This is a genomic window from Neobacillus terrisolis (genome assembly GCF_051233475.1).
Lineage (GTDB): Bacteria > Bacillota > Bacilli > Bacillales > Cytobacillaceae > Bacillus_BU.
This window is the reverse complement of record NZ_JBKFGH010000008.1, coordinates 1-115343: the sequence shown is the minus strand read 5'-3', so window position 1 is coordinate 115343 and position 115343 is coordinate 1. Positions and strand designations below refer to the sequence as shown.

Here is a 115343-nt window from a genome sequence, read left to right as displayed (position 1 = left end):
CGGTAGCGTTTGCCGGCGGGATTGGTTTTGTCGGACTAATGGCTCCACATATGGCGAGAAGATTAGTAGGTTCAGCATTCGGGGCGCTATTACCTGTTTCAGCACTGATCGGTGCCATTCTTGTCATGATGGCTGATTTAATTGGAAGAACGTTATTTTCCCCATTAGAAATTCCTGCCGGTGTATTTACAGCCAGTATTGGAGCACCTTATTTTATATACTTATTATTTATAACAAGAAATTAATAGAAATTGATCGGTCAGTAAAGGAGTGGGCGTAATGAAATCGGCTATTGAAACGAATAATCTTACACTTTCATATGGAGAAACCATTATTATTGAAGAGTTGAATTTAAAAATCCCAAAGGGTGAAATTACCGTTTTTATAGGTGGAAATGGCTGCGGGAAATCAACCCTTCTACGTTCAATTGCCCGATTGCTTAAGCCAAAAACAGGGGCAGTGTTACTAGATGGAGCGTTCATCTCGAGCATGTCGACGAAGGATGTTGCAAAAAAAATGGCCATCCTGCCCCAATCCCCGAATGCCCCGGAAGGATTAACGGTGTTACAGCTTGTAAAACAAGGGCGATATCCTTACCAAACATGGTTGAAGCAATGGTCTCAGGAGGACGAACAAAAAGTAAATGATGCTCTTAAGGCAACTGGTATGGAACCATTTAAGGATCGCACAGTTGATTCTTTATCCGGTGGTCAAAGACAGCGTGCATGGATTGCGATGACCCTTGCTCAGGATACAGAAGTCATTCTTCTTGATGAACCGACAACCTATTTAGATTTGACCCATCAAATTGAAATCCTCGATTTATTATTTGAATTGAATGAGCAAGAAAACCGAACGATTGTCATGGTCCTTCATGATTTAAATTTAGCATGTCGTTATGCTCATAATATTGTAGCGATAAGAAATCGGACGATTTATGCCCAAGGGAAGCCGGAAAATATCATCAACTGTAATCTTGTTAAAAATGTGTTTGATATGGATTGTGAAGTCACGATCGATCCGTTATTTGGAACACCTTTATGTATCCCCTATGGGAAGGGCAGATGTATTCTTCAGAAAGGGCAAGTTGCCAATGCTTAGTCTTAGTCATCTTACTGAACAGGAAATTTCAATTCTAAAAGGATTTAGGCTGACAGATACAAAAGTCAAGGCTGAACTTTCCATTGAGTTAACAAATTTACTGGGAAATAACGAGTGTTGCCGAGAGTATTTACAGAAGCTCACATCAGAATTCGGCTCTCCAAGTGACAAAGTAACGGCCTCCATTTTCATTAAACGATATGCTTTTTTGCCTGCTATCTACTTATATGCGATGACCGTTTGGAATAAACGTTTAAACATCGAATTTTCGAATGTATCGATTGAGTCACATAAACAAGACGACTTGTGGCTGCCTTCCTTTTATTTTAAAAATCTTTCCTTTTCTGAGTTCAATACGGGTAATCGTGATGAATGGCGCAAAGAAGCTATAACCAATTTGTTTAGAGATCATTTATTTCCTGTAATCTCAAAGTTCGTTCAACATACGAAAATTTCAAAATACGTTCTTTGGGAAAATATTGCGGTTTATATTTTCTGGCTGTACGAATCCGTATTAAGCGAAATAGATGATCCTCATGTCCGAAAAAGAGCTTTAGATGATCTTCGCTACATTGTAAAAGAAACAACCGGGGAACTATTTGGCGGATATCATCAAAATCCTTTGACGAAGTATTATAGCGAACCAGTTTTTAATGAAATTCATAATCAAGAAATTCGTGTTCGGAAGACGTGCTGTTTTTCAAATCAACTTAGTCATCATTCAAAAAGCTGCTATACATGTCCAGCAAACTGTCACTAGAAAAAATAATAATTCGTATTTCTATAAAAGTGGGGAGGGGCCACGATGGAAGAATTAATGCGCGATTTGTTTTTGTTTTTATCTAAAAATAGATTGCTTACGAAACTGGCAAAAAGGTATGGTCTTCGATTTGGTGCTTCACGATTTGTAGCAGGTGAAACAATCAGTCAGGCAGTAGAAGTAATCAAAGATTTAAATCGTAAAGGGTTAGCGGTAACGATTGATTACCTTGGGGAATTTGTTGACAGTGAAGCTGAAGCCTTTACGATGGCGGATAACACGATCGAGGCCATTCATTTGATTGGCCGAGAAGAGCTAAATTCCCAGCTTTCGTTAAAATTGACCTCAATGGGCTTGGACATTTCTAATCAAGTGGTGCTAAAAAATATGCGGCGCATTCTTAATGCGGCAAAGCAAAACAATGTGTTTGTCACGATTGATATGGAGGATTTCACACGCTGTCAAAAAACGATTGATTTATTTAAGCAATTAAAGCTTGAATACCATCACGTTGGAACCGTTATTCAAGCTTATTTATACCGCTCAGAAAAAGATATTGAGGACTTAAATGAGTATTCTCCAAATTTGCGATTAGTGAAGGGGGCCTATAAGGAGCCGGTTGAGGTAGCTTTTCCAGAAAAGACGGATGTCGATGAAAATTTTAAGAAAATCATCAAGATGCATCTGCTTAATGGTAATTATACAGCGGTTGCGACACACGATGATGCCATTATTGAGTATACGAAGAATCTTGTAAAGGAATATAGTATTCCAAATGATTTATTTGAATTTCAAATGCTGTATGGGATTCGCCCTGAAAGACAATTAGATTTGGTGAATGAAGGGTATAAAACACGGGTTTATGTCCCTTATGGAACAGACTGGTATGGATATTTTATGCGCAGATTAGCAGAACGGCCAGCCAATGTTACTTTTGTTTTAAAGGGAATATTAAAAAAGTGACAACTGGCGTATAGATAAATGAATAAGAAAGAGCGGACCTCACTACCTCCATTTTGATTCACGCATGGAACCATTTTTTTGCTCTGTAATATTGGGCTGTTGATTTCCGCTCAGGTGCTCGCTTTCCGCGGGGGAGTCCGGGAGCCTGTCTAGCTGCAGCGGCTAGGGGCTCGGGGTCATAAGCCAATCCGTCAAGAAGGTCAAAGAACGACCTTCATGCCGGCTTGGCTTATGCCTGTCGCCCCTGGGCAAGCCGCTTCCGCTTTTCCTTCTCCTCGGCGCAAGCGCCTGTGGGGTCTCCCGAGACACCTTCTCCCGCAGGAGTCTCGCACCTTCCGCTCCAATCAACAGTGTTCTTTAATGCAGCCAATTGTGAAAATTAGATGGTAGTGAGGCCTGACTTATTAAGGAATTTAACGTTTTTTAAACTGGCTGTTTTGGCTATTTTGCTTGTCGGGTCCACCTGTTTCTATTCCAGGTCCAGCATTCCCCTTAACACTTGCCGCACTAATCCCAGCTTTCGAAGGATTTTTTTGACGTTTGGCCATGATCTCACCTCCATTTTTAACTTGCCCAAAAAGGTAATTCCTCATTTTAAAAAAAATTCATATTTTAAAAGATGAATATTGCGTTAATATTCAAAATATTTTATATTATAAGTACGAATTAGTAATTCGAATTTTTTTGGCATAAAAATGAATGAGTATTCATTCAATAACGTGTTGGAGGAGGAAGGACAATGATTCAACGAATAAACAGGGCTGTGGTATTAGGCTCCGGTGTAATGGGATCAGGAATTGCTGCACATTTAGCCAATCTGGGCATTCCGACTTTGCTTCTAGATATTGTGCCGAATGATGTAACCGCGGATGAGAAAGCAAAAGGCCTCACCGTCGAAGACAAACCAGTTCGAAATCGTTTTAGTAATCAGGCACTTCAAAATTTACTTAAACAAAAACCGGCACCGCTCACTTCGAAGAAAAATTTAGCTCTTATTGAACCAGGAAATTTTGAGGATGATTTTGAAAGACTCCAAGAAGCGGACTGGATTATCGAAGTTGTTGTTGAAAAATTAGAGATAAAGCAGCAGATATTTGCAAGAGTGGATCAATATCGCAAGCTGGGAAGCATCGTCAGCTCCAATACATCCGGAATTTCCGTTGAAGCAATGGTTGAAGGGCGATCTGAGGATTTCAAAGCCCATTTTCTTGGAACCCATTTCTTTAATCCTCCACGCTACTTAAAATTACTTGAAATCATTCCAACACAATATACAACCGATCATGTTCTTAAGTTTATGAAAACATTTGCCGAAGATGTTCTTGGTAAGGGTGTGGTTGTTGCTAAAGATACCCCGAATTTTATAGCCAATCGAATCGGAACATATGGCCTTCTTATAACTGTTGGGCAGATGCTTCAAGGAGGCTACAGTGTTGGTGAAGTAGATTCAGTTACAGGGCCGCTGATTGGACGCCCGAAGAGTGCCACCTTCAGAACACTTGATGTTGTCGGTCTTGATACATTTGTTCACGTTGCTAATAACGTATATGAGCAGGTTAGTGGGACAGAAAAAGATGTTTTTCAAGTTCCGTCATTTATAAAAGAAATGCTTCAAAAGGGCTGGTTAGGAAGCAAGTCCGGTCAAGGTTTTTACCTTAAAAAAGGAAAAGAAATTCTCGAACTAAATCCGAATACATTAGAATATGAAGCATCCAAAAAATTAAGAACACCAGCACTGGAAATGAGCAAGCAAGAAAAAGGTGTAAAAAACAAATTGAAAGCGCTTGTATTTGCGGACGATCGGGCCGGTGAGCTCCTCTGGAATATTTTATCCCCAGTCCTTGTGTATGCTGCAGAACTGGTCGGGGAGATTGCCGATGATATTATCGCGATCGATCAGGCAATGAAATGGGGCTTTGGCTGGGAACTGGGCCCGTTTGAAACTTGGGATGCTATCGGTTTAGAAAGATCGGTATTGAAAATGGAAGAGGCTGGCACAGTCATTCCGATGTGGATCAAACAAATGCTAAACAACGGACAGACATCATTCTATCAAGAACAGGATGGGGAACTCGTTTATTATCACAATGGCGAGTACAAAAAAAACGTAGAAAATCCTAAAAAAATCAATCTTAAACAGCTTAAAAAACAAGACAACAGGGTGATTAAGAAAAATTCCGGTGCTAGCTTAATTGACCTTGGTGACGGGGTAGCGCTACTAGAGTTTCATTCGCCAAATAATGCAATTGGCCCCGATATTACTCAAATGATTACCTATGCCGTTGAAGAAGTAGAAAAGAACTTCAAAGGACTCGTCATCGGCAACCAAGGGAAAAATTTCTGTGTGGGCGCTAACTTGGCGATGATTCTGATGGAAGCACAGGACGACAATATTTTTGAACTGGATTTAGTCGTTCGAAGCTTCCAGCAAGCGATGATGAAAATTAAATACTGCAATAAACCAGTTGTTGCGGCACCTTTTGGAATGACACTTGGGGGAGGAGCAGAGGTTTGTTTACCTGCTGCCAGTATCCAAGCTGCACCGGAAACGTATATTGGACTTGTCGAAGTTGGGGTGGGCTTAATCCCTGGCGGCGGGGGCAATAAAGAATTGTATATTAAGCACCTAAATGCGATTCCTCAAGGAGTTGAAGTGGATTTACAAAAGGTTGCGAACAGTGTGTTTGAGAAAATAGCGTTGGCGAAAGTCTCGTCATCAGCCGAAGAAGCACGAGAGAATTTCTTCCTAACCGGGAAAGACGACATCAGCACAAATGGAGACCACCTAATTTATGATGCAAAACAAAAAGTGCTGGCTTTAGACCGTAATGGTTATCAACCGCCTGTTCGAAAGAAAGTTCCAGTCGTAGGTGAAACAGGTTACGCTGCTTTGTTACTTGGGGCTCAATCGATGTTTTATTCTGGGTATATTTCTGAGCATGACTTAAAGATTGCTAAAAAGCTCGCCTATGTGATCGCTGGAGGAAAAGTCTCATTTGGAACGGAAGTCGATGAGCAATATTTATTAGACTTAGAGAGAGAAGCGTTCTTAAGCTTAGTTGCTGAACCAAAGTCACAACAGCGAATGCAGCACATGTTATTAAAAGGGAAACCGTTGCGTAACTAACTTAGTAGATTCATAGATACTTTCTTTACTGAATTTGATGAACTTTAAATGAGAATGTGAGGGGAAACTCAGATGAGAGAAGCGGTTATCGTTAGTGGAGCCAGAACACCGGTTGGAAAGGCAAAGAAGGGAACATTGGCCCATGTGCGGCCAGATGATTTAGGAGCTCTTGTTGTAAAGGAAACAATACGTCGTGCAGGCAATTATGAAGGAAATATCGATGATCTCATCATTGGGTGTGCAACACCGGAAGCCGAGCAAGGCTTAAACATGGCTCGAAATATTGGAGCTTTGGCTGGCCTGCCATACACCGTACCGGCAATCACAATAAATCGTTACTGTTCATCGGGGTTACAGGCCATTGCCTTTGCGGCCGAAAAGATCATGCTTGGTCACGCCGATACGATTATTGCTGGCGGTGTTGAGTCAATGAGTATGGTGCCAATGCTGGGCCATGTAGTCCGCCCAAATGTAAAACTTGCAGAATCTGCACCGGAATACTATATGGCTATGGGCCATACCGCCGAGGAAGTCGCAAAAAAATATGGAATCACCCGTCAGGATCAAGACGCTTTTTCGGTTCGAAGCCATCAAAGGGCAGCGGCTGCCCTTCAAGCCGGGATATTTGATGAGGAAATTGTTCCTGTAGATGTGACGATACGATCCGTTGACCAAAATCATCGCTTGGTTGAAAAGACCATTCAGTTTAAGCAAGACGAAGGGGTACGGCCTGATACGAATTTGGAGGCGTTAGCAAAACTGCGGCCGGCCTTTTCCGTAACAGGCACTGTGACAGCCGGTAATTCCTCGCAAACAAGTGACGGAGCAGCTGCTGTGATGATAATGGACCGGGAAAAAGCCGAAGGATTAGGATTAAAGCCGATGGCGAAATTTCGATCGTTTGCGGTTGGCGGGGTTCCGCCCGAAGTGATGGGAATAGGTCCGATTGTTGCGATTCCAAAAGCACTTAAACTGGCAGGTCTTGAACTTGCTGATATTGGTCTAATTGAATTAAACGAAGCGTTTGCGTCGCAATCATTGCAAATCATTCGAGAACTAGGTCTAGATGAAAATAAGGTGAATGTGAACGGTGGAGCGATTGCACTTGGTCATCCGCTAGGTTGTACCGGTACGAAGCTGACCTTGTCATTGATTCATGAAATGAAGCGTCGCAATGAGCAGTTTGGGATTGTAACGATGTGCATAGGTGGCGGAATGGGAGCAGCAGGAGTTTTTGAACTGCTCTAATCCTATAAGGCTTGGAATTTTGAATTGTTCAGCTAGCTTATAATGAAAAGGGGGAAGGCAAATGTCAAATCAAACCGAACGCTTTATTAAAGGTGGAAGCTTTTTAATAGAAGATATTGGATACGAACGGATGTGGACACCTGAAGACTTAACGGACGAACAAATCATGATTGCCAAAACGACTGAGGATTTTGTGGTCAATGAGGTTCTGCCTGAGGTGGAATATTTGGAAAAGCACGAGTTTGATCGGACTGTTCGCCTGTTAAAGGAAGCTGGGGAACTTGGGCTATTAGGAGCAGACGTACCAGAAGAATACGGCGGCTTGGGGTTAGACAAGATTAGTTCAGCGTTAATAACTGAAAAAATGGCGCGTGCCGGTGGGTTTTCGTTGTCACATGGTGCCCATGTTGGTATAGGCTCGCTGCCAATTATTCTTTTTGGAAATGAACAACAAAAACAAAAGTATCTACCTGCGCTAGCAACGGGAGAAAAGCTGGCAGCCTACGCGCTGACTGAGCCTGGATCCGGTTCTGATGCGCTGGGAGCAAAGACTACCGCAAAATTAAACGCGGAAGGAACCCATTTTATCTTAAATGGTGAAAAACAGTGGATAACCAATGCGGGTTTTGCGGATGTGTTCATTGTTTATGCAAAAATTGATGGAGAACATTTTACAGCGTTTATTGTTGAAAGAGATTTTCCAGGCGTCTCAACAGGTGCGGAAGAAAAGAAAATGGGAATCAAGAGCTCATCAACCAGGACGTTAATTTTAGAAGATGTACCGGTTCCAAGAGAAAATCTCCTCGGAGACCCTGGAAAAGGTCATGTGATTGCTTTTAATATTTTAAATATTGGTCGTTATAAGCTTGGAGTTGGCGCGGTTGGCGGGTCAAAACGAGCTTTTGAAGTGACCGTGAAGTATGCAAACGGGCGCCAGCAGTTTAAAACACCTATTTCGCAATTTAATTTAACAAAAGAAAAACTTGCCACAATGGCAGCAAGGCTTTATGCGGCTGAAACATCCGTTTATCGGACTGTCGGTCTTTATGAAGAGCGAATGGGTCAATTAACCGAGGAACAAGTGAAAGATCGTAAAGAAGTTGCCGCTTCGATTGCTGAATATGCGATCGAATGCTCCTTAAATAAATTTTTTGCCTCGGAAGTACTGGATTACGTGGTAGATGAAGGGGTACAAATCCACGGTGGATACGGGTTCATGCAGGAATATGAAATCGAGAGAGCGTATCGTGATTCGCGCATTAATCGAATTTTTGAAGGAACAAATGAGATTAACCGTCTATTAGTCCCGGGAACCTTCATCCGCAAGGCGATAAAAGGAGAGCTGCCACTTTTCCAAAAAGCACAGACCTTGCAAGAGGAGCTCATGATGATGATGCCAATTGAGCCTGGAGATGAGCCATTAGCCCAAGAGAAATACTTAACAAGTAATGCGAAAAAGATTGGGCTATTGGCTGCAGGGTTAGCTGCCCAAAAATATGGAAAATCATTGGAAAAGGAGCAGGAAATTTTAGCAAATATAGCTGATATTATTTCGAGTGCTTATGCAATGGAATCCGTTGTGCTCAGAACTGAAAAAGCGATTAGAAAGAATGGACTGGAAAAGAGTAAACAAAAACTGTTATATACACAAATTTTCTGTCAGGAAGCCTTTAATAAACTAGAACAAGATGCAAAAGAAATATTAATAGCGGTTGAAACCGGTGACACGCTTCGTATGCTTTTATCTGCATTGCGGAAATTTACACGTCATACCCCAATTAATGTTATTGCAAAAAAACGTGAAGCTGCCGACAAACTTATTGTGGCTGAAAAATACTTTGTTTAAGCAACAAGGGTTCTAAGATTACTTTTAATAAGGTCTTCCTCTTTAAACGGAAGACCTTATTATTTTTTTAAAGGATTTTTACAAAAAGGGTCGAATAGTTTTTAAAGAAGTTCTTCTTGATTTTTAGATGTGAATTTTTTATTTTCATGTTTTACAAAGAATGATCATTTGGGCAAAATAACATGGAGGTGAAAAAATGGGTTTAACCTTTTACTGGTATCCGAAGTGTGGTACGTGCCGGAAGGCGAAAAAGTGGTTGGAAGACCACAACATAGACTATAACGAAATACATATTGTTGAGAATCCTCCTTCCAGACTGGAACTGGAGGAATTATATCAACGAAGCGGTTTGGAGCTTAAGAAATTTTTTAATACGAGCGGCCAAAAATACCGTGATCTTGGAGTTAAGGACATGATTGGTAAAGCCAGTGAGTCTGAATTATTAGATTTGCTTTCATCCGATGGAATGTTAATAAAGCGGCCTATCGTTTCCGACGGAACGAAGGTTACAGTAGGATTTAAGGAAGACGAATTTGCACAAACGTGGAGTTAAATGATAATAAGAGTGGAGGATTAACAATCGATGAGTATTCCAAAAGAATTACGTTATTCTAATGAACATGAGTGGGTAAAGGTTGAAGGAGATAAAGTACGCGTGGGGATTACCCAATTTGCTCAATCTGAATTAGGGGACATTGTTTTTGTTGAACTTCCTGAAGTAGGAGATAAAGTTGTTGTCGATGAGCCTTTCGGAAGTGTTGAATCCGTTAAGACTGTTTCTGAATTATATGCACCGATTAGCGGCACTGTTGTGGAAATTAATGAAGATTTAACCGACAGCCCTGAATTTGTGAATGAATCTCCATACGAAAAAGCTTGGATGATTGTCGTTGAACCATCTGACCTAAGTGAAATTGAGAAGTTAATGACTGCGGAGCAGTATGAAGAAATGATAAATGCAGAGTAATGTTTTAACGCCTTGGGTTCAAGGCGTTTTTTTACAATTAAGGAATTATAGATTTCAATACTGTAGATACTTTTACTGCGTAAGACACGTCCAGCTCCAGCGCCCAACGACTAGTGGACTTCGCCCACCTCCCTACGATAAGTCAACATCGAATCGCTATCGCTCTTCGTGTTTCCTTTATCTCAGTCGATGTGCTCCAGTCCATACGTCGCTACCCGGGCGCTTCCGCTTTTGTGATTAGTTTAGGCAAAATATTAGTAATTGAGAGATATAGCAGGAATACAACACCAACTTATTGAATATAGAATAATCTACTATAAATACATCTTCGTTTTTAGGTGATAAATATGAAACAGGCGATTGAAAAGGTCATCATTGTTGAGGGAACCTCCGATAAAAAGAAGGTAAAGGGTATTATCAAGGAACCTATTGAAATCATTTGCACGAATGGAACAATCGGACTGAATCGTTTGGAAGAATTGATTGACTCTGTTATAGATAAGGATGTATATATTTTAGTGGATGCTGATAAAGCAGGAGAAAAACTGCGAAAACAATTTAAAAAAGAATTTCCCGAAGCAGAGCACCTCTATATTGATAAGTCGTATAAGGAGGTTGCCACAGCACCGGAGCATCATTTAGCGACGGTGTTACTTCAAGCAAATATTGATGTTTTTACGCAGTTTTTAGAAAGAGGATGAAGTAATACGATGCAGGAAATGTCAACGGAGCAAATCGATTCCATCTTCAAGCGTCATTTTAATGGGCTCATTTATACTTACACACCCATGTGCGGAACCTGCCAGGTTTCCGGGATAATGTTAACAGTGATTGAGGAGCTTTTACCGGAGATTGAGATTAGAAAGCTGAATGTTAATTTCTTTCCGGAACTAGCTGCACAGTTAACAATCGAAAGTGTACCTTGCCTGCTTTTTATAAAAGAAGGGGTCGTGGCAGAAAAATTATATGCATTTCGATCAGTGCCATATTTGTATGAAAAAATAATCAATTCATCTAAATGGTATAGGTGAGGTGATCACGATGGGGTGTTTGTTGGATACCTTTATTCATGACTATAACCAAAAGAGTCACATTCATAATTTAGGAAACAGTCGGGAATTAAGGATATGTTTTGATACAGACAGAGGGAAGTATTTCCTTTCCGTCGAAAATGGAGTTGCCCAAATGCTTGAAAAGTTTCCTGAGGGTCAGGATGATGTCGTAACCATTGTCTCCAGCTACAGTACTGCAGTCCATTTGTTGGGAGGTAAAATGAAGCTTCGTGAAGCTGTCAGTCATCAACTTCTGACGGTATCTGCTTCGTTAAGAAAGATATTATTGCTTGAGGCTGTCTTATTTTTAACGAAACAGGGATCATCTGAGGAGCCGGACCTGGAAAATTTAACAAATGTATGTTGACTTAAATAAATTTCCTATGATACTATTATTTTCAAATAAATGTGAATATTAAGTTCTTATCAAGAGAGGTAGAGGGACTGGCCCTATGACGCCCGGCAACCGGTTATGAACGCGGTGCTAATTCCAGCAGAGTGTAAGCTCTGAAAGATAAGAAGAGACTGAGCTCCAACCCTCTTCTTATGAAAAGAAGAGGGTTTTTTGGTTTTTAAAAAAATGGCTGTGTTAAAGAACATTGTTTGTTTATGAGCATCTGTTGATTGGAGCGGAAGGTGCGAGACTCCTGCGGGAGAAGGTGTCTCGGGAGACCCCACAGGCGCTTGCGCCGAGGAGGCTCCCGGACTCCCCCGCGGAAAGGGAGCACCTCTCGCTGTAATCAACAGACAAATTTAACAAAGCCTAAAAAAATATTAGGGGAGAGAAAGAGAATGAGTGAAAAACAAAAGAATTATCGTTTCGAGACTTTAAGTGTACATGGAGGATTAGCTCCAGACCCAGTAACCGGGGCAAGAGCGGTTCCCATCTACATGAGCAATGCCTACCAATTCGAAAATACAGAACACGCTGCTAATTTATTTGCTCTAAAAGAGCCAGGTTATATTTATACCCGTATACATAACCCAACCGTTACCGTTCTTGAAGAAAGAGTCGCATTATTAGAAGGGGGAATCGGTGCCTTAGCATTAGCAAGCGGAATGTCAGCCATTACCATCGCCATTTTAAATGTTGCCCAGGCTGGCGATGAAATTGTCGCTGCTTCCACTCTTTACGGAGGTACATACAATCTGTTTGCGATAACCCTTCCTAAATATGGAATAAATGTTAAGTTCGTTAATGCTGAGGATCCTGAAAACTTCAGAGCAGCGATCACGGACAAAACTAAGGCTGTATTCGCTGAAACGATCGGAAATCCAAGCTTAAGAATATTAGATATTGAAAAAGTGGCGGAAATTGCTCATGAAGCAGGCGTTCCGCTAATCGTAGATAATACCTTTGCAACACCTTATTTATTAAAGCCAATTGAATTTGGTGCTGATATTGTTATCCACTCTGCAACTAAATGGTTAGGCGGCAATGGAACGACCATGGGCGGAGTCATCGTGGATGGCGGAAAATTTGATTGGGGTACAGGCAAGTTCCCAGGCTTTGTACAGCCTGATCCAAGCTACCATGATATTGTCTATAGCGAAGCAATTGGAGCTGCTGCATATATCGTAAAAGCAAGAGTTCAGTTATTGAGAGATATGGGGCCTGCTCTTAGTCCGCTTAATGCTTTCCAGATTACATTAGGATTGGAGACACTCCATGTTCGTATGAAGGAGCATATCGCTAATACGAAAAAAATTATTGAATATCTAGATGCTCATCCTGCAGTTAAATGGATTTTATATCCTGGTAATGAGGGGCATCCTGACAAAGCGCTTGCTGATAAATATTTGCCAAAAGGTCCAGGTTCTGTCGTTGTCTTTGGAATTGAAGGTGGCCGAGAAGCAGGGGCGAAATTTATTAATGAATTAAATCTTTGGACCCATGTAGCCAATGTAGGCGATGCAAAAAGTTTAGTCATCCATCCTGCAAGCACGACTCACCAGCAATTAGACGAAGAAGGCTTGGCAGCAGCTGGTGTACCAGAGGATCTTATTCGACTATCAATTGGAATTGAAAATGTGGAGGATCTAATCGAGGACCTTGAACAAGCGATTAAAGAAGCTACTGGGTTATCCTCAATAGAATAAGGTTATCGAATTTGTCAGAAAAATTATTTTAGTATAAAAAATATATTGACACCTATTTTTACTCCGTGATAAAATCACTTTCATAGCTAAGTTTGTTATCGGAAATTTTAAAAATAATAAATATATTTGCTCTTATCAAGAGAGGTGGAGGGACGTGCCCTATGAAGCCCGGCAACCGTCAAATTGCTCGATGCAATTTGAAAAGGTGCCAATTCACACAAAGCAGACGCTTTGGAAGATGAGAGAAGGGAATAGAACATTACTATGCCTTTCTGCTTATCTGCAGAGAGGCATTTTTTATTATTTCAGAATCAATGCTTAGTTACATTGCAATAGCATTTGCAAAGGAAATGCATATAGATTGAAAGGGATAGCTTGTCAATCTATTGAATCGTTATGAATGAATAGTTAAGAACATTCAAAACATAATGAGATACAATCCGTTTTTTTACAAGGGCTATAAAGAAAAAAGAGGGTGATCCTATGATTTCTATAAATGGAGTAAAAAAGATTTATCCTTCTAAATCAGGACGTGTTGTTGCCGTCGATAATGTGAATTTAGAGGTAAAAGAAGGAGAAATCTTCGGTGTCATTGGCTATAGCGGAGCCGGAAAAAGTACATTAATCCGAATGCTTAACGGACTTGAGATCCCGACAGAAGGTACGATTAATGTAGCTGGACGTGAGGTTTCCAAAATAAAAGGAAATGAACTCAGACAGGCCCGACAAGAAATAAGCATGATCTTTCAACACTTTAACTTGCTTTGGTCAAGAACCGTTCGTGAAAACATCGCATTTCCACTTGAAATTGCAGGTGTTTCGAAACAAGAGCGGGTCAAACGCGTTGATGAATTAATTAAATTAGTCGGACTTGAGGGTAGAGAAGATGCCTATCCAGCACAGCTAAGCGGCGGCCAAAAGCAGAGAGTTGGGATTGCCAGAGCACTGGCGAATAACCCAAAGGTATTGCTTTGTGACGAAGCGACATCTGCCTTAGACCCGCAAACAACTGATTCAATTTTAGATTTATTAGTTGATATTAATAAACGGTTAGGGCTTACGATCGTCCTCATTACACACGAAATGCATGTTATCAGAAAAATATGCCACCGTGTCGCGGTTATGGAGGATGGAAGGATTGTTGAGCTTGGTCCGGTGTTAGAGGTATTTAAAAATCCGGTCCAGCCAATTACGAAGCGTTTTGTTAAGCAAGTGACTGAGCCAGAGGAAACAAAAGAAACAGTCGAGCATCTGTTGAAGCGCTATCCAAGTGGACAGGTTGTCCAGCTAACTTTTGTTGGGGAAGCTGCGGAACAGCCAGTAATTGCTAACCTTATCCGGCAATTTGCCTTAACGGTAACGATTCTGCAAGGGAAAATTTCACAAACACAAACGGGTTCCTATGGAACATTGTTTATACATCTTGATGGCGAAAAGTCAGAAATAGATAAGGCGATTGACTTTATTCACTCCCAGCAAGTAGGGGTGGAGGTGATTCGTAATGACTAATCTATTTGAAACAGTAAAATGGGATTTATTAATAGAAGCAACAAAAGAAACGATTTATATGACATCCATTTCGGTGTTGGCAACGTTTATATTAGGGTTACTGCTAGGTTTGTTGTTATTTTTAACCGATAAGGGAAACATATGGGAGAATCGCTTTATTAATGTCATTATTGCAGCTTTCGTAAATATTTTCCGCTCGATTCCTTTTATTATCTTAATCGTTCTATTAATTCCTTTTACGAAACTATTGTTAGGAACGATGTTGGGGGCGGAAGCGGCATTGCCTGCGTTAATTATCGGAGCGGCACCGTTTTTCGCTCGAATGGTTGAGATCGCCCTAAGGGAAATTGATAAAGGGGTTATTGAAGCATCACAATCGATGGGGGCAACACACGCCCACATCATTTTAAAAGTATTAATTCCGGAATCGTTACCGGCTTTAATTTCGGGGATAACTGTTACGGCAATTTCGTTAGTAAGTTTTACGGCAATGGCCGGAGTAATTGGAGCTGGAGGACTTGGACACTTTGCTTATCTGGAAGGGTTCCAACGTAATCGTCCGGAGGTTACATTTGTAGCAACTGTTGCCATTTTAATTTTAGTATTTATCATCCAATTTATTGGAGATTATTTTACAAAAAAAACAGACAAACGATAACAGGAGGGAATAAGGATGAAAAAATTATTAAGTTTATTCTTGGTTGCATTACTAGCTTTCACGTTAACAGCTTGCGGTGGCGGGGACGATGACACTGCAAAGAAAGACAAAAAGGATGGCAATAAAACTTTAGTAGTTGGAGCAACAGCTGTTCCTCATGCTGAGGTACTTGAAGCTGCAAAGCCTCTTTTAAAGGAAAAAGGAATTGACCTAGAAGTAAAGGTATTCACAGACTATATCCTACCTAACGTTGCTTTAAGAGATAAAGAGCTTGATGCAAACTATTTCCAAACACCTGGTTACTTAGAGCTAGAAATGGAACAAAATAAAGATTATGATTTTGTAAGTGTTGGCGAAATCCACAAAGAACCAATCGGAATTTATTCAAAGAAATATAAAGATATAAAGGACCTTCCTGAAGGTGCAAAAATTATTATGAGTAATTCATTAAGTGACCATGGTCGTATTTTACCTATTTTTGAAAAAGCTGGCTTAATTAAGCTTAAAAAAGGCGTTGGCGCTAACGCTAGAGTAGAAGATATCGTGGAAAATCCGAAGAAACTTGATTTCGGAACGCTTATTGAAGCAAAGCTATTGGCTTCATCTTTTGAAAATGGTGAAGGTGATGCAGTTGTCATCAATGGTAACTATGCATTAGAAGGCGGGATTGACGCAAATAAGTACGGCTTGAAAAATGGATTTGAAGCTGCTGACATTGTACCTGCGAACCTAGTTGTGGTTCGTTCTGAAGATAAGAATCGCGAGGAAATTAAAACACTTGTTGAAGTTCTTAAATCTGATGAGATTCAAGAATTCATTAATGAAAAATACAAAGGTGTTGTTTTATTAGCTCAATAAATGCATTAAACAGAGGGTTCAGTGCTTGCACTGGCCCTCTTTTTTCTAAATAAACTAAAATCTTGTTAAAATTGATTTAAAACAAGGAATAAACGAAAAGGTTCAGTTAAGATAAAAAAAACCCCAAGGCTGACTCAAAAAAGGGGTCAGCTTTCCGATATTTTGATAGAATAGATATGGTGAAATTATCATTGTAGGCATGATACATGAAAAGAGGTAATCAGGAAAAAATAGTAGATATTATTCCAAAGTTGTTCTTTATTCATCTTTATTCGTTCTATATAAAGAAAAATGTTATTACTGCTAAAATGTTGATATCAGTTTTCATTTGTTATAAGATTGTAATGAGAATAAATTGAGAATGAAAAAATCGCAGCTCATTAAGCTGAAAGATACAAAGTGATGGAGGTATTTATAAATGGCAGGATCAACTTTAACAATTAAAGATCTTCATGTTTCGATTGAGGGGAAAGAAATTTTAAAGGGTGTAAATTTAGAGATTAAAGGCGGAGAATTCCATGCTATCATGGGTCCGAACGGTACAGGAAAGTCGACTCTATCTTCAGCAATCATGGGACATCCTAAATATGAAGTGACACAAGGTTCGATTGAATTGGATGGCCAAAATGTTTTAGAAATGGAAGTAGACGAACGTGCACGTGCTGGTCTTTTTCTCGCTATGCAGTACCCAAGTGAGATTAATGGAGTAACAAATGCTGATTTCTTACGTTCAGCTATTAACAGCCGTCGTGAAGAAGGAAAAGAAGTTTCTTTAATGAAATTCATTCGCCAAATGGATTCTAAAATGGAGTTCCTTGAAATGGACCCAGATATGGCACAGCGTTATTTAAATGAAGGGTTCTCAGGCGGTGAAAAGAAGCGTAACGAGATTCTTCAATTAATGATGATTGAACCAAAAATCGCTATTTTAGACGAGATTGACTCCGGATTAGATATTGATGCCTTGAAAGTTGTTTCAAAGGGAATTAATGAAATGCGCGGAGAAAATTTTGGCTGTTTGGTTATCACTCACTATCAACGCCTTTTAAACTATATTACTCCTGACTTCGTTCACGTTATGATGCAAGGTCGCGTAGTTAAGTCCGGCGGACCTGAATTAGCACAACGCTTAGAAGCAGAAGGATACGACTGGATCAAGAAAGAACTAGGAATTGAAGACGAAACAGTTGAGCAAGAAGCGTAAGCGTTGGGGGGATTAATATGACAACTGAAATAAAATTACCGTTTGATCAGGACTATATCAGTTCTTTTTCAAAAGAAATGGGCGAACCAGCCTGGTTAACTGAATTTCGTACACAGGCATTGGCGAAAGCTGAAATTCTGCCGATGCCAAGACCGGATAAAACAAAAATCGACAAGTGGAACTTTACCGATTTTTCAAAGCATATTGTAAAAAGCGAGGATTTCGCGTCACTAAATGATCTTCCACAAGATGTAAAGGCGTTAATTGATTTAGATTCTACAAGTAACAACTTATATATTCAACGAAATAACCGCCCTGCATATTTGTCATTATCTAAGGAAGTTCAAGAGGCAGGCGTTATTTTTACTGATATTTTTACAGCTGCACGCGAGCATGGGGATCTTCTTCAGCGTTATTTAATGAAAAATGGTGTGAAAGTGGATGAACATCGTTTAACTGCTTTACACGCATCTTATATCAATGGAGGAGTATTCTTATACATCCCTAAAAATGTAGAAGTTACTCAACCGATTCAAGCGGTCTTCCTCCATGATGACGCAGAAGCTAATCTCTTCAACCATATTTTAGTAGTAGCAGAAGAAAATAGCTCAGTAACATACGTTGAAAACAATATTTCCACGGTTGCGGAAGCAGCAGGAATATTTAATCTTGTAACTGAGGTTATCGCGGGCGGTAACGCCAAAGTTCAATACGGTGCAGTGGATACTCTTGCGAAAGGGGTTACAACTTATGTGAATCGCCGTGGTGTGGCACATAAGGACGCACATATTGAGTGGGCATTAGGTTTAATGAACGATGGAAATACCATTTCAGAAAATACCACAAACTTAATTGGTGACGGTTCATTTGGAGATACGAAGACAGTCGTTGTCGGTCGTGGTGAACAGACACAGAACTTTACAACTAGCGTGGTTCATTTCGGTAAGCATACAACTGGCCATATCCTTAAGCATGGCGTCATGAAGGATAGCGCCTCTTCGATCTTTAATGGTATTGGTAAAATTGAACATGGTGCTTCAAAGTCAGATGCGCAACAGGAATCACGCGTGTTGATGCTTAGTGAAAAAGCTCGTGGCGACGCCAACCCAATTCTGTTGATTGACGAGGATGATGTTGTTGCTGGGCATGCTGCATCTGTTGGCCGTGTCGATCCTGTTCAATTGTATTATATTATGAGTCGTGGAATTCCTAAAAAAGAGGCAGAACGCCTAATCATTCACGGTTTCTTAGCACCGGTTGTGAACGAATTACCAATCGAAGGAGTTAAGAAACAGTTGGTTGAAGTGATTGAAAGGAAAGTAAAATAATGAACATTCAAGATATCCGAAATTTGTTTCCAATCTTACATCAGGAAGTAAACGGGAATCCGCTTGTATATCTTGACAGCGCCGCGACTTCACAGAAACCGGTTCAAGTCATAGAAGCGATCGACCGCTATTATCGTGAATATAACTCCAATGTTCACCGTGGTGTGCATACACTTGGAACAAGAGCAACCGATGGATATGAGGGAGCGCGTGAGAAAGTTCGTAAGTTCATTAATGCGAAATCAATGCAAGAAATCATTTTTACACGAGGAACGACAACCTCTTTAAATTTAGTAGCAAGAAGCTATGGTGGAGCTAACCTTGGCCCTGGTGATGAAATCATCATCACTTATATGGAACATCACAGTAACATCATTCCTTGGCAGCAAGTAGCAAAACAAACAGGTGCTACATTAAAATACTTCCCGCTTCAGGAAGACGGGACGCTTTCCTTGGACGAAGTGCGTGCGACGATTACACCGAATACAAAAATTGTTTCGGTCATGCAGGTATCAAATGTTCTTGGGACGATCAACCCAATCAAGGAAATTGCCAAAATTGCTCATGAAAACGGGGCGATTATGGTAGTGGATGGGGCACAAAGTGTACCTCATATGAAAATAGATGTTCAAGATTTAGATTGCGATTTTCTAGCTTTTTCAGGCCATAAAATGGCCGGTCCTACCGGAATTGGTGTTTTATATGGCAAGAAGCATCTTCTTGAAAAAATGGAGCCTGTTGAGTTTGGCGGGGAAATGATTGATTTTGTCGATCTTTACGATTCAACATGGAAAGAGCTCCCTTGGAAGTTTGAAGGGGGTACACCGATTATTGCTGGTGCAATCGGCTTAGGTGTAGCGATCGACTTTTTACAAGAAGTAGGGCTAGATCAAATCCTTGAACATGAACATAAATTAGCAGCATACGCGATGGAAAAAATGTCAACGATTGAAGGCATTACGATTTACGGTCCTAAAGATCCGAAAAATCGCGCCGGAGTCATAACATTTAATTTAGATGATGTTCATCCCCATGACGTAGCGACCGTTTTGGATGCTGAGGGAATTGCGGTTCGAGCAGGACACCATTGTGCTCAACCTTTAATGAAATGGTTAAAGGCATCTGCAACGGCGCGGGCCAGCTTCTATATGTATAATACGGAAGAGGAAATTGATAAGCTCGTCAGCGGGCTTGTTAAAACAAAGGAGTATTTTAGCGATGTCTTTTAATAATTTAGATACCCTTTATCGTCAAGTTATCATGGACCACTACAAAAACCCAAGAAACAAAGGGGTTTTAGAAGAGGGAAGTTTAACTGTCAACATGAACAACCCTACCTGTGGGGACAGAATCCGCTTAACGATGAAGGTGGAGAACGGAATCGTGGTTGATGCAAAGTTTGAGGGAGAAGGCTGTTCGATTTCGATGTCTTCCGCATCGATGATGACTCAAGCTATAAAAGGAAAATCGATCAATGATGCGATTGAGATTTCCCATGCATTTTCAAATATTATGCAAGGGAAAGAATACGATGAAAGTCTTGATCTTGGGGATATCGAAGCTTTACAGGGCGTGTGCAAATTCCCGGCTCGAATTAAATGTGCAACGCTGGCATGGAAGGCAATGGAAAAAGGTCTGGAAGAAGAATCCGATAAAGACAAGTAATTGATCTCGTTACATGGCAGATGTTCGTAATAAATTAGAAAAATTAAAGCAGTGATACAATATTCCCTCAAGGGTGGCTGCATTAAGAAATGGAGGAATTCGACGATGGCAAAAAAAATGCCTGAAATCGGTGATTACAAATATGGCTTCGCCGATAAAGACGTTTCCATTTTCCGATCAAAACGCGGTTTAACCCGTGAAATTGTTGAGGAAATCTCAAAAATGAAAAATGAACCGCAGTGGATGCTTGATTTCCGCTTAAAGTCGCTAGAGCATTTCTACAATATGCCAATGCCTCAATGGGGCGGCGATCTAGCTTCATTAAACTTTGACGAAATTACTTATTATGTTAAACCATCAGAGCGCTCTGAAAAGTCTTGGGATGAAGTGCCGGAAGAAATCAAACAAACATTTGATAAGCTTGGAATTCCTGAGGCTGAGCAAAAGTATTTAGCAGGGGTTTCTGCGCAATACGAGTCTGAAGTAGTTTATCATAATATGAAGGAAGACTTAGAGGCGCTTGGAATCGTCTTTAAGGATACAGATTCTGCATTACGTGAAAATGAAGATATTTTCCGTGAGCATTGGGCAACGGTTATTCCACCAACTGACAACAAATTCGCTGCATTAAATTCAGCTGTTTGGTCAGGCGGTTCTTTCATCTATGTTCCGAAGGGAGTTAAGGTAGATACTCCATTACAGGCGTATTTCCGAATAAACTCAGAAAACATGGGACAATTTGAGCGTACCTTGATCATCGTTGATGAAGATGCTCATGTCCACTATGTTGAAGGCTGTACAGCCCCTGTTTATACAACGAACTCACTTCATAGTGCCGTTGTTGAAATTATCATTAAAAAAGGCGCTTATTGCCGTTATACGACAATTCAAAACTGGGCTAATAACGTGTTCAACCTCGTTACAAAGCGTGCAGTTTGTGAAGAAAATGCAACAATGGAATGGATCGATGGAAATATCGGTTCCAAGTTAACAATGAAATATCCTGCTGTTATTTTAAAAGGTGAAGGTGCACGCGGGTTAACTTTATCGATTGCGATTGCCGGAAAAGGTCAGCATCAGGATGCTGGAGCTAAGATGATTCACTTAGCACCAAACACTTCATCGACTATCGTTTCGAAATCCATTTCGAAGCATGGCGGTAAAGTAACGTATCGTGGTATCGTTCGTTTTGGCCGTAACGCTGAAGGAGCTCGCTCAAATATTGAGTGTGATACGTTAATCATGGATAATCAGTCTACTTCAGATACGATTCCTTACAACGAAATCTTTAACGATAATATTTCGTTAGAGCATGAAGCTAAGGTTTCTAAGGTTTCAGAGGAGCAATTATTCTACTTGATGAGCCGCGGTATTTCTGAACAGGAAGCAACAGAAATGATCGTAATGGGCTTCATCGAGCCATTTACAAAAGAACTTCCAATGGAATATGCGGTTGAAATGAATCGCTTGATCAAGTTCGAGATGGAAGGTTCTATCGGATAATTTTAGATTATGTGATCCGCTTGCCGTTAATGGTGAGCGGATTTTTTGTGTTAACAATGTTGCCGGTCGTGATTACATTCTTCATTTTGGCAAGTAAATCTGCAATTATGGCAAGTATTTTTCTATTTTGGCAAGTAAATCAGCAAAAATGGCAAGTAAAATACAATTGTTAAGTATTCTCTAACGGTAATGCAACACCACTACCCTCGGTCACCTGAAAAACCCTCACGACTTCTAATCAAACCGTCGCTACTTCTTCTCATTCACACGCTTAACATTATTGACCACCCAACCCCTTATGCTATCATGTCTATATGGAGGTGCATAAAATGATTCTAATCGGACTAACAGGCTGGGGAGACCATGACAGCTTATATACGCCTAATCTTTCTCCACGAGACAAGCTGAAGCAATACGCTGGTTATTTTCCAACTGTTGAAGTTGATTCAACATTTTATGCGATCCAGCCGAAGCAAAATGCTGCAAAATGGGTGAAGGACACCCCAGACTCCTTTAAATTCATCGTTAAGGCGTATCAAGGGATGACGGGGCACCAGCGTGGTCCAATCCCGTTTCAAAATAAAAATGAAATGTTTACTGCATTTATCGATTCATTGGAACCTTATCAAGCTAAATTAGCGATGGTCCTGTTTCAATTTCCGCCTTGGTTCGAATGTAAAAGGGAAAATGTTGATTATTTGCGGTGGTGTAGAGACGCGATGGGGGATATACCATGTGCCCTTGAATTTCGCCATAGCTCGTGGTTTACACCTGAATTCACCCAAAAAACGATAGATTTTATGAAAAAAGAAAATTGGATACATAGCATTTGCGATGAGCCTCAAGCAGGAGTCACTTCTATTCCGACAGTTTTAGAAGTTACCAACGACGATAAGGTTCTTGTTCGCTTTCATGGTCGAAACATATACGGCTGGAATAAGCGAACGGATCAAAACTGGCGTGAGGTTCGATACTTATACCGCTACAATCACCAGGAATTGCTTGACTGGAAAGGGAAATTGCAAAAGCTTCAAACACAATGCAAGCAAGTTTTTTCCGTATTTAACAATAATTCAGGCGGTGATGCCGCCGATAATGCCAAGCAAATGATCGATATTCTTTCAATCGAATACGATGACTTAGCACCACGTCAACTGGACTTATTTTAAAGGGTGTGTTAAAGCTCATTGTTGAATTTAAGGCACAAAGTTGATTGGAGCGGAAGGTGCTCGACTCCTGCGGGAGCAGCGGGTCAGGTGAGACCCCGCAGGCGTAAAACGCCGAGGAGGCTCAGCGCCCGCCCCGCGGAAAGCGAGCACCTGGAGCGGAAATCAACAAGCTAAATTACACGCGTAAAATAAAACTTGTCCAGCTTTTCTCCAAAAGCAACTAAACAAAAGGAATGATCAGATTTGGAAATCATCCATATTTATCATACTAACGATTTACATAGCCATTTTGAGCATTGGCCGCGAATTCAAGCTTTTTTATCTAAACGAAAAAATTGGCACGGTGAGGCTGGGGATGAAGTATACCTCTTTGATATCGGAGATCATATTGATCGCTTTCATCCATACTCAGATGCGACCATGGGCAAAGGCAATATTGAACTGTTAAATCAAGCCGAATATTCCGCGATAACAATTGGAAACAATGAAGGAATTACCTTTCCGTTTAAAGCATTAGACGAAATGTATGAACAGGCTGCCTTCCCGATTTTAGCAGCCAATCTTTATTACCCGAATGGAACAAGACCCGCATGGGCTAAGCCACATACGATCTTTACGACTAAAACGGGCACCCGGATCGGATTGATCGGCCTAACCGTATTTTATGAGCATCTTTATCAATTATTAGGCTGGAAGTTGACCGACCCGATTGTTGAATTAAGACAGCAAATTGACGAGCTGCAAGATAAGACAGACGTGCTTATTTTATTATCTCATTTAGGGATTAATGATGATGAGGAGATTGCCAGAGACTTTCCTGAGTTAGATGTTATTCTTGGGGCACATACCCACCATGTCTTACATGAAGGAAAGATGATTAATAATAGTCTTGTTTGTGCGGCAGGGAAATACGGCCAATTTGTCGGACATGTTATATTGGAATTGGATAAGGGTACAATCGAAAAACGCAAGGCTGTTTTATACGATGCCAATGAATTACCTGAATTAGCAGGAGAAAAGGATACCGTTTCTGGCTTTTTTAAAGAAGGGAAAAATTTGCTGCAAGAGAAGGTTGTTGATTTAAGCGATCCTATCTCGGCTGATTCATTTAAAGAATCACCCCTGTCTTCACTCTTATGTGATGCGTTAAGGGAATGGTGTGAGGCGGATTGTGCGTTTTTAAATGCCGGTCTTCTGCTCGATGGTTTAAAAAAAGGGACGGTTACGCGATATGATTTATTGGAAATATGTCCGCATCCTATTAATCCATGCACGGTGCTCATTTCCGGGCAAGAATTAAAGGAGGTTATCCTCGAAACAACAGAGGAGCGTTGGCCACATCTGCAGTTAAGAGGCTTAGGTTTCCGTGGGGTGGTAATGGGAGTGTTTATTTATAGCGGAATCACCTTTAAACACCAACATCAGCAAGCAGAGATTTACATAGGCGAGGAAAAAATAAATCCAGATAAAATATACAAATTAGCTATTCCGGATATGTTTACATTTGGACGATTTTTCCCGGCCATTTTCCGGTCGACATCGAAACAGTATTTCTTACCGGAGTTCATGCGCGACCTTCTTGAATGGAAGCTGCGTAAAAGCTATCTTTCAAATTGAGATCCGATTATATTTTTCACAATTAGACCTTCCTGTACATAAAATAGGTTAGGAAGGAGTGTGAACAATTGATAGATCTGTTACCAATTAACATAAATGGTCATTCCTTTGTTGGTGTTTCAGTAAAACTTCCCAAAACCAATTTGCTGGTTGTAACCAGTGATAAAGGATATATAATGTGTGGGGCACTTGATGTCGGTCTGCTCAATGAAAAATTGAAAGATAGAAAAATAATTGCGGGTCGAGCTGTTGGTGTGAAAACGATTGAGGAACTTCTCAATGCTCCGCTTGAATCGATAACATATGAAGCAGAGGCCTTAGGCATTACCAAGGGAATGATTGGTCGAGAGGCACTTCTTAAAATGCTTTAGGATTAAAATCTTAAGCTATAAATAGATGCACAATAATAAAATATATTATTTTTTGCGCTAGTTCCCTCCTTTCTTGCATAAATATAGCATTGTAAGGAGGGATTTATTTTGCACAAATTTCGGGGCAGGTTCCCCCGCAGAGGTCCGCTGCCTTTTCGTTATGTTTTTTTACTTACCTTTGTTTTTTTTACCTTTTCAACTGCAACAGGTTTGTGGATGGTAAATAAAGGATTAAAGCCCACTTTACTAAGCTATGCTGAATCACAAACTCGAAAGATCGCGACACTTGTCATAAGCAATGCAATCAACAAAAAAATTGCAAATGAAATGAACATAGAAAATATTATTGAATCTGTTCCTAATCAGGATGGAATGTCAAAGTTAAATGCCGAGATCGTAAATCGGGTAAAGGCGGAAACTACCCATCTTGTTCAGAAAAACTTAAAGGAAGCAGAAAGTGGCAATTTATCTGAACTTGAGCTGCTGACAGATGTTGAATTTGAAAAAGCAAATAAAGATGATGAGGACGGTATTGTTTACTACGTTCCCCTTGGCCAAGCAACAAATAATGCCTTACTTGGTAATCTCGGTCCGAAAATTCCAATCAAGTTCACCCCCATTGGAGATGTTCGTTCCAATGTTAAAACAAAAATTAAAGACTTTGGAATAAATAATGCCTATGTCCAAGTCTATGTTCATCTGACAGTAAATGTTCAAATCATTATTCCGTTTGCCACAAAGGTCACTACCATTTCTGAAAATATTCCAGTCGGAATGTTTATTATGAAGGGGAATGTACCGCAATACTATAATAATGGGGGCGGCTCCAACCCGGCGCTGGAATTACCAGGCCAATAGTAAACAAAAACGCATGTGAACCATGCGTTTTTGTCTGCTATCTGAGTGATTACATTTGAATAGATTTTTCCGGACATACAGTACGCTATTTTTAAAAAAAATGCGATTTTGGGACTAGTTCCGGACATGGAGTACGTTATTTACTAAAAATCAAGGAATTTGACAATCCTTTTAGCAAAATAACGGAATGTATGTCCTCTAAAAAGTGAAAATCACCATTTTTGATGCAAATAGCGGAACGTATGTCCGCTTAATGCTCTAACGCCTAACGCATCAAATTGATCTAACGCCTAACACATCAAATTGAAGCCAAACCAACTTATCTTTTCCTCGCTTTTAACCGTTCCTGACGCTCCCAAAGCTTTAAATGCGGAAAAGGATCGTAAGACCACTCAGTGTAACCATTATCTTTGTACATCCCATAATGTAGGTGAGGAGGAAATTTACCTGACGTTCCCGGAGGGCCGTAACCAGAGCTGCCTACACCGCCAATTACCATACCAGGTTCCACGATTTGGCCAACCTTTAAATCTTTAGCAAAACCGCTTAAATGTGCAAAATAATGATAATTATTGTTGATATCACGGATGCCGATTCTCCAGCCTCCATACTTATTCCAACCCTTCATTTCAATAATTCCATATGATGTTGCCCGAACAGGAACTCCATAACCAGCGAAAATATCAGTACCTTCATGGATTCTTCGACCGCCCCAACCTCGGGCATCACCCCATGTATTTCGATAGCTGAAGTTGCTTCGAATTGGAACAGGGAAGGCATGATCCTCAAGAGCTAGCCTGCCAAAATGACGATAAAGTGACGCTTTGCCTATGATAATTCCTACCGTCTTATCACGATGATAGTACTCCCACAGGCCAATTTTGATGTTTTCATGGTCTACCCCGTAACAAAGTAAGTAGTTGGCAAAAGAAAATAGAACATCCTCATCATCCATGCGGTTGGCTTTTCCATCACCGTTTCCATCCATCCCTATACCATCAAAAAATAATATAGAGGATGGGTTATCATCTTCTATATTTGGATTCGTTATTCCACTCCACATTTCAGGTGCAAAATAGATTCCAATAGCTCCCTCGGCTTTAGGTAAATCCCTGCGTGCCGAGCGAATATTTCTTTCATATTGATCCACCGCTGCAAGGTAGTACCAAGGTATGTTTGTCGTTGCTTCAACTTTTTTATATAATTCCATCCTTTTTTGGTTCAAATCTGTAACCTGTTGTTGTGTAGCATTAGCATTTGCAGGGATACAATAAATAAGTATAGTTGAGAGACATACGATAAGCATAATAAAATGCCGCATTGGATTCCTCCTCTCTATTTGATGTCCTTTTTATTTTGTGAGTTCAAAGGAAAATCATTAATATCAATAAATGGTAATCAAGTTCATTACACTTGTTCTCGATTTTTTATTATGGTACAGTGGCAATGAAACAGGACGAATGGGGTGGGATCATGAATAAAAAAGAAAATTCTATGCGTAAACCAGAATGGTTAAAAATAAAGTTAAATACAAATGACAGTTACACAGGCTTAAAAAAAATGATGAGGGAAAAAACCTTACATACAGTATGTGAGGAAGCAAAATGTCCTAACATACACGAATGTTGGGCAGTTCGAAGTACCGCTACCTTCATGATTCTCGGAGATATCTGCACGAGAGCATGCCGATTTTGCGCGGTTAAAACAGGATTACCAACAGAGCTTGATTGGCAAGAGCCTGAGCGCGTCGCAGATTCCGTCAGAATAATGAATCTAAAGCATGTGGTGATTACAGCGGTTGCCCGTGATGACCTTAATGATGGAGGAGCGGCGGTTTTTGCTGAGACGATAAGAGCCATCCGTCGAAAAAATCCGGCTACCACGATTGAGGTATTGCCTTCTGATATGGGAGGGCTTTATGAAAACATTCAAACATTAATGGAAGCACGTCCGGATATTCTTAACCATAATATTGAAACAGTAAAGCGGCTAACTCCAAGAGTCCGTTCAAAGGCAACATATGAGCGCTCCCTTGAGCTATTACGACGTGCAAAGGAACTTCAGCCTGATATTCCAACTAAGTCTAGTATCATGATTGGAGTCGGTGAAACGAAAGAGGAGCTTATCGAGGCCATGGATGATCTTCGGGCAAATCATGTAGAGATTCTGACGATTGGCCAATATTTACAGCCAACTAGCAAGCATTTGAAGGTTGAAAAATATTATCGTCCTGAGGAATTTGAGGAATTTAAGGATATTGCCCTGCAAAAAGGCTTTAGCCATTGTGAGTCCGGACCTCTTGTTCGTTCATCTTACCATGCCGATGAACAAGTGAGCTCAGCTGCTAAGGAAAAGCAATTAAAGGCCCAAGAAGTAAAAGAAGCTTAAAATAAAAAGAGTTCAGCAGCCATTGCTGAACTCTTTTTAGGATTTATGATAATATGATTTTAACGTCTTGGATACCTTTCAAGACGTTAGACTCGTCCAGCTCCAGCGCCCAGCTCCTAGTGGACTTCGCCCACCTCCCTATGATAAGTCAACATCGAATCGCTTTCGCTCTTCGTGTTTCCTTTATCTCAGTCGATGTGCTCCAGTCCTGTCGTGAGCTACCCGGGCGCTTCCGCTTTTGTTCCTATTTTCTCATTGTTTTACTAATATTATCTTTATCAAGGTGATTGTTTGTACCGCCTTCTTTTTCACCGTTTGCATTTTCGCCAGCATTGATGGCTCGTCCCTGCGGTGAAGATAACATTTGCGTAATGATGCGATCAAGATTGCGGTCAACATTCCGACTGTCAGAATCTAAAGTGGCAAAGTTTTCAACATTCTTCCTAAGTTTTGTGTTATCAGAAACATAGACATGGTACCATCTGGGAACGACAGATATGGCCGTTTTCTTTACTTGGTCCGCGGTTTCATTCCGATTTTTTGAATCCGTCTTATAGACAACCAGCACTTCTTCATCGGTTACAAGGGTTGAAACATCATCGACATTTGGCACATCTGTGCTTAACTGACTGATGATGTTGGCAAGTTGTTCTCGATCGATCGCTGCATAATGGTCACCTGAAGAATTTGTCCCCATAACCGGATTACGTTGATGTCGTACATAACCAAAATCTTCACTTTTATCGCGCAAATTTTTGTCATGATTGCCTTCATTGTATAATTCGGCGCGTTGATTATTGACATTAATGGTATTTCCGCTCTCTTGATAAGGATCACGAGGCGCATCACCAGCACGGTCAACGGCATTGTTAGCACAGCCAGTTAACATTATTAATCCGGTGAAACAAACGAAAAATAGGTTTTTTATCATTCTATCCACCTCCTCATGTTTAGAATGACCCATAAACTGTCGTTTTTCTCTTAGTAATTGATGGCGAATAAGTTATAATTTAAATACGTACCGTTAAAATCAATTGGATTTTGGATAAAAGTGAGGTGGACAAAATGATCTGCATTAATAATGTTTGTTACGAATTGATTGAAGATGAGAGAAATGGTTTTAATGAAGAAGCATTTAGAGGGAGATATAGTGATATTTTAAATAAATATGACTATATTGTTGGCGATTGGGGATATGGTCAACTTCGTTTAAAGGGATTTTTTGATGATCAAAACCAAAAGGCTACCTTTGATACAAAAATAAGTACATTAACCGAATATTTATATGAGTACTGTAATTTTGGTTGTGCTTATTTTGTCATGAAAAAAGTAAAAAAATAACATTAGGTCAGATATACTGAATCTGACCCCAGTTATTTTCTTATAAGTTATTCTCAGCTAAATTGTCTGAATAAGAAAAGAACGCAACTCAGCAGCTTCTCCTTCTGAAAGCTTAAACGCGTACTCGAGATAACCTTCTTCTTCTAGATCATCAGGGCCGATGATGGCAAAACGACTCCCTTGTAAATCGAGAACTAATTGCTTGCCGTAAAATCGCTGTGATTGAACAATAGCAAGGTCAAATCTCTGTGTTTCGCCAACAAAGCTGACGAATCGAGTTTTAGTTTCTTCTTTATCATCATATAGAAAATAACGATTGTTCATAAAAACCTCCTGAGTCATGACTATTGGATACATAGTTTATCTTATCAAATTTTTGAATAATACAAAAAATATCTGTCTTGAAAGGATGAAAGTAAATGTATTTTGTTGACAGAGAAAAACTAGAAGGCATTTTATCTTTTTTAGAAAAACAAATCGCTCTTTTTGAACAGACCGAGCAATGGGAAACCGCCATTGAAAAAGCGGCACTAGAAAGAATACCACATATCATGATCGAAGCAATCTTGGATGTCGGCAATGATATTATTGATGGTTTTATTATGAGGGATCCGGGCAGCTATGAAGACATTATCGATATCTTAACGGATGAAAAGGTCATTCCAGAGGATGTAAGTGTTGGACTGAAAAAAATCATTCCATATCGCAAAATTTTAGTACAACAGTACACCGAAGTTCCACATGAGCAGCTGAGAGCCGATTTTCAAGAAATGCTGCCAATTGTTAAGCAATTTGCCCCACTAGTAAGACGTTATCTTCATGATGAACTAGGACCAGTTTCTGCTTTTAAAAATTAATCAGATTATAATGCTTCCATTCTTGGAAGCATTGTTTCGTTTAATGGGATTACTTTATCATTGATATAATAGTTCGTAAAAAGACAAATGACATGCTACATAAAGGAGTAGAGTTACAGTGAAAAAATACAGCGGTTATTTAATTGATTTAGACGGAACGATGTATCGAGGTACAGAACCTATCCAGGAAGCGGTCCAGTTTGTCCAAAAACTGCATGAGAAACACATTCCTTATCTGTTTGTTACAAATAATTCATCTCGGACACCTAAACAAGTAGCTGAAAAGTTAACGCAATTTGAGATCCCGGCAAATGAACACCAGGTTTTTACAACTAGTCAGGCAACAGCTAATTATATTTTTGAGCAGAAACGAGATGCTTCCATCTATTGTATCGGCGAAGAGGGGATCCAATCTGCTTTGGAACAAAAGGGTTTTAAAAACGCTTCAGAGCATGCAGATTTCGTTGTCATTGGAGTTGACAGGGAGATTAGCTATGAAAAGTATGCAGTTGCTTGTTTGGCGATAAGAAATGGTGCTACTTTCATCTCGACTAATGGGGATATTGCTATTCCAACGGAGCGAGGATTACTACCTGGGAATGGGGCTCTTACTGCTGTCATTTCTGTGTCAACTGATACGAAACCAATTTTTATCGGTAAACCGGAATCCATTATTATGGAGCAGGCCTTACATGTGTTAGGAACTAAAAAGGAAGAGACTTTAATGGTAGGGGATAATTATAATACGGATATTTTGGCAGGCATAAATGCTGGATTAGATACCCTTCTTGTTCATACGGGTGTTACAACAAAAGAGCATTTGCAGGGGTATCCTGTTCAACCTACATATGTTATTGATTCTTTAGCAGATTGGAACGAGATTTAAATAAAAGGAGGAATCCATTCATAGCAATGGGTTCCTCCTTTTTTTGATAAGGATATATAATATTTAGCAGTGGATTTGCGCTCCAGGTGCTCGCTTTCCGCGACTGTTCGTTAATCTACATTGGCGGCGCGATGGGCAAGTCTGCTTGAGGCAGCCGCGGCAATTGCCCCGACAAGATCGTCTAAAAAGGTATGACATTTACCTGATGATTTATCATTTAAGTCCTTTAATATCCCCGGTTTTTGCTTATCAATATAACCGTAGTTCGTAAAGCCTATTGATCCATAAACATTGACAATCGAAAAGGCAAGGATCTCATCGACACCATAGAGACCTTCATCGGTTTCGATCATTGTTTGTAAAGGCTTTTCTAATAATCCTTTTTCCGCTAAAACATCAAGCTGGATTCCGGTTAATATAGCATTTTGTACCTCTCGTTTAGCTAGAACACGTTCCACATTATGGACGCATTCCTTCATGTCTAAATTTGGGTGGTATTTTTCTTGGAGGTAATAGACTAAATTTGCAATATCTTGTATTTCAACTCCTCTTTCATTCAACCATTTAAGAGCAGTTTTTTCTGACATTTTTACGATTTTTTCTTCCTCCATGTGCTCACCTTTTCTTCTTTATTTTTCCTATATATATATACGTTTTCGTAAGGAAATATGCTCCTGTCAACCAAGCATCATTTAAATCATTTCCCAGTGAGGATAGCTTATTCATACTCTTAATGATAAGTCACAAACAAGTTTTAAGCAAAAAAAACATATACATACAATGGAAAAGCCTAAAAAGGGATGTGAAAAGTTTGATTCAACAATGGCTTGAAACACATTATGGAATAAAATCGGATGAAGTGATGAGAATTGGAGATTATTCTGCTGGTATAATGGGTGACCAATTATATTTTCTTATTCGCCCTATTGTACAAAGTCCAGAGGAAATAGCGGAGTTACAGATGATTGCAGCCCACTTATTTAGTACTGGTGATCGAACAGTTCCATTATTAGTTCAAACGAAAACGGGAGAATTAATTAGCCAATGGGAAAATGATAAGGCGTGTGTGCTCACCTATAAAAGGGAAAAAACGACCTCATCAGTTAGATTAGGAAGAAAGTTAGCTAAATTTCATCAGCGTGGTAGAATTTTATCCGTTCCGATAGAGAAAGTAAGCAGGTTAGGACAATGGAAAAAAATTTGGGAAAAAAGATTAGACCAAATGGAAAATGTTTGGAAAGGAAAATTATTTCAACAACCGGAAAATGAATTTGAAAAAATGTTTTTGGAATCCTTTCCCTACTACATGGGATTGGCTGAAAATGCGATTCAATATTTGGTAGATACTGAATTGGATGAGGCACCTACCATGGTAGATCATGGTACAATCTGCCATGAGAGGTTCTCGGCAACGACGTGGGGAGAAGAAAAGGTCTTTAAGAATCCATTTGAATGGGTTCTTGATCATGGCAGCAGAGATATAGCTGAATGGACGAGGGAACGTTATTTTTACAACACCCAAACATATGAACCGGAGTTAAAACAGTTTTACATCGATTATCAAAGTAAAACAAAGCTATCCCCCTTTTCTTGGCGCCTTCTTTATGCCAGACTGTTGTTCCCGCTTCATTATTTCGAGTGTGTTGAGGAGTATTATGTCACAAACTCTGAGCAAACTAAGCGTATGTTAGAGGAAAAAATGCAAAAATTGTTAAGTCATTCCGGTGAGTATGAACAGTTCTTGGCCAAATTTTTTTCTCTAGCAGAAGTTCCGGTTCGAAAATTAAGTATTCCCGAGCTTGAATGGCTGAAAAGAGCATGAAAATTAAGCAAATTCCTTCATGTATGCCCTTTCTTGTAGTATATTAAAATAGTAATTATTATATTTAGGGATGGGGTAGAATATGAGGCCGTATATATTTATTACAAGAAAGCTTCCTGAAAATGTTATTGTAAAATTCAAGGAGCATTTTGAAATAAACATGTGGGAAAAGGAGGATATTCCGGTTCCCCGTGAAATTTTACTTGAGGAAGCAAAAAAAGCGGATGCTCTTCTTACCATGCTATCGGATTTGATAGATGAGGAAGTCATCACTGCAGGTCCATCTCTAAAAGTGATTGCGAATCTTGCTGTTGGCTATGACAATATTGATACACATGCTGCAACTAAGCATGGGATTGCCATATGCAATACACCGGATGTATTGACCGATACAACAGCTGATTTAACTTTTGCTTTACTTATGGCTACCGCTCGACGGTTAATCGAAGCAGCTGAATTAGTAAAGGAAGGTAATTGGAAGAGTTGGAGTCCTTTACTACTGGCTGGCCATGATATCCACCATAAAACAATTGGGATTGTTGGTATGGGGAAAATTGGTGAAACGGTTGCGAAGCGTGCAACAGGATTTGATATGGAAATTTTATATCATAATCGTTCTCGAAAGCCCGAAGTGGAAAAGACGATTGGAGCTCAATACGTTCCATTTGAAGAGTTAGTAGAACGATCTGACTTTATCGTATGTTTAACACCTTTAACGGAAGAAACAAAAAACTTGTTTACTCGTGAAGTTTTTCAAAAAATGAAGAAATCTGCCGTATTTATTAATGCCTCAAGAGGGCCAGTCGTTGATGAAGCTGCACTTTATGATGCGCTCGTTGAAAAGGAAATCGCCGCAGCCGGGTTAGATGTATTTACGAAAGAACCGATCGCTGCAGATCATCCACTTCTGAAGCTTACAAATGTTGTCGCACTTCCCCATATAGGTAGTTCAAGTGTTGAGACTCGTACTACCATGATGGAATTGTGTTTAGAAAACATTGATAGGGTATTAACAGGTAGAAATCCTAAAACATTAGTCAACAAAGAATGGAAATTACAATTATCACATTAATTGTGCATCGAAACCTGTGAAGCATTTTTCACGGGTTTTTTTCATACCAAAGGATCAGAAATATTTTCTTTGTAAATGTAAGCGGTTAATCCGAAAAAGGGGGGAAAAAACTATTGTAAAATCTGAAAACTAGAAATATAATGTCTTTTATATGAATACAACTGTTCATTGTAAAAGCACAAAAGGGCGGGAGGTAATCGGAAATGAAAGCTATCTCAGTGGGGATGTTGGGTCTAGGTACGGTTGGTTCAGGTGTAGTCACCATTATTGAGAACCATCAAGATAAATTAATGCATCAAATTGGTTGCCCTGTTAAGCTAAAAAAAATCCTTGTTAAGAGTTTAGATAAGCAAAGAGCGGTTGAAATCTCGCCGGAACTATTGACGACAAATGAAGATGAAGTTTTAAATGACCCCGATATCGATGTTGTCATCGAAGTTATGGGTGGAGTCGACAATACAAGAGAATACTTGCTAAAAGCTTTGAAGAACAAAAAGCATGTTGTAACAGCGAATAAGGATTTAATGGCAGTTTATGGAACAGAGTTACATACGGCTGCTTCTGAAAATGGATGTGATTTATTTTACGAAGCAAGTGTGGCCGGTGGAATTCCAATTTTACGAAGTTTAGTTGATGGCCTTGCTTCCGATCGAATTACGAAAATGATGGGGATTGTGAATGGGACAACCAACTTCATTTTAACAAAAATGACAAAGCAAGGTGCGGCATATCAAGAGGTCCTTAAGGAAGCACAGGAATTGGGCTATGCTGAGGCTGACCCAACCTCTGACGTGGAAGGCTTGGATGCAGCCCGTAAAATGACGATTCTGGCAACCTTAGGGTTTTCAATGAAGGTTGAATTAGATGATGTAAAGGTCACTGGTATTACTCAAATCACTGAAGATGATTTAAAATATGCGAAACAATTAGGCTACACAATGAAGTTGCTAGGCATTGCCCGTCGTGATGAGGAAAAAGTTGATGTCAGTGTTCAGCCAACCCTGTTGCCTGATACACATCCTCTCGCTTCGGTTAATGACGAATACAACGCAGTTTATGTTTTTGGTGAAGCAGTCGGTGAAACAATGTTCTATGGGCCTGGTGCAGGCAGCCTGCCGACAGCAACATCGGTTGTTTCCGATCTTGTTGGTGTCATCAAAAACATGCGGCTTGGTGTTAATGGCAGAAGTGCCGTAACTCCTCAATACCCGAAAAAACTGAAGAGCCCGGATGAAATTTTCTCGAAATATTTCTTGCGCCTTCACGTTTATGATGAAGTAGGTGTTTTTGCGGATATCACTGGCATTTTTTCTAAACATAAAGTAAGCTTTGAGAAGATATTACAAATGCCGTTAAAACGGAAAGAATTGGCTGAAATTGTCTTGGTTACACATCATGCAAGTTTAAAAGACTATGAAGAAATTCTAGTCGAATTAAATGAATTACATTCGGTAAAAGAAATTAAAAGTTCATATCGCGTGGAAAGAGGCGAAAGATAATGAGATGGAAAGGTTTAATTGAGGAGTATAAGGAATATTTACCGGTAACGGAAAAAACTCCGATGTTAACTCTAAATGAAGGAAATACACCGCTTATCAAGCTAGAGAAGATTTCCGAGGAGTTAGGCATTAATTTATATGTTAAAACGGAAGGAGCTAACCCAACTGGTTCGTTTAAGGACCGTGGTATGGTATTTGCGGTGGCAAAAGCGAAGGAAGATGGCGCTGACACTGTTATTTGTGCTTCAACCGGTAATACATCAGCCGCAGCTGCTGCTTATGCAACACGGGCTGGAATGAAATGTATCGTCGTAATTCCTGAAGGAAAGATTGCATTAGGTAAACTTGCGCAAGCAGTCATGTATGGTGCAGAAATCGTCTCAATCGAAGGGAATTTTGACCAAGCCCTAGCAATGGTTCGTAAAATTAGTGAAACTGAACCAGTTGCACTAGTAAACTCTGTTAATCCGTATCGTCTTGAGGGACAAAAAACAGGTGCGTTTGAAGTATGTGATCAACTGGGGGCAGCTCCTGACATTTTGGCTATTCCTGTTGGGAATGCTGGAAATATCAGTGCTTACTGGAAGGGCTTTAAAGAATACAGCGAGAAAAAAGGCCATAAGCTGCCTAAGATGTTTGGTTTTGAAGCAGCAGGTGCAGCGGCAATTGTTCACAACCGTGTCTTTGAAAACCCAGAAACAATCGCAACGGCAATCCGAATCGGAAACCCTGCAAGCTGGGATTTAGCTGTTAACGCAGCCAAGGAATCAAATGGTATCATTGATGAGGTAACAGATGAAGAAATCCTTGCTGCCTATCGTGCAATTGCCTCAAAAGAGGGTGTATTTGCAGAGCCGGGTTCTGCAGCTTCTATTGCTGGGGTTTTTAAGAAAGTAAAACAAGGTGAAATTCCTGCTGGATCAACCGTTGTGGCGATCCTGACTGGAAATGGCTTAAAAGATCCTGATACAGCAATTGAAGCAAGCCCAATAAAGCCAGTATCATTACCAAATGATCAAAAAGCAGTAGCGGATTATATTAAGGGAGTTGTCCATCAATGAGTGAGGACGGGATGTTTGTTATAAAAGTTCCGGGCAGTTCAGCAAATCTTGGACCGGGATTTGATTCCATCGGCTTAGCTGTAAATGTATACTTAACCATTCTTGCAGAAAAAAGCGATGCATGGGAAGTGATTCCGCAAACTAAGGAATTAGAAACCTTCCCGACTGATGAAACAAATTTCATTTGTAAAACTGCCATTAAAACAGCATCCTTATTTGATAAAATAATGCCTCCTTGTAGTTTAAAGGTGTCTAGTGATATACCGCTTGCTAGAGGCCTGGGTTCAAGTGCGTCGGCTATTGTAGCAGGAATTGAATTGGCTGATTGTATCTGTGACTTAAAGCTGTCCCGGGATGAAAAGCTAGCAATTGCCGCCAACATGGAGGGACACCCAGATAATGTCGGTGCCTCAATCTTTGGTGGATTATTTATTGGCTATCAAACAGAAGAAGAGGTAAATAAAGCTGTTTTCACGGATCTTTGTTTCGATCTTGTTGTGGTTATTCCAAAAGAAGAATTACTAACTAAGGCTTCCCGAAATGTATTACCGGAGCAGGTGTCTTTTGCAGAAGCAGTTAAAGCGGGAGCGGTTGCTAATTTACTTGTTTCATCCTTGCTTTCTGGGGATTTTAAACTTGCTGGTAAAATGATGAAGGCTGACCGCTATCATCAGCCTTATCGAAGACAGCTGGTGCCTCATTTTGCGATTATTGAAGACATTGCTGCAAAGAATGGTGCATTTGGTGTTTCCTTAAGTGGAGCTGGTCCGTCCATTCTTTGTTTCGCAGAAACGGGGAAGGGAGCCGACCTAAAGGCTGCTTTATGTGAGGAGCTTCCTGAGATGGATGTGCTTCAACTTGAGATCGACCAAGCAGGCAGTACTGCTTGTTTGTTGGAGACTTGTGAGAAACTTTAGCAAATCGCCGTTAAAAACAATTTATATCAATAAAAAACGTTAAAAACAAAGGGCCTGATTCCAAATTGATAAGGAATCAGGCCCATATTTTGTTTAGCATTTTAATTAAAATACTTGTTCTACTTCAACAACGCCTGGAACTTCTTCTAATAAAGCTCGTTCAATACCAGCCTTAAGTGTGATCGTTGAACTTGGGCAGCTTCCACATGCTCCAAGAAGTCGTAATTTAACAACGCCATCTTCAACATCCACAAGTTCACAGTCTCCGCCATCGCGTAATAAAAATGGACGTAATTTATCTAATACTTCTTGTACTTGTGTTAACATATCTTGTTCTGACATTCAATCTACTCCTTTCTTTAATCTTATTATAATCACATCAACCATAAAAATCTATTCCCCAATCCTTAAAACTAACATTAAAAGGTGAATAATATTAGAATGTTAATATATAGAAAACGGAAAAGGAGCGGAGGAAAATGGAACTGAAACAGTTAGAAATATTCGTGTATGGAGCAGAACAGGTTTGTCCCAGCTGTGTATCTCTACCTTCTTCAAAGGAAACGTGTGACTGGTTAGAAGCTGCTATCAGCAGAAAGTTTCCTAGCCAACCATTTACATTAACTTATGTTGATATATTTAATCCTCCAAGTGACTCGTTAAAACAGCAATTTTCGGAAAAAATTATTAAAGAAGAGTTATTTTATCCGGTAGTGGTGATCGAGGGTAAGGTGATTGCGGAAGGAAACCCTAGGTTGAAAGTCATATTTGCCGAGATGGCGAAGTATGGATACTCAGAAACAAACAAATAGCAGGGAGAAATCCCTGCTACATTGTTTATCCATTATGATATTTGTAAACCCATAGAATCCCTGACTTTAACAGCCGGGCAACTCTTCCAGTGATTGGACGGTCAGCTAAAAGACCGAAACCATGTTTTTTTCCTAAAGAACCAAGTACACCTTTAAGTTTAATCGGCTGGAATGATTGTGGAGGTTCTTCTCCATTCCAACGCTTTACCAAGACTTGCACAATTTGTTCTGCTTGTCCTTCTGCCAGCTGCGCACTTGGGGCATATGGAAGGCTGGCGCAATCTCCAAGTACGTAAACATTTTCGTTTCCAGGAATATTATGATGTGGTGTTAATACGACTCTTCCTTGATTGTCTTTTTCGACATTAAGGTCGCGGACTACTTTAACTGGCTGAATTCCTGCTGTCCAAACAATTGCATCAAAATCCATTGGTACATCGTGATTATAAAGTACGTTTTCTTCAACTCTAGTAATATTTGCATTGTTAATGATATCAACACCGTTTGTGTCAAACCAGTTTTCAACATACGTACTTAATTTTTCCGGAAAAGCGGATAAAATAAAGTTCCCTCGATCAAATAATTTTATTTTTAAATCTTTCCGGCTTTCATTCAATTCACTAGCCAATTCTACTCCGCTTAGACCGGCCCCAACGATGGCAACAACTGACCCAGGTGAGAGGTTGTTTAGTGCTTGATATGTGTTCCGTGCTTTTTCAATCGTTTGAATGCTGAAAGTAAATTGATCAGCACCAGGCACTTGGTGGTATTTATCCTCACAGCCAAGTCCAATAATTAAGTCATCATAAATGATTGGTTCTTGCCCTTCAAAGGAAATTTGCTTTTGTTCGAGATCAATCGCGTTAATTTCTCCATATTTTAGCTCTATTCTAGGATGGGAAGGAAAAGGCACACGAACATGTTGATCGGAAATTGTACCTGCAGCTAAAGCATAAAATTCAGTCTTCAAACAATGATATGGCACCCTGTCAACCAGTGTTATCGAGACATCATCCGGTAACTGGTTAGGTAACAAGCGTTGCAATATCCTCATCCCGCCATAACCGCCACCAAGAATAACAAGATTTTTCATACATACTTTCCCCTTTTTCCCCGTTTTTCTACAGTTTTGCAACTGCTTTTCTCTATCTACTATTAAAATCTAGCCAAACACTTTGTCTTATTATGTTGATTCTTGGCATGTATTTACACCATCTACATAAGTAGATGGAGAATAATCAATAAATGTTATTACAGGAAAAATAGTAAAATTCGACATTTGTAAACACTTAACAGTATATCGAAGTTGTCACAAAATCTCAACATTTTACCTAAGAAAACTTAGCAATAACTTTCGAAATGTGTTTATTGACGATTTTTGTAAATTAAAGTAGGATATACAGTTAGTAGAGAGAGGTGAGGGACATGATTAAGCCAATTATCGAATTTTGTATAGGCAATTTAGTAAATGGATCCCAAAAGGCTTTCGAGGTTCTAAAAATGGACCCGAATTTAGATACGATCGAGTATGGATGTATGAGTTACTGCGGCATTTGTGAAACATCACTTTTTGCGGTGGTGAACGGAGAAATAGTCAAAGGATCAACTTCAGAAGAACTCGTCGAAAATATCTATCAATATTTAGATGAAAATCCAATGTTTTAAGAAAAAATGGGTAAACGTATTAGTTGAGTCATTTATTCTTAGTGTATATACTATTAATAAAAATGTTCCAAGAAAGGTGGGATAGGGATGCAGCAAGTCATAACAATTACCGAAGCAGCGGCATTTCAAATTAAAGAAATGATGAAGCAAGGCGATGAGGTCGGTGCATTTTTACGAGTGGCCGTAAAGGGCGGCGGCTGTAGCGGTTTGTCCTATGGAATGGGCTTTGATCACGAATTAAAAGATGATGATATTCAAATGGAACAGCACGGCATAACCGTACTTGTTGATAAAGAAAGCGAACCAATCCTTAAAGGAACAGTAATTGATTATAAGGAATCGATGATGGGCGGCGGCTTTACGATTGATAATCCAAATGCGATTGCATCATGCGGCTGTGGTTCTTCGTTCCGCACTGCCACTAATACTGGTACTCCTGAAGAATGCTAATAAAAAGGCAAAGTGATCTGACATCACTTTGCCTTTTTCATAATAGCGCTTGCGCTTTTCTATTTAAACATAGATGAACTGTGGAGCGGTTGTACTTTTGCCTTTGGATCAATGAAATGTTTTGCAATATTTACGGCAACAGGCGCTTCTCCAAATCCACATGCGATAAGTTTTACTTTTCCATCATACGTACAAATATCTCCAGCGGCATAAATGCCTTCAATATTTGTCTCCATTCTCGAATTAACAACAATCGAGTTCTTTTCGATTTCTAAGCCCCATTCTTTAATTGGACCCAAAGAAGAGACGAAACCGTAATTGACGATGACAGCATCGACGTCAATTGTTTCTAGCTGTTCATCATTTACATTTTTAATCACAACCTGGTTAATTCCATTCTCATCGCCAATTAAATCAGCAGGAACGAATGGAGTTTTAATGTCGGCTTTTGAGTTTTGAAGATTTTCGACACTATGCTCATGTGCCCTAAACTTGTCGCGACGATGGACGATCGTTACTTTCTCAGCAATTGGTTCAAGCATTAATGTCCAGTCCACTGCAGAGTCGCCACCGCCAAACACAACGACTTTTTTACCGGCAAATTGGTTAAGATCATCGATAAAATAATGAAGATTCTTTGATTCATATTGCACGGCACTGTCTAATTCCAAGCGACGTGGTTGGAAGGCTCCGTTACCAGCAGTAATAATGACTGTCTTCGTATAATGAACCTCTTTATCAGTGGTTAATTTAAATATTCCATCATCTTGCTTTTCAACTTTTTCTACTGCTTGTTCTAATGCAACCGTTGGATTGAACTTAGCCATTTGCTCTTTAAGGTTGTTAATCAATTCTTGTGCTCTTACCTTTGGAAAACCAGCAACATCATATATGTACTTTTCCGGATAAAGTGCAGCTAATTGACCGCCGAGTTGTGGTAAACTTTCAATGATTTTCACGCTGGCTTGTCTCATTCCGCCATAGAATGCAGTGAATAATCCAATTGGTCCCCCACCAATTATGGTAATGTCATATACTTGCTGATCTTCTTTCACTCGATAACCCCCTAAAAGGATGTGTAAAATGTATCCTTTACATAATACCATATTTTATGAAAAAACCTAAGAAATGATGAGTAAGATAAAATGAAGTCGTTGTACCTTTAGAATATTCTAATATTAAAAAACTGTTTTTGCTGCTTGAAAAAATTTTTAAAAAAGAATATTATAATGTTGAAATTATGTTAATTTTTTGTGACGATTTTGGAACATTTTTTTGTCGATGAAAGTGAAATACCTCACAAACTTCTCTAGCATATAAAAAAATATAGACGAAAAAGCAGTGTAAGTATGGAAAAAGGGTGCAATTCACTGAAAATTTTACGGAAAAGGTGGAAGTGATGACTTTGAAAAAGCCGAAAATAGTAGTGTTAGGTGCGGGTTATGGGGGCCTGATGACGGTAACGAAATTACAAAAGATGATTGGGGTGAACGAAGCAGATATCACCCTAGTAAACAAAAACGATTATCACTACGAAACAACCTGGCTTCATGAGGCATCTGCTGGAACGCTTCATCATGATCGAGTTCGTTATCCAATCAGCAGTGTCATTGAACGCAATAAAGTTGAATTTGTCCAAGATACTGCAGTTGAAATTAAAGCTGCTGAGAAAAAGGTAATTCTAGAGAACGGTGAGCTAGATTATGATTATCTTGTAATAGCAGTTGGTGGCGAATCGGAAACATTCGGAATTAAGGGATTAAAAGAATATGCATTTGCGATTGTCAATGTGAATGCAGCTAGACAAATCAAAGAGCATATTGAACTTCAATTTGCGACTTATCAAAATGAAGAAGATAAAAAAGAAGACCGTTTAACAATCGTTGTTGGTGGTGCAGGATTTACCGGTATCGAGTTTTTAGGTGAAATGGGGAATCGCATCCCTGAATTATGCCGTGAATATGACGTAGATCCAAATAAAGTGAAACTTATTTGCGTAGAAGCGGCTCCAATGGTTCTTCCTGGATTTGATCCCGAGTTGGTAAGCTATGCTGTCGCACAATTAGAGAAAAAGGGTGTTGAATTTAAAATCGGTACAGCAATTAAAGAATGCACACCTGAAGGTATTATTGTGGCAAAAGGTGAAAACGAGGTTGAAGAAATTAAAGCTGGTACAGTTGTTTGGGCAGCTGGTGTCAGAGGTAACTCAATCATTGAAAAGTCAGGGATTGAAGCTATGCGCGGACGTGTCAAGGTTCAACCAGACTTAAGAGCTCCTGGAAGCGAAGATATCTTCGTTATCGGAGACAGTTCGTTAATGATTAATGAAGAAATAAATCGCCCATATCCTCCAACTGCGCAAATTGCCATGCAACAAGGTGAATGTTGTGCACGAAACTTGGCTGCATTAATTAGAGGCAAGGCAGAGCTCGAAGCATTTAAACCAGATATTAAGGGATCTGTTTGCTCACTTGGTCATGATGATGCCATCGGATTAGTATTTGGTAAGAAAATGGTCGGGGCTAAAGCTTCCTTCATGAAAAAAATGGTTGATAACCGTGCATTATTGCTGATTGGCGGGGCTTCACTTGTTATGAAAAAAGGAAAATTCAACGTATTATAGTTAGTAAACAAAACAGCCGGCACTGCATTAGAGCAGATACGGCTGTTTATTGATGAAAAAAAGAAAGTTGGAAAAAGTCGAAAAATGGGGTCGAAAAAAAGCGTTTGCATTGACTACCTTCCATAAGTTCAGTACACTTTTATATGATGTGTAGGGGGGGAGTTAGATGGAACTTACAATTGTCACGCTAATTATTTCGATGCTTCTATTTTTTGTTTTATTTTTCGGCATTGGCTTTTTGCTTAATATGCTCTTAAGAATGACATGGGTAATGGCGGTTGTTTACCCATTAATTGCTGTTTTTATTATTGATAAAGTGAGATTTATTGAATATTTCCAAAATAGCAGGGAGTCGTTTGTTGAGCTTGGTCACCTTCTTAGCAGATTGGCAGCAGCAGACATGTTGATATTGAGCAGTGGTTTACTTGGTGCGGTTTTAGCAGGTGTAACCATTAAACTTTTACGCAAAAAAGGATATGCTATGTTTTAAGATTAATAGAAACACTGATTTGAGGGTGTCACAAAAGTATAAACTTTTGGGGCACCCTCTTTGTGTGGTATTAAAAGTGTTGTAAAAATTGGAGGTTGATTTCCGCTCCAGGCGCTTGCTTTGCGCGGGGCGGGAGGTGAGCCTCCTCGTCGCTTACGCTCCTGCGGGGTCTCACCTGTCCCGCTGCTCCCGCAGGAGTCAAGCGCCTTACGCTCCAATCAACTATAAGTATTAACACATTATTTTTACTAAACTAAAACGAACTTTAGTTGAATTTTAATTTTCTCATGAATATTTTCCTTGAAGGTGGGGATGATTAGGATTGGGAGGATTGAGCAGTTATATGATCATTCAACTAAAAAAGGTGACGAGGCGTTTTTTAATGTCTTGTTTGTTTTTTGCAGCGTTATTCTCGACATACCTGTCTATTTCCGGCATCGAAGTTGGAAAGTTCCCTTCAATCATTCATTCATCAGCTAGTCAACGATCATTAGAAGAGTCCATTGATTGGTCAAAGTATCCGAAAAAAACCGTGGTGGCAACCGGATATACCGCTGGATACGAATCGACTGGGAAAAATCCCGGGCATCCGGAATTTGGAATTACCTATTCTGGTGTAAAAGTGAAGCGAGATTTATTTTCTACCGTTGCAGCAGATTTAAATGTATTTCCAATTGGGACAATATTATTTATCCCTGGGTATGGTTACGGTGTTGTAGCCGACAAGGGTGGCGCGATAAATGGGAATGAAGTGGATTTATATTACGATACTGTTGATGAAGTGTATAATGAATGGGGCAAGCGCACTTTAGATGTTTATATTATTGAGATGGGCAATGGTACTTTAACCGAGAATAGGTTGACAGAGCTAAATGAAAATGAAGCGATGCAAGTTTTTCGTCAACAATTCAATCGAACAGAACAAAAATGAAAAAATGGCGGGTACACCTCTGTATCCGCCATTTTCTATGTATTCACTATTCTTCTATTTTGAATTAATTGGAACGGTGTCATATTGCTAAATACAATAGTAAGGTTAAAGCAACCCCTGTTAATCCGCCAAAAAATACTTCGATCGGCTTATGACCTAATAATTCTTTTAGTTCTTTCCGCTTTTCCTGTTCTGGTTTTTCAGGCCAATGTTTTGCTTCTTTAATAATTTTGTTAAAATCGGCAACAAGCTGATTTAATACGATGGCCTGCTCTCCGGCCTGTCTCCGTACCCCAGTTGCATCAAACATTGTAATAATGGCAAACATTGCCGAAACGGCAAAGACAGGTGAATCCATCCCAGCTTCTAAGGCAACTCCTGTTGTTAGCGCTGTTACTGCAGCTGAATGAGAGCTAGGCATACCTCCTGTGCTGGTTAACAAGGACCAATCCCAATGTCTAGTAGCTATAAATTGTATGGGGACTTTGACAAACTGGGCAAAAAAGATGGCAGCAATAGCAGACCAAAATGGGAAATTCGTTAACATCTCCATGGCTAGACCCCTTTTTCGATTAAAATTTAAAAATATTTTATCGACTGTCTATACTACTTATTATCCTTTAAATTTCAATTTTATGCCATTTTTTGAACTGTGAATGGTATGTTTCGCTTTGTTTTTAAATGCAAAAATTTGCCTTGTTTTATTTTTTTAATTCAAAGCATTTCTATATAATGTTTTTATAAGGATTCGGAGGTGTTGACATGTTTCAGGTAAAGTCAAAATGGGAATCAACCAATTATCATGAAGTTTTGTTCATAGGGGTATTTGAGAGGACGACAAAATTTGCTGGATTATTAGCAGAACTGGATGGGTTTCTAGACGGCCAGCTAACGGAGTTGTTTAAAAATAATGATATCTCAGCGAAGAAAAAAACGGTTACGGTCGTTCATACTCTTGGGAAATTAAAAACTAAAAAACTTGTATTTGTAGGACTGGGCAAGGAAAGAGAATTAACCTTTGAATTACTTCGTGAAGTATTCGGGCGCGCATTTAAAAAGGTTCAAAAATTAAAACCAGCGGATGTAGCATTGGGACTTGACTCCTTTATCGGAGGGCAGCTCGATATTCTTGATGTGGCCCATGCGGCAGGCGAAGCTTTTTGTTTATCCACTTATCAATTTGAAGGGTATAAGCAAAAATCAAATGAACCTGAGAAAAAAATCAAATTGATTACGATATATTCTGATGAAAATGATGCCGAGGAGATCCTAGCTGCTTTAACGGTTGGGGCCATTTATGGCAAGGGAACTAACTCAGCTCGGACATTAGTCAATATACCAGGAAATATGTTGACAGCAACGGAAATGGCTGAATTTGCACAAGAACTGGCAGCGAAATATAAGTTTGAAGTAGAAATTCTAGACAAAGAAGCTATGGAAAAGCTGGGAATGGGAGCCTTGCTTGCTGTCAATCAAGGGTCAACAGAGCCTCCAAAAATGATAGTTCTGAAATATCAGGGGAAAGAGCAATGGACGGATGTGCTTGGACTAGTGGGCAAAGGCATTACCTTTGATACAGGCGGATACTCCATTAAAACGAAGGATGGAATCGTTGGGATGAAAACGGATATGGGCGGTGCAGCAGCGGTCCTGGGTGCAATGGAAATTATCGGTGAATTAAGACCTGAACAAAATGTTGTCGCTGTTATACCGTCAACGGATAATATGATTAGCGGGGCGGCGCTTAAACCGGATGATGTAATCACATCGATGAGTGGAAAAACAATTGAAGTGTTGAACACCGATGCGGAGGGGCGTCTCGTATTGGCCGATGCAGTTACATATGCAAAATATCATGGAGCAAACTACCTTGTTGATGTTGCTACACTAACAGGAGGAGTAATCATCGCGCTTGGGAACGATACTACGGGTGCTTTAACGAATAACGAGAGTTTCTTTGAGCAGGTATTGGAAGCTTCGGTTGAAGCAGGTGAACCCATTTGGAGGCTGCCGATTTTTCCAAAGGATATTGAAAGAATCCGCAGCAGTAAAATTGCCGATTTAAATAACTCGCCTGGGCGTGAAGGTCATGCGATAATGGGTGGTGCTTTTGTAGGAGAATTTGCTGAGGGTACACCTTGGGTCCATCTCGATATCGCAGGCACAGCGGTGACGAAGAATGAACATGATCTTGGACCTTCCGGGGCAACGGGTGCCATGACGAGGACGCTCGCTTTATTGGTCGAACGATTTGAACCGATAAAATAAATGATGACGTTATGTTTGTCCCAATTGGAAACCATGGTTAATCGCCCATTCCTTTTGTTGTCCTCCTGCATATTAAATAGTGTATGGAAGAACAGAAAGAAAGGGAGGTAAGCAGAATGAATGATTCAAGAGTTTTTTTCCCTTATGGGAGAAGACCCTTTAGACCATATGGCTATGGCAGGTTTTTTGGTGGACCATTCGTTGGGGGTGTTTTAGGAGGTCTGCTTGGTAGTGCTCTATTATATCCAAGACCATATCCTTACTATTACCCACCGTATCCTTACTATTATCCACCATATTATCCGTATTATTAATGAAAATAAAAGGCTGGCTTATGGGGAATTTGATTCCCTGTGAGCTGCTATCAAGATTTGTTTCTTGTTTTTTTAAAGGAAATAACTGAAAATAGATTTAGAAGTATTTACATCACTGTAAACAAAAAGTGTGCTAGTACCCCGTAAGCCACTTCCGCTTTTCTTAATACCTCCGGCTCAGGCAATGAGCACGAAAAGGGAGGAAATACCATGGAAACGGATTTTATATTAGAAATCATTAAAGATTATGGATACATTGGCTTGTTCTTTTGGTTGTGGCTAGGAATATTCGGTATTCCCGTTCCGAATGAGGTCATTGTGATGTCGATTGGCTTTCTTTCTTATGAAAAGGTGCTGCATCCCGTTGCGACGTTTATCGTGACTTACAGTGGTATTGTTGCAGCGTTAACTACTTGCTATAGTTTAGGGAGATTTGTTGGACGGCCTTTCTTGCATTTTTTTGAAAAGCGAAAAAGGTTCTCAAGAAAAATTGATTCATCCTTTAGATTAATTGAACGATATCATGCTTTTTCCCTCTCGCTTAGCTATTTTCTGCCGGGCTTCCGTAATTTTGTGCCGTTTTTGTATGGTGTTAGTAAATATTCATTTAGATCTTTTATGATTTTTTCATATGGCGGGGCTTTAGTATGGCTATCCATTGTTTTTTCAATTGGTTATTGGTTTAATGGAAATATCAAAACGATTTTAGTGTTTGGAAATGAGTTTCTATTCGGGTTGGCGACAGTGGTCATTTTTGTGATTATATTTAAGTTGATCCATCGAAAACGAATTAAAAAAATGGAGACTATTAAAGGCCACGGGCCCAATTTATAGACTGGTTACAACAAGATAAGGGAAGGGGCCGCTTGGAATGGATTTAAGTAATACTTTAATAGGGGCGCTTGGGATTGAAATTACTGAAATAGGAAACGGGGCCGTCACGGCAACGATGCCGGTGGATGACCGAACTAGGCAGCCTATGGGTTTTTTGCATGGCGGTGCTTCTGTTGCCTTAGCAGAGACAGTGGCAAGTCTGGGTGCTTATGAATTAGTTGATAAAGAAACGGAAGCAGTTGTTGGGCTCGAAATCAATGCAAACCATATTAAGGGAAAAAAAGAGGGCGTTGTCACGGCTGTAGGGACGTTACTACATAAAGGGAAAACAACAATGGTATGGGATGTGAAAATAACGGACGAGCTAAACCAGATTATTTGTATTTCACGGTGTACCATCGCGATTATTAAACTAAAGAAATAGGAAATACCGCCATAAAAACTAATGGTGGTATTTTTTCTTTTAAATGTAAAGAAAGTATACAAGTTAGATGAGTGTCTAGCCCCAGCGCCTAGTGGACTTCGCCCATCTCCCTACGATAAGTCAACATCGAATCGCTTACGCTCTTCGTGTTTCCTTTATCTCAGTCGATGTGCTCCAGTCCTGTCGTGCGCTACCCGGGCGCTTCCGCTTTTCTTTTACCCTTTGTCACTATTGAAGAAAAATTTAAAAAATTAACTAGGTTCATGTTATAATAAATTTAAAATGTTTTAGATTGATATTATAGGCAAAAAGAAAGCAGGTGAATTAATGAGGGAGAGCCATCAATATTTATTTATTGATTTTGAATTTACTATGCCTGAAAAAAGTGAAAGGTTTAAGGGGTTTTACCCGGAAATCATTGAGGCTGGAATCGTTTCAGTTGTAGAAGAACAAATTAAAGAACAGTTTTCCTCATTTGTTACTCCTGTCCGCTTTCCTATATTAAGTGAACGTTGTAAATCTTTCCTCCATATTACTCAAGGACAGGTGGATCAAGGAATTTCCTTTCGAGACTTAGTCAAAAAAATGGCCGATTTAAACCACAATTATCCAACAACCATTATTACGTGGGGCAACATGGATATGAGGGTGCTTCGCCATAACTGCCAGCGGAATGATCTGGCATTTCCTTTTACAGCTAAAGAAATAGACTTATCAATGGAATATAAGCGATTTTTTGGTGATCAGAATCAAACAGGCCTATGGAAAGCAGTTCAAGAATACGGGAAAGAAGGAACAGGCAAACACCATCGTGCTTTAGATGATGCCATGACCACATTTAATATTTTTAAATTAGTTGAAAAGGATAAAAAATATTTAGAAAAACCTAAGCCTCCAACAATTGGCGATCGGGTTGATTTTTCAAAATTACTAAATGAATTTGCGTAAAAAGCCAAATCAAACAAAATTGATTTGGCTTTTAATTTGCTATCTTATTTAAAATAATCCTTTTCTAAATCAGCCAAAAGGTCAAGGCTTCGTTCTGACCATGGTGTGTTTTGTTCAGTTAATTCTTGTTTCATTTTTTCTACAGCACTCTGCAATGAATTTAGATAATCAGGAATCGTTTCATTGTACGCTTTGACCATTTGCTTTGGAATATTCGCTTGTTCCCGAAAAGCGAGTGCTCGGCGCTGATGAAAAAAATCAACATTTGCATCCTTTGGATTATGTAAGTCACCCTGCATCGGGTGTTTGGCTACGGCTAAGACGCGAACTAAATAATGCTGCGGACGGACATCGGTAATTTCCCCAATATATTTACCCGTTTTATAAATAGCGGTTACGTGATCGCCAATTTGTAATTCACTCATCACTAATTCCTCCTTGCAATAGATTGAGCTTCCCTAATCATTATGGTTATAATAAGGAAAATAAATCAAGAATTTCAGAGGGTGAATGTATGAAAATTCGAATATTAGCGATTCTCGCAACCGTAATGGTATTTTTGTCAGCTTGTGGGACAGGGAATGACAACTCGAAAGAAGATAAAAATGATGGAAACAACGAACAGGTTCAAGAAGAAGTGCGTGATTATCCTCAGTTAACGAATGAAGTAAATGAAAATGAGATACTAGTGGAAATGGAAACAACAATGGGAATAATTAAAATAAAATTATTTCCTGAATATGCTCCTAAGACTGTTGAAAATTTTGTCACTCATAGTAAAAACGGGTATTATAACGGATTAATTTTTCATCGAGTCATTAAAGATTTTATGATCCAAGGTGGCGATCCGCTAGGTAATGGCCGGGGTGGCGAAAGCATTTATGGGGCGAAATTCGAGGATGAATTTTCCGATAGCCTTTTCAACCTTCGCGGGGCACTGTCAATGGCAAACTCTGGTCCGAATACAAATGGGAGTCAGTTTTTCATTGTTCAGAACGCTTCTTTAGATTCACAAACAAAAGATTATATCGAACAAAATAATTATCCGGAACAAATTGCAAAAGCATATGAAAACGGTGGGACTCCTTGGCTCGATCAAAAACATACTGTATTTGGACAAGTCATTGAGGGCATGGATGTTGTCGACAAAATCGCCAATACGGCCACAGGTGCAAATGATAAGCCGGTTGAAGATGTTTTGATAAAGAATATTGTAGTAAAAGAGTAATTTCCTCAAACCGTTTTGGTTGACCTTAATGGAATAGGCCCTGTTATAATAGATCATGGGAAACCTGCTTGCGGGTGAGGGGGGAAAATCATGATGAATGAATTTGTGTTGGGCTTATTTTTGTACTTTCCGGAGGATAAATCTGAATACATTCCGGCTGCTATTTCTTGTATGATTTTTTTAATTGCAGCAGCCTTTACAATGCGATTTATTATTAAAGTATCAAAACGCCAGGAAAAAGTAGCAAAAGAACTAGAACAAAGAATTGACAATATGACAAGGGATAGCTAATCGGCTGTCCTTTTTATGTTTTAGGAAACTATAGATTAAATGCTGTGGATAACTATTGCACAGTTAGACTCGTCCAGCTCCAGCGCCCAGCTCCTAGTGGACTTCGCCCACCTCCTAGTGGACTTCGCCCACCTCCCTACAATAAGTCAACATCGAATCGCTTCGCTCTTCGTGTTTCCTTTATCTCAGTCGATGTGCTCCAGTCCTGTCGTGAGCTACCCGGACGCTTACGCTTTTGTTCTTTTTTCTCTTTTTTTATGGATACACTTGATTGTTATGGGGATACTTAGGGCGAAACCCTTTTTGGGAGGTCATGAAAATGAGGAAGCTTTTTTTGCTTATTTCGGTGCTGTTCCTATCCGCATGTGCCGATGAAAATCCCACTAAACTTGATGTAGAAATGAAGAGCAGTGATGGCAAGTCAATTGGTACGATTAAACTTCAGGAGCAAGCACGTGGGGTAAAGATGACAATAAATTTGAAAGGTTTAACGCCTGGGGAACATGCGATCCATATTCATAATAAAGGTGAGTGTAAGGCACCGGACTTTAAAACAGCAGGAGATCACTTTAATCCGGAAGAAAAAGAACATGGGCTGCTCCATCCAAAAGGAGCCCATGCAGGGGATTTACCTAACTTGATCGTTAAATATAACGGCAATGTGAAGGCTGAATTCATTGCTAGTCAGGTTACTCTTCAACAAGGGAAAAATTCGCTGTTTACAAAAGATGGAACTTCAATCGTTATTCATGAAGATAAAGATGATGGTATGACTCAGCCGGAAGGTGATTCAGGCGAGAGAATTGCTTGCGGGAAAATTTCAAAGGAATAAAAATAATCCAGTCCAAAGGAAGGGCTGGATTATTTTTGGCTCTGACAAATTAGATGTTGATTTCCGCTCCAGGCGCTCCCTTTCCGCGGGCGATCCGGGAGCCTCCTCGACGCTTTCGCGTCTCCGGGGTCTCCCGTGATTCGCTTCTCCCGCAGGAGTCTCGCGCCTTCCGCTCCAATCAACATCTTGTTTAAAAACAATAACAAAATTTAACTCAGCCTATTGTACCGCTAATTTCAAGCGCATTAAGCCTTCTCGCATTGTTTCTTCGGGACAGGCAATGTTCATTCGAACAAAGCCTTCTCCGCCCGGGCCATATTTTGTTCCAGGTTCAAGCGCAATTTTTCCTTTTTGAAGCAATCTCTCTTTTAATTCCTGATCAGAAAGGCCTAACTTCCTACAATCGAGCCACAGCAAGTAAGTCCCTTCTGGCTCTATAAGAGTTATATTGGGAATGTTTTCTTCAATAAATTGTTTCGCAATCCTAATATTGTTGGATAGGTAGTCTAACAGTTCGCTCAGCCATTTGTCACCGTAACGGTAAGCTGCCTCCATTGCGACGATCCCAAAAATATTGAGCGAGAATGCGCCTTGCTGAATCTGAATTTTTTTAATTTTTGCTCTTAGCTTTCCGTTTGCAGTTATTAAGGCACTTGCCTGAAGCCCGGCAATATTAAAGGTTTTCGTTGGGGCTACACAAGTGATAACTTGATTTTCAAGATCATTGGACAAGGACGCTATCGGAATATGAACGCCAGGTTTAAAAACTAAATCTGAATGGATTTCATCTGATAAAATCAAACAGTTATATTTTAAGCAAAGCTCGCCCATTTTCAGTAACTCTTCCTGCTTCCATACTCTTCCACCTGGGTTGTGGGGATTGCACAGTAAAAAAAGCTTTACTCCTTGCTTTAAGTTTTCTTCAAAGGTATCAAAATTGATACTATAGTGTTCATTTTCTAATTGTAAAGGGGCATTGACAACGATTCTTCCGTTTTTTTCAATCATGTCAAAGAAAGGACTGTATACTGGCGATTGAAGCATAACTTTATCTCCAGGCTCAGTTAAAGCTTGGATGACGATGCTGATCGCCGGAACAACTCCGTGGGAATATTGAATCCAGGATCGATCGATTTTCCAGTTATGGCGTTTGTCCATCCATAATTGAACGGCTTCGTCTGTCGACGGAGGAATAAAGGTATAGCCGTAAATTCCATGGTCGACTCGATTTTTAATTGCATCGGTAACTTCTACTGGAGGTTTAAAATCCATATCGGCTACCCACATCGGCAGCAGATCCTTTTCACCAAAGATTTTTTCCGTCGCTTCCCATTTCACAGATGCTGTATTTTTCCTGTCAAATAATTTGTGAAATTCTGCAGCTGTCACTTGAACACCACCTCTATTTTTTTCCTGCATAGGTTAATAATAAGATAACTTATAGAAAATATCGAAAAGGAACTATGGGAAATTCATTTTATTTTTACCAACAGATATTTTATTCACACATCTTGCGTGTAATTTTGGTAAAATTAAAAAATGAACTTACAAATCTAAAGACATCAAATCGATTTCATTTTAATTTAAGGAGGGAGTTTCATGCAGCTTTCTGAAAAAGAGCTCGAGGTGCTTGAAATTCTGGAAAAGGATGCCCGTATTTCCACTCAGGATCTTTCAAAAATGGTCGGAGTAGAGATAGAAGAAGCTGAACAAATGATGCACAAGCTTCAAGACTTAAAAATTCTTGTTCGTCACACATCGATCGTTGATTGGTCTAAGGTGGACGATCATGAAGGTGTAACGGCGATGATCGATGTTAAGGTAACACCGAAGCGCGGTGTAGGCTTTGATGAAATTGCCGAGAGAATCTACCGCTTTAAGGAAGTTAAATCTCTGTACTTAATGTCTGGTGCATATGATTTATCGGTCATTATTGAAGGGAAGTCAATGAATGAAGTTGCCCGGTTTGTTTCTCAAAAATTATCTACATTAGATTCAGTTTTATCCACAACGACGCATTTTATCTTGAAAAAGTATAAGCATGACGGAACCATTTTTGAGCAAACCGATGATGATAAACGGATTGTGGTGTCACCGTAATGAAAAAGACCAATACTTATCTTGCAAAATCTGTTGAAAATATGAAACCCTCCGGTATCCGCCGCTTTTTTGATTTAGCCGCGGGGATTGAGGGTGTCGTATCCCTTGGGGTTGGGGAGCCTGACTTTGTTACATCATGGTCTGTAAGGGAAGCTGCCATTCTCTCACTTGAGCAAGGCTACACCTCCTATACGGCCAATGCTGGATTACTTGAACTTAGACAGCTTATTTCAAAGTATATGGCTAATCACTTTCAAGTTCGGTATAATCCTAAATCAGAAATCATTGTAACCGTTGGAGCTAGCCAAGCGATCGATATTTCGTTACGAGCTATTTTGGATCCTGGTGACGAAGTGATCGTTGTGGAACCATGCTTCGTTTCCTATGTGCCTCTTGTTGAACTGGCAGGTGGAAAAGCCATTCAGGTCCAGGCATTAAAGGAAAATGATTTTAAAATTCAAGCCTCTCAGCTTGAGAGTGTTGTTTCTTATAAAACGAAGGCCTTATTTATCTGTTCACCAAACAATCCGACTGGAACGATGTTAAGTCGGGAAGATTTATTGGAAATTGCTCGCTTCGCTGAAAAGCATGATTTACTGGTCATTACAGATGAAATTTATGCTGAGCTTGTTTATGACGAGCAATATACGAGCGTTGCGGCTATCCAAAATATGTGGGAGCGGACGATTCTCATTTCCGGTTTTTCAAAAGGCTTTGCCATGACGGGATGGAGACTGGGATTTGTTTGTGCACCAGAAGAAATTGCTCAAGCAATCTTAAAGATTCATCAATATGCGATGATGTGTGCTCCTACAATGGCTCAATATGCAGCAATTGAAGCTTTGAAATCTGGCGAGTCCGATGTAGCTGACATGAGAAAAAGCTATCGTCGTCGCCGCAATTATATCGTCCAGTCATTTAACGAGATGGGCTTAACCTGCCACATGCCAGGAGGTGCTTTTTATGCATTTCCATCGATTGAAAGTACTGGGCTGACCTCTGAGGAATTTGCGGAAAGACTTCTTCTTGAAGAAAAAGTAGCAGTTGTTCCGGGCAATGTATTTGGTGAAAGCGGCGAAGGACATATCCGGTGTTCTTATGCTACATCAATGGAGCAGCTTCAAGAAGCTGTGGTGAGAATCAAACGGTTCCTTTCAAAAATAGAAAAAACAGCTGAATGATGTCCTAACATTCACAGGATTAATTTTTTTCAAAAAAAATGGACATACTCTGCTGAATATGTCCATTAAAAAAAGGGGGGGAATACTAGAAAGCCTTATAAAACAAGGATTTCCAGTTTTCCTCTTTTTTATTCACGATTTTCACATTAAATGACTATTTTCGTTATTATGATTCAATTTATCTAACATAGCGATAACGGACAGTAGATCTTTCTCATTCAAATCTTTAATTCTGGTTAAAAATAATTTCGCTTTTTTTGTACCAATTTCATTCAATAAATTTTCGGTTTCACGATCAAAAGTTGAATAATGTGACTGGTATTCTTGTTCAAGTAATTCTGAAGCAGGAGTATCCAGAACGGTCGAGATGTTTAAAATGGTTTGTGTATCAGGTTTTTGTAGGTCTGTTTCAAATTTTTCAACAGTTCTTGTACCCACACGAATTCTTCGAGCCAATTCCTGCTGAGACATATTTTGTCGCTCTCTGCAAAGTTTAATGTTCTGTCCAATGGTTCCCATAACAATGTCACCTCTTTGGTACATCATTTGTTTCATTGTAACATGGTAACAGTGTCCGCAAGCGTGAACATTTGGTTAAATATTTTAACTATTTAAAAAAATCAAAGCAATATTTTCCAAAAGCCAAATCTAGTCTTTTTGATTCCTTATTACTACTATGCTATAATTTTATATTGCGTATAATTGGGATAAATAATAAATATATTTAGGAGTGTTTCTATGTCAGAAACTATTCAAGTAGGCAGCATCATTTCGGGAAAGGTAACTGGAATTCAGCCTTACGGTGCTTTTGTAGCCCTAGACGAAAATACTCAAGGACTCGTCCATATTTCTGAGGTAACGCACGGATATGTAAAAAATATTAATGATCATATTAAAGTAGGTGACCAGGTTAACGTTAAGGTTCTTTCAATTGACAAGGAATCTGGAAAAATCGGTTTGTCTCTTCGGGCAACCACAGATGCCCCGGAGCCTCAAGAAGAGGCTGGAAAACCGAAAAAACAAAAAAAGCGTCCTGTTCAAGTTATTCCGTTTCCGAGTGAGGGTGAACTAACACAAGGTTTTAACACTCTTAAAGAGAAGCTTCAAGAATGGATCGATCAGTCACAACGCGAAGATTTAATTAAGAAATAAATAATGAGAACGGATAAGAGTCAATTTTCTTCTAAGTTAAAGAAAGCATCAATAACTTAGAAAGAGGGTTGGCTCTTTTATAATTGAAAAAGAATTATTTGTGTCGCGGTTGGATTAAACTTTAAAGAAAAAAGCGGGAAAGGTAAAATAAAATCAAATCGGTCTCAACTGTAAAAGGAGGGAAAGGTATGGCTGAATCACAAAAGTTAATCGACCTCACTGAAAAATATGGTGCTCATAATTATCATCCTCTGCCAATCGTAATATCTAAAGCTGAAGGGGTTTGGGTTGAGGATCCTGAGGGAAACAAATATATGGATATGTTGAGTGCTTACTCAGCAGTTAATCAAGGACACCGACACCCCAAAGTCATTCAAGCTTTAAAGGATCAGGCTGATCGTGTTACGTTAACCTCACGTGCTTTTCATAATGATCAGCTCGGACCTTGGTATGAAAAAATAACTCAGTTGACCAAGAAAGAGATGGCTCTTCCAATGAACACCGGGGCAGAAGCTGTTGAAACGGCAGTTAAAGCAGCACGTCGTTGGGCTTATGATGTCAAAGGGGTAGCTGATAACCAGGCTGAAATCATTGCTTGCATGGGTAATTTCCATGGACGGACGATGACTGCTGTTTCGTTATCCTCGGAACCTGAATATAAGCGTGGTTTCGGACCTATGCTTCCCGGCTTTAAGCTGATCCAATATGGTGATATTGAAAAGCTGCGTGATGCCATTACTCCGAATACTGCGGCATTTTTAATTGAGCCGATTCAAGGAGAAGCAGGAATCAAGATGCCGCCGAAGGGTTTTTTGAAAGCAGCCTTCGAGTTGTGTAAAGCTAACAATGTTTTGTTTATTGCTGATGAGATTCAGGTTGGTTTAGGCAGGACTGGAAAAATGTTTGCCTGTGAATGGGAGAATGTGAACCCTGATATGTATATTCTAGGAAAAGCGTTAGGGGGAGGCGCATTCCCGATTTCATGTGTTGTGGCAGATAAAGACATACTTGGTGTCTTTAATCCTGGTTCCCATGGTTCAACGTTTGGCGGGAATCCAATGGCTTGCGCTGTTTCAATCGCCGCATTGGACGTTACGATTGAAGAAAATTTAGTGGAGCGTTCGCTTCAAATGGGAGAATATTTCCTTGGAAAATTAAGAGAAATCGAAAACCCTATGATAAAGGAAGTTAGAGGGAGAGGTTTGTTTATTGGTGTTGAACTAAATGCACCTGCCCGCTCCTTTTGCGAGCGTTTGAAGGATGAAGGCTTGCTTTGTAAAGAAACCCATGATACAGTCATTCGCTTTGCACCTCCGCTTATTATTACTAGGGAAGAATTAGATTGGGCAATAGAACGGATTAAAAAAGTCTTAGGGTAATCGACCTTTAAATACAAGGCTGTGTTATATTTGGCTTTTGATTTCCGCTCCAGGTGCTCGCTTTCCGCGGGGGAGTCCGGGAGCCTGTCTAGCTGCAGCGGCTAGGGGCTCGGGGTCATAAGCCAATCCGTCACGAAGGTCAAAGAACGACCTTCATGCCGGCTCGTCTTATGCCTGTCGCCCCTGGGCAAGCCGCTTCCGCTTTTCGTTCTCCTCGGCGCAAAGCGCCTGTGGGATCTCCCGTGACACCTTCTCCCGCAGGAGTCTCGCACCTTCCGCTCCAATCAACATTGTTCTTTGACACAGCCAAATACAAAAAAGGGGTGACTTCAAGTTGCAAGTCATCCCTTTTTTCAATCACCTGATTTTGAAAGTTAATAGTTATCGTGTTGGATTCGCCTGGGGCTCCCGGACTGTTTCTTCATTTGGTTTAAATAGCAGGCCGAGGTTAATTAATCCGGCAATTCCCACTAATCCATAAATGATTCTAGAGAGTGCTGAATCTTGTCCGCCGAAAATTGTTGCCACAAGATCAAATTGAAAGAATCCGATTAATCCCCAATTGATTGCTCCGATTATGGTAAGTATTAATGCTATACGTTGAATTGCACTCATATTATTTCCTCCTTTTAATAATTTCACCTATAGAATGATACATTTTAATCTTCTTTATTCACGAATAAGAGAGAGGGATTAAATTTTATTAGAATAATATACATTTTTTGCATTTCATGAAGAAATAGATAATAATAATGAGCGAGGAAGGTGAGATTAGTGGAAAATTTTACATATTGGAATCCAACAAAACTCATTTTTGGAAAAGGTCAATTAGAAAATTTAACGGTTGAGATCCCGAAATACGGAAAACGGGTTTTATTAGTGTATGGTGGGGGTAGTATAAAAAAGAGTGGTTTATATGAGAAAACCATTCAGTATTTAAATCAAATTGACGCAGAGGTATTTGAACTGAGCGGTGTTGAACCGAATCCAAGAATAACAACTGTTCGTAAAGGGGTCGACATTTGTAAGCGGGAAGGCGTAGATTTTCTGCTGGCAGTTGGCGGCGGAAGCGTCATTGACTGCACGAAAGCAATTGCTGCAGGGGCTAAATATGACGGAGACGCTTGGGATTTAATTACCAAAAAGGCGAAAATAACGGATGCGCTACCATTCGGGACCGTGCTAACGTTAGCGGCAACAGGTTCTGAGATGAATGCTGGCTCGGTTATAACCAATTGGGAAACCCAGGAAAAGTATGGTTGGGGTAGTCCGTACGTGTTCCCTAAATTTTCTATATTAGATCCGGTTAATACATTTACCGTTCCTAGGGATCAAACTATTTATGGAATCGTTGACATGATGTCTCACGTTTTTGAACATTATTTCCATCATGAAGAAAATACCTTACTTCAGGATCGAATGTGTGAATCATTGTTGGTTACAGTAATGGAGACAGCACCAAAGCTATTAAATGACTTGGAAAGCTATGAGCATCGGGCAACCATTCTTTATAATGGAACAATGGCTTTAAATGGGATGGTTTCAATGGGGTATCAAGGTGATTGGGCGACCCATAATATTGAACATGCCGTTTCTGCTGTATATGATATTCCTCATGGCGGCGGTCTCGCTATACTCTTTCCAAATTGGATGAAGCATACTTTACATGTGAAGCCAGAACGGTTTGCACAGCTTGCACAAAGAGTATTTGAAATCGATCCAATTGGGAAAACTGTTGAAGAAATTGGCCTAGCTGGTATTGATAAGCTACGGCAATTTTGGAATAGCATTGGCGCCCCTTCCCGTTTGGCTGATTATCAGATCGATGACAGTAAATTAGAGGTTATGGCTGATAAAGCGATGATTTACGGAGAGTTTGGTCGTTTCAAAAAATTAAATAAAGAAGATGTTTTGACAATTTATCGGAACTCTTTGTAAAATCTGACAGGCTTTATGTAGAATGATTATTATTTGTGTAGAATAATGTAAAAATGTTTTCACTTTGGAAACGCTTAAAATGGAGAATGCGGCTTGATTCTCGAAACATCATTCGATAAAGTGAAATGGAATAAAAAATTAACGGAGGATCTTACATGACACACGTTCGTTTTGATTACTCGAAAGCACTTCAATTTTTTGGAGAGCATGAGGTTACATACTTAAGAGATTTCGTAAAAGTTGCTCACCACTCTCTGCACGAACAAACAGGAGCGGGAAGTGATTTTTTAGGATGGATTGACCTTCCTGTCAATTACGACAAAGAGGAATTTGCTCGGATTCAAAAGGCAGCTGAAAAAATCAAGCAGGATTCTGACGTGCTTTTAGTGGTTGGAATCGGTGGCTCATACTTGGGAGCTCGAGCTGCAATTGAAATGTTGAAGCACAGCTTTTACAATGCTTTGCCAAAAGAAAAACGCAAAACTCCGCAAATTATTTTTATCGGAAATAATATTAGTTCTACATATATGAGAGATGTAATGGATTTACTCGAGGGTAAAGATTTTTCCATTAACGTTATTTCAAAATCAGGTACAACAACAGAACCGGCTATTGCGTTCCGGATTTTCCGTAAGCTCCTTGAGGAAAAATATGGTGAAGGCGAAGCGCGTAAGCGTATTTATGCTACAACCGATAAAGCGCGGGGGGCTTTAAAAACGTTAGCTACCGAAGAAGGTTTTGAAACCTTTGTCATTCCGGATGATGTTGGTGGTCGTTACTCCGTTCTTACAGCTGTAGGTCTGCTTCCGATCGCTGCAGCCGGTGCTGATATTGAAGCAATGATGAAGGGAGCAGCTCAAGCTCGCGAAGACTTTTCAAAGTCCGAATTAGAAGAGAACCCAGCTTATCAATACGCTGCCGTAAGAAATGTTCTTTATAATAAAGGGAAAACGATTGAAATGCTGATTAACTATGAGCCAGGCTTACAATATTTCTCTGAATGGTGGAAGCAATTATTTGGTGAAAGTGAAGGGAAAGATCAAAAAGGAATTTTCCCTGCATCAGCAAACTTTTCTACTGACCTTCATTCTTTAGGTCAATATGTTCAAGAAGGACGACGCGACCTGTTTGAAACGGTTGTAAAAGTGGACAATCCTCGTCATGAACTAACCATTGAAGAAGCAAATAATGATTTAGATGGCTTGAATTATCTTGCTGGTAAAACAGTGGATTTTGTTAACAATAAGGCGTTTGAAGGGACGATGCTTGCTCATACAGATGGGGGCGTTCCTAATTTAATCGTTTCGATTCCAGCAATGGATGAATATACGTTCGGCTATTTGGCTTATTTCTTTGAAAAAGCATGTGCGATGAGTGGATATCTTCTAGGGGTAAATCCATTTGACCAGCCTGGTGTTGAAGCGTATAAAGTGAACATGTTTGCTTTATTAGGAAAACCAGGTTTTGAAGAGAAAAAAGCAGAGCTTGAAAAGCGTCTTAAATAAGATTTCTAAAGATGACTCGGAATGATTCCGGGTTATCTTTTTTTATTTTAGGGGAAAACTAATCAAAAAGGCGAAGGGCGGTAAACATCATGATTGAAATTCCTTCAAAAATTGAGGGGGAACAAATCGACTTATATCAGCTAGAACAAGAACTAAAGCCAATTGGCTATTCCATAGGGGGTAACTGGGAATATGACCATGGCTTCTTTGATTATAAAATGAACGATGAGCATAGCAGCTATCAATTTTTAAGGATCCCATTTCACGCTGTTGACGGCCAACTCGATTCCAGGAATTGTACAGTAGAAATTGGCCGGCCGTTTTTATTATCACATGTTTATCAAGCGAATTTGGATGATCACGTACATGTGGATAACTCTAATGCTAGCTTCAATCAATTTCAAGAACCAGTCGATAAAGACGCCTCTTTCCCTGATCAATATGTGGATAAGGGCAAAGCATTGGTACAAGTACTTGAAGAAATTCTTATGAATGATTAATCATGCTTAGTTGGTAGAAATGCTATTAAGCATAACGGAGCTTAATAGCAAATTGGAACGAATAATTTTGTCCGCACCAGCCCGTTCCGCATTTTTTACTTGTTCATTTGTCAGGATTTCGGCAATACATGAAACGGAAGGGCTAATCCCCTTAATAGCTAACATTGTTAAAATGGTATTCATATCTGAGTGCAATTCTTCTTTATTAGGATCGGCTGTTATGATTACTCCTTTTGCCTTTGTTACATTTGCTTTCATGAGTGTATCATCGCAATTGGCCCTACCTGAAATGAAATGAACACTTCGAAAAGGAATCGGTAGTTTTGTTAGAGTTTCATCGATTAAAACGATTTTTGTTGAAGGTTCTTTCTTTTCAAGTTCAGCGATTAATTCCCGTGACCGTTCATTCCAGCCGATAATAATGATATGTTCCATGCCTTTAAAAACTCGCTTTCCCTCAAAATATTCGTTTTGTTTTGTAACAGCTACAGTTGCCAAATTGGCAAAATAATAGGTAAAAAAGCTGGCGCCAATCAAGATAAGAAAGATGGCGACCGTTCTCCCCAGAACCGTCTTAGGTGAAAAGTCCCCGAAACCGACTGTTGATGCAGTGACAGTTGCCCACCAAATTCCATCAAAAATGGTTTTGAAATTTTTGGGTTCAATCCAATGAATCGTGACACCAAATAAGATAATGATGGAAATTGATATGATTAATAGTCTGATAATTAGTGGGCACTTTATGAAGTTTGAAAAAAGGAACTGTTTCATGCCCTCACCTCGCTTTTACGCTACTAAAAACATTATTTCCGAAAATGTCTTTTATCATAATGTTTCTGTAATATTTGGCTGTTGATTTCCGCTACAGGTGCTCAGCGACCCAGCGGGGGAGTCCGGGAGCCTGTCTAGCTGCAGCGGCTAGGGGCTCGGGGTCATAAGCCAATCCGTCAAGAAGGTCAAAGACCGACCTTCATGCCGGCTCGTCTTATGCCTGTCGCCCCTTGGCAAGCCGCTTCCTCTTTTCCTTCTCCTCGGAGCGATAGCGCCTGTGGGGTCTCCCGTGACACCTTCTCCCGCAGGAGTCTCGCACCTTCCGCTCCAATCAACAGAGTGCTCAAAATCAACATTGTTCCTTAACACAGCCATCATAATAATTCCCAAAAAGTAACATGGGGATAGGGGAAATAAAAGGAAGGAATATTTAATCAATTTTCTTATTGACACTTCTTTTATTCTTGTTATAATTCATATCATAGTGATGTCAGGAAATCTAACATTAGAATAAGGGGGAAGCTATGAAGAAAATCGAGGCTATTATTAGACCGGAAAAAATCACCGAGACAATAAAAGGGTTGAAAAGCATAGGAGTAACAGGCTTTACTGTTTCGCAAATTGTCGGGAGAGGAAAACAAAAGGATACACAAGGTGTCTATCGTGGCAAAAATTATCAAGTGACCCTTCATCCAAAAGTAAAATTGGAGATTGTATTATCCGATCATATGGTCGAACCAACTGTTACGAAAATTATTGAAATGGCTCAAACAGGGGAAGACGGTGACGGAAAAATATATGTCTATCCAATTTATGAGGCTTACAATATCCGTACAGGAACACCGGATTTATCTATTGACGACCTAGTGAATCGAAAGGGGTAAAAACAGTGGAATTAATCTATGTGAATACGATTTGGGTTGTCATCGCTGCTGCTATGGTTTTATTCATGGAAGGGGGATTCAGCCTACTTGAAGCAGGTTTTGTACGGACAAAAAATGCAGTTAACGTAACAATGAAGATTTTTGTTGATTTAACTGTCGGTGCTCTCGCCTTTTGGTTAATTGGATTTGGAATCATGTTTGGAGACGACGTATTTGGTTTTGTGGGGACCTCCTTATTTGGGGGCCCGGAGAAAATTGAACTTTCAATTGCATTGCCAAGCTCCGCATATGTTCTTTTTCAAATGGGTTTTGCGATTGCTTGTATTTCGATTGTTTCCGGCGCAGTTGCCGAACGAATGAATTTCAAGGCATATGTGTTAATGGCGGTTATGATTACTGCCCTTCTCTATCCGATTTCAGGCCATTGGTTTTGGCATAGCGAAGGCTGGTTAGCAAAATTAGGAGTGAAGGATTTTGCTGGTTCAGCAGTAATTCATGCTGTTGGAGGTTTTGCTGCCCTATCAATAGCCAAAATCTTGGGGCCGCGAAAAGGGAGATTTAATTCGGATGGCAGTGCAAATGTGTTTGCACCAAGTAACATTCCGCTTGCCTCAGCAGGTGCGTTTATCCTATGGTTCGGGTGGTTTGGATTTAATGCAGGAAGCACATTAGATGCTTCTAATGCTGCCCTTGCTACAATTGCTATCAATACAATGCTTGCTGCAGCTAGTGGTGGAACAACTGCTCTGTTTCTAACAATGATGAAATTTGGTAAAGCAGACCCTAGTATGACCATCAATGGGGTATTATCTGGATTAGTTGCTGTCACGGCTGGATGCGCCTATGTCTCCCAATGGAGTGCGATTATCATCGGAGTACTCAGTGGAATCATCGTTATCTTTGCAACACTCCTAATTGACAATTTGAAAATTGATGATCCTGTTGGTGCAGTTGCGGTCCATGGTTTTAATGGAGTGTTCGGGACGATTGCAGTTGGTCTATTTGATTCAACTCAAGGCTTATTGACAACCGGATCCTTTGCTCTATTGAAGATTCAAATAGTAGCAGCTTTGATTGCTTGTGTCTGGGGATTGAGCGGTGGAATATTTATGGCCAAACTTGCTGAGAAAACAGTGGGATTAAGGGCTTCTGAACGTGAAGAGGAAGAAGGACTGGATATGTCCTATCATGGTATTCCGGCATATAACGAACTGGAGCGTTTCGCTGATCTCCCAACTAGCTTATATAATTTTGAAAAATCAACCGGTATTGCCGTCGCTCCACCAAAAACGAAAAAAATAGTTGGTTAATATAATATTAAATTCGTCAGTTCATTTACCGTGAACTGACTTTTTTTGTTTACACATAGCCACTATTATTTATAATTACTGAAGTGAAAGAAAGTTGTTAGAACTGTAATATAAATGATTTTATATTGGAATAGTAAAAAATATCCAAAACAAATCATCATGTTGAACAATTCAAGCGCAATAAATGGGAATGAAAGCGTAAACAAATCTCGTGCATTTGTTGTTACACTAGAAACAGATAAGGGGGAATAAACAATGTATCTGGATGAAAGGAGTAATCTTCTATTAAAAGAGGTATTAGCTAACCCCGAAATCTCCAATACTGTTTTAGAAGAAAAACACCAATTATCTCGCAGGCAAGTAAGTTATAGTTTTAAAAAAATTAATGAGTGGTTGGAAGAAAAAAATTATCCAACAATTAAAAGAACCAACAGTGGAAAGTTTATCATCAATCCGAAATTAATCGACTTGTTAGCAAAAAAGAGCGAGAAAACAAATACGAAGTATATACCTTCAGAAAAAGAAAGAGCTCAGCTTATCCTGCTAATGATCTTAAGTTGTGATGAAGATTTATCGCTTATTCATTTTACGTCAGCATTAGAAATTAGCAAAAATACAGTGCTCCGTGATTTGAAGCTAGCCCAAAGTATGATTAATCCATACCAATTAGAAATTGTTTACTCGAGAATTCATGGATATGATCTATCGGGGAGTGAATGGGATAAACGAAAAGTCCTGGTTGAATTGTTGCAATCCATCTTTGGGATTTACAATGGTGAGTCTTTTATCCAGGAGCTTATTCAAATTTCGGGCGATGAAATCAATGTGATAAGAAATCAAATGGAGGAAGTTGAAACGCGATTACATCTCAAGTTCATTGATGAAAAGATCAAGATTCTTCCATATATTATTGCCATCATATTAAAAAGAATTAAGGTAGGTAAGTTGATAACAGATTCTTTTCATATTGATTATAAAGAATTATCGGACACAAAGGAATATGAAGCAGCCGAGCTATTAATGCCAAGTGTTGAAAATATTTCTGAAGCCGAGCGCTTATTTTTAACCTTGCAGCTCTTAACATCAAATGTGTTGTCATCAGATCGATTAACTGATGCGGATTTGCCTCAGTTAAAAAGAGCGTTGGAAGAGTGCCTTTATTTATTTGAGAAAAAAGCTTGTATCACGTTAAAGGATAAGGAAGTCTTACTGCAAAGATTATTCCAGCATATGAAACCTGCTTATTATCGAATTAAATATCATTTAACAGCCGATTATTCAATTATTGAAAAGGGCAGTGAACGATTTGAAGCGGTCCATTACATTGTGAAGGACTCGATTAAACCGTTAGAGGATTATATCGGCTGCGAGATTCCCGAGAGTGAACAGATGTTTATTACCATCTATGTTGGCGGACATTTAATCAACATTGGCGAAACCATTCATTTAAAGAAAAAAGCCGTGGTTGTATGTCCAAATGGGATTTCGATTTCGAAGCTGATGGAAAATACTTTGCGTGAGTTATTCCCAGAGTTTTATTTTTACGATGCCTTATCCATCAGGGAATTTGAAAGATTAAACATGGAGTGGGATATTGTGTTTTCACCGGTACCTCTCCAAACTGATAAACACCTGTTTATTGTAGAACGGTTTATTACCGATTATGAAAAAGTTCAACTTAGACAGCGGGTCATGAAGCAAATATTTGGATTAAACTCTTCCATTATAAATGTTGAGCAGATCATGAACATTATTGAGAAATATGTAAAGGTTGAAGAAAAACAATCATTGGTAAATGCCTTGCAGGACTATTTTTCATCGCAAAAAACAGGCGAAGTCCAGCAAAAGCAGGACTATAATCTAGCAGATTTGATTACGCCTGACATGATTCTATTAACGGACAGTGTTAGTAACTGGGAAGAAGCAATTTCGCTTGCATCAGAACCACTCTTGAAAACGGGAATCATTTCGGACGCATATGTGAATGCGATGAAAACACAGTATCCAACTATGACACCGCATATTGTGTTAAGACAAAATATTGCCATTCCACACTCTAGTCCAGACGATGGTGTAAATTCAATCGGCATGAGTTTATTAGTACTAAAAAATGGGATTGATTTTGATGGGAGTCATAAGGTCCACTTAATCGTCGTCATTGCGGCAGTTGATAAAAATCAACATTTTAATGCTCTTAAGCAATTGCTAAAGCTGTCAGGAGTTAAAGAGGATATTGACCAAATCATCGCGATGAATAGTGAGAATGAGATTTACGAAAAGATTATCGCCTATTCAAAATAAATTAGAACATAGGGTGCAAGGAGAGAAAGGCATGTCATTAGAACAATTTTTAAAGGATGAACTGATTAAAGTTCATGTAAAGTGTGAAAATCAAGATGAAGTATTTGAATTGCTTTATCAAGAAGCATTCGAACGTGGCTATGTTGATGAAGCATACCTTGAAAAAGTAAAGGCGAGAGAGGCTGTGTTTCCAACAGGCTTATGCATGAATCATTACAATGTTGCGATTCCACATACAGATCCAGAATTTGTATTTGAGCAATTTATTGCTGTGGCGACTTTAGAAAATCCGGTTCCTTTCTACCGTATGGATGATAGTTCGGCACAGGTCAATGTCAACGTGGTGTTCATGCTTGGATTAAATGAACCTCATAACCAATTAACGGTATTACAGCAAATTATGGGAGTCATTCAAGACGATAATAAGATTGAAGAAATTTTAAAATCGTCCAGCAGTGAAGCAATAAGGGCTATTTTTTCTTAACATAATCGATCATCCAACATTAGTTTACTTTAAGGAGGTGAAATAGTAGTGAAAAGATACACAGTACTAGTGGCATGTGGAGCAGGCATCGCAACTTCAACTGTAGTTTGCGAACGCGTTGAGGAATTGTTAAAAGAGAATAACATCTATGCTGAAGTAGTACAGTGTAAAATCGCTGAAGTTGCTTCGCTTCAGGATCGTGCTGATTTGATTGTTTCAACCACCATTTTACCAACGACTTATAAAATTCCAGCAATTAGTGCGACAGCCTATATTAGTGGAATTGGGATGGAGAAATTAGACCAAAAAATTATCGAAGCACTAAAAGATTAAGAATCAGATTCTAAATAAAACTTAGTCTACAGCCATTATTATTTTATCTTTTTAGGAATTTTATGACGGTTCAAATGAATCAATAAGTTTGGGAATCTAGCAATAAATCATGCTATTAAATATAAATTTATTGGGGGAAAACAACATGAAAAAATATACCGTACTAGTCGCTTGTGGAGCAGGTATTGCAACTTCAACAGTAGTTTGTCAAAAGGTTGAAAATTTGATAAAAGACAACAATATTAATGCAGAGGTTATTCAATGTAAAATTGCCGAAGTTAAATCTAAGCAGGAAGGTGCAGATTTAATCGTTTCTACAACGATCCTTCCAACAACCTACGATATTCCGGCTATCATTGCTACTGCTTACATAACCGGAATTGGAATGAGTGCGTTAGACCAAAAGATTCTTGATCACTTAAAATAATCTGTTTTAACACATCTTTAACCCAAAACTATAGATAAAAAAACATTATATCGGGGGTTTAAAAATGGACAAGTTATTATCTGGCGTTCAGTATGTGTTAGGTCTTGGACCAACCGTCATTTTACCAATTGCCATTGTTCTATTAGGATTACTATTTAAAACCGGTTTTAAGAAAGCCTTTAAATCAGGGATTATCATTGGTATTGGCTTTGTAGGGATTAATCTTGTTATTGGTTTATTAGTAGATAACTTAGGACCAGCTGCACAAGCAATGGTTGAGCGTTTTGGATTAAATTTAACCGTTATTGATACGGGATGGCCATCTGCTGCTGCTCTTTCCTGGGCATCTCCGGTTGCTGCGATTCTGATTCCAATCTGTTTAGCTGTCAATATTTTATTGTTAATGATGAAATTTACAAAAACACTTGATATCGATATTTGGAACTATTGGCATTTCATTGCTGCAGGTGCGACTGGATATATCGTAACAGGCAGCTGGTGGTTTGCAATCCTATGTGCTGTTATCTATGAAATTGCTGTTTTATATGTTGCAGACAAAACGGCTCCAATGGTTTCAAAATTTTATGGCCTTGAGGGTATTTCACTACCAACAGGTTCAACAGCAGCGTTCGGACCAATTGGTATTTTAGTAGGTATGCTTGTCGAGAAGATTCCTGGAATTAAAAATTTACATGCGGATCCAGAACATATTCAAAAGCGCTTTGGCGTTTTCGGTGAACCAATGATGATGGGTCTAGTCCTCGGTCTAGTAATCGGTGCACTTGCTGGTTATGAAGTAGGAGAAGTTCTAAAAGTTGGTATTTCAATGGGTGCTGTTATGATGCTTTTACCGCGTATGGTAAAGATTCTAATGGAAGGCTTAATCCCAATTTCTGAAGCTGCACGTGAATTCTTGCATAAGCGTTATGGAGATCGCGAAATCTACATCGGTCTTGACGCGGCACTTGCTGTTGGGCATCCATCTGTAATGGCTACAGCATTATTATTAGTACCAGTTACATTATTCCTAGCAGTAGTTCTACCTGGAAATAAAGTATTACCTTTTGGTGACTTAGCTACGATTCCATTTTATATTGCATTCGTTGTAGGATCTAGAAAAGGAAATATCATCCACTCATTAATTGCTGGTGTCGTGATGGTTGCTTTGTCATTATACATGGCTACTGACTTTGCCGAAGTCCACACGCTGATGATGGAAGGCGCTAAATTTGATATGCCTGCAGGCGCAACGCAAATTTCCAGCTTAGACCTTGGCGGTAACTTATTTAACTGGGCAATCCTTAAGTTTGCACAACTTTGGGAATCCATTTTCTAATATGACAATCTAAGGTACTACCAACAGTGGGGATTAGAACTCCCCCACTGTTGGAAGTTTTATTTTTTCGAAAAATTAGAAAGAATATTCTGAATACAAATGGTGCTTAGCACCATATTCATAGGAGGTCCTTTAGGTGAAAGCCGCAGTCTTACATTCTGAAAATCATTTCGTTTATCAAGATATTGAAATAGGTACATGTCAAGATAATGAAGTGAAGATAAAAGTTATGGCAGCCGGTATTTGCGGTTCTGATACTCATAAGATGGTCAGCAAATGGAAGTACCCGCTCCCGGCCATCATGGGTCATGAGTTTTCCGGTTATATCGTTGAAAAAGGCAAAGATGTAACCAATGTGGAAATCGGTGATCGCGTTGTCGCGATTCCTTTTCACCCTTGTAAAAAATGCGAGTATTGTCTTCGCGGGGAGTATAACTTGTGTGAAGACCATGGGATGATTGGCAGTAAATCCTTTGGCGGGTTTGCAGAGTTTTGCAATATGCCGGCGGAGTATGTGATTCCGATTGGAGATATGGATTTTGAAGATGCAGCGATGATTGAGCCATTGGCTGTAGCTTTGCACGGAGTTTTAAACATCGGACCAAAAATTGGTGATGTGGTGGCTGTTTTTGGAGTTGGAACAATCGGAATTTTAGCTATTCAATGGTTGAAAATTGCCGGTGCAAAAGAAATCATAGCGATCGATATTTCTGAAGAAAAACTTGCAGATGCAGTTGCAATGGGCTGCGAGCGAACCATTAATCCCCTGCATGAAGATTTGGAAGAGAAAATTAAAGAGTACACAAATGGTTTAGGGGTGGATATTGCACTAGAGTGCGCTGGCTCCAAAATCACTCAAGAACAATGCTTACTAATTACCCGTAAAAAAGGAAAAGTTGGTTACTTAGGAATTGCTTATGCGGATGTCTTGCTTCGAGAAAAAGCATTTGAAAGCATTTTTAGAAAAGAATTGACATTAAAAGGTTTTTGGAATTCCTATTCAGCCCCGTTTCCTGGCGAAGAATGGAAAACAAGCATTGATTTTATAAATAAAGGAAAGATCCAACTGAAAGAATTAATTTCCCACCGATTCAAGTTGGAAGACACTCAAAAGGCTTTTAACGTCATGATCAATCGTGAGGAATCCTACAACAAGGTTTTGATTATTCCAAATGAGGTGTAAATAAAGATGAGAGCAGTAATGAAGCAAGAAATCGGATATGATAATATGTCGTTGGTAGATATCGCAGAACCTAGTGTCTACGATGATAAAGTAAAAATTAAAGTCGCTTATACTGGGATTTGTGGATCGGATATTCATACCTTTAAAGGTGATTACAGCAATCCGACTCTTCCTGTTGTGCTTGGTCACGAGTTTTCCGGTGAGGTTGTAGAGATTGGACCAAATGTTAAAAAGGTGAAAGTTGGCGATCGAGTGACAAGCCAAACGACTTTCACAACATGCGGAACTTGTGAGTATTGCTTAGAAGGTGACTACAATTTATGTGCGGATCGTAAAGGGCTTGGTACTCAGGTAAATGGCAGCTTCGCAGATTATGTTATTTCTCGTGAGGAAAGTGTACATGTCCTGCCTGAAGAGGTGAGCCTGCGTGCTGCTGCGTTCACAGAGCCTTTGGCTTGTTGTGTTCACGCTGCTTTAGAAAAAACAACTGTGACTGAAAACGATAAGGTGTTAATTTTTGGGCCTGGTCCAATCGGCCTGCTGCAGCTTCAGGTTGTGAAAGCACAGGGAGCTTTCGTTATTATGGCTGGGATTACGAAAGACCAAAAGCGATTAGAGTTAGCGAAAGAACTAGGTGCGGATGTCATTGTCGATACCATGCAGGAGGATTTGAAAGAAGTCGTTCTTTCCCATACAAATGGTTATGGAGTGGATCGAATTTTTGAATGTTCAGGTGCGGTTCCTGCAGTAAACTCTGGCTTACCGCTTATGAAGAAAAAAGGTACATTCGTACAGGTTGGTTTGTTCGGCCAAAAGATGAATTCTATTGATCAAGAATCAATCATCCAACGCGAAATTTCCTATGTTGGCACTCGTTCACAAAAACCTAGCTCTTGGGATATTGCTCTTGATCTACTGAAAAACAATAAAATTAATACTGAGAAAATGATTACTAAGGTTGTTCCTTTGGAAGAATGGCGTTCAGGTTTTGAAGCCGTTATGGCCGGGAATGAGATAAAGGTAATTGTAGAGTCATAAAACTATGATACCCACAAACTATTATGTTGAGTTTGTGGGTATTTTTTGTAGAACATTCTTAGTTAGAAAAACCGTGCCATCTCATCACTCCGAACTACAACAATCAATACATTAAATGGGATGAAACCGCATTCTTTGTGATGGCTATAGGTGGTAATATGAGGTCAGGTCTTACTTAGTAGAAAGGGTGATAGAATGAAGCTGGCCATCGGTTGTGACCATGGTGGATTTCAATTAAAGGAAGCAATCAAACAACACCTCGAAGCAAAGAACATAGAGGTTGAGGATTTTGGTACATATAGCAAAGATAGCGTGAATTTTCCAAGTTATGCTGTAAAGGTTGGTCAGGCAGTGGCATCCGGAAATAGTGACTTAGGTATTTTGTGTTGCGGAACCGGAATCGGCATGTCGATAGCCGCTAATAAAATAAATGGTGTCCGCGCTGCTGTAGTGAGCGATACATTCTCGGCTCAAGCGACGAGAGAACATAACAATAGCAACGTTCTTTGCTTGGGCGAACGAGTGATTGGTGAGGGACTGGCCCTACTTATTGTTGATACATGGTTAAATGCAAACTTTCAAGGAGGACGCCATCAGGAAAGAATTGATCAAGTGTCTGACCTTGAAATAAACGGTGCTAACACATTCTGCTAGGTGATTGAGTCCATGTATTTAGATTGTCAGGAGTGATCAGGATATGCATACAATCGCTGCATCGATTATGTGTGCCAATCAATTAAATCTTTCTTCTGAATTACAGGGGTTAGAAAAAGCGAAGGTTGAGCTACTTCATTGTGATGTAATGGATGGAGTTTTTGTCAATAACTTGGCAATGGGGCCATATGTTTTGGAGCAAATCAAGGCCGGTACATCCATCCCGCTTGATATTCATTTAGCGACTGAAACCCCTGCAAAATATATTGACATGTATGCTGGACTAGATCCGGAATACATCTCATTCCATGTTGAAGCAAGCGACAATATTGAAAGAGATATTTATACCATTCAAGAGAAGGGAATTAAACCGGCGTTGGCATTAAGCCCTGAGAGTCCAATCGAAATGATTATTCCTTTTCTTGAAAAAGTTCCGATGATCCTGATGATGACCGTAAATCCAGGGTTTGCTGGACAAAAATTTAACCAAAGAGTTTTAGACAAGCTAGATGCTTTAAATAAAGTAATGGCTACGCTCGAGAAAAAACCATTAATAGAAGTGGACGGGAATATAAATCAACATACGATACCTCCTTTAGTAGAGCGAGAGGCTAACATCTTTGTTTTAGGCACTTCAGCATTATTTAATTCCGAGCAAGGAACCTTTGCTGAAAAGGTGAACAATGTTAGGGAATTATTTAATCGCAACCATAAATCGCTTGGCCTGGTTGACCTCTAAATAAGGGGGAAATAAAAAAAGGGGTGAGGCAGCAATGAAAATTGGCCTTGTTATTTTCGGTATCTATCCTTCGGGTCTCAAACAACTAATTCATCATGTGGTGGCAAATCGTGCCATCCATCATCAATATATTGGAATTGAAATCGAACGCGAACATCAACAAGAGGTTCATTTTAAGAGTATTGAGTACGATGAAGTCAATGGTTCTCAGAAATTATTATTAAAAGCATCGTCAGTATCAAGTCATGCCAAATTGTTTGAAGCAATGACCGATTTAGATGCTCTAATCGTAATGGGAACAGCAAGCACGAAAGCATTTATTGAAGGCTTACAAAAAGATAGCGCAGTACCGAAGCTCTTGTTCGTTCCTATTTCGATTTTAAATGATATACCCGGCTCCGACTCAACATTAGGTTATGATACAGCATTGAATTCGATTGTTGAAGGGGCATTGAAGATTCAGGATACAATCGCTTCTGTGAAGTACGACAAACCAAGATTGTTTGGTGTACAAGTGCCTGGCAAGGCTCCGGACAGGATGCTTGAGGAATTGGCAGTAGCTGCGGAAGGGTACTATGTGTCTGTGAATTTTTCGGAGGATCGCCTGCAGCAGATTTGTGATGAGATCCAGTCTAACTTTTCTAATGATAAGACTTCAACTGTTTTATTTTACAATGAAGAATTTAGCCCTGAGGGGATGGACGAACAGGTTCTTGCGAAACTTAATGTAGATTGGAAGGCGATGAAGATGGATGAGGCACTTTGTATGGGGTCGCATCCAACGGCAAATGATCGAATTCTTGCCAGTAAGTTGGCCGAGCAAATCAACTTATGGTTGATAAATAATTTAGAGTCCGGGGAATTGATTGTTAGGAATACAGGAGTGGAATACCTCCAATATAACTAGTTTGACGAACAAAAATATTTTTAAGGAGTGTTTTTTGTGACAGCAGTTTCAACCAAAAAAAATGTAGAAGAATTATCCATTAGTACGATTCGAACTTTATCCATCGATGCAATTGAAAAATCGAATTCTGGACATCCGGGAATGCCGATGGGTGCCGCGCCGATGGCGTATACGTTATGGACGAAGTTCATGAAGCAAAATCCGAGCAATCCAAATTGGTTTAATCGTGACCGCTTTGTATTGTCTGCTGGTCATGGTTCAATGCTTTTATATAGTTTATTACATTTATCTGGCTATGCGGTATCAATGGACGATATTAAGTCGTTCCGTCAATGGGGCAGTAAAACGCCTGGTCACCCGGAATTTGGACATACTCCAGGTGTAGACGCCACGACAGGTCCGCTTGGGCAAGGAATTTCCACAGCAGTTGGTATGGCGATGGCGGAACGGCATTTAGCAGCAAAGTATAATCGTGATTCGTATCATGTGGTTGACCACTTTACGTTTGCTATTTGCGGTGATGGCGATTTAATGGAGGGTGTTTCTGCTGAGGCTTCCTCACTTGCAGGTCATTTAGGATTAGGTAGATTAGTTGTTTTATATGATTCAAATGATATTTCACTTGATGGAGATTTAAATCGTTCGTTTTCAGAGAGTGTAGAAGAACGCTATAAGGCGTACGGTTGGCAGGTGCTTCGCGTTGAGGATGGCAATAGTGTGGAAGAGATCGCTAAAGCAATTAAAGAAGCTAAAGCGGAACTAGCTCGGCCAACTTTAATTGAAATCAAAACGACGATCGGTTTTGGTTCCCCAAATAAAGGTGGTAAATCAGATTCGCATGGTGCACCGCTAGGGAAGGCAGAAGCTGCATTAGCCAAGGAAGCCTACGGCTGGGAATATGAAGAAAGCTTCTATGTTCCTCAAGATGTGTATGTTCATTTCGAGACAGCAGTTAAAGCGGCTGGAGAGAAAGTTGAGGCAGATTGGAACGTTTTATTCTCTCAATACAAGGAGACCTATCCTGAACTTGCGAATGAGCTTGAGTTAGCGATTGCCGGAAAGCTTCCGAGCAATTGGGAGACTTCATTACCAAAGTATGAGGTAGGAAAAAAGATTGCAACACGTTCTTCTTCAGGTGATGCCATTAATGCGATTGCTGATGTTGTTCCAGCGTTCTTTGGCGGATCTGCGGACCTTGCGGGCTCTAATAAAACGTATATGAAAAATAAACACGATTTTAGCCGTGCTGATTACAGTGGAAAGAACATTTGGTATGGTGTACGTGAATTTGCAATGGGAGCAGCAATGAACGGGATTGCTTTACACGGGGGGTTAAAAACCTTTGGTGGGACGTTCTTCGTCTTCTCTGATTACCTTCGCCCGGCAATTCGTTTGGCCGCATTAATGAAGCTTCCAGTAACCTATGTACTAACGCATGATAGTATTGCGGTAGGGGAGGATGGGCCAACGCATGAACCAATTGAACAGTTGGCGGCATTGCGTTCAATTCCAGGTCTTTCAGTGATACGCCCTGCAGATGGAAACGAATCATCGGCTGCATGGAAGTTAGCGCTCCAGTCAACCGATACACCAACTGCGCTTGTGTTATCAAGACAGGATTTGCCGATACTTGACGGTGCTGTAGAGGATACGTTCGAAAAGGTTTCGAAGGGTGCTTACGTGCTTTCAGAAGGTAAAAAGGCTGTCGCCGATGCAATTTTAATTGCAACAGGATCCGAAGTTGAATTGGCTGTTAAAGCACAAGCTGTCTTGGCGGAAAAAGGAATTTCTGTTTCTGTCGTTAGCATGCCGTCATGGGATCGATTTGAAGCGCAGTCCAAGGAGTACAAGGAATCCGTTTTACCAAGTGGAATTACAAAGCGCTTGGCGATAGAAATGGGAGCTTCTATTGGCTGGCACCGTTATGTTGGATTTGAGGGAAGAGTGTTAGGTATTGATAAATTTGGTGCATCTGCTCCTGGGAATGTTGTGATTGAGGAATTCGGTTTCACAGTCGAACAGGTTGTAGCAACGGTTGAGGATTTAGTAAACGAATAATATAAAAAGCTGGGGGAATAGATCATGTTAGAAAAAGTTTATAAGATTACAAGTTCTGCTGGAGTTCACGCACGCCCAGCAACAGTGCTGGTCAGTTCAGTAGCACCTTTCCAATCTGAGATTTCTCTTGAGTACAATAATAAAAAGGTAAACTTAAAGTCCATTATGGGTGTGATGTCACTTGGGATTCCTGAAGGGGCATCGATTAAAATTAGCGCTGAAGGCACTGATGCTGTAAATGCGATGGAAAAGATTGATGAGATTATTGCTGAGCATGAGCTTGGGGAATCAGCTTGAGTTCGAATGGTAGTTTAGCAGGTTGTCTGGTTTTCAGATAATTCTTTACAGAAATGATGAATAAAGCTATGATATTTACGTTAAGTAAATGAATAGGTTGCTACTAGGGGTGCCAATTTTGGCTGAGAGAATTCGAGCTTCGTTTTCAACCCTTTGGACCTGATCTGGATGATACCAGCGTGGGAAAGTAGTGGAAAAGCTTTACGTTATTTCTTTCACTCACGAAGTCAGGTCCGATTAGGATCTGGCTTTTTTATTTTTTAGGCTGTGTTAAAGCTCAGTGTTGATTTTTTCGCAATGTTGATTGGAGCGGAAGGCGCTTGACTCCTGCGGGAGCAGCGGGACAGGTGAGACCCCACAGGAGCTTTAGCTCCGAGGAGGCTCACCGCCCGCCCCGCGGAAAGCAAGCGCCTGGAGCGGAAATCAACTTTCAAGTTTAACACAGTCATTTTTTTAAAAGGAGAAATTCATAATGAATCATGAAAAGATCGCTAGTTTATTACAGCAAGTTCGTGAACAAAATCCGCTAATACATAATATTACCAACGTGGTTGTCACCAATTTTACCGCCAATGGGCTATTGGCGCTTGGAGCTTCGCCAGTTATGGCGGATAGCCGTAAAGAAGTAGCGGATATGGTGAAAATAGCAAAGGCACTTGTCATCAATATTGGGACTCTTAATGAAAATACGGTCGAGGCAATGCACATAGCAGGTAAAGCAGGTAATCAGCATAAGGTTCCGGTAATGCTTGATCCGGTTGGAGCAGGGGCGACACCATATCGAACTGAAACTGCTCGAAACTTAATTGAGTCCATTCAGTTCTCTGTAATTAGAGGAAATGCTGCTGAAATTGCCAATGTCGCTGGGAAACATTGGACAGTAAAAGGTGTGGATGGCGGAGATGCCCAGGGAGATGTAGTAGATTTAGTCCAAACAACCGCTGCAATATTAAACTCGACTATCGTTGCAACAGGAAAAGAGGATGTTGTTTCTGATGGGAAGTCGACCTACATAATTCGCAATGGTCATCCACTCCTTACAAAAGTAACCGGGACAGGCTGTTTGTTAACTTCCGTCATCGGTGCGTTCCATGCTGTTGAGTCAGATGCAGTTACAGCTTGTGCTGCAGCCCTTGCAGTCTATGGAATCGCTGCAGAGCTTGCAGCTAAGAAGGCTGCTGTAAATGGATCGGGCAGCTTTCAAATTGAATTATTAAATAGTTTATCTCAAATTTCCAAAGATGAAATCATCCAATACAGCAGAATTGAAAAAATCTCTTAAGGAAGGTGACTACAAATGGTAACAAATAAAGCATTAACGATTGCCGGTTCAGATAGCGGCGGGGGAGCAGGAATTCAGGCCGATCTCAAAACGTTTCAGGAATTAGCTGTATTTGGAATGTCTGCGCTCACTGCAGTTACAGCGCAAAATACACTTGGTGTTCATGGGGTCTACCCGTTAACATCAGAAGCTGTCATCAAGCAAATTCAAGCAATCGGGGATGATTTAGGGGTAGACGCACTAAAAACAGGGATGTTATTTAGTGCGGAGATTATTGAGGCTGTTTCTGCGCAAATCAAACATTATCAATGGAACAATGTTGTCGTTGACCCAGTGATGATTGCTAAAGGCGGGGCCTCTTTATTGCAGGATGAGGCGATAGCAGCATTGAAGGAGCATCTTCTTCCACTTGCAATGGTTGTTACACCAAATATTCCGGAAGCGGAAGTGATTACCGGAATGGTGATTAAAACTCTGGATGATAAACGTGAAGCGGCGAGGAAAATCGTGGATCTTGGAGCCAAGCATGTTGTTGTGAAAGGCGGACATGATGAGGAACAAGAAGAAGCGATGGATGTTTTGTTTGATGGTCAGGAATTTAGTTATTTTAACAGTAAAAGAATTTTAACCAAAAATACCCATGGAACGGGATGTACTTTTTCAGCAGCGATTACAGCAGGATTAGCTAGTGGCCAAAACGCACATGAGGCAGTTGCACGCGCTAAAAAGTTTATTCAAGCGGCAATTGAAGACGACCTTAAGCTTGGACAGGGGCACGGCCCGACAAATCATTGGGCTTATAATCGCAGAGGCAGCTATTAATAGTTTGGCATATTTAAAGAACAATTTTGATTTTTAACACTCTGTTGATTGGAGCACCTGGAGCGGAAATCAACGCCAAATATAAAAGAGTCAAAGTTTAATAGAAATATTTTAAGAGAAAGAGTGAAGCCAAAAATGGCAAGGATCAATCGAGACAAAATAAAAGAGCTGCTAAAGCTTTATTTTATCGTAGGAAGCAACAATTGTACGAAGAAACCAACTGAAGTATTAACCGAAGCGATCGCGGGCGGAATTTCATTGTTTCAGTTTCGTGAAAAGGGTACAGGAGCGCTAGAGGGTTCTGCAAGACTTGCATTGGCAAAGGAACTGCAGCAATTGTGCCGGAAAAACAAGATTCCGTTTATTGTCAACGATGATGTGGAGCTTGCACTCAGATTAGATGCAGATGGAGTTCATATCGGGCAAGAGGATGAGTCTGTTGAAAGCGTGCGGAAACTGATTGGCGACAAAATTCTTGGAGTCTCGGCCCATACGATTGAGGAAGCAGAGTTTGCAATCAAAAATGGGGCGGATTATCTAGGGATTGGCCCGGTATTTCCGACAAAAACGAAGGAAGATGCAAAGGAAGCAGCGGGATTTTCTCTAATCCAAGCATTAAGGGAAAATGGTTGTGACATTCCGATTGTAGGAATAGGGGGAATCAATGGAGATAACAGCGCATCAGTTATCGAAGCTGGAGCGAACGGAGTTGCAGTTATTTCTGCGATTAGTTTAGCTCCTTCCGTTACGGGGGCCGCGCGGAAAATAAGAAATCAGGTTGAAATGAACTAATTCATAGGAAGGGCGGCCGTTAAGGGCGTCCTTTCTTCTTATATAAAAACAAATATGTGTTTTAGGTAATGTTATATTAAAATAGATTGTAAGGGCCGTTGCGTTGTGCTAGGTTTTTCACCTTGTAAGTAAGTCGACTATTAAAGGAGCTAATTATGGTCTATTGGTTTATTCTGCTATTTCCGTTCCTCATCTATCCATGGGGGATTGAAAGGTATTACACAAACATAAAGTTTATCTATTTGGAGCTTTTTGTTGTGCTTACGTGGTTAAGTATAATCATAAAGCGAAAATCATGGGAAGTAAATTTAAAAAAGCCTTATTTTTCAATTGAACTAATTGTCTTTGTTTTCCTGTGTTTAGTTGGATTTTCAACCATTTTTTCAGTCAATCAATACGCATCCATTTATGGCAGATTAGGCCGACACGAAGGCTTACTAACGTTTCTTTGTTACGGAAGTATTTTGTTATTTTCCTATAGATTAATGACAATAAAGCAGATCGAAAAGATTATTCCGGGCATGGCGATTGTGTCTATTTTTGTATCGACATATGGAATTCTCCAGCATTATTTTTTAGATTTCTTGCCTAGAACTCCTCTATATTACAACGAAATTCGAAGTTATTCTTTCTTTGACAATCCTAATTTTTTTGGCTCTTATCTTGTCCTTGTTATCATGTTAACTATTTCCATCTATTTAACGGCAAAGACGAGAATTCTTTCCGCCTTTTACTTAACAACGATAGGCTTAGCGTTTGTATCGTTAATTTTTTCAGGAACAAGAAGCGGTTGGGTCGGTGTTTTTTGTGGACTTATCTTTGTCTCTTTCATAGTTATTTTAAAAAGAAAATATCTTTGGAAAAAATGGATTGTATTATTAATGACGTTATTCCTTTTAATGGTGGCCATTAATTTTGCAGAAAAAGGGGCCCTTAATGAACGGGCTATGACGCTTTTTTCTGATTCTTATCGTATTGCTACACAAACAAGTACCGGGCGTGAAGGTTCGTTTCGTTTGTTTATTTGGAAAAAGTCCCTGCCTCTCGTTTCAGAAAATTTCTGGTTAGGTTCAGGACCTGATACATTTGATCAAGTATTTCCAAATGATGAGGAAAAGAAGCAAGTTTTTGGGGATATCATTGTTGATAAGGCTCACAATGAGTATTTACAAATGGCGATTACTTTAGGTGTTCCGGCACTGCTGGTATATTTGTATTTACTTTTGGTTGTTTTTAAGAATGCGTATTTTGCTTTGAAAAGGATTGATGGGGACAGGAAAATCCAATTGTATGGATTTCTTTCCGCGATTTTCGGTTATTTGGTTCAAGCCTTTTTCAATATAAGCACGGTTCCAGTGGCACCACTGTTTTGGGCGATTTTGGGGATGACTATGGCTTTATCAACCATTTACTTAAAAAAAGAGATTGTGCAGAACTCGATTGATGTTTTTTCAGAAAGTGGAAAAAAGAATAAAACGGCTTAAAAGAGGTTCTATCCCGGATAACAGCACATTTGCGTGTTTCGGGATAGAACCTCTTTTTTAAGGATTAGGCTGGGTTATATTGGGCTGTTGATTTGCGCTCCAGGTGCTCGCTTTCCGCGGGGGAGTCCGGGAGCCTCCTCGGCGCCATAGCGCCTGTGGGGTCTCCCGAGACACCTTCTCCCGCAGGAGTCTCGCACCTTCCGCTCCAATCAACAGAGTACTCAAAATCAACATTGTTCTTTAACAAAGCCAAGGATTAAGAAGTTTAGAAATGTTACGGTTTGGAAAGGTCGGTTATTTTTTCTTTTACTTTTCCACTAATATCGATCAGGATTTGAACTCCTTTTTCGATCGTCTGCTTCCATTTCGGGCTCTCTTCGACAATCAGTTTTTCTATCTCCTGCGCTTTTTTCTTTACTTCCTCTGTTTTTTCTTTGATCACCTTTTCCGTGTGATCATCTTGAGAAAGCTGGCTGTTGACGGATTGTGTCTCAAATTCGCCAGGTTCGACATAAGGCAGAGATTGCTCAATAATCGCCCGGAAAATAGGGACTACCGTGTCAGAACTGCTATTAGGCAAATAATGCTGACGATCGGTCATGTCATATCCAAGCCACACAGCCCCAACAAGGTTTGGAGTATAACCGACAAACCATTGATCTTTCGTACCATTAATATCATTATAAGGAAGCTGAGTTGAACCGGTTTTTCCGGCGATTTGCACATTTGGAAGCTTGGTTCGCTGTCCGGTTCCAGTTTCGACAACATTTAAGAGCATGGCTGTCATGTCATTAGCAACCTTCTTGGAGGTTACGTCTTTTGTTGTTACTTTTCGCTCTGCAATAATTTTTCCTGTGGGACCGACAATTTTGGTAATAAAATGGCTTTCTGCCCGGTTTCCTTTGTTTGCAAAAACGGAATATGCTTCAGCCATTTGTTGTGGTGAAACCCCTTTGTGCATCCCGCCAAGGGCGATTGCTAAATGTTCATCCTGTTTTTCATAAGGAATATCAAACCGCCTTAATGAATCAAGCCCTTTTGCTAGGCCTATTTTATCTAAAAGCCAAACAGCAGGAATATTCACGGAGTTTTCAACCGCCTTGTACATCGGAATTTCCCCTTGATAGGTTTTCGATGAATTTTCAGGTTGATAACTGCTAAATTCCATCTGTTGGTCAACGAGCATGGACGTGGTCTCGTAGCCTTGTTCAAGCGCAGGCGTATATACAGCCAGTGGTTTTAAGGTCGATCCGGGCTGGGCCTTAAGCTGAGTAGCGCGATTGAAGCCTCGGAAAACATAGTCTCCGCGGCCGCCAACAACCCCGCGAATTCCGCCTGAATGAGGATCGAGCAGGACTGCTCCGCTTTGTACCATGACTGCTGGATCTTGGCTTCGTGGAAACAAAGCATTTCTTTTATACACTTTTTCAAGTGAAGCTTGTAAGTTTTGGTCCATTTCCGTATAGATTCGGTAACCACGGGTTAAAATTTCATCCTGAGTCAGACCGTATTCACCGATTGCCTCATTTAAAACAGCATCGACGTAGTAAGGGTAGGAGCGTTCGATAAAGCTTCCACCGCCATCTTCGAGTTTGATTTGTTCATTGCGGGCGGTTTTATATTCTTCTGTTGTGATCTTTCCTAATTCTTTCATTTTAGCAAGTACAGTGTTTCTACGGTTAATGGCTCGATCATAGTTTTGATATGGATCCAATGCTGAAGGGGACTGTAATAATCCTGCCAGCAATGCGGCTTCGCTAATCGTCACTTGGTCGATTGGTTTATTGAAGTATTTTTTGGATGCAGAACCGATTCCCCATGCTCCGCTTCCAAAATAAACTTGGTTCAAATACATTTGTAATATTTCATCTTTTTCATAATGCTTTTCAATTTCTACAGCAAGAAAGAGCTCTTCGATTTTACGTTTATAGGTTTGCTCAGGTGATAAAAGGGCATTTTTTGTTAACTGCTGAGTAATCGTACTGCCCCCGCCTGTTATGCTTAAAGCAAATATATTTTTAATAAAGGCTCGGGCAATCCCTTTAATATCAAAGCCGTTATGTTCGTAAAATCGTTCATCCTCTATGGAGATTACGGCATTTTTAACGTGATCAGGGAGTTCTTCGACTTTAACCCCTTTCGTCCGATTCGTAGATAGGGTACTGGCAATATCCCCATCTTTATCATAAATGATGGTTGCTTGACTTAAGCCGTCCTTTAATGTTTGGACGTTGGCACGGCTTGCCATGAAAGCAAAGAATAATATAGTTAATAGAATGAAAACTAAAGAGACCAATAGAAAAATTTGCGTGATATGATTTTTTTTCCAAAAACGTATAATTGCTTCTTGAGCTGAATGAAATAACTTCATGGGCGTAGTCCAGACCTCTTTTTCAATGATTTGGAAACCTATTTCATTCATTTTACTCTCAATAGCCATACCTTGGCAAAGAAAAAGAGGAAAAACAGACCGAAGCAGGTAAGCATTTACCGCATTAACGTGCCGGGGGACAGTCCCCCGGCACGTTAATGCGGTAAATTATTTAAGTTCGTTCCAGTCGGTAAACTGGCCGCTGCCATTGCAGCCAGGGCAATCATACGGATTGGAATAATAAACAAATTCATTTACGGGAAAGGTGTGGTAGCCCTTTCCATTACAATCGGGGCATTTATTTTGTGCCTGCATATTGGCAATATGATTCTCGTATCTTAATTCTCTCCATTGATTATACGCATCAAGTAAACCCATATCATCACCTCACCTTGATTTGTTATTCCTATTATTTTTGATCATGTATGGAAAATTTATGCTTCCATATTGAAATACATAAATAATTAGTAAGTCGAAATATAATAAGTTAAAATATGGTTTATACAGTTTGACAATTTAAAGAGAGAAGGACAATTATGAACCAACAGGTAGTGAAAGAAAGGAAGCATTCTGCTGAGGGGAAAGAAAAAATTTGGACGAAGGATTTTATCTTGATCTGTTTAGCCAACTTTTTCATTTTCCTAGGATTTCAAATGACGTTACCGACGATTCCACTATTTGTAGAGGAGCTTGGCGGAAATGATCAAATGATTGGGATCGTCGTGGGAATATTTACCTTTTCTGCATTAATTTTACGACCATATGCAGGGCATGCCCTTGAAACGAAGGGGAGAGGGTTTGTATATTTAATTGGCCTTGTGATTTTTGTAGTCTCGGTCGGTTTATACGGTTATGCAACGGGAATTATGTTTCTTTTGTTATTAAGGATTATTCAAGGAGTTGGCTGGGGTTTCTCTACAACGGCCTCCGGAACGATTGCGACCGATTTGATCCCTCCAAGAAGGCGTGGAGAAGGGATGGGCTACTATGGCCTCTCAGGAAACATCGCCATGGCAATTGGACCATCCTTAGGATTGGCACTTGTTGGTGTTTTGAACTTTAAACAATTGTTTTTTATTTGCGCAGGTCTTGGGTTAGCGGCCTATTTACTGGCCTCTAGAATTAAATTTAAAAAAGTAGACAGACCTTCGATTGAAGCTCACACATCAAATCGGAAAAAATGGGATTTATTCGAAAAGAGTGCGTTGCCTCCATCGATTTTGCTATTTTTTATTACCGTAACATTTGGTGGAATTGCTACTTTTCTTCCTTTATATACAGTTCAAAAGGATATCCCTGGCATCCAATGGTACTTTCTTTTGTACGCTATTGCGTTAATGGTTAGCCGTACCTTTGCAGGTCAACTTTATGATCGAAAAGGACATGGCGCGGTGTTTGTTCCAGGCACAGTGTTAATCATTATTGCGATGTTATTGTTGGCTTGGCTTCCAAACAGCTTTATTCTATATTGTGCAGCTGTGCTTTATGGTTTAGGGTTTGGTACGATTCAACCGGCATTGCAAGCTTGGTCCGTTGATAAAGCACCCATCCATCGAAAAGGGATGGCAAATGCAACCTTCTTTTCCTTTTTCGATTTAGGAATAGGGTGCGGAGCGATCCTGTTCGGACAAATTGGTCAAATGTTTGGCTATGACAGTATCTACCTAACCGCAGCAGTCTCCGTCTTTCTTTCCATTTTGATATATCTTATTATGGTTTTAAAAAAACGTGAGAAATAGCCATCGTCCCCCAAGTGATTAGCGCGTTAAAGTGCTGGGGGACAGTCCCCCAGTTGAGTAGTGCGTTAAAGTGTTGAGGAAATGGGCTTTTTTTATTACAGGGCTGAAATGTTTCGTAAAGATCCGACCTTTTCTTGTTAGTGATGGGGATTTATGGTAGTGGATTGCGATTGGATGATAATGTAATTTTTTTCACGAACACTATTATACTAGTAATTTGAAAGCCTATTTTTCTACTGCCATTTTTTGGACCATGAAATAGTATATTACAAGTGTTAGCCTACTAGTAGAGCGATAAGCAAGAACTACTAGGAGGTTTTAACATGAAGAAATTAAAAAGACTAGTGATTGCATCTGTCTTATCATTATCGGTTTCAATGTTTACATTAAATCATCAATCCGAAGCATCAACTAGCTATCAAGTACAATCAGGTGATAGCTATTATAAGATAGGTGTAAAATTTGGAGTTCCAGTTGCTTCTATTAAACTAGCAAACAATAAATCTAGCGATCTTATTTATCCGGGACAAAAGTTGGTGATCCCAAATTCATCTGTTACCGCAGCTGAAAAAGAATTAATGGCAAGACTTGTTCACGCAGAAGCAAAAGGTGAACCTTACGCAGGTAAAGTCGCTGTAGCGACAGTTGTGTTAAATCGAGTAGATAGCACTCTTTTTCCAAATACAGTAAATGGCGTCATCTATCAGCAAGTAAATGGAAGTTATGCATTTACTCCTGTTAAGACAGGCTCTATTAATCAACCTGCAGATGCTTCTGCAAGACAAGCGGTAAATGAAGCGTTGGCATTGAGAGGTCAAGGGAAGGGATCATTATATTTCTATAATCCAAGAACGGCTGTTAGCCAATGGATCTTTTCTCGACCAGTAACGGTTACAATCGGGAACCATGTTTTTGCAAAATAAACCTTAATGCAAGGTGCTTGGCCCATGGCATGTTAGCAAAAAATAACGTGTCGTGCGTCAGGCACTTTTTTATTATTTCCTTTAATTCTTTTTGATATGAACAAGAAAAGAAGAAAAGCCTGTCCATCAGGGCAAACGCCCAATATGAAGGACAGGCTTTTTTTATGCTTGTTTAAGGAGAAAATTCTCCCCATCCCATATTTGAATTAACTATATTGTGGACGAAGTTTTGAACGTTTGTTCACATGCTGCTCTGCACTCAAGGCAGCAATTGCACCATCAGCTGCAGAAATAACCGCTTGTTTGATCGGTGTTCTTCTCGCGTCACCGCCGGCAAAAACGCCTTCAACATTTGTACGAAGCAAATCATCGACAATAATATAACCTTCTTCGTCCCGGTTGACAGCATCTCCTAAAAAGTCTGTTCCTGGCTTCATTCCGCCTAAATATAAGAAGACTCCGTCTACATCCCAAGTTTGCTCTGCTTTTTGGTCATCCATGATGATTACTTTTTCAACGCTATCAGAACCTTTAATTTCCTTTAATCTATACCGCTTATAAATTTCAATATTTGGTTTGTTTTCCAAAACAGAGAGGTCAGCGTCACCTTTTACCTGTGCAACAGGAACCAAAAGCTTAACGGTTTTACAGAATTTTGATAAGACTTCAGCTTCATGAATCGCTTCCTCATTATCACCAATAACGGTAACAACTCGATCCTGATAAAATGCGCCATCACAAGTTGAACAATAGCTTACTCCACGTCCAGTAAACTCTTCCTCTCCTGCAATCTTACTTGATGGGGCTTTTGCTCCTACGGCGATGAAGACGCTCTTTGCTTTAATCGTTCCTTCAGCGACATTAATTTTTTTAATGTCATCTGAAAAATCAACAGAAAGGACAGTTGTACGAACAAACTGTGCCCCAAAATCTTTTGCTTGGGCTTGCATCCGATTTAGAAGCTCAAGTCCTGTTACCTTTTCACGGACACCAGGATAGTTAGCAATTTTATGGGTAATGGCAAGGGTTCCGGCTTTTGGTGCTTTATCGATAACAAGTGTTTTTAACTTTCCACGGGCAGCATACACTGCAGCTGAAGCACCAGCAGGACCACCGCCAATTGTTACGAAATCATAGATTTCATCTAGAACCTCGCTCGTTACGGATTTGAACACGGAGTCGCTATCCACATTTTCTGCTGGTGGTGTAGTGGCAGTCACTTGTGCTTGAAGCTGATCCTCTGTAATTCCCAACAGCTTTTTTAATTTTTTCTCTTGGAAACCTAGGACAAGCTTTCCATTTATTAAAGTAGCCGGTGTTCCCATTATTTTTCTTTCTCTTAATTCATCGAAATATTGTTTGTGGATGGATGCATTTCGTTCTTCATATTCAATGCCCCATTCTTTTAGTGCTCCTTTAACTTTTTCGCAATGTGGACATCCTGTACTGCTATAAACGATTACTTCATGAACTGTCATTTTTTCATCCTCCGCTTCTAAAATAAAAACTATTTTCGTCTGTGGAAATAACCTTTTTTAAAGATACATTTTTATAAATAATGGTAATTTTACCAACGGTTCTATAGGTTAAATAATAATAGTTATAAAAATTAAAGTCAATACTTTTTAATAATTATTCTAAATAAAAAGCGCGTTAGTGAGTATGGAATAAAAAAGGTCCAACATATAAAAATGTTGGACCATGGTTGTATGATTTGTATTAGATTGTTCTGCCAAGGTAGGCGGTTAACATCCAAACATGCTTTTCAAGCCCTGAATGGATAGCAAGCAGCATATCACCAGTTGTTTCATCATTTAACTCACCAGCTAAACTCATACCTTCTTTTAATTCTCCAATAATTAAAGAGAAGTCATTAATAACGGATTGAACCATTTCTTGAGAGGATTCAGATCCTGTTGCTTCCTGGATTGATGAAAGTTCAAGATTTCCCTTCATTGTTGCGACTGGTTGTCCACCAATGGCAAGTAGTCGCTCTGCTAATCCATCAACATGTAATGCTGCTTCATTATAGAGTTCTTCAAATTTCACATGTAATGTGAAAAATTGCTCACCTTTTACATACCAGTGAAAATTATGTAGTTTCGTATACAATACGGACCAGTTGGCAATTTGTTGGTTTAGGACTTGTGCAAGTTGATTTTTCATCGAGTATCCTCCTTTTAATTCAGTACATAATAAAATACTAGATAAGCGACGGTTTTTCCTGTACCGAACTGAATAAATATGTGTCTACATTGTGAAGTTTCGCGCTTTAAAGCAGTGGGGGACTGTCCCCCGCTGCTTTAGTGTGTTAAAGTGAGGGCGCTTGTCCCTATTCAATTGCTCATTATTGGAGTAAAATGGTTTTTATAAATTTATGCAGGAGCGATTGGAATGCTTGTTACAATAAACAGAGTACTGGAGCGAATGATGCCGTTTATTACCCCAACTAGTGTCATCATCGGTGTACTCTTTTCAGATGTGCTTAAATCTGAAGAATATTTAGTACCTTGGATTTTTGCATTTATGACGTTTATCGGGAGCTTGGGCTCCAATTTCAGGTCACTAAAAGATGTTGTCACCCACCCAATGCGGATGATTACTGCTTTACTAATTCTTCATATATTAATGCCTCTATGGGCTCTATTACTCGGACATGTGACCTTTAGCGGAGATGTTCATACGATAACAGGGATTGTAATAGCGGCAATCATCCCAACCGGAATCACCAGCTTTATATGGGTGGCTATCTATCGGGGGAATTCAGCCTTAGCCTTAACGATTATTTTAGTCGATACCTTCCTGTCCCCATTCATCGTTCCTTACTTTGTTTCATTATTGGCAGGTGAGAAAGTGGTAATCGATGTGATTGGCATGATGAAAGGGCTAATTGGGATGGTTGTGCTTCCTTCCTTGATAGGTATGGTGTTAAATGAACTGACTAAAGGGAAAATAAAGAAGACACTCGGAATTCCGCTGTCCCCTTTCTCTAAAGTAGGACTGTCTGCAGTAGTAATGATTAATGGTGCGGTCGTTGCTCCTTATTTAATCAATATCAATTTCAAACTTTTAATGATTGCTGTGTTATCTTTAACCGTTTCTGCATCAGGTTACATCTTTTCCATCGCCATTGGAAGAATCCTAAAATGGAGGAGAGAGGATGTTACAACCTTAATGTTTACCGGCGGAATGAGAAACATTAGTGTCGGAGCCGTTTTAGCCGTAGCGTATTTTGAACCGGCTGTTGCCGTTCCAGTCGTGATTGGGATGCTATTTCAACAAGTTCTGGCCTCAATATTTGGCCATCTGCTTCACAAATCCTACCCAACCCCAATCCTTTCAAAAAGAATTAAAGGCGCTTAGCCCCTCACTGTGATACCAGACCGCCTTCTAAAAAAAGCCCTCTCGCAGGTGCAACAATGTCAGTCTTGCGCCGCGAGTGAGCTCCGCTTAATATTGAACCTTATATTTCTTCAAGTTTCGAATTACATAAATAACCCCAAAAAACCACAGACCGATAAGGATGCTGTAAACTACGACCATTGTTGAAGTAGAGATATGGAAGGTAAGCATTAATGTTCTCACATTCGTGAGAATGATCATTCCGCCAACTAATACACCAAGTAAATTAGAAGGGATAATTTTCACCAGCCAGGCAGCAATCGGGGCGGCGATAATCCCACCGAGCATTAAGGCGAAAACCCAAACGTAGTTTATTTCACTCCAACCAATTGAAATTAAGAACCCAATCGTAGAGGAAACGGCAATCGCAAATTCACTCGTATCCACTGATCCAATAACCTTGCGAGTTTCCATATCATTTCTTGATAAAAGTACGGGTGTGGCAATCGGCCCCCAGCCGCCGCCCCCTGTAGCATCAAAGAACCCAGCCAAAAATCCTAACGGAATGAAGAACTTTTTCTGAACATTACCCTGATTCACCTGTTTGACTGGCTTTCTTTTAAAAAGAAACCGAAAAATTACGAAGCAACCCAGCCCTAGTAGAAAAACAGAAATGTACGGCTTGATGATATCACCTGGAATACTTCCAAGAAAAATAGCCCCAATAAATGCACCGATGGACCCAGGTACGATTAATTTTTTTACAACGCCCTTATCGACATTTCCAAACCGAATATGAGAAACACCGGAAGCCGCAGTTGTGACAACTTCTGCTAAATGTACGGAGGCAGAAGCTACAGCTGGTGCAATACCGAACAGCAATAAAAGGGAAGTGGAGGTAACACCATAAGCCATTCCAAGTGAACCGTCAACTAATTGTGCACAAAGACCAATTATTGCAAGAATAATTAGCTTTCTCAAAAAAAACAACTCCTTTGTTCGTACCAGCCCGAATCCCTTTCTGCTGAATTGTAAAAATAAAAATGGTTATTTTTATTTCGAGTGGTGACGCCGTAGTGATTTTAGGTGATCATCGTAGGCACTTTTAACCCATGATATGAAAGCAAGACCTTCTGGGTCACTAGTCCACTTGAAAATAGGTTATTTCAGTCAAAAAAAGCCTAGCCAAAAAATCGAGAGCCACTTTTATCATTTATGTGAACAATACAATACCCACTAGACCGACGGTCGGTCTAGTGGGTATAATAAATTTGAGCTAATGTATACGATTGGTAGGAGTGGTTTATACATGAAAAATTGGCGAAAGATTCAACTTTTAGTGATGTTTTTGTTATTGCCCGCTTTACTTAATTACTTTTCTCCTTATTTAGTGATCGACGGGGCAGCACATGGGATTGCAGCCGGGGCATTTGTCATTTGGTCTTTCATGTTCGTTCTTGCCTTAGTTGCCGGAAGAACCTTTTGTTCCTATGTATGTCCCTATGGCGGACTCCAAATGATTATTGATAAAGTACTTAATAAACCTTTGCGGAATATTAAAGGGCTGAGAATATTTAAACTGTTTTTAGGAGTGTTATGGGTAGGGGGATTTGTTTATGTTCTGGTTCTGAACGGAGGCTTTAACTCGTTTGAATTCTTCTATTTAACTGAAAAGTTTATCTCTATCGATCATTGGACGCACTTGGTTTTGTATTATATGATTCTAGTCGGGATTGCCATTTTGCCCATCATCCTTGGAAAAAGAGCAACGTGCCATTATCTATGCCCAATGTCGATTTTAAATATCGTCGGAACAAAGATAAAAAACCTGCTACCGTATCCTTCGTTGCGATTGGTTGCAGATGCAGACAAGTGTATTAGCTGTAATCAATGCCAAAAGGCCTGTCCGATGAGTTTAAATGTAACGAACATGGTTAAAACGAACGAAGTAAATCAAATGGAATGTATTTTATGTGGAGAATGCTCAAAAACATGTAAAACGGGGGCGATTCAACGCAAATTTACGAAGTAAACAGGGGGATCATCCATGCTTGAAAAAAATAACAGTTCAGAAAATCGAAAACAACAAATCATGGCTCATGCAACAAGACTTTTTAATGAACATGGATACGAGAAAACTTCTGTAAACACGATTATTAGCGAAGTGAATATTGCGAAAGGGACCTTTTATCATTATTTTAAATCTAAAGATGATCTTCTAAATGAAATCATTGATCATTTTTATGATGAGCAAATTGTAGAAATTAAGCAAATAAGTCAGGATCTTTCACTTGATTCTTTTGAAAAAATAAACAAGATTTTAAAAAAATTAATTAATCCATCATCCCAATCGAGCCCCTTTCCTAATTATATAGACGATGATCGTGCGAACAAGATTCATAGTACTTTAGAGGAAAGATTTCGTTTTCATTTTCATCCGATCTTAACGGCAGTGGTACAAGGAGGAATTGACAACCATGTTTTTCAGTTGCAATTTCCAGAAGAAGTATGTGAAATTTTGCTAATTGGGATTCAGGGGTATATCCACTATCATTTACCGCATTTTGCGGATCAGCTTTATGCATATAAAAAATTAACAGCGATTGAAGAATTATTTAACATCGTCTTAGTCAACCAATTAGGGAAAATCAGCTTGTTATAAAAATCATCCCGCCGGTGTTTAATGAGCAAACCGATAATATAGTAATAAAAATGTTGCTAACGTAAAGATGAAGTTTAAAAACACAAAGACAATCTGGGATATTCTTGTTTTATGAATCTTAAGGGGTGGATCATAAAACGAGATGCCTTCAATAATGAAAATAATTAACACAATATGAATCATGAAGTGTCCAATAATTTCTGTCGTACCAAACAGCATCGTTGTTGAAATAAAAATTAACGTTAAAACAAAGGCCAAAAGCCGGTTTAAAATTCCAACAATCAGCAAATACCCTACTACAAATTCAATAAAGGCAGCAATAACAACAAAAGTTTCGGGAGCAAATCCGAAGGTTGGAACGTCATGCTCGTGAATGATATAGATGCTCATCGCTGGATATACCCACTTTTCAACGGCCACCCAGCAAAGGGAAAGCCCTGTTCCTAAATATAAAAAAGGGAAACCCCAATTATCGAGCTTCGTACCGCCAACCAATAAAACTCCAATAATTGCTAAATAAAAGCCATAGTCAAGCATATGGAATAAGCCGGACTTGGCAAGTTGGTAAAAAAATAATACGAAAAGGATGGAAGCACCTATTTTCGTTGCATAATGAATCGGGATAATCAGTAAAATGATTGTCACCCAAATTGAAATCCGAACAAGCTGATTTTCGATAGCGAATTCAGGTGCAAAAATCGTTCCTGATAAAACTTGAATCAATAATGCTAGTGCGGTTCCGTATTTTAAAATGTGCCGAGAAGAAATACGGTAGCGATCCAGAAACGCATCGACCGCATGAACCGTTTTGATTTTTTCAAAATAAGGAAGGAATTGTGTTAAAAGAGCGAGACATAAAGCAACTCCTACTGAAACGATCATAAACATAGGGGATAAAATATGTTCAATCGTTTCCTTTTTAGGCGTCACCTCTGTAAACCACTTAACATGCGCCTCGGTGAGTAGTGGTGTACATAAAATGAAAAATAGTAAAGCCGTTAATATATAAAAAAACTTACTCATGACATTCACTCCCTTCTGGTGACCGGTCCTGTTTAATAAATATTATGGTCGGAATGCTTCTAAACATTCGCAGAAAAAGGTGCCTGACCCCCAATGCTTTAAAGCTTTAAAGCGTCGGGGGTCAGGCACCTTTTTTTGTATAGATTCTTTTTTGGGTATATAATAAAGTTGTGTGTTCTTATTGGAGAACAAAAACAAAGGATTTGTAATAATTAACCCGTATTTCTTTTTGCACCCCGTAAATAATTGAAGTATGGGGCTTTTTTATAACGAAAATATTCTTAATTAAGAACAAGTAGGTGATTCTATGGTTCGGTTATTTTATTATTTATCCATATTGAATGTATTTGATGCCATCATTACATTTATTGGTTTAGAACTATCATTAATCCAAGAAATGAATCCGATCATGAACCATATATATCAAACGAATCCGGTATTATTTTTACTGATAAAATTCACCCTCTCGTTTTGTTTATATTTATTTATTATTTTAAAAAAGGTCCCTAAATCAACTTCTTCAAGGATCCTAACCTATTTCGCATCCGGGTTTTATACAATTATCTTTTTCGTACACTGTTTTTGGATAAGTACAGTCTTTGTAAATACCTATTGACCTTAACGTTACGTTAAGGTGTATTGTTAATCTGTAAGGAGGTGACCAGATGGAATATACAGTGCAAAAGCTAGCCAGTTTAGCAAGTATTAGCACCAGAACGCTTCGATATTATGATGAAATTGGGATTCTTAAGCCGGCAAGAATCAATTCGTCAGGATATCGTATTTATGGGCAAGCAGAGGTTAACAAGCTTCAGCAAATTTTGTTCTACAGAGAATTAGGGGTCAACCTTGAAAACATTAAGGAAATCGTAACCTCTCCTAGTTTTGAGGCTGGAAAGGCACTTAAAGAACATCGGGAAAAACTCCTTGAAAAAAGACAGCAGTTAGATTTATTAATTGCGAATGTAGAAAAAACAATCGCCTTAACTGAAGGGAGAATAACCATGAGTGATAAAGAAAAGTTTGAAGGCTTTAAGAAAAACATGATAGATGAAAATGAAAAAAAATACGGCAAGGAAATTCGCGAGAAGTATGGCAAGGAAACGGTAGAAAAATCTAATGCAAAATTGATGAACATGACCCAGGAAGAATATGATGAGGCTACAGCACTTGCTGAAGAGCTTCACCTCACGTTAGCGGAAGCCTTCAAAACGGGGGACCCAGCAGGAGAAGTAGCTCAGAAGGCAGCAGAGCTTCATAAAAAATGGCTCCTTCATTATTGGACCGAGTACAGCAAGGAAGCACATGCAGGGCTAGCGCAGATGTATGTGGATGATGAAAGGTTTACGGCCTATTATGATAAAGAGCAGCCAGGAACGGCAGCATTTTTAAGAGACGCTATTCACATTTATACTGGAATGAAGAAATAAACAAAAGATCAAGAGCGATTGGCTAAAGCCGGTCGCTTTTTTATGGATAGGCTGTGTTAAACTTGACTGTTGATTTCCGCTCCAGGCGCTTGCTTTCCGCGGGGCGGGCGGCGAGCCTCCTCGGAGCTAAAGCTCCTGTGGGGTCTCGCCTGTCCCGCTGCTCCCGCAGGAGTCAAGCGCCTTCCGCTCCAATCAACATTGCGTAAAAAATCAACACTGAGCTTTAACACAGCCTATGGATAAGATAAAAACCCCCTTTCTGATTTTTCTGTTAACCTAGTAGATGCTATACTTATTTCAAAATAGTAGACTAGTTGGCTTTTTTAAAAACGTAATAGGGATGGATATTAAGATGGATAAATTAACAGTTTCGATGATTCAAATGAAGGTCACGAATCAAGTAGAAGAAAATGTTCAAACCGCAATCAAATTGATATACGAGGCGGCAAAAAGCAATCCGGATGTCGTGGTTTTACCCGAAAACTTCCATATGATGGGCAGAAAAACAGAATTTTTTGAAGCGGCTGAAACCATCGATGGTCCCACATTAACAACATTCAAAAGCATCGCAATGGAGTTAAACCTTTATATCGTAGCAGGAACGATGAACCTTCGAGTAGAAGGACAAGAGAAATTGAAAAATACTTGCTGCGTTATTAACCCTCAAGGAGAAATTCAAGATGTGTATGAAAAACTACACACATTTAATGCTCAGATAGCTGGAAGGAACATTTCAGGCAGTAAAGTGGAAGAGGCGGGGGACAAGATTGTTGTCACCTCTATTAAGGGTGTTCCGGTTGGACTTAGTGTATGCTTTGACCTGCGCTTCCCAGAAATGTATCGCATTTTAGCTTTAAAGGGAGCCAAGGTAATCTTGGTACCGGCTATCTTTATGCTCCACACTGGCAAGGACCATTGGGAAATTCTGTTACGGGCAAGAGCCATTGAAAATCAAGTTTATGTCGTTGCACCGGCAACCTTTGGACAGTTCCCGCCGCACAATGAATGGAGCTACGGCAGAAGTATGGCAGTTGATCCGTGGGGCATTGTTATTGCTCAAGCTTCCGACCAGACTAGTATCATAACGGTTGATCTTGATTTGAACTTGGTTGAAGATGTTCGGAAACGAGTACCGACACTGACACAGCGCCGACCGGATGTCTATACCTGGTGAAAAGCAAAAAACAAACCGATGCTGCTAAAGTAACATCGGTTTGCTTCTTTATTCCTCAGTACCATTGGTTAATATGTCTGATAAATAATTACAATATCCTGAAATATTATGCTCGACGTCATCGATACGGCAGCGGAAGGAATGATGGCGAATGAAAAACCCATCTAGAATTTTTTCAGGATGCTCAAAATACATGGCCACCTCAGGATAAAAATATCCATTTAACTGATAATGTGCGCGGTGATGGATAACGGATATTAATTTTTCCTCATCAAAGGCAGACAAAAGTTCGTGCCGATTCAGCTTTTTCATCCTATTAACCATTTTATAAGCAGCAGTTGTTAATTCTAGAAAGGTCGGATAAGTGGTTTCTCGCTGCATCATGAAATCCAATTGATGCTTAACATTTTCTAATCCAAATTGAAAATATTGATCAAGCGGTTGGTGGGTAGTAAGTTCATTCGTACAATAGCTCAGCCAATGATCATGATACGTCCAATAGTTATTTTCGATAAAATAAGAAAATGCCTTCTCGACAATCGCCAGCCATTTAGGATTAGCATCGATATCATATAACCTCATTAACGCAAACGCCGCTTCTCCATCATAATAAATGATTCGAAATGCCTCTTTCACAGTTAAATCCACAGGGTCTAAAATATGAACAAACTTGCCAGTCGTAGGATCCTGCATTTTTTCGATTCCAAGTGCCAATTGTCTCATTAGAGGCAGGTAACTTTCATCGTGAAACACCTTCGTATATTTTGAAAAAGCAAGAATAGCAGCTGCATTTGCCCCTAATTTTATTTCTGAGTTGCTTGATTTCTCCAAAACATACGCACAGATATGTCCATCGTCAGTTTCATATTTGACAATCGTATCATTTTCTAGGTAGGTTAAAGCCCTTTTTATCGGGTGAACCAAGTTTTCATCTCTCGTCATTTCATACGCTTCGATAATGGAATAGGTGGAGCTTGCGTGACGCAAAATATTATAAAAGTTTATCTTTTTATTAAAACAGGGGAAATATCCATATATGTACATACCATTATCTTGAATCTGATTCGCTAGAAATGCTGATGATTTTTGGATAATTTCTCTAACACTATTTTTAGTTAAGCGCGGTGTTTTTCTTCTCCCATTATTTAATGAAGTAGACTCAAGTTCAAACAATTCATGATCGTAAAAGAAACTGACCGTGTTATACAACGTAATGCTATGAATGCTATTAAAGTTAATAGAACCCTTCATATTTCGGTCCGTTTTACAGTAATGATTAATATTTTGTTCACTCAAATAGGCTCGATTATGTTCCTTGCTGAATTTAATAAACTGATTGGCGTTCACTTCTTGTTCTAAAAATGCCAAATTAAAATTAGCATCAAAGGATATTCCAAATCGGAAGTAATTCTCTTTTGCTTTGGTGATTTTTAGAATAAACTCTTCAATACTAACAACCTCACAATCGGTTACAAAATCAACCTTTAACCACTCTGGGTTCATTTTACTTTTTTTAATAAATTTCTTTGCTTTTTCAGCAGCATTCTTCCAAGAAGTATCAAGCTGATTGCCGATTCCGGTAAATACCTTTGCCCGATTATGGCGATTACCAACCGATAGAAACATGATCATCTTTGTATTGTTATGTAATGTATGTTGTAAGTTAGATATGTGGGGTTCCAGCATGTCTTTGAATGCTTTAAGTCGCTGTTTAAAGAGATCGGCAGCTTCTTGTTCATTGTTCTTTATAAGTATTTTCAACGTATTCACCTCTTGTTATCGGTTGACTCCTATACAAGTATGCTAATATAAATTTTCAGACTAATCAAATACTTGTAAATAAGGCTGTGTTAAATTTGGCTGTTGATTTCCGCTCCAGGTGCTCGCTTTCCGCGGGGGAGTCCGGGAGCCTCCTCGGCGCCATAGCGCCTGTGGGGTCTCCCGTGACACCTTCTCCCGCAGGAGTCTCGCACCTTCCGCTCCAATCAAAAGAGTGCTCAAAAATCAACATTCGTCTTTAACACAGCCATAAACAAAGAAAAAATCACTACCAAATAGGCAGTGATTTTTATAAACACGATTTTATTTAACTTCTTCCCAATAAACTTGAACAGCCTCTTTACGAACTACTTCAGGACATTCAACCTCATCGCCCCAATTATCGTAGTTGTTTTCACCGTTAATGTGCTGGATGTCTACGCTATAAAATTTATCCTTGTATTTAAAGATTACAACAACCATTTCAGAATACCCGGCATCATCATTGCCAAGCTCTTGAATAAATTCCAGCCCATATTCGTCATGGTTCTTGCGTTCTGCCACTGATTCCAAAATAATGTTCTTTGAGAACTTCATTTTTATCGCTCCTTGTATTTAATAAACGTATTTTAATATGTCCACAGTTAAAAATAAACATTCTATCCGCGAAGAAATTGTCTAATTTATGACAATCCTCACATAATTGAACTCTCCTCCAAAAAATCAATTTTTCTTTGTTAGAAAGTGAGCAAACTTCAAGAAAAACAACTGTTTTTAAATAAATTCATGGTCATTTTTATTCATAAAAATAGCCCAAAGTCTACGTAACAATCTCCTTGGATAGTATGACATTTCCCACAATTAAATACAATTCATTCATGCCTCCTATTAATAATGAATAAAGGTGAAGAATTACGAATTAGTTTTAGAATTTTGCCGTTGCTATAATTTAGACGTACAGAAAAAGATGTACATAAAAAAATTTATAAGCAAATAAGGAGGAAAATATGAGCACGTTAACGGAAAATAAGTGTAAATTAACCCCAGAACAATTTGAGGCTTATAAGATGCAGATTCGTACACTGGTTGAGGGCCGGTACGATGAAATGCAAAAAGAAATCGAGGTTACTAATAAGTTTCCTGAGGAATTCTATGAAACAAATATCAAAAATGATCTTTATCGTGCACCTCTTCCAGTAGAGTACGGCGGTTGGGGCCTGTCCGAACAGCAAATTTTAGAGCTTCAAGAAGAATTTAGCCGCGGACCAGGTGGAATGCGCATGCATTTACACTATGCAATGGATTTGAACTGGCGTCCACTTTACGACTATGGAAGTGAAGAGCTAAAAGCAGAGTACATGCCATTGTTCCAAGATAAAACGATTTTCACTAACTGGGCTGTTACCGAGGAAAAGGGCGGCACAGGGATGGATATTCAAACAACTGCAGTCAAGGACGGCGACGATTATATTATTAACGGAGAAAAGTTCTTAATCTCTCACACTGATTGCAGCAACTGGTCTTATATTACTTGTGTTACCAATCCAAATGGTGATAAAGACAACCGTCTTTCAACTTTCATGGTTTCTGCGGATACACCAGGATATGAACTTACTCCAATGCCACATATGATGGGTGCGCGTGGTTCGGGTCATACAGGCCTTAAGTTTACTAACATGAGAGTTAACAAGAAATTCCTTTTAGGAAAAGAAGGACAAGGTCTAGAAATTGCTATTCATTCCTTATCTGTTTCTCGTGTCCATATCGCAGCCAGCAACTTGGGAATGGCTCAACGGATGTTAGAAATGACCCTAAAACGCGCTCATGACCGCGTAACATTTGGCAAACCAATCATTGAACGTCAGGCAATTAGAATGAAAATTGCTGACATGTCTACTTATATTCATGCGCTCCGTACAATGGTTCGTGATTTTGCCAAGGACTACGAAGTGGATCCTGAAGGAGAATATATTGAAGAAAAGGCAGCAATGTGTAAGCTGTTTAGTATCCATGTCACTAAATTGGTCAGTGATGAGATGCTTGAAATTTTCGGTGGTATTGGTTATTTCGAAGATTGTGAATATGGTCCTGTTGAAAGATTGTACCGCGATGCACGCGCAATGTGGTTAGAGGAAGGTACTCCAACAGTTCAACGTATTACCATTTCTCGCCAAACAATCAAACACGGTGGAGTGTTAAAGTACGAGGACTAATCCGAAGAAATTAGTAGACAACTAGAGGGGCATCGGATCATACCGATGCCCCTTTTCTAAAAAATGGCTCAACGTACAGGGAGGGCTGAAAATTGGTAGAAAAGGAATTTGGACCGCTAAGAAGTAGGGCATCGAGAAAACCATGGCCAGAATGTCCTGATATCGTGATCTACAGCTGTTATCATTGCAACAGATTGTACCAAGGGTTAGCTTATGAAGTGCCGCAGCAAGAGCCGGTCTGTTGCGATGTTTCTATGGAACGGCTTAAGCCGCTGAGCTTGGACGAGGTGTTACCAGAGATTAATGTAGACTACCAGATTGTTGGAGGTCACAACCAAAATGCTGTTCAAGTATTCTGGGAAACAACCCTACCGTCTGACAATCCAGAGTGGGTATTACTTAAAACTTTCTCTGGAGGGTATATGAAGTATGTTACATCAAAGAAGCGTCCTCCGATGGTGTTCCCTTTAGCGGACGAGGACGCCTATGTGTATTGTGATGAAAGTCCATGTTTACAATGTGTCTTTCGTTGCAAGCGAGGCTTTATCATCTATGTTTATATCAAATCACGGGGGCTGATTATGGTGCCCTTGGAAAAGATGTCAGCTCGATATTAACCAATCATTAGTTAGGAAATCACCCTAAAAAACTCTCTTTTTCTCTCTTTTTTATATAAATATTTACTAAGAAAATCAAACCTATAAATCTAAAGGAATATGGAATAAATTAGCCACTTTATTAAGAAGAAATACAGTGGCTGTTTATCGTTTTTTTCTGAATGCTTGCAAATGGAGAGAAAGTATTAACAAATGGTTGTATAAATTTTGGCTGTTTCAACAACATGATCTTTGAATTTTTTTACAGAAGGGCTCATAAATCGATTTTTCATGTAGCCGATATATATTTTCCTAATGTAGGAAGGATTATTGATTGGGCGAATTTCGATGTCTTTATAATTTCGTAAAGTAGGGTTATATGGAACAATGGCTATTCCCACATTGGCGGATACCAAACCTGCCATTGATACTTCATCTTCTACCTCGCAGTATATATTGGGAACCATATCTACCATTTCAAACAGGCCATTTATTTCTTTCTTTAACCCAACCTTTCCAGAGTAATGGATGATAGGATAAGGCGCTGTATCTCTTAAATCAACGGATTCTTGACTAGCAAGAGGAGAATTACTCGGAAGAAGCATAACTAAATTTTGTTCAAAAATAGGAATAAATTCTATTTCAGGATCGTTCGGAATAAGTGAGATAAAAATAAGATCATATTTTTCTTCCTTTAAGCCTTTAACTAAACCTGCTGTACAGATATCTCGTGTCATGGCTTCTTTTAATGAAAAATTGATATTTGTTTGTTGCGTCTTTTTTCTAAAACAACTAATCACGTTGGGGATAAATTCAGAACTTAGTGTATATATGAAACCGAGGGTAATTAAGCTGTCTGCCTCGCTTTTCATTTCTCTGACCATTTTAATTCCGGTTTCTAACTCCTCTATGGCGTTTTCAACATAAGGTAACAGCTTTTTTCCGTATTTTGTTAATTTAACATTACGACCTTGCTTTTCGAATAATTGAATCTCTAATTCGCTTTCCAGAGCTGAAATTGCATTACTTAAGCTTGGCTGTGTCATCGAAAGCGCTTCGGCAGCTTTCGTATAATGCTCAAGTTTTGCCATCGTTTTAAAATAATACATTTGGTAAAGGTTCATTGTTTTTCACCCTCCATTTAATCGTTTTAGAGCAATAAGGACGGAAAGGTTTTGGGATTTGAAATGGGTAGTAAAATAAAAATATTATTGCGGTAAATTAAAATAGTAGAAGAATATTTTTCCCGGTGTATCTTCGTGATTATTTTACATGAAAATAAATCGTTTTCTATAAGTTGTAGATTCAATTCATAAATAATACAAAATTCGACATATTTCTACTTTAACGAACATTACCACGCATTTTTATTTAAAAAATAGGACTAGATATATTAACTTTTATAATATTCGTTAGCTTGTCAACTTAATTTGACGGCTTTTTTTATTTGTAAAAGAAAGTTCAATTTTGATTAATAGAAGTTAAATCCCCATTTTTCTCCAATTTTTTTTGAATATCCCTCAGCATATATTACTTTTTTACAATATGATTTTTGTCTAGAACGTGAACACATTCACATTTACTATTGATTTGCCGAAATCCCTAAAAATTAAGAATTAGAGATTTGAATATGCCTATTTTAAGATGAAAGAGAAATAAGGTATACACGAAAAAAAGGAGGAATAACAATGGCTTCAAAGGTTGGCAATAAGCGGTGGTTAATTGTTTTTATTTTAGTTTTAGCTTATACGTTTATGTATCTTGGTAGATCCAGTATTTCCATTGCCGGTTCAACGATTATGGAAGAATACGGATGGAGTGCGACACAGTTTGGTTTGGTTTCGACGGCCTTTTTCATCGGCTATGCTTTAACAATGGTACCGGCTGGCTTTTTAGCAGATAAATTTGGTGCAGGTAAAGTAATCGTTGTTGGTACGTTGTTTTGGTCTCTCTTTACATTACTTAGTCCCTTTGCCGGCTCGATTGGTCTTTTCGTCCTCATCCGAGCGATGGTAGGTGTTGGTCAAGGTGTAACTTTACCTTCCGCTTCATCCATGGTGTCCCGTTGGGTGCCACGTCAAGAAGCAGGAAGAGCGCAAGGATTTACCCTTATCGGAGTTCCGCTTGGCGTTGCGATTACAATGCCGCTGGGAGTCTACTTAATCCAGAATTTTAACTGGCAAACAATCTTCTATCTATTTTCTGTTCTAGGTCCGATTTGGTGCTTGATTTGGTGGATGTTTGGTAAGGATAAACCGGAACTACATCCAAATATTAGCAAGAACGAAGTAGACTATATCAAATCTGGTCAGGTTACAAAAGAAAGTGCGGGAACTGCATTAACCTCTAAAGAAGTTTATGGAAGTGTATCAGTGTGGGGAGCTACACTTGCTTATTTTTGTTATAACTATGTCTTCTATCTGCTGCTTACATGGTTGCCTACTTATTTTGCTCAAGGACGCAACTTATCTTTATCCAAAGCAGGCTACGCTACGATGATTCCATATTTAGTCGCAGTATTTACTTATCCTATCGGCGGGATGTTAGCCGACTGGGCTGCTAAGAAATTCGGTCAAAATATTGGTCGTAAACTGTTCCCAGTTACTGGGTTAATCTTTGGGGGAATTGCCTTGATCTTTGCGACTCAAACAAGCAGCCTGACTACAGCCATTCTTTTATTATCTGTTTCCATGGGAGGGCTTACCCTTACTCAAGGTGGATTCTTCTCTATTCCAATCATTCTTGCTCCAAAGAATGCCGGTATGATCGTCGGTTTGTATGGGCTGATTGGTACATGTGCGGGAATCACAGCTCCGATTCTTACTGGTTATGTAATCGACCTTTCCGGTAAATATGAAACTGCGATGTACTTAGGCTCTAGTATGGCGATTTTAGGTGCTGTTATCTTGTTGACATTAGCCAAGATTAAGCCAATTGAATCTAAGCAGGTGACCATTGAGGTCAAAAGCGAATTGAGTTAGACCTGATCCCAATTCCCTGCACAAATTTAGTTGCTAAGTCTATGTTTGGGCGGGGATAAGGGACGACAAATGGTTGTTTCTGACATTAATGGATGATTATACGAAATAAGTCTAAGAATTGGTTATCTGATTTAAGAATAAGGAGGCACTTTAATGAAACCTTTACAAGGTATAAAAGTTGTTGAATTAACAGGTTTTTACGCTGCTCCAACTGTCCCAAGAGTTCTATCAGAATGGGGGGCTGATGTCATTAAGATTGAGCCGCTAACAGGAGACCCTAGCCGAACCCAGGCCGGTGTTTTTAATATGCCTTATAGCGATGAGGAGAACCCCGCATTTGATATTGCGAATGTAAACAAACGCTTCGTTAGTTTAAATTTGAAAACTGAAGAGGGGAAAGAAGCGACCTATAAGCTTTTGGAATCAGCTGATGTACTTGTTACAAGTTATCGATCAAAAGCCCTGCAAAAATTAGGTTTTTCCTATGAAGAACTAAGTAAAAGATTCCCTAAACTGATTTTTGCCCAAATTCTCGGCTTTGGTGAAAATGGTCCTGAAAAAGACACCGCTGGATTTGATGCAACAGCCTATGTTTGCCGTGGCGGTATATTGACGTCCATGACTGAAAAAGGGGAATCGCCTTTAAATGAAGTTAATGCTTATGGTGATTTTCAAGCTACGATGTGCTTAGTATCAGGGATAAGCGCAGCCCTATATGCTAGAGAAAAAACAGGCTTGGGAGATAAAGTGACGGTTAGTCTTCACCACACAGCCCTCTTTATGATGAACATTGCAATTGTATCTTCTCAATATGGTAATGAATATCCAAAAAGCAGAAAAGAAGTGGCGAATCCATTTAATAATACATATAAATCAAAGGATGATCGATGGTTCCTCTTCTGCGCACCTGAATATAATCGAGACTTTCCAAAAGTAATGAAGATGATCGGCAGGGAAGATTTAATTGGCAATGAAGATTATTCCACGGTTGAGGAAGTAAATAAGCGGGGCAAAAATCGCGAGATCATTGAAATCATTGAAAAAGAATTAGTGAAAAAGAACCTTGACGAATTAATGACCCTATTTAAGGAAAACGATATTGCCAATGAAAAAGGGTACACAATGGAGGAAATTGTAAACGACGAACAAGCGTGGGCTAACGATTGTATAAGAAAAATCCAATATCCTTCTGGCAATGAAGTCGTCTTACCAACAAATCCAGTAAGGTTTAGAAGCTTAGGAAATCCAGATATGATTCCATCTAAACCATTGGGGTATCACACGGAAGAAGTGTTAAGAGAATATGGATACTCTGAAGAATTTATTGAACAGATGAAAGTGAATAAGGCTATCAAATAAGGTCTAGGGAGTAGTTTGCAAATTTAATAGATTTAGTAGGGTATTGCTTTATGGGTTTCAGGCTAAATATAGGAGGGTAATTGCTATGTCTGAAGAAAAGTTTCAGGTAATTATAATCGGTGCCGGCGTAGCAGGATCCGCAGCTGCTTATCGACTGGCAAAAGCAGGAATTGAAGTGATGGTAGTTGAGAGAGGAAGCGCACCTGGTGCAAAGAATATGACGGGTGGCCGCCTCTACACTCATGCTCTAGAAAAGCTGATGCCAGGTGCATGGGAAGATGCTCCACTTGAACGCGACATTACTCGTGAAATGATAATGATGATGACGCCAGATAGTTGTATGTCGATCGACTCATTGTTTCCAACGATGACCCAACATTCTTATACGGTGTTAAGAGGGCGATTCGATCCTTGGCTTGCGGCAAAGGCCGAAGAAGAAGGAGCTATGATCATCCCCGGTACAACTGTTGACGGCTTAATCATTAGGGATGGAAAGGTATGCGGCATTAAAACTGGTGAAGAGGAAATTGAAGCTGATCTAGTCATTAGTGCAGAAGGAGTAAATGCAATCGTTGCCGAACGGGCTGGATTGATCAAGCCGATTAATGTGAAGGACGTTGCTGTTGGTGTTAAGTATTTATACCAGCTGCCTGAGCAAGTCATAAACGATCGTTTCAATACAGAAAGTGGAAAAGGTACCGCCTTGCTGTGTGCAGGTGAGTGTACAAAAGGAATTAGTGGCGGCGCATTCTTGTATACGAATAAAGAAAGTATTTCACTTGGATTCGTTATCGATTCGAATGGCTGGAAAAAGTCAAAATGGCCAATAGCTGATTTTGCAGAGGAGTTTAAGCAGCACCCGGCTATAGCAAGATATATTGAAGGTGGAGAATTAATCGAGTATTCAGCTCACCTTATTCCTGAAGGAGGATTTCACTCACTTCCTCAACTCTATTCGGATGGTTTTCTCCTTTCAGGCGACGCTGGAGGTTTGGTTGTAAATAGAGGCTTTACAGTTCGAGGTATGGATTATGCGATTCTTTCAGGTATTGCTGCGGCTGAAACAGCTATTGAAGCAATTGAGGCAAATAATTTTTCTAAGAACTTTCTGAAGCTTTATGAAGATAAGTTGAATGAGGTCGTGTTAAAAGATTTAAAAACGTTTAAAAACTCACATGAATATATAGGCTATTCGAAACACTTATTTACTACCTATCCTGAGATTGCAGGAGGGTTAATGAAAAATCTATTTACGGTCGATGGGGATCCTGCTAAATCGGTAATGAACATAGTCAAGGATTCAATTAAAGGTAAAATGCCTGTATTCAATGTCTTAAAGGATGCTGTAAAAGGGGTGAAATCCCTATGAAAACGCTCTCTATGGATGATCGATTGGCAAAAAACCGCTTCAATAGTGATGATCATAATCCCCATATTATTGTTGATCGAGAGGCTTGTAAAACTTGTAGTCATCGAGCTTGCACTACCTGTTGCCCAGCTGAACGATATAAGTGGGATACCGTTAACGATAAATTAAGCTTTGATCATGTTGGTTGCTTGGAATGTGGGAATTGCCGTTTTATTTGTGAGCGATTAAACCAAGGGGTTGAAGGTTATTCGTGGAATTATCCGGAACAAGGCGTAGGGATAATCTTCAGAGAAGGTTAATCATTCAAAAACAGTTCTTAGAAAAAAACTAGATTAGTAAGATATGGAGGAATTTAATATGGGACATGTATTAACGGAAGAACAAAGAGATTTACGAGATTTGGTTAGAGAGTTTGCATTAAAAGAATTAAAGCCTTATGTAAAAGAGTTTGATGAATCAGGAGAATTCCCACTGGAAATACTCCAAAAAGCTTTTGAAATGGGCTTGCATGTGTTAGAAATTCCTGAAGAATATGGCGGCTCGGGCTTAGATTTTAAAACAACTGCCATCGTTTTTGAAGAATTAGCTAAAGTGGATGCAGGTTTCGCCATTTCCTTAGTTACAACATTCGTTGCCTTAAGATCGGTAATTTTTGCAGGAAATGACGAACAGAAAAAGTTATTTGCTGATATTATCGTACCGGGTGCATTTGGGGCATTTTCATTATCTGAACCTAATGCCGGAACGGATGCCGCTTCACTCAGAGCTACAGCAGTAAAAGACGGAGATGAGTATGTACTGAATGGTACAAAATGTTTTGTTACCAATGGCGGTGTAGCCAGCGTATATGTTGTTTTCTGTGTCACAGATAAAAGCAAAGGCGCTAAGGGAATTTCTGGATTTATTGTTGAAAGAGATCGTCCAGGTCTTTCAGTTGGCAGTCATGAAAACAAAATGGGACTTAGATTATCCAATACTACTGATCTTATTCTTGATAATGTTCGAGTACCTGCTAGTAATCTACTTGGTCAAGAAGGAGATGGTTTCAAAATTGCCATGAATACGTTAAATGTATCAAGAGCGTTCGTTGGTACATTAGCAGTTGGGATTTGCCAGGCGGCCATTGATGAATCGATCAAATTCGCAAAGGAAAGAAAACAATTCGGTAAGCCGATTGGTGATTTCCAAGCGGTGCAAATGATGTTGGCAGATATGGAAATTCAAACAGAAGCTGCTCGTAACTTAGTTCAATGGTCAATGGGATTGATGGATAAAGGGGAGCCTGTTGTCAGAGAAGGAGCCATTACAAAGACATTCTGTGGAGATACAGTCGTAAAGGTTACAACAGATGCAGTTCAAATATTTGGTGGATATGGAGTTAGTAAGGAATATCCAGTTGAAAAATTAATGAGGGATTCAAAGGTATTCCAAATTTTCGAAGGAACCAATCAAATTCAACGTGTAACTATTGCGAGAGATATGTTAAGGGACTAACTCAAACAATGAAGCAACCATTCATGACGAACGGAGGAAAAAACGATGGAACTGTTAGTTTGTATTAAGCAAGTGCCAGATACAGAGGAACTAAAAGTAGATGTAGAAACAGGGAAAATTAAAGATGGTACGCCAAATATTATTAGTCCTTACGATAAAAATGCGCTTGAAGCAGCTGTTCAATTAAAAGAAGCAAACGGCGGCAGTGTAACGGTAATTTCAATGGGACCAGATAAAGCAACATCTGCTTTAAAGGAATGTATATCAGTAGGGGCAGATAAAGCGGTGTTAATTAATGACCCGGCTTTTGAAGGATCAGATTCTTATTCAACTAGCTCCATTTTGACTGCCGCGATAAATAAGCTCGGTAACTTTGATTTAATCATTTGTGGTAATCAAGCGACAGATACAGATGCGGGACAAGTAGGGGCCCAAATTGCAGAACAACTTGGAATCGCCCAAGTTACGTACGTGGCCAAAATTGAAGCAAAAGGTGACACGATAATCGTTAATCGTGAAGCAGACGAGGGATACGAAGTAATAGAAGCTCAACTGCCAGCAGTATGTACAGTAGTAGATTCTATCAATGAGCCAAGATTAGCCACGATCAAAACAAAAATGGCAGCGAATAAAGCGAAAATTGAAGTATTAACTGCGGCAGATTTAGAAATTGAACTAACAAAGGTCGGTGTAGGATCACCTACAAAAGTAATAAAAACTTTTGCTCCTCCAAAAAGAGAGGCTGGAATAAAAATTCAAGAAGCATCTGGCAGTGATTCAGCACTCAAATTAATGGAAAATCTACTAGCGGCAAAGATCATTTAGGATGGAGGGGTAAACATGGATATTCAAGCTTTTAAAAATATATGGGTTGTGATTGAGACTGCTAATGGAAGCGTGAAAAATGTTGACTTGGAGCTTATTAATCAAGGCAAATTTCTCGCTGAGTCAAGTGGAGAAAAGGTTGTTGCAATTGTTATAGGTCAAAACGTTGATGAAGCTGTAAAAACAGTGATAGCTTACGGTGCTGATGAAGTGATTGTAATCGAGGGGGAGAATTACCAAGTCTATAATACGGACAGTTATTCAAATGCTGTTGTAAAACTAGCAGAAAAATTTCAGCCTTCTGTATTGATGATGGGCTCTACCAATAACGGACGGGATTTACTACCAAGAGTAGCAGCTAGATTACAAGTAGGCTCTGCAGCGGACTGTACAGCAGTAGAAGTTGGGGAAGATGGAAGTATTGCATGGACTAGACCAATTTATGGTGGTAATCTCTTATCCACTGTAACTTTCACAGAAACAAGACCTCAAATTGGTACGGTACGTGCTGGTTCATATGGAAAAGGACAGCCTGATAGCGGGAGAACTGCCGAGGTTATAAAAGAAGTTATTCAAACTCATGCGGACCAAATTAGAACGAAAGTTTTAGAGATTATTAAATCAGTAGGACAAGGTATTAAATTGGAAGAAGCTGAAGTAGTGGTCGCTGGCGGTCGAGGATTAGGGAGTGCCGAAAACGTTTCGCTAATGACTGAATTAGCCGATGTATTGGGGGGAGCTGTAGGTGGAACCAGAGCTTGTATAGATGCTGGCTGGATGGCTCCACAGCTACAAATTGGACAGTCAGGAAAACGAATTTCACCAAAGCTTTATATTGGCTGTGGTATTTCAGGAGCTATTCAGCATATAGGGGGAATAACTTCATCTGATATTATCGTAGCAATAAATAAAGATCCTGATGCCCCTATTTTTGAAATTGCTGATTACGGTGTCGTTGGCGATTTGTTTGAAGTGGTTCCAATTTTAATTGAAGAAATTAAAAAAGTTAAAGCTAGATAACGGGGTAAAAATAATTTGGAAAAGGCGGGTCAACCTGTCTTTTCCAATTCTATTGTTAGTGGCAGAGTAAATTTACATTAAATTACAAGCAAGGTTTCAAAAATATCTACGGTCAGGAGGTCAAGAATATGTCTTTAGGAATGAAAATAAATGAAGCTCAAAAGCGAGAATACCGAAAAAAAGGCTACTGGGGCGATGCGACTTTAGCTGACTATTGGAATATGTCAGTCTTAAAAGCTCCAGAGAAGGAGGCTGTTGTAGACCTTCAAGGAGCTAGATATACCTATGCCCAAATGGATGAAGCTGCTAAAAGAGTATCCGCTTTTTTGATCGAAGTGGGGGTGAAACCAAATGACATAGTCTCTGTTCAATTACCTGGCTGGGCAGAATTCGTATTAATTTATGTTGCATGTCTAAAAGTAGGAGCAGTCATAAACCCTATTTTGCCTAATTTACGTGAATCCGATCTGTCCTATATTTTAAATAAGTGTGAATCAAAGGTGTTGTTTATTCCATCTCGATTTAAGAAGCAGGATTATCCTAATATGGTAAAGGCTGTTTTACCTCATGTTCCAAGTTTGCAAAAAATAGTCATTGTTGAGAAGGAGAACAGGGTCGATGAAGGAACAACTTTGGCTGGGATAATCAAACAATATTCTCCTCTTTCAGGTGACATTAAGCGTAGTGCTGATGATTTAGCAGCGGTATTATTTACTTCTGGAACAGAGGGGAATCCGAAGGGTGTAATGTTGACCCATAATAATATTATTGCAAGTGAAAAGGCTTTTAGCGCTTCATTAAATCTTACTTACCTCGATGTGATTTTAATGCCTGCACCAGTAGCACATGCTTCTGGATTTCATCATGGGGTTACAGCATCAATAATGAATGGAGCTAAAGTTGTCCTCCAAGATATTTTCAATCCTAATCATTGCCTTGAACTAATAGACCATGAGAGATGCACCTGTGGCTTCGGTTGTACACCGGTTATTTATGATTTATTACGAGTAATACCAAAGAGTGATAATGATATTTCATCGATGCGATTCTTTTTGTGTGGAGGGGCTCCCGTTCCTCGGCATATGGTTGAGCAAGGACTCGAAGCGGGTTTTAAAATTCTCAGTGTTTATGGCTCGACCGAAAGCGTGCCACATACTGGTGTTCGTCTTGAGGACCCAATCGAGAAAATTATCCACACTGATGGGACTTCATTTCCAGGTATTGAAATCAGAGTGGTGGATGAGTTTAGGAAACCTGTGCTGGAAAGAGGAGTTAAGGGGGAAGAAGCGTCCCGTGGTCCCAATGTGTTTGTAGGCTACCTTAAGGAACCGGAATTAACAGACAGGGTACTAGATGATGAAGGATGGTACTACAGTGGTGACCTGTGTACAATGGACAAGGATGGTTATATAAGAATTAATGGAAGAAAGAAAGATATTATTATCCGTGGTGGGGAAAATATAAGCAGTAATGAAATTGAGCGGATCCTTCACCAACACCCGAATGTTTATGATGTAGCAGTCATTGGCTTACCAGACCCAAGATTAGGCGAGAGGGCTTGTGCCTTTGTAGTCCTTAATAATAATCAAATATCATTATCAATAGAAGAAATAAAAACTTTTTTTGCCGAAATGAAAGTATCTAAATATAAATATCCTGAGCGTGTTGAGATAGTAGATTCGCTGCCTCGGACTGAGACAGGAAAAGTTAAAAAATATTTATTGCGCGAGATGATTAATAGCCAGCAGGAGCCAACAGAAACTATGGTAGGTTCTTGTCTTTACAGCTAAAAACACTAAAAAGGATGGTAAAATTTCTATCCAGGATGCTAACAATTTTATACAGTACCGTGTTCTTGCAATGAATGATGATGTACATTAAGAGGTATTAATCATATAAGCAACTAATTAAGATACTTTTGTTCAGCGTTGAGCAAGTTGAATGGGAGCATCAATAGTTCACGTATAAATTCTATGAAGTAAGCTGAAAGAAACACTATCATTGAACTCAATTTCTTTATTTATAGATAATTTATTAATTTTGTTATTGGTTATCTTTAATAAATATATTGTTACTAGAATGTATGTATACGTGAACAGAGCCGGTCTTTCGTTGCAAGGTTATCAATAATCTTTTAATACGAGGAGGCAAGTAAAATGCGTTCAAAGATTGGAAATAAACGCTGGGGAATAATAATATTGCTTTCGTTATGCTATTTAGTCTTGTATATGGACAGGTCAAACATGTCTATGGCTGGTTCCTCCATGATGGAGTATTACGGCTGGAACTCCATTGAGTTTGGTTTGGCTTCAACTGCTTTTTTCATCGGGTATGCGATTACGCAAATGCCGGGTGGTCGTTTAGCTGATCGATTTGGCGGTGGAAAAATAGTGATGATCGGAGCGTTTGTGTGGTCCATCTTCGTGTTTATTACACCTTTAGCTTCAACGCTGTCCATGATGTTGTTGATTCGTATGTTCATGGGACTTGGCGAAGGTGTGGCTTTGCCCGCTATACATTCTATTCTAGCTAAGTGGATACCAAAAAAGGAAACGGGAAAAGCGACTGGGTTTGTTCAAGCAGGACTCCCGATAGGGATTGCCATTACAATGCCTCTTGCAACCTGGATTATCCAGACTTGGAACTGGCAAATGGTATTTTATTCATTTTCATTTGTCGCGATTATTTGGTGCATGCTTTGGTGGAAGTTTGGGAAGGATAGCCCGGAACTTCATCCAAGAATAAGCGAAACAGAGTTAGCGTATATTCAACAAGACCAGGATTCGCATCATTATGCTTTTGGTTCAGAAGGACTCTTGACGAAAAAGGAAATCATTTCAACTAAATCAGTATGGTTCTGTGCATTATCTTATTTTTGTGCCAATTACCTCTTCTTCTTATTTATGACCTGGCTGCCGAACTACTTTGTGATTGGCCGTGGGATCAATTTGCACAGTAGCGCATTTTATTCGATGTTACCTTATCTTGTTGCCATTTTCACATATCCATTTGGTGGATATTTAGCTGATGCAGCCTCGAAAAAATTCGGCCAAAATATTGGACGAAAATTATTCCCGATTATCGGACTATCGATTGCAGGTATTCTATTAATTCTTGGATCAAAAGCAACTAGTGTAGGTGCAGCAGTAGTACTTATCTCAGCTTCAAATGGATTTTTAACACTTACAATGGGTGGCTTTTTTACAATGCCTATGGTCTTTTCCCAAAAAAATGCTGGGATGATAACAGGCGTTTTTACAACACTTGGAACCATTGCTGGAATACTTGCCCCATTTATGACGGGTTTAATTATAGAACTTTCTGGAAAATATGAATATGCCTTATATATAGGGGCATTAGTGGCCATGATCGGTGCCGTCATATTAATGACGATATGCAGAGTTGAACCGATTGTGAGTAAGAGCAGTAAAGAGGACATGCTGGTTGATACTATATAAAAATAAAGCTTCTTCAAATGAGCACAAAATGGAACAAGCTCCAGATTACTTCTGGTGCTCTTTTTTTTGATTGTCGCTATGCAATATCTAAATATATCGGAATACGAAAAAAAACCTTGCTATAATGCAAGGTTTTTTTATATGGAGAATAGGGGGCTCGAACCCCTGACCTCTTGCATGCCATGCAAGCGCTCTCCCAGCTGAGCTAATCCCCCGTAATGGAAAGTCCCTTTACGGTACAAGGAAAATTATAGCGGGAAGTTGCTGAATTCGCAAGAGTAAATTTTTATCATTATTCATTTTTTCAACTTGTTATTAATTATAATCCGAAAATAAGTCATGTAGTTACACTATTAAGACATGCTTTCCACTTCTAATTTTTCCACTCCATCAACTTTAACGACATGTTGGTAAACATCGGTAGTGTCTTCACTAAAGTCTACTATTACCATTAATTGAATAAGATGGTCGCCTTCATTGGTGTCTTTTATTCTCATCGTTTTAATTTTAATTTCTTCTTTTTTTATTAAAGAGATGATGTCACTTATTTTATTTCGATCTCTAACGTGAAGCTTAAGCTGCACTTCTTTTTCACGAAGTCTTCGAATCCCGATTAGACTCATCAAATATGGAACAATTTCAACACTAACAATAAGCAAGACGACACCTGCAAAAGCTTCTAAATAAAAACCAGTCCCCACCGCTATTCCAATACCAGCGGCCCCCCAAATCATTGCCGCTGTTGTTAAACCCGAAATACTGTCATTCCCACGGCGAAGAATAACGCCAGCACCAAGAAAACCTATCCCTGAAACAATTTGAGCGGCTAAACGAAGCGGGTCCATTGTGATGTTCACATCATTATCATGGGGGAACAAATAGGCAGACTCGATTGAGACAATAGTTAATAAGCAACTCACAATACAAATAACGAGGCTTGTTTTTAATCCAACGGGCTTCCTTTTTAATTCGCGTTCAAGACCAATAATTAAACCTAATACGGCAGAAATTCCTAATTTAATTAAAATATCCACTTCGATATCAAACATGATTCTCCCTCGCATTTCTATATATAAACGATTTTATTTAAAAAATTACTTTTGAAATAGAAAAATTGGACTCAAAAAGAGTAAAATTATATCTAAATAAATTTTACCATGTTTTTCAAAAGGAGTTTAAATAAATGAATCCTTACATTGCTCTTGCGATAGGAGTTCTCTCAGTATCAACATCCGCCATCTTTGTGAAAATGTCATCAGCACCCGCAGGAGTGATTGCATTTTATCGTCTTTTTTTCTCGGTAATGTTCATGTTTCCTGTTTTTCTTATAAAATATGTTCCGGAACTTCGACTTATTACGAAACGTGATTGGATCCTTTCCGGAATGTCAGGAGTGTTCCTTGCATTTCATTTCATACTTTGGTTTGAATCACTTAACTATACTTCTGTTGCAAGCTCAACAGTACTAGTTACATTACAGCCATTATTTGCTTTTGCAGGGACCTATCTATTTTTTAAAGAAAAATTATCAGGGAAAGCGATTATTAGTGGAATTACAGCCGTACTAGGAAGTGGAATAATAAGCTGGGGTGATTTTAGGATCAGCGGGAGTGCCTTATTTGGAGATTTACTTGCATTAATTGCCTGTGCTCTTATTACCGCATATTTATTGTTTGGACAAACAATAAGAAAAAGACTCTCATTAATAACTTATACGTTCGTTGTTTATTCTATTTGTTCTATTACATTGTTTGTTTATGTCCTAGCAACAGGAGATTCTTTTATTGGATATGATATGCAAACTTGGTCAAATTTTATTCTCCTTGCACTTGTTCCGAATTTACTTGGTCACACATTATTTAACTGGACTCTCAAATGGTTTAGTACATCAACGATATCGGTTGCTATCCTATTTGAACCAGTTGGTGCAACGATACTGGCAATGTATTTCTTAAGTGAAAGAGTAATATGGACCCAAATTGTTGGAGGAATTATTGTATTAGCTGGAATTATGTTATTTCTAGTCGATGAAAACAAGACGTCAAGGCTGAATGGACGTTCATTACCAACTGAAAACTCTAATAGAGGCATCCAATAGGATGCCTAACTTTTTAATTGGTAGCTTATTCACATAAATACATAAGTCAATCTTGAAAAAATAAGAGCAAACACTAAACAAAATATAAGTGTTCCCCCGTAAATCTTCTCTGTTGATCCAGCAATTTCAATAGCTTCTACATATCCCCGAATGAACAATAATACAGCCATTAGCAATGATATATAAAATGCAACCGTTTCTAGCATAAGCATTTCTCCTTAAAATTCATCTCTTTTTTACCATTCTATGATTGCTAAAAATATCTTATTACATGGCAATTTGTCATGATAAAAAAATAGATTGAGGTAAATACTTGTGTGGATAAATAGTTGATACTTGTTAATAAATTGTGGATATTCAGAAAAATCACTCATTTATCAATGGGTTGTTTGATAGTGGATATGTGGATAAAATCACAACGTATAATATAGATATAACCGGTAAAAAGAAAAAAGGAAGAAAAAATTTAAAAATGTTATTGCAATGGTTATTTATCCGTGATATATTAGAACTCGTCCTCACCGAGGGCATAACAATTATCAACTTCATCCTAAAATAAACTTTTTAAAAAGTGTTGACAGGGTAAAGGTTGATATGCTATATTAAGAAAGTCGCTTCTGAGCGACACGCAATAAAATTGCTCTTTGAAAACTAAACAAACAAACGTCAACAATAATATTTTATAGTGTGATTGACTTCGGTCGAGAAACACTAGCCAACGTAACTTTTATGAGCTAAATCAACTTTCTTGGAGAGTTTGATCCTGGCTCAGGACGAACGCTGGCGGCGTGCCT

At 39.4% G+C, this 115343-nt stretch carries 119 protein-coding genes, 1 tRNA gene and 3 riboswitches (1 of these 123 running past the window's edge); of the genes, 93 read left to right on the top strand and 27 right to left on the bottom strand.

The genetic code is table 11. The annotated features are described in order from the left end of the window. The 4 genes in view from ACI48O_RS06210 to ACI48O_RS06195 are tightly spaced (at most 45 nt apart) and all read left to right on the top strand, a layout consistent with a single transcriptional unit that may run on beyond the window. On the top strand, positions 1-245 hold the end of the coding sequence (locus tag ACI48O_RS06210) for a FecCD family ABC transporter permease (protein ID WP_435561038.1). 808 nt of this gene lie to the left of the window's left edge; the window shows 245 of its 1053 coding nt (coding positions 809-1053); the start codon falls outside the window, past its left edge; the stop codon is at positions 243-245. A 34-nt stretch (positions 246-279) separates the two neighbouring features. Beyond that, the gene (locus ACI48O_RS06205) at positions 280-1101 is read left to right on the top strand and encodes an ABC transporter ATP-binding protein (protein ID WP_435560872.1); all 822 of its coding nucleotides are present in this window, start codon (positions 280-282) and stop codon (positions 1099-1101) included. Next, on the top strand, positions 1094-1861 hold the full coding sequence (locus ACI48O_RS06200; RefSeq protein ID WP_435560871.1) for an IucA/IucC family C-terminal-domain containing protein: 768 nt from the start codon (positions 1094-1096) through the stop codon (positions 1859-1861). The genes ACI48O_RS06205 and ACI48O_RS06200 overlap by 8 nt, the downstream gene beginning before the upstream one ends. Positions 1862-1906: 45 nt before the next feature. Beyond that, positions 1907-2824 carry a proline dehydrogenase family protein gene (locus ACI48O_RS06195; protein ID WP_435560870.1) on the top strand — a complete coding sequence of 306 codons (918 nt, stop codon included), beginning with the start codon at positions 1907-1909 and terminating at the stop codon, positions 2822-2824. Positions 2825-3237: 413 nt separating this feature from the next. Here ACI48O_RS06195 and ACI48O_RS06190 read toward each other — a convergent pair whose 3' ends face one another. Next, the gene (locus tag ACI48O_RS06190) at positions 3238-3372 is read right to left on the bottom strand and encodes a YuzL family protein (protein ID WP_435560869.1); all 135 of its coding nucleotides are present in this window, start codon (positions 3370-3372) and stop codon (positions 3238-3240) included. Between the two features lie 191 nt (positions 3373-3563). Between ACI48O_RS06190 and ACI48O_RS06185 the strand changes: the two genes are divergently transcribed. The 21 genes from ACI48O_RS06185 (at position 3564) to yunB (ending at position 25904) form a co-directional block, all read left to right on the top strand. Then, positions 3564-5951, top strand: a complete 2388-nt coding sequence (locus ACI48O_RS06185; protein WP_435560868.1) for a 3-hydroxyacyl-CoA dehydrogenase/enoyl-CoA hydratase family protein — start codon at positions 3564-3566, stop codon at positions 5949-5951. A gap of 72 nt (positions 5952-6023) precedes the next feature. Continuing rightward, a complete protein-coding gene (locus tag ACI48O_RS06180; RefSeq protein ID WP_435560867.1) occupies positions 6024-7199 on the top strand; it encodes an acetyl-CoA C-acetyltransferase in 1176 nt (391 codons plus the stop codon). A 61-nt stretch (positions 7200-7260) separates the two neighbouring features. Beyond that, complete coding sequence (locus ACI48O_RS06175) at positions 7261-9045, top strand: acyl-CoA dehydrogenase family protein (protein ID WP_435560866.1); 1785 nt, start codon at positions 7261-7263, stop codon at positions 9043-9045. A 196-nt stretch (positions 9046-9241) separates the two neighbouring features. Then, the gene (locus ACI48O_RS06170) at positions 9242-9598 is read left to right on the top strand and encodes an arsenate reductase family protein (protein WP_435560865.1); all 357 of its coding nucleotides are present in this window, start codon (positions 9242-9244) and stop codon (positions 9596-9598) included. Between the two features lie 30 nt (positions 9599-9628). Continuing rightward, positions 9629-10012 carry a glycine cleavage system protein GcvH gene (gcvH, locus tag ACI48O_RS06165; RefSeq protein WP_435560864.1) on the top strand — a complete coding sequence of 128 codons (384 nt, stop codon included), beginning with the start codon at positions 9629-9631 and terminating at the stop codon, positions 10010-10012. 347 nt (positions 10013-10359) lie between these two features. Then, positions 10360-10713 carry a toprim domain-containing protein gene (locus ACI48O_RS06160; RefSeq protein ID WP_435560863.1) on the top strand — a complete coding sequence of 118 codons (354 nt, stop codon included), beginning with the start codon at positions 10360-10362 and terminating at the stop codon, positions 10711-10713. A gap of 9 nt (positions 10714-10722) precedes the next feature. Next, positions 10723-11043 (top strand): thioredoxin family protein, encoded by a 321-nt coding sequence (locus ACI48O_RS06155; protein ID WP_435560862.1) that lies wholly within the window; start codon positions 10723-10725, stop codon positions 11041-11043. 10 nt (positions 11044-11053) lie between these two features. After that, a complete protein-coding gene (locus ACI48O_RS06150; RefSeq protein ID WP_435560861.1) occupies positions 11054-11431 on the top strand; it encodes a hypothetical protein in 378 nt (125 codons plus the stop codon). Between the two features lie 53 nt (positions 11432-11484). Continuing rightward, positions 11485-11585: riboswitch (SAM riboswitch) on the top strand. Between the two features lie 271 nt (positions 11586-11856). After that, positions 11857-13164 carry an O-acetylhomoserine aminocarboxypropyltransferase/cysteine synthase family protein gene (locus ACI48O_RS06145; RefSeq protein WP_435560860.1) on the top strand — a complete coding sequence of 436 codons (1308 nt, stop codon included), beginning with the start codon at positions 11857-11859 and terminating at the stop codon, positions 13162-13164. A gap of 129 nt (positions 13165-13293) precedes the next feature. Continuing rightward, positions 13294-13409: riboswitch (SAM riboswitch) on the top strand. Positions 13410-13647: 238 nt separating this feature from the next. Further along, on the top strand, positions 13648-14673 hold the full coding sequence (locus ACI48O_RS06140; protein ID WP_435560859.1) for a methionine ABC transporter ATP-binding protein: 1026 nt from the start codon (positions 13648-13650) through the stop codon (positions 14671-14673). Next, positions 14666-15331, top strand: coding sequence for a methionine ABC transporter permease (locus ACI48O_RS06135; protein WP_435560858.1), 666 nt, complete (start codon positions 14666-14668; stop codon positions 15329-15331). The genes ACI48O_RS06140 and ACI48O_RS06135 overlap by 8 nt, the downstream gene beginning before the upstream one ends. Before the next feature lie 15 nt (positions 15332-15346). After that, entirely contained in the window at positions 15347-16189 is an 843-nt protein-coding gene (locus ACI48O_RS06130) for a MetQ/NlpA family ABC transporter substrate-binding protein (protein ID WP_435560857.1), read from the top strand. A 418-nt stretch (positions 16190-16607) separates the two neighbouring features. Then, positions 16608-17393 (top strand): Fe-S cluster assembly ATPase SufC, encoded by a 786-nt coding sequence (gene sufC / locus ACI48O_RS06125; RefSeq protein ID WP_435560856.1) that lies wholly within the window; start codon positions 16608-16610, stop codon positions 17391-17393. Between the two features lie 17 nt (positions 17394-17410). Beyond that, complete coding sequence (gene sufD / locus ACI48O_RS06120; RefSeq protein WP_435560855.1) at positions 17411-18721, top strand: Fe-S cluster assembly protein SufD; 1311 nt, start codon at positions 17411-17413, stop codon at positions 18719-18721. Continuing rightward, positions 18721-19950: a cysteine desulfurase gene (locus tag ACI48O_RS06115; RefSeq protein WP_435560854.1), complete on the top strand. Its 1230-nt coding sequence runs from the start codon at positions 18721-18723 to the stop codon at positions 19948-19950. The genes sufD and ACI48O_RS06115 overlap by 1 nt, the downstream gene beginning before the upstream one ends. Next, complete coding sequence (gene sufU / locus ACI48O_RS06110; protein ID WP_435560853.1) at positions 19940-20386, top strand: Fe-S cluster assembly sulfur transfer protein SufU; 447 nt, start codon at positions 19940-19942, stop codon at positions 20384-20386. The genes ACI48O_RS06115 and sufU overlap by 11 nt, the downstream gene beginning before the upstream one ends. Positions 20387-20491: 105 nt before the next feature. Beyond that, the gene (gene sufB, locus ACI48O_RS06105; protein ID WP_435560852.1) at positions 20492-21889 is read left to right on the top strand and encodes a Fe-S cluster assembly protein SufB; all 1398 of its coding nucleotides are present in this window, start codon (positions 20492-20494) and stop codon (positions 21887-21889) included. 329 nt (positions 21890-22218) lie between these two features. Then, complete coding sequence (locus ACI48O_RS06100) at positions 22219-23058, top strand: DUF72 domain-containing protein (RefSeq protein WP_435560851.1); 840 nt, start codon at positions 22219-22221, stop codon at positions 23056-23058. A gap of 243 nt (positions 23059-23301) precedes the next feature. Beyond that, positions 23302-24675 carry a bifunctional metallophosphatase/5'-nucleotidase gene (locus tag ACI48O_RS06095; RefSeq protein ID WP_435560850.1) on the top strand — a complete coding sequence of 458 codons (1374 nt, stop codon included), beginning with the start codon at positions 23302-23304 and terminating at the stop codon, positions 24673-24675. Positions 24676-24743: 68 nt separating this feature from the next. Next, positions 24744-25046: a YunC family protein gene (locus tag ACI48O_RS06090; RefSeq protein ID WP_435560849.1), complete on the top strand. Its 303-nt coding sequence runs from the start codon at positions 24744-24746 to the stop codon at positions 25044-25046. A 108-nt stretch (positions 25047-25154) separates the two neighbouring features. Next, on the top strand, positions 25155-25904 hold the full coding sequence (gene yunB, locus ACI48O_RS06085) for a sporulation protein YunB (protein ID WP_435560848.1): 750 nt from the start codon (positions 25155-25157) through the stop codon (positions 25902-25904). A gap of 319 nt (positions 25905-26223) precedes the next feature. Here the strand turns inward: yunB and ACI48O_RS06080 are convergent, their stop codons facing one another. Then, on the bottom strand, positions 26224-27225 hold the full coding sequence (locus tag ACI48O_RS06080; RefSeq protein ID WP_435560847.1) for a M23 family metallopeptidase: 1002 nt from the start codon (positions 27223-27225) through the stop codon (positions 26224-26226). A 152-nt stretch (positions 27226-27377) separates the two neighbouring features. Here ACI48O_RS06080 and lipA point away from each other — a divergent pair, with 152 nt between their 5' ends. After that, positions 27378-28292 (top strand): lipoyl synthase, encoded by a 915-nt coding sequence (lipA, locus tag ACI48O_RS06075; RefSeq protein ID WP_435560846.1) that lies wholly within the window; start codon positions 27378-27380, stop codon positions 28290-28292. A gap of 244 nt (positions 28293-28536) precedes the next feature. Here lipA and ACI48O_RS06070 read toward each other — a convergent pair whose 3' ends face one another. Next, positions 28537-29223, bottom strand: coding sequence for a YhcN/YlaJ family sporulation lipoprotein (locus tag ACI48O_RS06070; RefSeq protein ID WP_435560845.1), 687 nt, complete (start codon positions 29221-29223; stop codon positions 28537-28539). Between the two features lie 134 nt (positions 29224-29357). Here ACI48O_RS06070 and ACI48O_RS06065 point away from each other — a divergent pair, with 134 nt between their 5' ends. Further along, a complete protein-coding gene (locus ACI48O_RS06065) occupies positions 29358-29633 on the top strand; it encodes a YutD family protein (RefSeq protein WP_435560844.1) in 276 nt (91 codons plus the stop codon). 57 nt (positions 29634-29690) lie between these two features. Here the strand turns inward: ACI48O_RS06065 and ACI48O_RS06060 are convergent, their stop codons facing one another. Beyond that, positions 29691-29957: a DUF3055 domain-containing protein gene (locus ACI48O_RS06060; RefSeq protein ID WP_435560843.1), complete on the bottom strand. Its 267-nt coding sequence runs from the start codon at positions 29955-29957 to the stop codon at positions 29691-29693. Between the two features lie 95 nt (positions 29958-30052). Between ACI48O_RS06060 and ACI48O_RS06055 the strand changes: the two genes are divergently transcribed. Together ACI48O_RS06055 and ACI48O_RS06050 are read left to right on the top strand one after the other, a co-directional pair. Further along, positions 30053-30490 carry a DUF86 domain-containing protein gene (locus ACI48O_RS06055; RefSeq protein ID WP_435560842.1) on the top strand — a complete coding sequence of 146 codons (438 nt, stop codon included), beginning with the start codon at positions 30053-30055 and terminating at the stop codon, positions 30488-30490. A 118-nt stretch (positions 30491-30608) separates the two neighbouring features. After that, positions 30609-31376 carry a TIGR01457 family HAD-type hydrolase gene (locus ACI48O_RS06050; RefSeq protein WP_435560841.1) on the top strand — a complete coding sequence of 256 codons (768 nt, stop codon included), beginning with the start codon at positions 30609-30611 and terminating at the stop codon, positions 31374-31376. A gap of 110 nt (positions 31377-31486) precedes the next feature. Here the strand turns inward: ACI48O_RS06050 and ACI48O_RS06045 are convergent, their stop codons facing one another. Next, complete coding sequence (locus ACI48O_RS06045; RefSeq protein ID WP_435560840.1) at positions 31487-31987, bottom strand: phosphatidylglycerophosphatase A family protein; 501 nt, start codon at positions 31985-31987, stop codon at positions 31487-31489. Between the two features lie 191 nt (positions 31988-32178). On the opposite strand from ACI48O_RS06045, the gene yutH reads away from it, so the two are divergent. The 5 genes from yutH (at position 32179) to thrB (ending at position 37747) form a co-directional block, all read left to right on the top strand. Then, a complete protein-coding gene (gene yutH, locus ACI48O_RS06040) occupies positions 32179-33198 on the top strand; it encodes a spore coat putative kinase YutH (protein ID WP_435560839.1) in 1020 nt (339 codons plus the stop codon). Positions 33199-33280: 82 nt separating this feature from the next. Continuing rightward, on the top strand, positions 33281-34270 hold the full coding sequence (locus ACI48O_RS06035) for a 2-hydroxyacid dehydrogenase (protein WP_435560838.1): 990 nt from the start codon (positions 33281-33283) through the stop codon (positions 34268-34270). Between the two features lie 203 nt (positions 34271-34473). Then, positions 34474-35769 carry a homoserine dehydrogenase gene (locus ACI48O_RS06030; protein WP_435560837.1) on the top strand — a complete coding sequence of 432 codons (1296 nt, stop codon included), beginning with the start codon at positions 34474-34476 and terminating at the stop codon, positions 35767-35769. Continuing rightward, the gene (gene thrC, locus ACI48O_RS06025; RefSeq protein WP_435560836.1) at positions 35769-36830 is read left to right on the top strand and encodes a threonine synthase; all 1062 of its coding nucleotides are present in this window, start codon (positions 35769-35771) and stop codon (positions 36828-36830) included. The genes ACI48O_RS06030 and thrC overlap by 1 nt, the downstream gene beginning before the upstream one ends. Further along, the gene (thrB, locus tag ACI48O_RS06020; RefSeq protein ID WP_435560835.1) at positions 36827-37747 is read left to right on the top strand and encodes a homoserine kinase; all 921 of its coding nucleotides are present in this window, start codon (positions 36827-36829) and stop codon (positions 37745-37747) included. Before thrC ends, thrB begins: the two co-directional genes overlap by 4 nt. Positions 37748-37852: 105 nt before the next feature. Here thrB and ACI48O_RS06015 read toward each other — a convergent pair whose 3' ends face one another. Further along, positions 37853-38089 carry a NifU family protein gene (locus ACI48O_RS06015; protein ID WP_147535307.1) on the bottom strand — a complete coding sequence of 79 codons (237 nt, stop codon included), beginning with the start codon at positions 38087-38089 and terminating at the stop codon, positions 37853-37855. A 137-nt stretch (positions 38090-38226) separates the two neighbouring features. On the opposite strand from ACI48O_RS06015, the gene ACI48O_RS06010 reads away from it, so the two are divergent. Then, entirely contained in the window at positions 38227-38559 is a 333-nt protein-coding gene (locus ACI48O_RS06010) for a YuzD family protein (RefSeq protein ID WP_435560834.1), read from the top strand. 25 nt (positions 38560-38584) lie between these two features. On the opposite strand, the gene ACI48O_RS06005 is transcribed toward ACI48O_RS06010, so the two are convergent. After that, complete coding sequence (locus tag ACI48O_RS06005) at positions 38585-39652, bottom strand: NAD(P)/FAD-dependent oxidoreductase (RefSeq protein ID WP_435560833.1); 1068 nt, start codon at positions 39650-39652, stop codon at positions 38585-38587. A gap of 332 nt (positions 39653-39984) precedes the next feature. Between ACI48O_RS06005 and ACI48O_RS06000 the strand changes: the two genes are divergently transcribed. Next, positions 39985-40224 carry a YuzB family protein gene (locus ACI48O_RS06000; RefSeq protein WP_435560832.1) on the top strand — a complete coding sequence of 80 codons (240 nt, stop codon included), beginning with the start codon at positions 39985-39987 and terminating at the stop codon, positions 40222-40224. A gap of 87 nt (positions 40225-40311) precedes the next feature. After that, positions 40312-40674, top strand: a complete 363-nt coding sequence (locus tag ACI48O_RS05995) for a HesB/IscA family protein (RefSeq protein ID WP_435560831.1) — start codon at positions 40312-40314, stop codon at positions 40672-40674. Positions 40675-40733: 59 nt separating this feature from the next. Here ACI48O_RS05995 and ACI48O_RS05990 read toward each other — a convergent pair whose 3' ends face one another. Further along, positions 40734-41729, bottom strand: coding sequence for an NAD(P)/FAD-dependent oxidoreductase (locus tag ACI48O_RS05990; RefSeq protein ID WP_435560830.1), 996 nt, complete (start codon positions 41727-41729; stop codon positions 40734-40736). Positions 41730-42073: 344 nt separating this feature from the next. On the opposite strand from ACI48O_RS05990, the gene ACI48O_RS05985 reads away from it, so the two are divergent. The 3 genes from ACI48O_RS05985 (at position 42074) to ACI48O_RS05975 (ending at position 44718) form a co-directional block, all read left to right on the top strand. Further along, entirely contained in the window at positions 42074-43297 is a 1224-nt protein-coding gene (locus tag ACI48O_RS05985; RefSeq protein ID WP_435560829.1) for an NAD(P)/FAD-dependent oxidoreductase, read from the top strand. A 166-nt stretch (positions 43298-43463) separates the two neighbouring features. Then, positions 43464-43787 (top strand): YuiB family protein, encoded by a 324-nt coding sequence (locus tag ACI48O_RS05980; protein ID WP_435560828.1) that lies wholly within the window; start codon positions 43464-43466, stop codon positions 43785-43787. Positions 43788-44169: 382 nt separating this feature from the next. Beyond that, positions 44170-44718, top strand: coding sequence for a 3D domain-containing protein (locus ACI48O_RS05975; protein ID WP_435560827.1), 549 nt, complete (start codon positions 44170-44172; stop codon positions 44716-44718). Between the two features lie 79 nt (positions 44719-44797). Here the strand turns inward: ACI48O_RS05975 and ACI48O_RS05970 are convergent, their stop codons facing one another. Then, entirely contained in the window at positions 44798-45271 is a 474-nt protein-coding gene (locus ACI48O_RS05970; protein WP_435560826.1) for a divergent PAP2 family protein, read from the bottom strand. 209 nt (positions 45272-45480) lie between these two features. Between ACI48O_RS05970 and ACI48O_RS05965 the strand changes: the two genes are divergently transcribed. The 5 genes from ACI48O_RS05965 to kapD all read left to right on the top strand — a co-directional run bounded on the left by ACI48O_RS05965 (position 45481) and on the right by kapD (position 49506). After that, positions 45481-46986, top strand: coding sequence for a leucyl aminopeptidase (locus ACI48O_RS05965; RefSeq protein WP_435560825.1), 1506 nt, complete (start codon positions 45481-45483; stop codon positions 46984-46986). 116 nt (positions 46987-47102) lie between these two features. Further along, positions 47103-47300, top strand: coding sequence for a hypothetical protein (locus ACI48O_RS05960; RefSeq protein WP_435560824.1), 198 nt, complete (start codon positions 47103-47105; stop codon positions 47298-47300). A gap of 210 nt (positions 47301-47510) precedes the next feature. Then, positions 47511-48134, top strand: a complete 624-nt coding sequence (locus ACI48O_RS05955) for a DedA family protein (protein WP_435560823.1) — start codon at positions 47511-47513, stop codon at positions 48132-48134. Positions 48135-48171: 37 nt separating this feature from the next. Next, a complete protein-coding gene (locus ACI48O_RS05950; protein ID WP_435560822.1) occupies positions 48172-48558 on the top strand; it encodes a PaaI family thioesterase in 387 nt (128 codons plus the stop codon). Between the two features lie 327 nt (positions 48559-48885). After that, a complete protein-coding gene (kapD, locus tag ACI48O_RS05945; RefSeq protein WP_435560821.1) occupies positions 48886-49506 on the top strand; it encodes a 3'-5' exonuclease KapD in 621 nt (206 codons plus the stop codon). Between the two features lie 44 nt (positions 49507-49550). On the opposite strand, the gene kapB is transcribed toward kapD, so the two are convergent. Further along, positions 49551-49931, bottom strand: coding sequence for a kinase-associated lipoprotein KapB (kapB, locus tag ACI48O_RS05940; protein WP_435560820.1), 381 nt, complete (start codon positions 49929-49931; stop codon positions 49551-49553). 89 nt (positions 49932-50020) lie between these two features. On the opposite strand from kapB, the gene ACI48O_RS05935 reads away from it, so the two are divergent. The 3 genes from ACI48O_RS05935 to ACI48O_RS05925 all read left to right on the top strand — a co-directional run bounded on the left by ACI48O_RS05935 (position 50021) and on the right by ACI48O_RS05925 (position 51857). Beyond that, positions 50021-50734 carry a peptidylprolyl isomerase gene (locus ACI48O_RS05935; RefSeq protein WP_435560819.1) on the top strand — a complete coding sequence of 238 codons (714 nt, stop codon included), beginning with the start codon at positions 50021-50023 and terminating at the stop codon, positions 50732-50734. Positions 50735-50824: 90 nt separating this feature from the next. Next, positions 50825-51025, top strand: a complete 201-nt coding sequence (locus ACI48O_RS05930) for a hypothetical protein (protein WP_435560818.1) — start codon at positions 50825-50827, stop codon at positions 51023-51025. 319 nt (positions 51026-51344) lie between these two features. After that, on the top strand, positions 51345-51857 hold the full coding sequence (locus ACI48O_RS05925) for a superoxide dismutase family protein (RefSeq protein ID WP_435560817.1): 513 nt from the start codon (positions 51345-51347) through the stop codon (positions 51855-51857). 219 nt (positions 51858-52076) lie between these two features. On the opposite strand, the gene ACI48O_RS05920 is transcribed toward ACI48O_RS05925, so the two are convergent. Next, entirely contained in the window at positions 52077-53246 is a 1170-nt protein-coding gene (locus ACI48O_RS05920; RefSeq protein ID WP_435560816.1) for a MalY/PatB family protein, read from the bottom strand. 210 nt (positions 53247-53456) lie between these two features. Between ACI48O_RS05920 and ACI48O_RS05915 the strand changes: the two genes are divergently transcribed. Beyond that, on the top strand, positions 53457-53957 hold the full coding sequence (locus tag ACI48O_RS05915; protein WP_435560815.1) for an Lrp/AsnC family transcriptional regulator: 501 nt from the start codon (positions 53457-53459) through the stop codon (positions 53955-53957). Further along, complete coding sequence (locus tag ACI48O_RS05910; protein WP_435560814.1) at positions 53957-55138, top strand: aminotransferase; 1182 nt, start codon at positions 53957-53959, stop codon at positions 55136-55138. The genes ACI48O_RS05915 and ACI48O_RS05910 overlap by 1 nt, the downstream gene beginning before the upstream one ends. Positions 55139-55279: 141 nt before the next feature. Here the strand turns inward: ACI48O_RS05910 and ACI48O_RS05905 are convergent, their stop codons facing one another. Beyond that, positions 55280-55657, bottom strand: coding sequence for a helix-turn-helix domain-containing protein (locus ACI48O_RS05905; RefSeq protein ID WP_435560813.1), 378 nt, complete (start codon positions 55655-55657; stop codon positions 55280-55282). Positions 55658-55876: 219 nt separating this feature from the next. Between ACI48O_RS05905 and yugI the strand changes: the two genes are divergently transcribed. Together yugI and ACI48O_RS05895 are read left to right on the top strand one after the other, a co-directional pair. Continuing rightward, entirely contained in the window at positions 55877-56290 is a 414-nt protein-coding gene (gene yugI, locus ACI48O_RS05900) for a S1 domain-containing post-transcriptional regulator GSP13 (protein ID WP_435560812.1), read from the top strand. 188 nt (positions 56291-56478) lie between these two features. Further along, complete coding sequence (locus ACI48O_RS05895; RefSeq protein WP_435560811.1) at positions 56479-57669, top strand: ornithine--oxo-acid transaminase; 1191 nt, start codon at positions 56479-56481, stop codon at positions 57667-57669. 381 nt (positions 57670-58050) lie between these two features. On the opposite strand, the gene ACI48O_RS05890 is transcribed toward ACI48O_RS05895, so the two are convergent. Then, positions 58051-58284, bottom strand: coding sequence for a DUF378 domain-containing protein (locus tag ACI48O_RS05890; RefSeq protein WP_435560810.1), 234 nt, complete (start codon positions 58282-58284; stop codon positions 58051-58053). Between the two features lie 159 nt (positions 58285-58443). On the opposite strand from ACI48O_RS05890, the gene ACI48O_RS05885 reads away from it, so the two are divergent. The 3 genes from ACI48O_RS05885 (at position 58444) to ACI48O_RS05875 (ending at position 61612) form a co-directional block, all read left to right on the top strand. Beyond that, positions 58444-59607, top strand: coding sequence for an iron-containing alcohol dehydrogenase (locus tag ACI48O_RS05885; RefSeq protein WP_435560809.1), 1164 nt, complete (start codon positions 58444-58446; stop codon positions 59605-59607). A gap of 155 nt (positions 59608-59762) precedes the next feature. Beyond that, the gene (locus tag ACI48O_RS05880; protein ID WP_435560808.1) at positions 59763-61112 is read left to right on the top strand and encodes a glucose-6-phosphate isomerase; all 1350 of its coding nucleotides are present in this window, start codon (positions 59763-59765) and stop codon (positions 61110-61112) included. Between the two features lie 89 nt (positions 61113-61201). After that, the gene (locus ACI48O_RS05875; RefSeq protein WP_435560807.1) at positions 61202-61612 is read left to right on the top strand and encodes a YugN-like family protein; all 411 of its coding nucleotides are present in this window, start codon (positions 61202-61204) and stop codon (positions 61610-61612) included. A 6-nt stretch (positions 61613-61618) separates the two neighbouring features. Here ACI48O_RS05875 and ACI48O_RS05870 read toward each other — a convergent pair whose 3' ends face one another. Next, the gene (locus ACI48O_RS05870) at positions 61619-62383 is read right to left on the bottom strand and encodes an ion channel (protein WP_435560806.1); all 765 of its coding nucleotides are present in this window, start codon (positions 62381-62383) and stop codon (positions 61619-61621) included. A gap of 524 nt (positions 62384-62907) precedes the next feature. Between ACI48O_RS05870 and ACI48O_RS05865 the strand changes: the two genes are divergently transcribed. The 18 genes from ACI48O_RS05865 (at position 62908) to ACI48O_RS05780 (ending at position 80714) form a co-directional block, all read left to right on the top strand. Beyond that, positions 62908-63267 carry a P-II family nitrogen regulator gene (locus tag ACI48O_RS05865; protein ID WP_435560805.1) on the top strand — a complete coding sequence of 120 codons (360 nt, stop codon included), beginning with the start codon at positions 62908-62910 and terminating at the stop codon, positions 63265-63267. Positions 63268-63272: 5 nt separating this feature from the next. After that, positions 63273-64577 (top strand): ammonium transporter, encoded by a 1305-nt coding sequence (locus tag ACI48O_RS05860; protein ID WP_435560804.1) that lies wholly within the window; start codon positions 63273-63275, stop codon positions 64575-64577. 255 nt (positions 64578-64832) lie between these two features. Next, entirely contained in the window at positions 64833-66878 is a 2046-nt protein-coding gene (locus ACI48O_RS05855; protein WP_435560803.1) for a BglG family transcription antiterminator, read from the top strand. Between the two features lie 31 nt (positions 66879-66909). Beyond that, entirely contained in the window at positions 66910-67362 is a 453-nt protein-coding gene (locus tag ACI48O_RS05850; RefSeq protein WP_435560802.1) for a PTS sugar transporter subunit IIA, read from the top strand. Between the two features lie 48 nt (positions 67363-67410). Further along, positions 67411-67695 carry a PTS sugar transporter subunit IIB gene (locus ACI48O_RS05845; RefSeq protein WP_435560801.1) on the top strand — a complete coding sequence of 95 codons (285 nt, stop codon included), beginning with the start codon at positions 67411-67413 and terminating at the stop codon, positions 67693-67695. A gap of 145 nt (positions 67696-67840) precedes the next feature. After that, positions 67841-68122 (top strand): PTS sugar transporter subunit IIB, encoded by a 282-nt coding sequence (locus tag ACI48O_RS05840; protein ID WP_435560800.1) that lies wholly within the window; start codon positions 67841-67843, stop codon positions 68120-68122. 64 nt (positions 68123-68186) lie between these two features. Beyond that, a complete protein-coding gene (locus ACI48O_RS05835; protein ID WP_435560799.1) occupies positions 68187-69458 on the top strand; it encodes a PTS galactitol transporter subunit IIC in 1272 nt (423 codons plus the stop codon). A gap of 136 nt (positions 69459-69594) precedes the next feature. Further along, complete coding sequence (locus ACI48O_RS05830; protein WP_435560798.1) at positions 69595-70641, top strand: galactitol-1-phosphate 5-dehydrogenase; 1047 nt, start codon at positions 69595-69597, stop codon at positions 70639-70641. A gap of 6 nt (positions 70642-70647) precedes the next feature. Then, on the top strand, positions 70648-71679 hold the full coding sequence (locus ACI48O_RS05825) for a zinc-binding dehydrogenase (protein ID WP_435560797.1): 1032 nt from the start codon (positions 70648-70650) through the stop codon (positions 71677-71679). Positions 71680-71874: 195 nt separating this feature from the next. Further along, positions 71875-72333: a ribose 5-phosphate isomerase B gene (rpiB, locus tag ACI48O_RS05820; RefSeq protein WP_435560796.1), complete on the top strand. Its 459-nt coding sequence runs from the start codon at positions 71875-71877 to the stop codon at positions 72331-72333. A gap of 43 nt (positions 72334-72376) precedes the next feature. After that, the gene (locus ACI48O_RS05815; RefSeq protein ID WP_435560795.1) at positions 72377-73072 is read left to right on the top strand and encodes a ribulose-phosphate 3-epimerase; all 696 of its coding nucleotides are present in this window, start codon (positions 72377-72379) and stop codon (positions 73070-73072) included. A gap of 34 nt (positions 73073-73106) precedes the next feature. Continuing rightward, complete coding sequence (locus tag ACI48O_RS05810) at positions 73107-73979, top strand: 6-phosphofructokinase (RefSeq protein ID WP_435560794.1); 873 nt, start codon at positions 73107-73109, stop codon at positions 73977-73979. 36 nt (positions 73980-74015) lie between these two features. Further along, complete coding sequence (tkt, locus tag ACI48O_RS05805; RefSeq protein WP_435560793.1) at positions 74016-76037, top strand: transketolase; 2022 nt, start codon at positions 74016-74018, stop codon at positions 76035-76037. Positions 76038-76061: 24 nt separating this feature from the next. Further along, on the top strand, positions 76062-76334 hold the full coding sequence (locus tag ACI48O_RS05800; protein WP_435560792.1) for a phosphocarrier protein HPr: 273 nt from the start codon (positions 76062-76064) through the stop codon (positions 76332-76334). Between the two features lie 95 nt (positions 76335-76429). Then, a riboswitch (TPP riboswitch) is annotated at positions 76430-76537 on the top strand. Between the two features lie 269 nt (positions 76538-76806). Further along, the gene (gene thiM, locus ACI48O_RS05795; protein ID WP_435560791.1) at positions 76807-77616 is read left to right on the top strand and encodes a hydroxyethylthiazole kinase; all 810 of its coding nucleotides are present in this window, start codon (positions 76807-76809) and stop codon (positions 77614-77616) included. Between the two features lie 15 nt (positions 77617-77631). Further along, positions 77632-78438 carry a bifunctional hydroxymethylpyrimidine kinase/phosphomethylpyrimidine kinase gene (thiD, locus tag ACI48O_RS05790; RefSeq protein WP_435560790.1) on the top strand — a complete coding sequence of 269 codons (807 nt, stop codon included), beginning with the start codon at positions 77632-77634 and terminating at the stop codon, positions 78436-78438. Positions 78439-78573: 135 nt separating this feature from the next. Further along, positions 78574-79230 carry a thiamine phosphate synthase gene (gene thiE, locus ACI48O_RS05785; RefSeq protein ID WP_435560789.1) on the top strand — a complete coding sequence of 219 codons (657 nt, stop codon included), beginning with the start codon at positions 78574-78576 and terminating at the stop codon, positions 79228-79230. 155 nt (positions 79231-79385) lie between these two features. Then, a complete protein-coding gene (locus ACI48O_RS05780) occupies positions 79386-80714 on the top strand; it encodes an O-antigen ligase family protein (RefSeq protein ID WP_435560788.1) in 1329 nt (442 codons plus the stop codon). 274 nt (positions 80715-80988) lie between these two features. Here the strand turns inward: ACI48O_RS05780 and ACI48O_RS05775 are convergent, their stop codons facing one another. Together ACI48O_RS05775 and ACI48O_RS05770 are read right to left on the bottom strand one after the other, a co-directional pair. Continuing rightward, complete coding sequence (locus ACI48O_RS05775; protein WP_435561037.1) at positions 80989-83085, bottom strand: transglycosylase domain-containing protein; 2097 nt, start codon at positions 83083-83085, stop codon at positions 80989-80991. 168 nt (positions 83086-83253) lie between these two features. Next, positions 83254-83463 carry a methionine aminopeptidase gene (locus tag ACI48O_RS05770; RefSeq protein ID WP_435560787.1) on the bottom strand — a complete coding sequence of 70 codons (210 nt, stop codon included), beginning with the start codon at positions 83461-83463 and terminating at the stop codon, positions 83254-83256. Positions 83464-83621: 158 nt separating this feature from the next. Between ACI48O_RS05770 and ACI48O_RS05765 the strand changes: the two genes are divergently transcribed. Both ACI48O_RS05765 and ACI48O_RS05760 read left to right on the top strand, forming a co-directional pair. Continuing rightward, the gene (locus ACI48O_RS05765; protein ID WP_435560786.1) at positions 83622-84824 is read left to right on the top strand and encodes an MFS transporter; all 1203 of its coding nucleotides are present in this window, start codon (positions 83622-83624) and stop codon (positions 84822-84824) included. Positions 84825-85147: 323 nt separating this feature from the next. Beyond that, positions 85148-85747 (top strand): cell wall hydrolase, encoded by a 600-nt coding sequence (locus tag ACI48O_RS05760; RefSeq protein ID WP_435560785.1) that lies wholly within the window; start codon positions 85148-85150, stop codon positions 85745-85747. Positions 85748-85953: 206 nt separating this feature from the next. Here the strand turns inward: ACI48O_RS05760 and ACI48O_RS05755 are convergent, their stop codons facing one another. After that, positions 85954-87225, bottom strand: a complete 1272-nt coding sequence (locus ACI48O_RS05755; protein ID WP_435560784.1) for an FAD-dependent oxidoreductase — start codon at positions 87223-87225, stop codon at positions 85954-85956. A 241-nt stretch (positions 87226-87466) separates the two neighbouring features. After that, positions 87467-87913, bottom strand: coding sequence for a Dps family protein (locus ACI48O_RS05750; RefSeq protein ID WP_435560783.1), 447 nt, complete (start codon positions 87911-87913; stop codon positions 87467-87469). A 228-nt stretch (positions 87914-88141) separates the two neighbouring features. Between ACI48O_RS05750 and ACI48O_RS05745 the strand changes: the two genes are divergently transcribed. Beyond that, positions 88142-89110, top strand: a complete 969-nt coding sequence (locus ACI48O_RS05745; protein ID WP_435560782.1) for a bile acid:sodium symporter family protein — start codon at positions 88142-88144, stop codon at positions 89108-89110. A gap of 87 nt (positions 89111-89197) precedes the next feature. Here ACI48O_RS05745 and ACI48O_RS05740 read toward each other — a convergent pair whose 3' ends face one another. Further along, positions 89198-90070 (bottom strand): sulfite exporter TauE/SafE family protein, encoded by an 873-nt coding sequence (locus tag ACI48O_RS05740; protein WP_435560781.1) that lies wholly within the window; start codon positions 90068-90070, stop codon positions 89198-89200. Between the two features lie 328 nt (positions 90071-90398). Between ACI48O_RS05740 and ACI48O_RS05735 the strand changes: the two genes are divergently transcribed. Both ACI48O_RS05735 and ACI48O_RS05730 read left to right on the top strand, forming a co-directional pair. Beyond that, positions 90399-91121, top strand: coding sequence for a 4Fe-4S binding protein (locus ACI48O_RS05735; RefSeq protein WP_435560780.1), 723 nt, complete (start codon positions 90399-90401; stop codon positions 91119-91121). A gap of 15 nt (positions 91122-91136) precedes the next feature. Continuing rightward, the gene (locus ACI48O_RS05730) at positions 91137-91751 is read left to right on the top strand and encodes a TetR/AcrR family transcriptional regulator (protein ID WP_435560779.1); all 615 of its coding nucleotides are present in this window, start codon (positions 91137-91139) and stop codon (positions 91749-91751) included. Between the two features lie 18 nt (positions 91752-91769). Here ACI48O_RS05730 and ACI48O_RS05725 read toward each other — a convergent pair whose 3' ends face one another. After that, positions 91770-92774, bottom strand: a complete 1005-nt coding sequence (locus ACI48O_RS05725; protein ID WP_435560778.1) for a DoxX family membrane protein — start codon at positions 92772-92774, stop codon at positions 91770-91772. A 307-nt stretch (positions 92775-93081) separates the two neighbouring features. Here ACI48O_RS05725 and ACI48O_RS05720 point away from each other — a divergent pair, with 307 nt between their 5' ends. The 3 genes from ACI48O_RS05720 to ACI48O_RS05710 all read left to right on the top strand — a co-directional run bounded on the left by ACI48O_RS05720 (position 93082) and on the right by ACI48O_RS05710 (position 95378). After that, positions 93082-93390, top strand: a complete 309-nt coding sequence (locus tag ACI48O_RS05720; protein ID WP_435560777.1) for a DUF5658 family protein — start codon at positions 93082-93084, stop codon at positions 93388-93390. Between the two features lie 49 nt (positions 93391-93439). After that, positions 93440-94204, top strand: a complete 765-nt coding sequence (locus ACI48O_RS05715; protein ID WP_435560776.1) for a MerR family transcriptional regulator — start codon at positions 93440-93442, stop codon at positions 94202-94204. Between the two features lie 352 nt (positions 94205-94556). Further along, positions 94557-95378, top strand: coding sequence for a carbon-nitrogen hydrolase family protein (locus ACI48O_RS05710; RefSeq protein ID WP_435560775.1), 822 nt, complete (start codon positions 94557-94559; stop codon positions 95376-95378). Positions 95379-95426: 48 nt separating this feature from the next. Here ACI48O_RS05710 and ACI48O_RS05705 read toward each other — a convergent pair whose 3' ends face one another. After that, entirely contained in the window at positions 95427-97139 is a 1713-nt protein-coding gene (locus tag ACI48O_RS05705; RefSeq protein ID WP_435560774.1) for a hypothetical protein, read from the bottom strand. A 321-nt stretch (positions 97140-97460) separates the two neighbouring features. Continuing rightward, positions 97461-97733, bottom strand: coding sequence for a hypothetical protein (locus ACI48O_RS05700; RefSeq protein ID WP_435560773.1), 273 nt, complete (start codon positions 97731-97733; stop codon positions 97461-97463). Positions 97734-98143: 410 nt separating this feature from the next. On the opposite strand from ACI48O_RS05700, the gene ACI48O_RS05695 reads away from it, so the two are divergent. Beyond that, positions 98144-99349: an acyl-CoA dehydrogenase family protein gene (locus tag ACI48O_RS05695; protein WP_435560772.1), complete on the top strand. Its 1206-nt coding sequence runs from the start codon at positions 98144-98146 to the stop codon at positions 99347-99349. A gap of 92 nt (positions 99350-99441) precedes the next feature. Continuing rightward, the gene (locus ACI48O_RS05690; RefSeq protein WP_435560771.1) at positions 99442-99966 is read left to right on the top strand and encodes a hypothetical protein; all 525 of its coding nucleotides are present in this window, start codon (positions 99442-99444) and stop codon (positions 99964-99966) included. A 185-nt stretch (positions 99967-100151) separates the two neighbouring features. Here the strand turns inward: ACI48O_RS05690 and ACI48O_RS05685 are convergent, their stop codons facing one another. Next, positions 100152-101069: a LysR family transcriptional regulator gene (locus ACI48O_RS05685; RefSeq protein WP_435560770.1), complete on the bottom strand. Its 918-nt coding sequence runs from the start codon at positions 101067-101069 to the stop codon at positions 100152-100154. 564 nt (positions 101070-101633) lie between these two features. Between ACI48O_RS05685 and ACI48O_RS05680 the strand changes: the two genes are divergently transcribed. The 8 genes from ACI48O_RS05680 (at position 101634) to fadK (ending at position 110783) form a co-directional block, all read left to right on the top strand. Continuing rightward, positions 101634-102926: an MFS transporter gene (locus ACI48O_RS05680; RefSeq protein WP_435560769.1), complete on the top strand. Its 1293-nt coding sequence runs from the start codon at positions 101634-101636 to the stop codon at positions 102924-102926. A 153-nt stretch (positions 102927-103079) separates the two neighbouring features. Next, positions 103080-104285, top strand: coding sequence for a CaiB/BaiF CoA transferase family protein (locus ACI48O_RS05675; protein ID WP_435560768.1), 1206 nt, complete (start codon positions 103080-103082; stop codon positions 104283-104285). Between the two features lie 85 nt (positions 104286-104370). Then, positions 104371-105654: an FAD-dependent oxidoreductase gene (locus tag ACI48O_RS05670; protein ID WP_435560767.1), complete on the top strand. Its 1284-nt coding sequence runs from the start codon at positions 104371-104373 to the stop codon at positions 105652-105654. Next, complete coding sequence (locus tag ACI48O_RS05665) at positions 105651-105953, top strand: ferredoxin family protein (protein ID WP_318505046.1); 303 nt, start codon at positions 105651-105653, stop codon at positions 105951-105953. Before ACI48O_RS05670 ends, ACI48O_RS05665 begins: the two co-directional genes overlap by 4 nt. A 58-nt stretch (positions 105954-106011) precedes the next feature. Further along, the gene (locus ACI48O_RS05660) at positions 106012-107148 is read left to right on the top strand and encodes an acyl-CoA dehydrogenase family protein (protein WP_435560766.1); all 1137 of its coding nucleotides are present in this window, start codon (positions 106012-106014) and stop codon (positions 107146-107148) included. Between the two features lie 45 nt (positions 107149-107193). Beyond that, complete coding sequence (locus ACI48O_RS05655) at positions 107194-107973, top strand: electron transfer flavoprotein subunit beta/FixA family protein (RefSeq protein ID WP_435560765.1); 780 nt, start codon at positions 107194-107196, stop codon at positions 107971-107973. A gap of 15 nt (positions 107974-107988) precedes the next feature. Beyond that, the gene (locus ACI48O_RS05650; protein WP_435560764.1) at positions 107989-108993 is read left to right on the top strand and encodes an electron transfer flavoprotein subunit alpha/FixB family protein; all 1005 of its coding nucleotides are present in this window, start codon (positions 107989-107991) and stop codon (positions 108991-108993) included. Between the two features lie 128 nt (positions 108994-109121). Next, positions 109122-110783, top strand: coding sequence for a medium-chain fatty-acid--CoA ligase (gene fadK / locus ACI48O_RS05645; RefSeq protein ID WP_435560763.1), 1662 nt, complete (start codon positions 109122-109124; stop codon positions 110781-110783). A 168-nt stretch (positions 110784-110951) separates the two neighbouring features. Here the strand turns inward: fadK and ACI48O_RS22770 are convergent, their stop codons facing one another. Beyond that, positions 110952-111092 (bottom strand): restriction endonuclease, SacI family, encoded by a 141-nt coding sequence (locus ACI48O_RS22770; protein ID WP_472850865.1) that lies wholly within the window; start codon positions 111090-111092, stop codon positions 110952-110954. A gap of 57 nt (positions 111093-111149) precedes the next feature. Here ACI48O_RS22770 and ACI48O_RS05640 point away from each other — a divergent pair, with 57 nt between their 5' ends. Continuing rightward, complete coding sequence (locus tag ACI48O_RS05640; protein ID WP_435560762.1) at positions 111150-112451, top strand: MFS transporter; 1302 nt, start codon at positions 111150-111152, stop codon at positions 112449-112451. Positions 112452-112593: 142 nt separating this feature from the next. Here ACI48O_RS05640 and ACI48O_RS05635 read toward each other — a convergent pair. Continuing rightward, a tRNA-Ala gene (locus ACI48O_RS05635) sits at positions 112594-112666 on the bottom strand. A gap of 138 nt (positions 112667-112804) precedes the next feature. Next, positions 112805-113500: an MgtC/SapB family protein gene (locus tag ACI48O_RS05630; RefSeq protein WP_435560761.1), complete on the bottom strand. Its 696-nt coding sequence runs from the start codon at positions 113498-113500 to the stop codon at positions 112805-112807. A 134-nt stretch (positions 113501-113634) separates the two neighbouring features. Between ACI48O_RS05630 and ACI48O_RS05625 the strand changes: the two genes are divergently transcribed. Then, positions 113635-114549, top strand: coding sequence for a DMT family transporter (locus ACI48O_RS05625; protein WP_435560760.1), 915 nt, complete (start codon positions 113635-113637; stop codon positions 114547-114549). Positions 114550-114578: 29 nt separating this feature from the next. Here ACI48O_RS05625 and ACI48O_RS05620 read toward each other — a convergent pair whose 3' ends face one another. After that, on the bottom strand, positions 114579-114755 hold the full coding sequence (locus tag ACI48O_RS05620) for a hypothetical protein (RefSeq protein WP_435560759.1): 177 nt from the start codon (positions 114753-114755) through the stop codon (positions 114579-114581). Positions 114756-115343 lie beyond the last annotated feature (588 nt).

Excerpts from the sequence above, each read along its gene's own strand:
- ACI48O_RS05680 (WP_435560769.1), top strand. The coding sequence starts at position 101,634 with ATGGCTTCAAAGGTTGGCAATAAGCGGTGGTTAATTGTTTTTATTTTA.
- ACI48O_RS05750 (WP_435560783.1), bottom strand. The coding sequence starts at position 87,913 with ATGAAAAATCAACTTGCACAAGTCCTAAACCAACAAATTGCCAACTGG.
- ACI48O_RS06200 (WP_435560871.1), top strand. The coding sequence starts at position 1,094 with ATGCTTAGTCTTAGTCATCTTACTGAACAGGAAATTTCAATTCTAAAA.
- ACI48O_RS05745 (WP_435560782.1), top strand. The coding sequence starts at position 88,142 with ATGCTTGTTACAATAAACAGAGTACTGGAGCGAATGATGCCGTTTATT.
- ACI48O_RS05905 (WP_435560813.1), bottom strand. The coding sequence starts at position 55,657 with ATGGGAACCATTGGACAGAACATTAAACTTTGCAGAGAGCGACAAAAT.
- ACI48O_RS05695 (WP_435560772.1), top strand. The coding sequence starts at position 98,144 with ATGAGCACGTTAACGGAAAATAAGTGTAAATTAACCCCAGAACAATTT.
- ACI48O_RS05955 (WP_435560823.1), top strand. The coding sequence starts at position 47,511 with ATGGAAACGGATTTTATATTAGAAATCATTAAAGATTATGGATACATT.
- ACI48O_RS05850 (WP_435560802.1), top strand. The coding sequence starts at position 66,910 with ATGTCATTAGAACAATTTTTAAAGGATGAACTGATTAAAGTTCATGTA.
- ACI48O_RS05985 (WP_435560829.1), top strand. The coding sequence starts at position 42,074 with ATGACTTTGAAAAAGCCGAAAATAGTAGTGTTAGGTGCGGGTTATGGG.
- ACI48O_RS05835 (WP_435560799.1), top strand. The coding sequence starts at position 68,187 with ATGGACAAGTTATTATCTGGCGTTCAGTATGTGTTAGGTCTTGGACCA.
- ACI48O_RS06190 (WP_435560869.1), bottom strand. The coding sequence starts at position 3,372 with ATGGCCAAACGTCAAAAAAATCCTTCGAAAGCTGGGATTAGTGCGGCA.
- ACI48O_RS06045 (WP_435560840.1), bottom strand. The coding sequence starts at position 31,987 with ATGGAGGAAGAAAAAATCGTAAAAATGTCAGAAAAAACTGCTCTTAAA.
- thrB (WP_435560835.1), top strand. The coding sequence starts at position 36,827 with ATGAGTGAGGACGGGATGTTTGTTATAAAAGTTCCGGGCAGTTCAGCA.
- ACI48O_RS05975 (WP_435560827.1), top strand. The coding sequence starts at position 44,170 with ATGTCTTGTTTGTTTTTTGCAGCGTTATTCTCGACATACCTGTCTATT.
- fadK (WP_435560763.1), top strand. The coding sequence starts at position 109,122 with ATGTCTTTAGGAATGAAAATAAATGAAGCTCAAAAGCGAGAATACCGA.
- gcvH (WP_435560864.1), top strand. The coding sequence starts at position 9,629 with ATGAGTATTCCAAAAGAATTACGTTATTCTAATGAACATGAGTGGGTA.
- ACI48O_RS05875 (WP_435560807.1), top strand. The coding sequence starts at position 61,202 with ATGATTGAAATTCCTTCAAAAATTGAGGGGGAACAAATCGACTTATAT.
- ACI48O_RS05950 (WP_435560822.1), top strand. The coding sequence starts at position 48,172 with ATGGATTTAAGTAATACTTTAATAGGGGCGCTTGGGATTGAAATTACT.
- ACI48O_RS06000 (WP_435560832.1), top strand. The coding sequence starts at position 39,985 with ATGATTAAGCCAATTATCGAATTTTGTATAGGCAATTTAGTAAATGGA.
- ACI48O_RS06185 (WP_435560868.1), top strand. The coding sequence starts at position 3,564 with ATGATTCAACGAATAAACAGGGCTGTGGTATTAGGCTCCGGTGTAATG.
- sufD (WP_435560855.1), top strand. The coding sequence starts at position 17,411 with ATGACAACTGAAATAAAATTACCGTTTGATCAGGACTATATCAGTTCT.
- kapD (WP_435560821.1), top strand. The coding sequence starts at position 48,886 with ATGAGGGAGAGCCATCAATATTTATTTATTGATTTTGAATTTACTATG.
- ACI48O_RS05715 (WP_435560776.1), top strand. The coding sequence starts at position 93,440 with ATGGAATATACAGTGCAAAAGCTAGCCAGTTTAGCAAGTATTAGCACC.
- ACI48O_RS06175 (WP_435560866.1), top strand. The coding sequence starts at position 7,261 with ATGTCAAATCAAACCGAACGCTTTATTAAAGGTGGAAGCTTTTTAATA.
- ACI48O_RS05670 (WP_435560767.1), top strand. The coding sequence starts at position 104,371 with ATGTCTGAAGAAAAGTTTCAGGTAATTATAATCGGTGCCGGCGTAGCA.
- ACI48O_RS05865 (WP_435560805.1), top strand. The coding sequence starts at position 62,908 with ATGAAGAAAATCGAGGCTATTATTAGACCGGAAAAAATCACCGAGACA.
- ACI48O_RS05970 (WP_435560826.1), bottom strand. The coding sequence starts at position 45,271 with ATGGAGATGTTAACGAATTTCCCATTTTGGTCTGCTATTGCTGCCATC.
- ACI48O_RS06060 (WP_435560843.1), bottom strand. The coding sequence starts at position 29,957 with ATGAACAATCGTTATTTTCTATATGATGATAAAGAAGAAACTAAAACT.
- ACI48O_RS05630 (WP_435560761.1), bottom strand. The coding sequence starts at position 113,500 with ATGTTTGATATCGAAGTGGATATTTTAATTAAATTAGGAATTTCTGCC.
- ACI48O_RS05810 (WP_435560794.1), top strand. The coding sequence starts at position 73,107 with ATGAAAATTGGCCTTGTTATTTTCGGTATCTATCCTTCGGGTCTCAAA.
- ACI48O_RS06015 (WP_147535307.1), bottom strand. The coding sequence starts at position 38,089 with ATGTCAGAACAAGATATGTTAACACAAGTACAAGAAGTATTAGATAAA.
- ACI48O_RS05910 (WP_435560814.1), top strand. The coding sequence starts at position 53,957 with ATGAAAAAGACCAATACTTATCTTGCAAAATCTGTTGAAAATATGAAA.
- sufB (WP_435560852.1), top strand. The coding sequence starts at position 20,492 with ATGGCAAAAAAAATGCCTGAAATCGGTGATTACAAATATGGCTTCGCC.
- ACI48O_RS06035 (WP_435560838.1), top strand. The coding sequence starts at position 33,281 with ATGAGGCCGTATATATTTATTACAAGAAAGCTTCCTGAAAATGTTATT.
- ACI48O_RS05780 (WP_435560788.1), top strand. The coding sequence starts at position 79,386 with ATGGTCTATTGGTTTATTCTGCTATTTCCGTTCCTCATCTATCCATGG.
- ACI48O_RS05855 (WP_435560803.1), top strand. The coding sequence starts at position 64,833 with ATGTATCTGGATGAAAGGAGTAATCTTCTATTAAAAGAGGTATTAGCT.
- ACI48O_RS05930 (WP_435560818.1), top strand. The coding sequence starts at position 50,825 with ATGATGAATGAATTTGTGTTGGGCTTATTTTTGTACTTTCCGGAGGAT.
- ACI48O_RS06080 (WP_435560847.1), bottom strand. The coding sequence starts at position 27,225 with ATGCGGCATTTTATTATGCTTATCGTATGTCTCTCAACTATACTTATT.
- ACI48O_RS05625 (WP_435560760.1), top strand. The coding sequence starts at position 113,635 with ATGAATCCTTACATTGCTCTTGCGATAGGAGTTCTCTCAGTATCAACA.
- sufC (WP_435560856.1), top strand. The coding sequence starts at position 16,608 with ATGGCAGGATCAACTTTAACAATTAAAGATCTTCATGTTTCGATTGAG.
- ACI48O_RS05965 (WP_435560825.1), top strand. The coding sequence starts at position 45,481 with ATGTTTCAGGTAAAGTCAAAATGGGAATCAACCAATTATCATGAAGTT.
- ACI48O_RS05895 (WP_435560811.1), top strand. The coding sequence starts at position 56,479 with ATGGCTGAATCACAAAAGTTAATCGACCTCACTGAAAAATATGGTGCT.
- ACI48O_RS05800 (WP_435560792.1), top strand. The coding sequence starts at position 76,062 with ATGTTAGAAAAAGTTTATAAGATTACAAGTTCTGCTGGAGTTCACGCA.
- ACI48O_RS05685 (WP_435560770.1), bottom strand. The coding sequence starts at position 101,069 with ATGAACCTTTACCAAATGTATTATTTTAAAACGATGGCAAAACTTGAG.
- ACI48O_RS06180 (WP_435560867.1), top strand. The coding sequence starts at position 6,024 with ATGAGAGAAGCGGTTATCGTTAGTGGAGCCAGAACACCGGTTGGAAAG.
- ACI48O_RS06115 (WP_435560854.1), top strand. The coding sequence starts at position 18,721 with ATGAACATTCAAGATATCCGAAATTTGTTTCCAATCTTACATCAGGAA.
- ACI48O_RS05935 (WP_435560819.1), top strand. The coding sequence starts at position 50,021 with ATGAAAATTCGAATATTAGCGATTCTCGCAACCGTAATGGTATTTTTG.
- ACI48O_RS05925 (WP_435560817.1), top strand. The coding sequence starts at position 51,345 with ATGAGGAAGCTTTTTTTGCTTATTTCGGTGCTGTTCCTATCCGCATGT.
- ACI48O_RS05710 (WP_435560775.1), top strand. The coding sequence starts at position 94,557 with ATGGATAAATTAACAGTTTCGATGATTCAAATGAAGGTCACGAATCAA.
- ACI48O_RS05725 (WP_435560778.1), bottom strand. The coding sequence starts at position 92,774 with ATGAGTAAGTTTTTTTATATATTAACGGCTTTACTATTTTTCATTTTA.
- ACI48O_RS06205 (WP_435560872.1), top strand. The coding sequence starts at position 280 with ATGAAATCGGCTATTGAAACGAATAATCTTACACTTTCATATGGAGAA.
- yugI (WP_435560812.1), top strand. The coding sequence starts at position 55,877 with ATGTCAGAAACTATTCAAGTAGGCAGCATCATTTCGGGAAAGGTAACT.
- ACI48O_RS05730 (WP_435560779.1), top strand. The coding sequence starts at position 91,137 with ATGCTTGAAAAAAATAACAGTTCAGAAAATCGAAAACAACAAATCATG.
- ACI48O_RS05650 (WP_435560764.1), top strand. The coding sequence starts at position 107,989 with ATGGATATTCAAGCTTTTAAAAATATATGGGTTGTGATTGAGACTGCT.
- ACI48O_RS06145 (WP_435560860.1), top strand. The coding sequence starts at position 11,857 with ATGAGTGAAAAACAAAAGAATTATCGTTTCGAGACTTTAAGTGTACAT.
- lipA (WP_435560846.1), top strand. The coding sequence starts at position 27,378 with ATGAATAAAAAAGAAAATTCTATGCGTAAACCAGAATGGTTAAAAATA.
- ACI48O_RS05775 (WP_435561037.1), bottom strand. The coding sequence starts at position 83,085 with ATGAAGTTATTTCATTCAGCTCAAGAAGCAATTATACGTTTTTGGAAA.
- ACI48O_RS06055 (WP_435560842.1), top strand. The coding sequence starts at position 30,053 with ATGTATTTTGTTGACAGAGAAAAACTAGAAGGCATTTTATCTTTTTTA.
- thiM (WP_435560791.1), top strand. The coding sequence starts at position 76,807 with ATGAATCATGAAAAGATCGCTAGTTTATTACAGCAAGTTCGTGAACAA.
- ACI48O_RS05815 (WP_435560795.1), top strand. The coding sequence starts at position 72,377 with ATGCATACAATCGCTGCATCGATTATGTGTGCCAATCAATTAAATCTT.
- ACI48O_RS06155 (WP_435560862.1), top strand. The coding sequence starts at position 10,723 with ATGCAGGAAATGTCAACGGAGCAAATCGATTCCATCTTCAAGCGTCAT.
- ACI48O_RS05760 (WP_435560785.1), top strand. The coding sequence starts at position 85,148 with ATGAAGAAATTAAAAAGACTAGTGATTGCATCTGTCTTATCATTATCG.
- ACI48O_RS06130 (WP_435560857.1), top strand. The coding sequence starts at position 15,347 with ATGAAAAAATTATTAAGTTTATTCTTGGTTGCATTACTAGCTTTCACG.
- ACI48O_RS05770 (WP_435560787.1), bottom strand. The coding sequence starts at position 83,463 with ATGGGTTTACTTGATGCGTATAATCAATGGAGAGAATTAAGATACGAG.
- thiE (WP_435560789.1), top strand. The coding sequence starts at position 78,574 with ATGGCAAGGATCAATCGAGACAAAATAAAAGAGCTGCTAAAGCTTTAT.
- ACI48O_RS06010 (WP_435560834.1), top strand. The coding sequence starts at position 38,227 with ATGGAACTGAAACAGTTAGAAATATTCGTGTATGGAGCAGAACAGGTT.
- ACI48O_RS06065 (WP_435560844.1), top strand. The coding sequence starts at position 29,358 with ATGATCTGCATTAATAATGTTTGTTACGAATTGATTGAAGATGAGAGA.
- ACI48O_RS05960 (WP_435560824.1), top strand. The coding sequence starts at position 47,103 with ATGAATGATTCAAGAGTTTTTTTCCCTTATGGGAGAAGACCCTTTAGA.
- ACI48O_RS06030 (WP_435560837.1), top strand. The coding sequence starts at position 34,474 with ATGAAAGCTATCTCAGTGGGGATGTTGGGTCTAGGTACGGTTGGTTCA.
- ACI48O_RS05890 (WP_435560810.1), bottom strand. The coding sequence starts at position 58,284 with ATGAGTGCAATTCAACGTATAGCATTAATACTTACCATAATCGGAGCA.
- ACI48O_RS05735 (WP_435560780.1), top strand. The coding sequence starts at position 90,399 with ATGAAAAATTGGCGAAAGATTCAACTTTTAGTGATGTTTTTGTTATTG.
- ACI48O_RS05765 (WP_435560786.1), top strand. The coding sequence starts at position 83,622 with ATGAACCAACAGGTAGTGAAAGAAAGGAAGCATTCTGCTGAGGGGAAA.
- ACI48O_RS05620 (WP_435560759.1), bottom strand. The coding sequence starts at position 114,755 with ATGCTAGAAACGGTTGCATTTTATATATCATTGCTAATGGCTGTATTA.
- ACI48O_RS05825 (WP_435560797.1), top strand. The coding sequence starts at position 70,648 with ATGAGAGCAGTAATGAAGCAAGAAATCGGATATGATAATATGTCGTTG.
- ACI48O_RS05880 (WP_435560808.1), top strand. The coding sequence starts at position 59,763 with ATGACACACGTTCGTTTTGATTACTCGAAAGCACTTCAATTTTTTGGA.
- ACI48O_RS05755 (WP_435560784.1), bottom strand. The coding sequence starts at position 87,225 with ATGACAGTTCATGAAGTAATCGTTTATAGCAGTACAGGATGTCCACAT.
- ACI48O_RS06170 (WP_435560865.1), top strand. The coding sequence starts at position 9,242 with ATGGGTTTAACCTTTTACTGGTATCCGAAGTGTGGTACGTGCCGGAAG.
- ACI48O_RS05870 (WP_435560806.1), bottom strand. The coding sequence starts at position 62,383 with ATGAAACAGTTCCTTTTTTCAAACTTCATAAAGTGCCCACTAATTATC.
- ACI48O_RS06070 (WP_435560845.1), bottom strand. The coding sequence starts at position 29,223 with ATGATAAAAAACCTATTTTTCGTTTGTTTCACCGGATTAATAATGTTA.
- ACI48O_RS05915 (WP_435560815.1), top strand. The coding sequence starts at position 53,457 with ATGCAGCTTTCTGAAAAAGAGCTCGAGGTGCTTGAAATTCTGGAAAAG.
- ACI48O_RS06100 (WP_435560851.1), top strand. The coding sequence starts at position 22,219 with ATGATTCTAATCGGACTAACAGGCTGGGGAGACCATGACAGCTTATAT.
- ACI48O_RS05675 (WP_435560768.1), top strand. The coding sequence starts at position 103,080 with ATGAAACCTTTACAAGGTATAAAAGTTGTTGAATTAACAGGTTTTTAC.
- ACI48O_RS06140 (WP_435560859.1), top strand. The coding sequence starts at position 13,648 with ATGATTTCTATAAATGGAGTAAAAAAGATTTATCCTTCTAAATCAGGA.
- thiD (WP_435560790.1), top strand. The coding sequence starts at position 77,632 with ATGGTAACAAATAAAGCATTAACGATTGCCGGTTCAGATAGCGGCGGG.
- rpiB (WP_435560796.1), top strand. The coding sequence starts at position 71,875 with ATGAAGCTGGCCATCGGTTGTGACCATGGTGGATTTCAATTAAAGGAA.
- ACI48O_RS05980 (WP_435560828.1), top strand. The coding sequence starts at position 43,464 with ATGGAACTTACAATTGTCACGCTAATTATTTCGATGCTTCTATTTTTT.
- ACI48O_RS06135 (WP_435560858.1), top strand. The coding sequence starts at position 14,666 with ATGACTAATCTATTTGAAACAGTAAAATGGGATTTATTAATAGAAGCA.
- ACI48O_RS05655 (WP_435560765.1), top strand. The coding sequence starts at position 107,194 with ATGGAACTGTTAGTTTGTATTAAGCAAGTGCCAGATACAGAGGAACTA.
- ACI48O_RS06150 (WP_435560861.1), top strand. The coding sequence starts at position 11,054 with ATGGGGTGTTTGTTGGATACCTTTATTCATGACTATAACCAAAAGAGT.
- ACI48O_RS06160 (WP_435560863.1), top strand. The coding sequence starts at position 10,360 with ATGAAACAGGCGATTGAAAAGGTCATCATTGTTGAGGGAACCTCCGAT.
- sufU (WP_435560853.1), top strand. The coding sequence starts at position 19,940 with ATGTCTTTTAATAATTTAGATACCCTTTATCGTCAAGTTATCATGGAC.
- kapB (WP_435560820.1), bottom strand. The coding sequence starts at position 49,931 with ATGAGTGAATTACAAATTGGCGATCACGTAACCGCTATTTATAAAACG.
- ACI48O_RS05995 (WP_435560831.1), top strand. The coding sequence starts at position 40,312 with ATGCAGCAAGTCATAACAATTACCGAAGCAGCGGCATTTCAAATTAAA.
- ACI48O_RS05660 (WP_435560766.1), top strand. The coding sequence starts at position 106,012 with ATGGGACATGTATTAACGGAAGAACAAAGAGATTTACGAGATTTGGTT.
- ACI48O_RS05640 (WP_435560762.1), top strand. The coding sequence starts at position 111,150 with ATGCGTTCAAAGATTGGAAATAAACGCTGGGGAATAATAATATTGCTT.
- thrC (WP_435560836.1), top strand. The coding sequence starts at position 35,769 with ATGAGATGGAAAGGTTTAATTGAGGAGTATAAGGAATATTTACCGGTA.
- ACI48O_RS06005 (WP_435560833.1), bottom strand. The coding sequence starts at position 39,652 with ATGAAAAATCTTGTTATTCTTGGTGGCGGTTATGGCGGGATGAGGATA.
- ACI48O_RS05700 (WP_435560773.1), bottom strand. The coding sequence starts at position 97,733 with ATGAAGTTCTCAAAGAACATTATTTTGGAATCAGTGGCAGAACGCAAG.
- ACI48O_RS05840 (WP_435560800.1), top strand. The coding sequence starts at position 67,841 with ATGAAAAAATATACCGTACTAGTCGCTTGTGGAGCAGGTATTGCAACT.
- ACI48O_RS05720 (WP_435560777.1), top strand. The coding sequence starts at position 93,082 with ATGGTTCGGTTATTTTATTATTTATCCATATTGAATGTATTTGATGCC.
- ACI48O_RS06195 (WP_435560870.1), top strand. The coding sequence starts at position 1,907 with ATGGAAGAATTAATGCGCGATTTGTTTTTGTTTTTATCTAAAAATAGA.
- ACI48O_RS05665 (WP_318505046.1), top strand. The coding sequence starts at position 105,651 with ATGAAAACGCTCTCTATGGATGATCGATTGGCAAAAAACCGCTTCAAT.